Here is a 115,343-nt window from a genome sequence, read left to right on the forward strand (position 1 = left end):
CGAGCTGAACAATGAGGTGGGGAGCCCCTCTACAGACGAAGTCAGAACGGATTCTGCTTCAAGGAGCGGGCGGCTTCCCCGGAACTGGTTCAATAGTAAATATGTTTGGTTACAACATACAAGGAGCGCAATTTATTGCGCGAAAAAGACAATTGTCATCGCTGCTTATTGTCTTTTTCGCTGCATTACAGCAGCTCCCACAAAGCTCTACTCCCATACCATTTCATATCTTTATAACCTAGTGACTCTCACCTCTTTTGGCGGGCTAGGTTGGGCGAGCACAAAGGAAGCAAATGCGCCGCGATGTATTGGAGAGGCAACGGGCTGACCAAGAAAGTCATGGGTGAGGGCTACGCTATCGTCACCGCCCGTTAGCGCGGGGGAGGTTTGCTCTAGGCTAGCTGGCGTTAAGCTGGCAATTTGCGGGTTGGCTATTTCATCACTGTTATCAAGCCACTCGGTAAAGTGCGCGCGATCTTTATCACTCCAACTATCGCTGGTGGTGTTATAAAGTAAGTTACTGCTTACTTTTAACCAGCTTGGCGCCTCACCGCGTTTGCCGTAGGTGTAGTAGGGCATAGGGTGGCTGACTTGAATGACATTATTCGTCACACTAAAAGTGGCGCCTTGGTCGGTGCCCATACTGAGGGCTTTGGGCTCAACATGGGTGGGTTTACCGCCGCGAATATAGGTGCGCGATGATTCATCGGAAACATCATAAATGGTGTTATTGTAGACATCAAAGTGACCCTTTATGCCCCCGCCTAAGGTGATGCCGTAAGGTGAAGTGCCATTGTTTTCTTCGGCAACCGGGCCTAGGCCTGCATTGATGATGACATTGTTATACACCTGTGCATCCACCTCCCAACAAGGCGGGCGCTGGGTTACTCCATTGGAATCTGTGTAGGTGCGGCTGTAGGTGTGAATGTTAATTCCCGAGCCTTTTTGATTCACTATGTAATTGTTATGGGCCTTTAGTACGCTGCCGGGCTTAAAACCGCGGCACAGGTCATAGCCATAGTTAAGCTGGTCGTAAAAGTGCAGGCCAAATTTGGCCTTGTTATCGTTTAAATGGTTCCAGCCAAATTCCCATCCGCTAATGGGCTCGTTTCCTTCGGCTGAGTTACGTATGGTTAAATAGGTGGTGTGCTGAAAGTGCGAGGTTTGGTCACAGCCAATGTCGGTGATTTGATTGCCAAAGGCTTTATAGTTATCGTTGCCCGCGCCACCGCCGACAATCGCCCCCGACCAACCATTGGAACACATGCCTTCCCGCTCGCCAATGGCATTACCAACAGCGCGGCCCCACTGATTGGTGGAGAGTTGTGAGGTTGAGTTTTGTGGGTTTGGCACGGTTTGATACGGTGCGCCTTTACCCATGTCTTCCTGATTGCCAGCCAGTACCTTGTACTTGGAGATGACAATACCGCGACTTAAGTACGGGTAAATGCCTTTAATTGGCCCAGATGCTAGGGCTTGGGTGTTGGGGTAGCTGGCAAATGCGATTTGCTTTTCTTGGGTACCTTCAAGGCCGACCAACCAAAGGCCTGCGCCAAGGGCTTTGTTTCCCTTAAGTGGATGCTGCTCTTGAATTTCTTCCACGCCATGGGAATAGGCGATATCGCCTGCTTGTAGCATGCGGTTGCCTGGGGCGCGAGCGCCATAGGTCATGCCATTAATGACCTGAAAAGGATCATCAAAGCTGCCGCTGTTTTGGTTATCGCCGCCCACTTTTACATGGTAAATATTGCCTTCTCGCACGGTAAAGGCCAAGCCGTTATCGCTCTCTATGCCGTTGGCATCGGCTAACTTAATTTGCGCTTCGCCAAAGCTAATACTCGTTGGAATAGAAAAGGCGACCTCGTAGAGCTGATGAGAAGTCCATAGATCGGCAGGCCCACCCGGCAATTGACCGTTGGCTTTTTTCCAATAGTAAATATGTGCGGCGGGATGCGCTTTTCCTTGTGCATCGATTAGGGTGACATTGCCTGCGTTATCGCCCAGACGATAGCCCCAAACCGTCACAATGGCTCCTTCGCCTAGGCCATCACCTAGGCCGCTATTGGGGCCGCTGACTAAATCGCTAAAGGCAAGGTGCGGCGCAGGAGCGGCGTGTACACTCAGGCTGCAAAATAACAGCAGGCTAATCAGATACTTCATAACCTCTCCTTATTGAGCGATAACAAATTGGCTGATCCGGCCATTACTGTCTTTACTGGCCAGCTCAAATTGATAGTCACCCTTAGGCAGCTCGATTTGCCATTGGTTTTCATCACTCCCAATGTTGATTTCGCCTTGCGCTTGGGTTTGATTGTTGGTCCAGCGTAAGGTGTAGCCGGCAATCTCACTGGCGAGCAGTTCACTGCCATCAATGCGAGTATTAGGCGTTTGCCACTCGAGTAAATAGCGCTCCGTGGTGCTGGGCGCTTCACTTGGGGCGACGGTTGGCGTGATTGAAGGAATCACCGATGGAGCCACTGATGGTGTTGCTGTTGGCGCGATGGTTGGCGCTAAGGTAATCGAGCCGTCATTGTTGTCTTTGTCATCGCCACCGCCAGAGCTGCCACCACACGCGGTTAAGGTTAATAGTGCCAGTGGTAATAATAGAGTCGATAAGAATTTCATTTAGCCTCCTGGCTGGTGTAATTGATAAACAAGAAAGAGCGGTGGGCGGGCATAATTGTTCAGGGTATCGGCATTTTTAAAGGCAACATACAGCTTGCCTGTGTTGGCATCATAAGCGCCCCCCTTAAGGTTAATCAGGCCAAGGCTGTCGAGTTTACCGTAATCATAAGGGCGCACATCCCAAGGCGCCATTTCACCGTTTTTCACCTTGAGCATGTCGGTAACGCGCCATAGCCAGTAGTAGCTGTAGTTGTCTGCGGCGGCCAGACTACAAGGTCCACCACATGTATAGCCGGTATCTTGGGTCGCCTTATAACCGATGCCTGACTCATGGCCACCGGAATTACCTATGGTGAGATACGTGTTGGTACCGGGAATGATGATGCCAAAGGCGGCTTCGCTTAATGCCGTCCAAAGTTGGTTTTGGCGGTCTGTGTTATACAAAACATCTTGTACGCTGATGCTTAAGTCACCATAAATGGTCTTGTCATAGAGCATTTGTGCACGGCGATGAGGAAAGTCGAGGACGGCTTCAGTGGCTACGGGGCCATTGGTTTGTTGCAGCATGGTTTGTCTAGGTGACCAAATAAAGCCAGAAGGGCCGGTCGACAAACGGCTATGAATGGAACCGTGGGCATGACCTGAAATATGGGTGCCGCCAAAGTCAGCTTGCCAGTTTTCCGGCACATCGGTTATCCAGCCTGCAACATGAGCCGCGCCGTCGAGTTGATAAGGGCCGTGCATTTCGCTGTTGGCGAGGTCACTGGCATCAACAAAGCGCACCGAAGTGTCGGTTTCACCACCACCGGCATCGTACCAGTTCATGTAATTAACAATCAGCTGGCCGTCGATTAAATACATGCCGTTGACTCTGAACCAATTGTCGATGCCGGTATCAACGCGGTCGGTATCATGAAAAGGAGCGAAGTTTTGCAGTGCCTGATCGCCAACATTAAAGTCGGCGGGATCGCGGCTGTTAACTACGTCTGGAATGGCGAACTCGGCGATGCCTTGCTCCCAATCATGGCCGACAATAAATAAGGAGTGATTGGCTTGGTTAAGGGCAATGGCGGCGGGTGAGTAACTCAGGTTGGGGTAGGCTGAGTCGCCAAATTTGGCCGCGGATAAACGAAACCCGCCAAGGTATTGCATGTCACTGATTTGCCACAAGGGTAAGTTGGCATTATCGGGTAGCTGTTGCTCGCAATGACTAAATTCAAAACTGCCGGTCCAAGGCGTTAACACACCTTGTTCACACAGCCTTGTTTGTTGCTCACTTTGGCAAACCTCAGGGGCGATCACCACTGGAGCTTGATAGCGGGTGCGACTTTGCTGCTCACCTTCTGATAAGCCTTCACATAAATCGGGCTCTGGTGTGGGGGCTGCTGAAGGCGCTAGCGATGGTGCGAGGGAAGGTTCGAGGCTAGGCTGGCTTGCTCCATCGTTAGCAGAGGAATCGTTACTGCCGCCACCGCCACAAGCGATTAAGGCCAAGCTTAGGCTAATTAGCGCGACGGGGCGCAAGATACAATGAGTTGGCATAACAGCTCCTTATGGTTGTCGGGTGACACTAAACTGGTTTGGGGCGGATGGGGTGTGGGGATGAGCCGTCATCACAACTAAATCATCCATGGCATACCAGTCTTCATAGCGCAGGCTATCGGGTAGGCTTTTGTCGATATAATCATTGCCGCCGAGCTTAATGGCGTTCCAGCCCACCATACGCTCGGCATCTTTGCCTACCCAAGCAATTTGGTAGTTGGCAAACACCAATTGATCGTCTATCCATTGTTCATAATGGCCGTCAGGGACGCCTTGGGCTGAGTTCATCTTGACGTAGAAGGCCATCTTGCGCCATCCAGTGATGGTTTCATCGCCGAAAAACTCGGTGGGATGGATCATCCCTTGCTCACCACCTTGTGGGATCAACAAGCCGGATTTCATGCCCATTAACTTGGTGTTGGGATTATCTGTGATGCGATCTTGGTTTAAATCGGTGATGTTGTTGTCGAAGTTTAAGCTCATGTCCCCGCTGAGTATTTCCCGCGGCAGCCCTTTAACGGGTTCGCTCTCTAAATAATAGTGGCTTTGTGGCGGGTAACCGCGGAGCCAGATGGTGTTACGCAGGCCATAATTATTGTGTACATAGTTCCAACCAGCAATGGGTCCATTAAAACCATCACGAAAGCCTTTGAATATTTCCCAGCCTTCACCCCAAGTATGCAAGATGCGAAATAGCTTACTGAGCGCCTTAGGGTGAGCGCTATCGGGTGCCCATTTAATATAAAACTCGGCATAGATTTCATTGTATTCTTGGTCGAATTTTTTCGCCAAGATGCCATCGGACCACCATTTCCAATCGGGCTCGGATTTTGCATCGCGATAAAATACCACCGAGCGCTCTCCGCTGCGGGCTTTGCCAGCAAAGGCGCCAATTTCAATGGATTCATGACGATCGGCATCACCCATGGAAGGGGCGTAGGCCGGATCGGTGCGGATCACCGTCCAATTAGGTGGTGCAGGGTTGCCATGAGGACGCAGCCCTTCACCATTGGGGTTGGGGTAACCGGCTACCCAATCTGGCTGCTGTTCAAAGTCCTCACTGAACAGTAGCCAATCTGATGAATTAGCCCATGCAACCGAAGAGATAAGCAGGGAGCTAGCCATAAGGCCAAATTTAAACCGATACATAGACCATCCAAAACGTAGAAGATGGCCTTAGATTACCGAAATATTATATGCAATAAAGTGCATATGTGGTTTTGAGCTGTTTTTTTTCGTTCACTGTGAGCTTGACCATAAAAACAGATGTGATGATTGTCGAGTAAGTGACATGGCAAAACATATGCGACTGATCTCATATCTTGTATTTACCGCTTTATTTATCACGGGTTACTTTTAAACTGAATAAGCTGGCTACTATTTCACCAGCTTACAATTTAACTAATTCAAGGATGAATTTATGCAAAGAACCATGATAGCGCTGGGTGTCTGTTTGGCATTCAGCCATGTGGCATCGGCCGCAGATTGCTCAGGCATTGAAGCTTACCAAGGCAAGGGCGAATACAGCCAAGATCAGCAAGTTACACATCAAGGTAAAAAATTCCAATGTAAAGTACCCGGTTGGTGCGCCCTAGATGGCCCTTATGAGCCCGGCGTGGGCTGGGCTGCCGATGGCGCATGGCAAGATTTAGGGGCCTGTGACGCGGGAACTGATACTGGAGGTGGCACGGATACAGGAGGTGGCACGGATACAGGCGGTGGCACAGATACAGGCGGTGGCACAGATACAGGCGGCGGCACGGATACCGGCGGTGGCACAGATACCGGCGGTGGCACAGATACCGGCGGTGGCACAGATACAGGTGGCGGCACAGATACCGGTGGCGGCACAGATACAGGTGGCGGCACAGATACAGGCGGCGGCACAGATACAGGTGGCGGCACAGATACTGGCGGCGGCACAGATACTGGCGGCGGTACCGACACCAGCGGCCCATCTTGTGATGCGACCGATGATTGGCAAGCGGCAACGGCATATGGCAGTGGCAGTTTAGTGGATCATCAAGGGCAAGTTTATAAAGCCAACTGGTGGACGAAGGGCGCAGATCCTTTGCAAAACTCTGGGCCATGGCAAGTGTGGAGCAAGCAAGGTAGTTGCTCAACAGGCACAGATACCGGCGGCGGAGACACAGGTGGCGGTGATACGGGCGGAGGTGACACTGGTGGCGGCGATACTGGTGGTAATACCGGCCAGACCCCAGTGGCATTAAACGGTCAGTTGTCGGTCTGCGGTACTAAGCTTTGTAACGAAAAGCAGCAGCCGGTTCAGTTAAAAGGCATGAGTAGCCATGGTTTACAATGGTATGGCTGGAATAACTGTTTAACCGAGAAGTCCTTAGATGCACTCGCCAAAGATTGGCAAGCGGATATCTTGCGTATTTCACTTTATGTGCAAGAAGGCGGCTATGAAACCGATCCGCAAGGCTATACCGAGCAAGTTAACCGTTTAATCGCCGAAGCCGCTGAGCGCGGTATGTATGCCTTAGTCGATTGGCATCAGCTTAATCCCGGCGATCCTAACTACAACTTAGAAAATGCCAAACGCTTCTTTACCGATATTGCTAATGCCAATAAAGATCGTAATAACATCATCTATGACATTGCTAATGAGCCGAACAAGGTCAGTTGGGATCGCATTCAGTCTTATGCCACCGAGATCATTCCGGTGATCCGCACTATTGATCCTGATGCAGTGGTATTAGTGGGAACCCACGGCTGGGCAAGTTTGGGCGTATCGGATGGCGCTAGCTATCAAGATATCGTTAACAACCCAGTGCCGTTTGACAACCTGATGTACACCTTCCACTTCTACGCAGCCAGCCATGATGGTTATTATCGCCAGCAATTAACCGCGGCCAGTGAAGTATTGCCGCTATTTGTGACCGAGTTTGGTACCCAAACTTACACAGGTGATGGTCAAAATGACTTTGTGAGCGCTCAAGCTTACCTCGATATTCTTGATGCGAAACAAATCAGCTGGGTGAACTGGAACTATTCCGATGATTTTCGTAGCGGCGCCGTGTGGCAACAAAGCACTTGTCGCAACGATGGACCTTGGACCGAAGCCAGCTTAAAGCCGGCGGGTAAATGGATCCGTGAGCAAATGCGTAAATAAAGTTAGCTATCCCAAACAAAAACGGCAGCCATTAGGCTGCCGTTTTCTTATCAGCGTATTGCTTAACCTTCGTATTTACAAAGGTAAGCAGTATCAACGTCTACTTTTACTAGAAAGCTAGAGTTGGCTGCGACTTCAAACGTTTCGCCATCTTTAAACGTTTGCCAAGCATCGCTGCCCGCAAGTTTAATGGTTAGGCTGCCGCTGACTACTGTCATGTATTCTTTAGCTGCAGTAGAAAATTCGTATTCACCTTGCGCCATGACACCTACGGTTGCAGGTAGGTCTTGGCCTTGGAAAGCGATAGATTTTACTTTGCCGTCAAAATATTCATTTACATTAAACATAGGATCATCCCTAACAAAGGTTTAGCTGTTTTGTTGTGTGCATTCTGGCTAATTCATTTAGCTCAGTTATTATTTTTTCGGCGCCAAGTATGCCCGTTGCGAAATCATGACACAAGTAAAACAGGTGAGATAGGCTCATAAAATGATATCGCTAAACTCATCATTCGGTGTGTTAGATTTGCTCTTTCTTATTTGGGTTTTGAACGTCCTACTTGAACTGCTTAATGAGTGGGCCTAATGGGGTTCGCTAAGATGATGGCGCTATTGAAAAAATCGAACCTAATTAGCGCATTTTTAGTTAGATCCTCTCGGCAAAATTAGATTATTATCACAAGTTCACCTTTTTTGGCTGAAGTAGCCAAATTTGTCTCCATCATTTAGCTCATTCAATCTAAGGATCACGCATGTTTGGCTTTTTTGAACGCCTGCTGCCCGCTTTCCCACCGGAAGAGCCTACGCAGCCCCCAACCGGGTTATTTGCCTTTTGCCGTCATTACACCAAAGGCATGTGGACCCCGCTATTGTTAATGTCTTTATTGACTGCGATTGCCGCCATTTTGGAAGTATCGCTGTTTAGCTTTATGGGGCAGCTGGTGGACTGGCTGGCTGATAAAAACCCTGATACCTTTTTAAGTGAGGAGTCGGGCACACTGCTCTACATGAGTTTGGTGCTATTGGTAGCCATGCCTGTTGTGGGATTGCTGCATTCCTTGCTGGTGCATCAAACCTTATTGGGTAACTATCCCATGTCGATCCGCTGGTTGGCGCACCGTTTTTTGTTAAAACAGAGTGTGTCGTTTTATGCCGATGACTTTGCGGGGCGTATTTCAACTAAGGTGATGCAAACCGCATTGTCGGTGCGTGAAACCGTGATGAAGCTACTGGACGTGCTGATGTATGTCACCGTGTACTTCACCTCCATGTTGGTGCTGGTGGCTTCGGCCGATTGGCGTTTAATGTTGCCCATGTTGATTTGGTTTATCGCCTATGTCGGTATTCAAATGTATTTTGTGCCAAAACTGCGCGCTATTTCCGCCGAGCAAGCCGATGCACGCTCTATGATGGCGGGGCGCATCGTTGACTCTTATACCAACATCACCACGGTAAAACTATTCTCTCATACCAACCGAGAAGCGGAATATGCCCGAGAAGGCATGGATGAGTTTATGGTGACGGTATATAAGCAAATGCGTTTAGCCACGGGCTTAAACTTGGCCGTTAATGGTATTAACTATTTGTTGGTGTTTACCATTGCCGCTTTATCCATTTGGCTTTGGTCAATCAGTTTGATCACGGTCGGTGCCATTGCGATTGCTGTATCCTTGGCATTGCGTTTAAACGGTATGGCGCAGTGGATCATGTGGGAAGTGAGTGCCTTGTTTGAAAACATGGGGACGGTTACCGACGGCATGAATACCTTGTCTAAGCCGTTACAAATTCAAGATAAACCGGGCGCTGAGCCGATCAAGGTGAGCCAAGGTGAGATCAAGTTTGACCGCGTTGGCTTTCATTATGGTGAAGATAAGGGCGTGATTAACGACTTAACCTTTACCATTAAGCCGGGACAAAAAATCGGCCTAGTCGGGCGCTCGGGTGCGGGTAAATCTACCCTAGTTAACCTGTTGATGCGGTTTCATGATGTTGAAAGCGGGCGCATCTTGGTGGACGAGCAAGACATTCGCGAGATTCAACAAGACAGTTTGCGTGGCCAAATCGGCATGGTAACTCAAGATACCTCCTTGCTACATCGCTCGGTGCGCGAGAACTTACTCTATGGCCGCCCCGATGCCACGGAAGAAGAAATGATTGCCGCGGCCAAGCAGGCCGAAGCCCACGAGTTTATCTTAGGCCTAACGGATCCCAGTGGCCGCACCGGTTACGATGCTCATGTTGGTGAGCGCGGCGTTAAGCTATCCGGCGGTCAACGCCAGCGGATTGCCATTACGCGCGTGCTGCTAAAAGATGCTCCGATTTTGATCTTAGATGAAGCGACTTCGGCTTTGGATTCGGAAGTGGAAGCCGCCATTCAAGCGAGCCTTTATAAGCTGATGGAAGGTAAAACCGTTATCGCCATTGCCCATCGCTTATCCACCATCGCCGCGATGGATAAACTGATCGTATTAGATAAAGGTGAAATCGCCGAGCAAGGCAGCCACAAAGACTTGGTCGCTTCTGGCGGTATTTATGCTCAGCTATGGTCACATCAAACCGGCGGTTTCCTCGGCGAGGAGTAAATTGGTCGGTAGGGGCGGCAGCTTGTGGGAGCTGCCGTTTTGTGGGAGCTGCAGTTTGGTGGGAGCTGCAGTAATGCAGCGATTCATTTCACCAATCTCACAAGACCAATCGCCCCATGGCTGGGGCTCCTACAACCCCAGCTGTTACATCTCTAACTTAGTTACCTTAAACCCTTGTGGCGCCATAGGTTTGGCAGGCAGGTGGCCGTTCACCGCACCGCGATGCATGATTGAGCCTGTTGCCACGCCATAAAAGTCGTATTTAGCTTTGGCATCTAGCATACCGCCATTGAGTGCGGGAGAGTTTTGCTCAAGCTTCAACGGGGTTTTCATCGCAATAGCGGGGTGGATAAATTCATCAGTGGCGGCTGTGTTTTGTAAAAAGCGCTCGCTGTCGCGCTGGCTCCAGCTCTCGGTTGTGGTGTTAAACCAGAGGTTGTGGCTGACGTCGAGTGCGCCTTCCTTTGGGTCTGGATCATCCCACGTCAGATAAGGCATGGGAAAGTCGACATCCACTAGGTTGTTAAACAATCTAAATGTTGACGGCTGCCAGCGTTGCAACTTGATAGCATCCGGCTCATTGATCACGGTATGGCCGTTGGCATCGTATTGTCTGGCCGACTCATCGGACACACCCGAAATGGTGTTGTTGAATATATCAAACTTACCGAGAATATGGCCGCCCGCTGTGATGCCATAGGGCGCGGTGCCATTGTTAAGTTCGCCCACTGGGCCTAAACCTGAGTTAATGATGACATTGTTGTAGATTTCGACATCAACCTGCCAACATGGCGGAATGGTCTTGTTACCCTCTTCATCGGTAAGCTCACGGCTGTAGTTATGCACATTAATGCCTGAGCCTTTTTGATTAATGATGTAGTTGTTATGGGCCTTGAGTACGGCACCGGGTTTAAATCCTAGGCATTGATCATAGCTATGGTTCATCTGATCATAAAAATGCAGGCCAAACTTAGCCTTGTTGTTTTCTAAATGATTCCAGGCAAATTCCCAGCCATCGAGCTGCTCCTTGCCTGCGCCATCTTGGCGAACCGTAATATAAGTGGTGTGCTGAAAGTGAGACGTTTGGTCACAGCCATGGTCAAAGATATGATTGCCCAGTGCTTTTAAGCCATCGCCCTGATGGCCATTACTGACGATAGCCCCAGCAAAACCATCGGCGCACATGCCTTCGCGCTCTAACAGGTAGTTACCAATAATGCGGCCCCAGCGGCTGGCGCGAATATTTTCATTCGATAGCTGCGCATTGGGCACGCCTTGAACCGGTGCGTTGGGGCCGAGATCTGGCTGGTGGCCTACTTCGACGCGGTATTTAGAAATAACCAGACCCGTAGATAAATAGGGGTGAATACCCCAATTTGAGCCAGAAACAAAGCCTTGGGTGGCCGGATAGCTAGCTATGGCAATTTGGCGCTCGGCGGTGCCTTCGAGTTGTACTAGCCACATGCCGGCCATGCTGCGGCCTAAGCCAGGACGAGGCTCTTCTTCCATCACTTCACGCACGCCATGACTGTAAACAATATCGCCTGCTTCTAAGCCGCCATTACCCGGCGCGGGGTATTGAAATGTGGTGCGGCTGATAAATTGCCAAGGGTCATTAAATTGCCCCGAGGCTGTGTTGTCACCGCCGTCTTTGACATGAAAAATACGCCCCGATCTTACGGTAAATGGCAATTGGTTATCACTGGCAAAACCCGCGTCTGTGGTCAGGCTGATGGAGATAGGGCCTTCTGGCAAGCTTGCAGGCAGTGAAAAGGCGAGCTCGTAAAGTTCGTGAGAGCGCCACAAATCAGCAGGGCCGCCCGGCAATTGGCCGTCGGCTTTTTTCCAATAGTAAATATGTGCGGCGAGGTGCTGTTTGCCTTGTTCATCGGTTAGCGTAATGGTGCCGGGGTCATCTCCTAAGCGATACCCCCACAAGGTAATGATGGTGCCTTCACCCTTACCATCACCGAGTCCTGATTGTGGCCCTGAAATCAGGTCGGTGAAGGCAAGGTAAGGCGCCGGTGCGGCAACACCAGCAAAACAGATAAAATATAGCGCGATGGCGAAGCTGGTGGATAGAATCGTTTTCATTGTGGCTCTACCGTAAATTGTGTGGGGGCGGATGGGGTTAAACTGGCATCGGGTGCGTAAATGTTAGGTAGGTGATTGGCGATCAGCACATTATCGATGGCAAACCAGTGTTCATCGCGCAGTTCTTTGGCGATGGCGTTATAGGCATCGTTACCGCCAATGGCCACTATGTTCCATTTCACCATGTTGCGCTCGTCATCTATCCAAGCGATTTGGTCGTTAAACATGATGCGTTGATCGTTTAGCCATTGCATCATCACGCCGTCATGCACGCCTGGGGCGGAGTTCATCTTGACGTAGAAGCCCATGGTGACCCATTGTTTTTCATCGCCAAACACGTGATCGGCATGGGCAGCTGGCCCGGGCAGTAAGCTGCCATCATTTTTAGTGAGGTCATATACCTTAGCGTCACTGCCATCGGGCATCATGCCCTTGGTGGTGGTTAAATAACTGGCTGACATATCACCGCGATGCATTTGCACTGGAGGGTTATTCACCGCGGTATAGGAGCGCTCAGGCCCTTGCCTTGGGTAAAACGACAAAAAGTTTCGCATACCATAAGTGGTGTTACCGGAAAAATCCCAGATAAAAGCAGGATTTTGCTCGCCGCTGAAAAATGAATAGAGCTGTTTACCATCAAAGTGATAAACCCGCGCACCTTTACCTTGCCCTAAACCATGGTCATAGTAACGCTGGATAAAATCATTGGAGAAGGTGATATCAAACTGAAAGTAGATTTCGTCATAGCCACTTTGTGGGTCGTATTGAGTGCCATATTGGTAGGTACCCGCTTCTGGCCCTAAGTAATAAGCCAAGATGCTGTCTGAGTTCCATTGTTTGGGCACACCGCCAGACTCTCGGTACATCACATAGGATTTGCCTTTTCCACCCTTGGCTTTATCGCTATTAGCAGCCAGAATTTGCGCCGCGGGCTCACGATCCGGGTGGCCGGTATAAGGTGACCAAAATTCTTGAGCCCGCACCGAAAACCAGCCTTCGGGCACGGTGCGATCGCGCTGGTAATCATCCGAGGTCCAATCGGGCTGCTCGTCAAAGGTTTCGTAAAACAGCACTTCAGCCTGCGCGGGTAAAATAAGGGAGCAACTACTAATGATGAGGAGTTTGCTGATGTTTTTGGTCATCTGATGCAATTTCATCACAACTTCTCCACGGTGAAATTAGCTGGGGCAATAGGTGTATGAGGATGTAGGGTATGCACTTCGATATCGTCAATGGCATACCAGTCTTCAAACCTTAAATTGTCATCTAGTTTTTTATTGATGTAATCATTGCCGCCCACCTTAATCAGATTCCAGCCCACCATTGCAGTGGCCGATGCGCCGACCCAAGGGATTTGATAATTAGCAAACACCTGCTGGCCATCTATCCATTGCTCCATGATCCCATCGGCCACCCCCGGCGCTGAGTTCATCTTGACGAAGAACTGGATCCGGCGCCAGCCGGTTTTGTTGCTGTCGCCAAACAGATCTTGTGGGCTGATAATGCCTTCATGATAGTTGCCGGGGATCAGCTCATCATTAAGCCAGCTGCGTAGTGAAGTATTGGGGTTATCATCAATGCCATCACGGTTGAGATCGGTCAGATTGCTATTCCAATTTAGGCTCATATCACCGTTGTGGATATTGCGTGGTAGATCCTTTGCCCCCCCTTCTTCAAAGTAGTAATTGGTCATGGGTGGATAGCCGCGCATCATAATGGTATTTCGCAAGCCATAATCGTTATGAACATACATCCAGCCCGCGGTTGGGCCATTAAACCCGTCGTGAAAGTTACGAAATACCTGATGTCCCGAGCCCTCGGTATGGGTAATGCGAAATAGCTTACTTAAAGACGCAGGGTGTGGGCTGTTGGGTTGCCATTTAATGTAAAAAGAAGCGTAAAGCTGCTCATAGTCTTGATCGAATTTCTTTGCCAATATGCCATCCGACCACCACTTCCAATCTGGTGTCGACAGTGCGTCTCGATAAAACTGAGCCGACTTTACGCCAGAGCGCGCTTTTTCCGGCGCGGTTTTAATCTCGATAGATTCATGGCGGTCTAAATCCCCCATGGAAGGCGCCCGTGCGGGATCCGTGCGCAGGGCATACCAACCTTGTGGTGGCGGGTTGGAATGAGGTCGTCCCGTGGGATTATCTGGGTTGGTAAATCCTGCCACCCAGTCGGGATGGCCTTCAAAGTCATCGGCAAAGATGAGCTCTGCCTGAACGGGCTGGATCATAAATAGGCTTGCAAGCAGTAAATATCTCATGGTTTATCCACCTTAAATTGTGATGGGGAGCCGGGTGGGTAAAAGTAATGGTCGATATCGGTATCGGCATGATCTGGCAATCCGTTGTAGATGCGCAGATCGTCAATGGCATACCACTCTTCGCGCATCGACTCCTTAGGCCAGCTATGAAAATAGTCGTTACCACCGATGGCCACCATATTCCATTTCACCATGCCATCGGCCACGATCAGATCTTCGCCTTCATTGCGTTCACTGCGTAAATAGGGAATGTTATTCATGGTCAGTAAGCGGCGACCATTCATCCATTGGATCAACACACCATCGGCGACATCCATGGCCGAATTCATCTTGACGTAAAACCCCATTCGTACCCATTGATCTTCACTGCCGTGAACTTGCTCATGATGTACGGGCGAGGTGTCAATGATGCCGCCCTCTCTGAGGTTGAGTTGTGGTTCGGTGGTGCCATTAGGGCCCATGCCTTCGATCATGTCGAGGTAGTTTAAGGAGCCATTGGGGTGGGGCATGCCTAAGCCACCATAGCCAAACGAGTAACTGTGGCCATGAGGGCCACCGCGTACCGCTACCACATTGCGAGCGCCATAATAGTCGGTCATCCAGTCCCAAATGACGCCTGGCCCTTTATCCCCTCCGGGAAACCCCTTATATTCGTTACCTCTTTCGTCGAAGCTGAAGATACGGGCAATTTTACTGATGTCGGCACCGCGACCGGCATCCTCATGAGGCGGATAAACCGTGGTGTTGTCATCAAAGGTGATCCAAAACTCAAAGTACACCTCGTTGAGCCCTTGATGGGTATGGCTATCAAATACATTTTTCCCGGCAACGGCATTAGGCAGGTAGACACTGAGAATGCCATCGGTGATCCAAGCATGGTTGTTATCTTGAGTTGGCTCACGAAAGAAGGCGGCCGATTTACCTTGTTTACCTAGTGCTTTATCGGAATTGGCAGCGAGAATTTCAATGATCTCATGGTGATCCTCATAGCCATTACGCGGGCTGTAATATTGTCCCTGTTGTCTGGCGGAGAAAAACTGTCCGGGTAGGGTATGGCCTCGGGTTACGCGCTGAACAAAGTCGGCTTTGCGGTCATCGCCAAAGGTTGAACCATCATGAAAGCCATACGGGTTCAAGCCATTTTCAGGCATTCCAGAGTGCCAGTCGGGGAGATTGTCAAAGGTTTCTTCAAAAATGAGTTGGGCGCTGTGGGCAGCTAAGCTTATTGAACTTGCTGCCATCATTAGCATTCCTGCTGTCACGACACGGTGAAAGCATTGGCTATTTGTAAGCATAAGCCACCTCTTAATTTTGCGGTGTAACAAATTGGCTTAGGCGGCCATAGATATCTTTTGTGGCTATTTCAAATTGGTAGTTACCAGCTGGCAGCTCTAATTGATGCTTTGATACGCCAGCTTCAACGTCGACTTCACCCGTTTCTTGGCTGGTGGTATTGGTCCACTTAATCACATAGCCACTGATTTCAGCATCTGTTAGGGCTGAGCCATCCACTCGCTGATCTGGAGCCACCCAATCTAAACGCCATGTTTGAGTTTCGGGAATAGGTGTTGGCTCGGTTGATGGGTTTGGCGTAGGTGCGATAGAGGGAGCCACAGAGGGCTCCGCCGATGGCTCAACCGAAGGCTCTGGAGTCGAGGGTACTTCGGGGGCTGGCGTCGGCAGTGTGATATCACCATCAGTTGGCGTTTCACTGCTCCCACCAGAGCCGCAAGCAGTCAGAAATAGGCAAAAAGAAAGAGTCAGTGAGCAAAGTATGGCTGGTTTCATCGCAGCGATTCCTAAGTGGAGGTGTTATCAGGTTGCGAGGTAATAAGCCCAGGAACCTGCATTTCACGGATTTATGGTTTGATAGATAGGCTTTATCATATGTGCTAAACAAAATATGCAACAGGTTGCATATTTTGTTTTTAGACAGGGATCGACTTTTTATGTTGTAATGTCTGTGACTTGGTTTATGGCGAGGAGCTGTTTGGGCGGATTTCAGTGAAAATAATGTCGCTAGCATGGCGAGCAAGGGGCATACTTTGAGCTAAAAACCACCCGTTATGATGAGTCAACTGAGGTTAAGTTAAGGTAGGCTTAGCCTGTGAAGGAGATTTATCGCAATCAGAGGATAAATCTCTTCGAGTTAAGTGAGTGCCGACGCTAATTAACGAATGTTAATCTTGTTGTGTGAAAAGTGAAGTACGAACCGATTGACCAAAGTCGGTAATACATAAAGGACTAAAGCTAGACTCTAAGCGATTGGATTTGATCAATGTTTGTGACTCATCATTTCGAGTCAGTACTAACCTATCTCCGTCTAGCTGAGCTTTGATGTTGGATACCACACTCAGGTTTGTAACCATTTCAAATAGATCATCACCAAGGTCGGTCAGGCTATAGCTCACATTTTGATAGCAGTTATCTAAATTGTCGTATTCATCACCCATATAGTCATAAAATGATATTTCACCATGGTCTTTGATAACGACATAGAACTCATCTTGTTTGTCATCAATGAGTTCGCTTGCATCCCAAACGCCTGAAATGTTTACTAAACTTGCTTCTTTTGCTCGCAAATCGCTATTACTGCCGCTACCACCGCAGGCGGCTAATACTAAGCTCATGCCCGTTGCGAAAAGAATGTTACGCATATCATGTTCCCTTGAATAATGGAGGTTATGACTTTTATTTTATATCATGTCGCCTAACCTATGCTATCGATAATTTTGTCTCGAGTTCATGGTGAACAAGTTAACAAATGAAGGGCTACGGGTGGCCATCACACAGGTACTGTTGGCACCAGCAACCCACTTAGCGTTAGCTCACCAAGCTTTGTTTGCTATTGATATAGTTTACTAAGTCTTCAATGCTTAACACTGGCATATGGTGGTGCTTGGCAAATTTCACCACTTCGGGCAAACGCGCCATGGAGCCATCAATATTGCTTAGCTCGCAAATCACGCCATAGGGATCCAATCCCGCTAAACGCATTAAATCCACCGAGGCTTCGGTGTGACCGCGTCTTACTAATACGCCGCCATTGACCGCTTTTAACGGGAAAACATGACCAGGGCGTGATAAATCTTCAGCCCTTGCGTTGGTGGCGGTGGCGGCTTTGATGGTGGTGACGCGATCGGCGGCGCTCACGCCTGTGGTAACGCCCACTTTCGCTTCAATACTCACGGTATATGCGGTGTGATTTTGGCTGGTGTTGTGGCTGACCATTTGCGGTAAATCGAGTTGTTTGACTCGTTCTTCCGGTAAGCATAAACACACTATGCCGCTGCCTTCGCGGATCATCATGGCCATTTGCGTCGTGGTGAGGTGCTGCGCTGAAAAGATAAAGTCCCCTTCATTTTCACGATTTTCATCGTCAACGACTAACACGCCTTGGCCTTGTTGTAGGGCGAGTAAGGCGGCTTCAACACGTTGATGCGGAGTGCCAAAAGGGGTAAGTAAAGACTGACTCATGGTAAATTCCTTAAGTTAAATAAGTACCAGAATCAGGGCTGATAGAGGCGGCGTTAGCCACGAAAAAAGCCTACGCAAGCGTGCCACAAGTTAATCGCCGTTAAGCTAACTTATGGTTGCTGCGCATTATTTTTATTCTCTCTCATCCGGACTGTAACCGTCGGCTCTGGGATCTCACCAGATCTGCTGACCTTGATTAATATGATCTTATTAACCAAGCGCTCGCGGGCTTTGGTTTATCTCGACATCGAGAGTCTAACCATTTACCGCCGGTGGGGAATTTCGCCCCGCCCTGAGAATGTGCTGTAAAAGCGCCGATAGTTTACAGTTGCGCTAATTACTTGCCAACACTCTATTGCTATCGTTGAGTTTATCTATATGGGGCATTACTTTAGCTACATCGGTGTTTGTTAATGTAATGTTGCACTTGTCGTGCTAAATCGTTAATCTGCGCGCCATGAAACAAGGATGTATTCAACAATGGGCGCGATTTCTCGTTATATCGGTTCTGCTGAAACTGATGTTGCCCTTCTATGCCAGCGCAGCCAGTGTCGTTAATCCGGCGTTGCAGGGCTTTGATCCTAATGAAAAGATCCTAATTTGTACCGCAGCTGGCTTTAAGTGGGTTAAAGCCAGTGAACTGTTTGCCGATGCTAAAACGAGCCATGATGGCAATCAAGTGGTGGATGTCAGTGGTTTTGATGGTCACGGCAATTCGCCTTTTTCTAAATTTAAATGTGCTTTGTGTGTGCCTTGTGTTGATTTGGGCTCGCTGCAACAAGTCTATTTGGGCATTAAGCCCAGCTTATTATTAAGTCAGCTCACCGCTATTTGGTATCAAGCCAATGGGCTGGATGATGCTGATGCGATTTGGTTTCAACCTCTTCTTCGCGCCCCGCCGCAACAAGTTTAATCCCCTAAAAAACTCATTTTGTTAGCTGGCTTTGCTGCTTCCGTAGCGGTGTGCTTGGCCAATGACAATCTCTATTCTGATTATGGCTAACCGGCTTGCTTCTATTTTAGGAGTGAGGCAGTGAGGTTGGTCAAGCAACTTGTTGAAAATAAATATGAATATAATAACGAAGCAAACCTTAATCGCGTTAGCTGTGGGCACGGCTTTACCTTTAGCCGCCAGCGCGCAAGCTGAAGTGGGCCAAGATGAAACGAGCCATATCACCCGTGTTGATACCATGGTGGTTACCGCAACGCGTGAAGGCAAGGCGCGCGGTGAACTGGCTGAAAGTGTCAGCGTGCAAGACAAAGAAGAGATCGAAGCGGTTTCTCCTTCTCACCCAGCAGAGTTACTGAATCGAGTGGCGGGTGTGCACGTGAATAACCTTGGCGGTGAAGGGCACATGACATCCATTCGCCAACCGATTTCGACCAGCGGCGTGTATTTGTTTTTAGAAGACGGTGTGCCGACTCGCCCTACCGGTTTTTTCAATCACAACGGTTTATACGAAGTGAACATTCCTCAGGCCGAGCGCTTAGAAGTGACCAAGGGGCCGGGCTCATCCTTGTATGGCAGTGATGCCATTGGCGGGGTGATTAACTCGGTGACCGAGGCCAGCCCGGATTACACCTCAGGAAGAGTAAACCTTGAAGGGGGCGAGTCAGGCTGGAAGCGCGCATTGCTCTCTGCGGGGACGGATCTTAACGAAGAGCATGGCATCGCATTTAAACTTAACGTAACCGACAGCGAGGGTTATCGTTATGAATCCGATTATCAGCGCTATTCTAGTTCACTGCGCTTTGATGGAAGCCTTTCTGACACGACCGAATATAAGTTGATTGCCGCTTATACCTATGTTGATCAAAGTGGTGTTTCCTCGTTAGAAGAGTTTGATTACCAAAACAATCCGACCAAGAACAAATATCATGGCGACATTGGTTTTCGTGATGTACGAGCCTTTCGTTTAACGGGGGAAATGGCCAGTGAGTTAAGTGATGTGTCACTGCTTAGCTTTACGCCATTTTACCGCAACAATACCACCAAGATGATGCCAAGTTGGATGGTCACTTATGATCCAAACATTCGTGACACGCATTTTCAATCTTTTGGCTTGTTAACTAAGTACCGCTATAACTTTAGCCAAGGTGAAGTGATCACGGGGATCGATATTGATCATACGATTTCAGATTACCAAGAAAAGCAAATTTCGGTGGTCAAAAATGGGGATATTTTCACTGATTATAGTGAAACGGGGCGAACCCATTATGATTATGACGCCGACCAAACCTCGGTTTCACCTTATGTTCACGGTGAATGGACGCCATTAACCGATTGGCGTTTTGTGGCTGGCTTACGCTACGACTATTTCCATTTGGATTACAACGACAATCTCGACAGCAGTGTGAGTGAAACCCTAGGTCGCGGTCGCTGGCTGCGCCCTGACTCGCAAACTTTAGACTTTAATCATCTCAGCCCTAAATTGGGCGCCGTCTATAGTTTCAGTCCTAGTCATCAAACCTATGCTAACTATCGTAATGCATTTCGTATTCCTTCGGTTGGCCAGTTATTTCGCTCTGGCTCAACGGTGAATACCACCGACCTTAAACCCGTTGAATCCGACAGCTTTGAAATTGGTTTTCGTGGTGATTTAACGGATAGTTTTGGTTACGACCTGACCTTGTATCACATGATAGTGAAAAATCAGGTGGTCAGTTATATCGATGGTCGCGATCGCAAAACCACTAACGCCGGTAAAACGAAGCACCAAGGCGTAGAGCTTTCTCTGGCCGGGGATCTAACCGACGAGTGGGGCATGAATGCCGGCTTTACTTACAACCAGCAAGAGTACCAAGAGTATCAATACATCTACTCTTGTTATCCACCAGTGTGTGTCCCACCTGTAGTAGAAACTCGCAACTACGCGGGTTTTGATGTTGGTAAAGCGCCTAACACCATGGGCAATTTAGCCTTTCAATATACGCCGCTCGCCATAACCGGTCTGGCCGTTGAGCTAGAGTGGGAGCATTTAGGTGAATATTACACGGATGAAACCAACACCAATAAATACAAGGGGCATGATTTATTTAACTTACGTGCCAGCTATGAAATCACCGACAACGTGATGCTGCGGGGGCGAGTGATGAACTTAGCCGATACCCGCTATTCAACTTACACCTCAAACCAAGTGGGTAACCCTGCGATCTCGTATCGACCGGGCGCACCGCGCAGCTTCTATTTAGGCATAGATGCGCAGTTTTAATTAGGGCCTTTTGAACTTGTTGAATTTGAAAAGAGTGAGTTATGAGTATGCGAGTGAATTTAGTTAAGCCGCTATTAAAGCCGGCCAAAAAATGGCACAACCGCTTGGCGTGGTTGGCCTTTATCAGTTTGTTTATATGGGCATTGTCTGGACTATTACATCCCTTGATGAGTTGGACCGGGCCTAAACTGGCGGCCTTTTTTCCGCCCAAGGCGCCACTGCCCGCGAGTTTCGTGAGCCAAGTGCCCGAGGTATTAAAACGGCATCAAATTAACCAAGCGTTATTGGTTAAGGTGGTACCTTCCATAAGCGGCGCGGTACTACAAGTCACGCCAGATGCCTTTCTACCAAGGCGATACTTTGATTTATCTAATCATCAAGAGCTGGCTAATTATGACGTCGCTCATGCTAAATGGTTGGCTCGCCATTACACAGGTCTAGCAGATACCGAAATCAAGGATGTCTCATTTCAAACCGAGTTTGATCATGCTTATCCTTGGGTGAACCGCTTGTTACCGGTTTATAAGGTGCAATTTGCCACGCCAGATAATCTCACCATTTATGTGCACACCGAAACCAATGCCCAAGCTGGGTTAACCAATGATTATAAAACCCAAGTACAAACGTGGTTTCGCGCCCTACATACGTGGAACTGGTTAGATGACTTTGAATATGCGCGGGTGTTGTTAATTGGCGCCTTGATGCTAGTGCTGGTGATGATGACGTTAACCGGCATGGCCATGGTGATGACCATTAAACGCAGCAATAGGGCTGGCTGGCAACGTAATCTGCATCATTTAGTGGCATATGCTATTTGGTTGCCCTTGCTCGGCTTTAGCGGCAGTGGTTTATATCATTTATTACACGCATCTTTGGCGCAGGAGCACGGTGGCATGCGCCTAAGTGAGCCGCTCGTTTGGCAAGATGATGAGTTAAACCAACAGGTATTAGCCAGTAAAGATCTGGACTTTATGCTTAACGGCCTAAGTCTTATTCGCGATCCAAAGGGGCAGTTGATTTACCGTTTAAGCTTGCCAAATAAAGCGGCGCCAACCGCTGGTCATGTCCATGATGCCGTTAAGGCGAAAGGCAAGGAAAACCATCAACATCATCAAGCGCCAGCACGCGATGCGATTTATGACGGTATCGCCATTAGCGATCCCGCTCTTTATATCTCGGCAGCAACTGGGCAGCGCATCCCTTTTGATGATGAAAAGCTAGTGATTGCCATGGCTAGCCAACAGCTGGGACTGCCGGTTGAACAATTGACGAGCAGCCAATTAATTACCCATTTTGGCCTGCATTACGATTTTCGTAACAAGCGTTTGCCGGTTTGGCAATTGGATTATGACAGTGAGCTTGGAGATAAGCTGTTTATTGACCCAGCCACTGGGATCTTAGTAGATCGCTTAATCGACAGCGCACGCTACGAAGGTTATTCGTTTAGCTTTTTACATAAATGGAACTTTACCCGTCCCTTTATGGAGCGCACCACGCGCGACATTATAATGAGCTTAGTTTTAGGGCTCGCCATGCTGTTCGCTGGGGTAGGGATAATGCTAAAGCTGAGACGCAGGTCTTAGGATAAACATTGAAACAAGGTAAGCTTATTGTTGAGCTTGCCCTTGTTGCTCGGCAAGTTTGAGTAGCCTTTGTTTAAACGCATGGGCTTGGGCGGGCGTCATGTTTTGTACCGATTGGATCCTGTCATTAATGCTTTGGCTGTGGTTAGAATTGGATTGTCGCTGACTTTTTTTGACTCGATTGAGGCTCTCTCGGTTAATGTCCGATTGATAGTATGAGTCTTCATGCGCGGTTTCGATTGAATCAAGCTTGAGCTTATCCGGTTGCATCGTCGAGTCTACCTGGCGATAGCCAGCCCAAAACGCTTCAATACCGTCATTGCTTAAATCTAATTTATGGTCAAAGTAGACTTGATGCTGTGGGTCTGTCACATAGTAAGTGCGAAAGCGCTCGGCTACACTGATGGGCTGAGTTTGTAGGTTAAATAGGGTGAGATCAACATAATGGCGCTGGGCAAGGGGGCCTTGTTGCAAGGTGAGTTGTGGCCCCGCCAGCAGATAGTTTTCTTTACCCGGCAGTTGCATATTGTCAATAAAGCTCAAGGCCAAAGGCGCAATATTGTGCTTGATACTGCCCTTAGGTAATTGGGCGAGGTGAGCGAATGGCTGCGGGATTTTCTCGCCCTTAATGGTGCCTAAATGTTGATAAACAAGTGGCTCAGGAACGCGCTCAAAGCCTGTTGCCGTTCGCCTCACGGTGCGTGGTTTTGACCAATCTCGCTTTATCTTTTTGTGCACGCGAATTTGAGTTTGTCCATGAGTTTCCTCGTGAGTTATCTCTTGAGGGGGCTCTTCTGGTGTTGTGGGCAATACCACTTCACCGATGGCGAGTACATTATTCCCCAAGGTGAGGCTGTGAAATTCAGTGTTGGCTTTGGGGGTTATCTTGAGCTTGGCTGTGAGCCTGTTTCGGTTATGGTCAAGTTCAAATATTTGGATAAAGCTATCGCGACCATCGGCTTTGGTATAAAGAGTAGCGATATGAAAAGCCCGACTCGAGACACTGAGGGCTTTGATGCGATAATGTTGCAATTGTTCAGGCAGCTCACCATGGGCGATGGCCTCAGTCCCCTCTTTAATATCAAATACCTTGATGCGACGTTGGCTGGCAGTGACCAGGATGTCGCCATAATTGCCCACGGCGAATAGCCAAGGCTCATCGTCTTGGTAGGGGACATCTTGATCAAAAAAAGCAAAGTTTTGGTTAGGGTAACGGTTGTATAAAAATGATCTTGGCTTATGGATACTGCTGACGCCGTAACAATTGCTTTGCTCGTTTTGGCAAAGATAACTAAACAATAGGTCGGTTCGCGGCACATATTGCCAGCGGTTTAAAAACAATTGCTGCTCAGTGAGCTCTACCGCGAGACTAAAGGTTTGCTGATGGGTGAAAAAGTCCCATCGTATATTGTCTTGATTGGCCAGTCGAATGCTTTGGGTTACGCCAAAAGCTTGTCCCTGCAAGGGTTTAACAAACACATGATTGTTCTGATACTCATCACTACTTAGCCCTACTTGTGGCAACGGCAAGAATTCGGGTTGCGACAATCTGTCGAACCCAACAATGCGAGGCTTGGGATTAACGGTGAATGCCGCGTTGTCGTTATTGCCATCGGGGGTGTTGATCTGATTGAGCAGCACTGCGGAGATCAGAAGTAAACTCAGGGCAATAATCGCAAAACTGATAATGCGCTTGATCATGGCTGCTCCTGCGTTAACTTGGGTTTAGGTGGCTCACTTGTTAGCCCTAGTTCTGCTTGGCCTGAAATGATGTCAAACTCCGGTACGGGAGCGGGGTTAAGTTGCATTCCAAACAGCAATGCCCAAATTGCAACACTTAACCCACCGACAACGATGGCGCTGGCAAGTTGTGCTTTAGATAACTTAAAGCCTGCAAACCACGCCCATATTTGGCTGAAATTGATACTAGGCCTTGGTGCAGGCCTATATGCTGGACTAGTTGGTCTAGCTGTATTTTGGCGTTGGGGTGTATTGCTTGTATATGGCTGCTGATGTCTTGTTTGACGGGCTTTGGTCTGTTTTTTTCTAGCTTTTTTGGGCGCAGCGATATTTTTTTTAGGTTGCTGGCAATGGGGGCAAGAATGGCCCCAAAATTGATGGCTGCTGGCTTTGTTACACTGCTTGAGCTTAGTGGTTAATCCCTCTAATAGGCCAACCCAGTCCAGTGCGCTGAGGCGAGAAGTCGAGGTTAAGCTGCGGCTAAAGCTGTTAATCAGTTCAGCTGGAAAATCTAGGTGCAGTGACCAAGGTGACGGCGCAATATCAGCATGGGCTTTCGCGCCATAAGGATAAAGCTGCTGACCAATTTTGTTTTGGTTATCCGTGGGTAAATCGCGGCCTTGTTTGGGAACCCCTTGAAAGGGGTGCAGGCCATGGTTAAGCAGCTGAAATAAGATCACGGCAAGGGCAAATTTATCCTGCTCTTGATCTAGGGCTTGTGGCGGCTGCTGTTGCCTGTAAGCTTCGGGGGCAATAAAGCCCGCCGTGTATTGATGAGCGGGAAAATCCCCCTTTGGGCCCTTAATGGCAAAGCCATCACAGTCGACGATACACACCTGCGCGCTGCGTTTATTGACCGATAGGTTGGCCGGCTTTAAGTCGATAATGGCGTGGTCAAGTTGGTGTAGCGCGGCGATTTGTTGACATAAGCTAACGGCTACCTTAATGCGAAAACGAATATCATCGGGTAGTTGATGCAGCGCTCGGGTACGCTTGCTTAATAGCATTTCCAGTTGCACATGCTCGGATAAATCCAGCAAGGGCATGGCAAAGCCTAAAAAGCGCTGTTTGTTGTCTGCGACCAAAGCAATGGGCCAAGTAAAGCCAGCTTCTCCTTGCTGCGAGCTTTGTGGCGGCTGCGCTATCATTTGCCAGAGTTTGTCTTGGCGCTTGGCATCTTTGTCGGCATCGTGATACAGCTTAATGGCGTATTGGCCATCAAGGCTGGCGTGGATCGCGCCATCTGCGCCTTGGTTTAGCGCCTTGGCATTGAGTGTTACGGCTTGGGTTTTGCCATCACTGAAACAAAGGTTAACGCGTATCGTCATACAGCCAAACTTGAGTCATATAACCAAACTAGGGTTTTATCATCTTGGGTGATGGCGTAGGTGCGCGGATCATCTAAGGTGGCCGCTAAGGCTTGGCTGCCAAGTTGGGTATCCACACTGGTTAAGTATTGATGCACCGGTTTTAAGAACTGCAAATCAGGCGCGTAGGGATGGGTTTTGGCGGCAAAGCTGGCGCAACCATCACTCATTAAAAACCAAATTTTGTAACGTGTGGGCGCGCACATCACCCTGAGATGGGACTGCCAATCATCTAAGGTAAAAAAATAAGTGGTTTCGGCAAAGTCGCCATTTTCAGGTTCGCTGACGATACAATCTTGCCAATCTTCAGGGTTAACCCCCAAAATCAAGCCATCGCCTAAATGAAACATTAGGCTTTGCTGCTGATGTTGGACAACACCGCAAAGGGTGGCGTGATAATCACTCAATGGTCCTAGCTCAGCGAGCTCATTGCGACACTGGGTTATGGTATCGCGTAGCAGCGTGACTAATTCAGCTTGCGCGATGGCTGGTGAGGATAGGGTAAGCACATATTCAAGCAAGGCATCACAAACCATCTGGCTTAGCTTTTGCGCGCCTTGGTCTGAGTGTTTCGCCGAGCCCGCCCCATCACAAACGCAAGCCACGGTCGTGTCATTTTGGCTGACGACGTGCCAAGCATCTTGGCAAGGTTGCTCTGTTTTAATATGGCCTTGGCCTCGCACCGCTGCGCCAACAAATAGTAATGCTGGCTCTGGCTTACTGCTTGTTTGGGTCATATTAGATTTCGACTTCGGCCCATTCGTTGGTGCTGGGCAGCTGAACTTTTTGTCCCGGTACGCTAGACGACACTGTGGTCATACTGCGACTGAGCCAGACGAATAATTCATTGAAGGCGAGGCCTTTTAGTTTTTTCGGTGTTTTGTTAGAAAACTGGCCGAGCGCCTCAAAGTCGGCGCCTTCGGTGCCAATGGGGAAGATCACGGCGCGTTTATTTTGCTCGGCTTCACGGCAAGCCTGCGCGGCTTCTTGCCAACCGTAGTCATTGGGTGAGCCATCGGAAATCATGATCACCCAAGGGCGCGTGCTGGAAATGCCATTGGCATCATATTGGGCTTTTTGGTTTTGGACTTCTTCTAAGGCAAATGACATGCCTTGACCTAGCGGAGTTAAGCCAGAAGCGATAATTTCTGGCGCTTTAAAATCTATCGCATCGACCCAAGGTTGTACCACGGTGACATCATCGTGACCGCCGACCGTGATCACTAACACTTGCACTCGCATGGCGGTGGCAACATCACTTTTAAGTTGCTCTTCAAAGACACGCAAGCCATGGTTTAATTGCTTAATGGGCTCGCCAGACATAGAGCCAGAGGCATCTAACACGAGTACACAAGGGGTGCGTTGGTTGGTGTTATCGGCAAATTCAACGCCGGGGATCGCTTGTGTCATGGCTATGTCCTTATATGCATCTTGTTTAATAGAGGAGGTATTTTATAGTCTTTGCTGAATTTGTTAAAGCCCATCTATTTGCATTGGCTATAGTTTTGAGGGAAAGGAAAGCGAAACAAAAAATGAGCGAACACAGCGGCAGCTTGTTTACCTCGCCTATAATACTTAGAGAGGGGGATGGTTAAAGAGTTGCCGATGAAATTAAGCTTGATGCTACTGGGAAGTCTATGTTGGAGCCTGAGTGTGTTGGCTCAGCCTGTTCTTATCGTCAATTATGGGCCAAGCGATAATGCGCCTTATATTATAGAACAAGCAAACGGTGAACCTTCGGGGGTGATTGTTGAGTTGATGCAAGAGTTTGCTGTGCGCTCTGGCATTGAGGTGACCTTTCTAAAAACGCCAAGAAAACGCTTGGAGTTCAGTTTGGAGACCGGCAAGGTTCACATCGTTGTTACATCTAATCCCAAATGGTTAAAGCAACCCGATAAAGTAAAATGGACGATCCCTTTGTTTATTGAAAAAAATATTCTGGTTATCCCAAAAACAGCCCCCGATATTGTTAAGCTTGATGACTTAAAAGGGCTTAGTATAGGAACCGTGTTGGGCTATGCCTATCCTGAAATAGCCCCATTATTTGCTAATGGTGAAGCCTTGCGAGTTGATGCCCTAGAAGTACTGCAAAGCTTGCAAAAGATGCAGGTTAATCGCATTGATGCGGTGATTACTTCTGATATTCAAGGTGAGTGGCTGCTCAAGCATCATGGGTTTGATGATGACTTTGTTTTTGCCCGTTTTTTAATCAGTGAGCATGAGATTATTCCTGCGATTTCTAACCTTAGTCCGGTCTCGGTAGAGAAATTCAATCGGGTATTTCTAAGTATGCAACAAGATGGGTTTATTGAGCGTTTATTAAACCGATATCGTCAATAGCTAAAGATGACTGCTATACGGCTCGACAAAAAAGAGGCGCTAGGCGCCTCTTTGGGTCAAAGGAATGTTAGGGCCTTTTGACCTTTCGCGGTTAATTTTTGTTCGAGAGGGGACACCCTGTCTAAAAGCGTTTTGGGCAAGGCGAGCGGTGTGTAGCTTAGTATTCTAAGTAAACACTGCTCAACGACGAACAAAACGCTTTTAGCCGAATCCGTAGGACAGCGTTTGTTGGTCATTTCTACTGCGTTAGCGCTTTTTTGCATAGTTGACTATGCTGCAAAGTCGCTGCCTTGTATTAATACCCAACAAATCGCTGCAAAAACAAGCTCAAAAGGTCAACAGGCCCTGATGACGTTTTATTGTGCAGCCCATGGGCCACCATCGGCAGGGTTATTGCCTTTGGTCCACCATTTTGCTTTGTAAGTCACACCTTGGTAAGTGACGAGCTTACCGCCAGTGTAAACTTTGTCTGCACGCCACTCTTGAGTTGAACCGTCATCAAATTCAGCCCAGACCGCAGCTTTTCCTGGTTGTTCGCCTTTGGTCCACCATTTTGCGGTGTACTTAACGCCGTTAACCATCACAGAATCACCTGTGTTGTAAACCTTGTTTGGATCCCATTCATCACCTAGTGGTGCCGGTGAGACATGAACAAGCACGGTTTGCGTTACGGTATCGGTACCATCAGATACCATGACCTTAATACTTACCGTTGTATTTTCTGTTACTTTGTCTGCAGTGTATTCAATCACTGCCGCATTGCCTGATTGGGTTAGTTGCCCCATGTCACTGGTGATGGTCAAGGTATCGTTAATGTCTTGATCCGCGGCACTAACCTTGATTGCCACAGAGCTTCCACCAACGACATCAACACTAGCCGGCACGGTTAATGTTGGTGCATTGTTCGCTATGGTTGGATCGCCGATGACGTTAACGGTAATGGCTTTGGTATCGGTTTTCTTACCATCGCTTACCTTCACGTTAATGGTCACGGTTTGATCAACCTTAGTCGTCGGTGCAACATAACTTAATGTGGCTGTTTTATCACCTGTCGCAACCACTGTGCCCATATCTGCGCTAAAGCTGAGCTTTTGGCTGTCGGCGTCAGTTGCACTGAGTAATAACTCAAGGCTGGCACCACTGTCTAGTGTTTGCGTGCCTGGCACGGTTAAGATCGGCGCGGCACTGGGTTGAGTGTTGTTAAACACGTTATCCACTACGGTAGCCAATGGCAGTGATAGGTTTGTACACTCTTTTAGGTAGCGCCCTCTTGGTACATAACTGCCTTTACATTCAAGATCGCCTGCTACTTGCCATACGATCACACCACCTAGGTTGTTATCCACCACGTATTCGGCTTTAAGGCCAATTGATTTTTCATTATCGTAGCTAAGGAAGTAGTTACCTTTAGTTAGGTAAGGTACTTTAGCGACATCGTCCCAATGTTCGGTCCAGCCCGCCATTTGTTGCTTGATATACACATAATTTGGCTGACCTTCGTAGTTCTTCCAGTTGGTTAGGTCGACGGCAGATTGCAAAGGACCATCCACTGAGAAGGTTACTTGGCGTTTCTTCGTTGCAGCGCCTACATCGGCAGGCTCTGACGTTTGTACGCCGCGACCATAGTAAGCGAGACCCATGTTGATCTTGCTTGACGTGACATTTTTAGATGCCAAGAATTGCGCCATCGAATGCCAGTTAAAATCTTGCGCTGACGCCGTTGGGTAAGCATACAATGGCGAGTTATGGCCTGCTTTTTCAGACCAGCCCCCTTCGTAGTCGTAAGTCATCATGTTGAAGTAGTCCATGTATTGGTCTAGCTTCGGCCAATCAAACCCTTCTAGTTTTGCTGGACTTGCGGCAAATGCGGCCGAGATTTTTTTATCTGGGCCAATCACGCGGCGAATTTCGACCACAAGATCTTCAAAGTTTTTGAAATCATCGGGGCGACCATCGAAGTTCATACCGCCAAAAGCAGGGTATTCCCAGTCGAGATCGATACCGTCAAAACCCATGTCCATCAAACGTTTGACGTCTTGTAAGAAACGCTCACGCTTAACCGGATCGGCCGCCATTTCAGGGAAGTGTTTAGACATACTCCAGCCGCCAATGGATGCCATTACGGTGACGCCTTCTTGCTCGGCTTTATCTAATAAGCCTAATGCGCCACCTTCTTTTTTCAATGGGATAGGCATTTTGCCTGCGAGACCCGTGGGTTCGTGTAGCCATTTACCATTAGCGGTTGGGTGTGGCACAAAACCTTGGGCAGCAATGCGGGCTTTGAGCTCTTTATTGCCCCATTCGCCAGGGAAGTCACTGATCATCTCTAGCTCGCCCCAGAGGATGTGGTAATCCCAGCTGCTGTATAAGTCTTCGTGTAGCAATGGCGCGGGCTCTTGAACGGCGCCTTTTTGGTAGATTGATTTATTGCGGTAGTCACCGGAATGCAAAGAGCCATCTTTAGCTACGCCGAAGAACGAGAAGTTCAAAATAGAATACTTGCTCATGTCAACGTTTAAGTGAGTCGCAGCGCCTTTTTCAATGCCGTGGTTAGGCATGGTTTTCCATGCTTCCCACTGGGTAATGTAGCCGATAACTGTTTTGTCATGAGCGGGGGCGGCAGAGGCATAATTAGCGCTGCCTACGATAGCAAGTGCTGCTAATGCACAGGCAATTTTTGATTTTTTAAACACGGTATAACTCATTAGTTCGTTCCTTGACCAATGTGATAAAAGTGACAAGTGCAGACCTGACAAGGAGGGCGAGGCTGAGTAACGTGGCGTAGTTACTGGATGTCGCTTCGCTAGGTTCATTGTCGCCATTCCTTGGCATCTTAAGTAGCCTAACTGCGGGTCTCCTTGACCTCATGGCGACTCAATCCTGACTTGTAGAATTGTCCCTTAGTGGACAAATTGACTATAAAAACGGCTTATCTTTAGTGCAATGGTTTTTTATTTAGGATAGAAAAGAGGATTTGTTTGTTTTGTTCGTTTTACAACCTAATTGGCAAGATAATAATTGCTTATAAGTTTTATATTTTTTATTTAAATTTGATATTTGAGTTTTTCCACGTTTTTTATGCTTTTTCAGATGGAAAAATAAACAATTAAAAACGTTACAAAAATCATGGTTTTTTAATTTTGTTTATATATAACAGTTAGTTGGCATGGGTTTTGGTGTTTGTCATACTCTATTTAAGCCTTCGTCTTTGTGGGTATGAGGTGATTTAAGCATCTGTTGATGTTGACGCTAAGGCCATTGTCGTAGGTTATTCTCCCGTATGAAGCTGGATGCTTTGTTTCGTGGAATAGATAACACTCTCATAGAGTATTGTTTCTATGAGAGGCGGGTTTTCTATGGGGGATAAGCTAAAAGAGCGATATTTTATAAATGCAAAATACGCTCTAAGCTTTTACTTTGACTCGATTATTTTTATCGCGACTGGTTTTTATCAGGGTATCACTGGGGCTAAATTGCTGGCGTTTGATACTTCTGTCATACAGTAGCACGTTAACCGAGGCGGCGAGGTTTAGGCAGCCATGGGTTGGGATATAGACAACAGCGTCTGCTTGATCGATCACTTGCTGACTAATGGTGCCATCTTCTGGCCCAAAGACGTATAGCGCGCGTGTTGGATGTTCAAACTCGGGTAAAGGGGTGGCCCCCACGACAAGATCAACACAAATGACTTTGACGTCTTCAGGTTTACCCATCAGTAAACAGTCCTGCTGCGATAGTGGGATTTTACTGCGAATTTTCTTCGTATCCGTATTCAGCTTCATGGTGCGATCATAGCGCTCACCGCTGTAAATCACCTTATCCACCGCAAAGCACCCCGCGGCGCGCATCACCGCGCCCACGTTAGTGGCGCTTTTCGGATTGGTTAAGCCGATCGTCACATGCCCGTCATGATGGGCGGTTTTAGTTAATGGCTGATTAGAGGGAACTTGGCTTAGCGGGTCCATATTGATTTCCTGACGGGGTTTTAGCCCGCCAGTTTAGCAAGGTTACGTTGAGATTTCTTGTTGTACGCGTTATCGCGTTTGCATCAGTACTTGGCTTAGCCAAGTGAGTACATAGACCAAGCTTTTTCCCATGTGGTCGACATGGCCGCCGTCAAACTCAAATAATGTCACGTCTATATCCCGTTGTTGCATTTGTTCGACCAACGTTAAGCAGTCTTGGTAGGTCTCTTCTCGCTTGCCGATGTCGATAACCAGGGTGATCCCTGCTAGTTGTTGCTCTAATTTGGGGATTAAGCGCTGAAAAGCTGACTCTGCTAAGCCTTGCCAATCTTGTTCGGATTGGGGGAAACGACAAAATAGGGGGGGGTGATCGGCGGCGGGCAATATCTGTTGGAAACGATTACACAACAGGTGTTGCCAAACATCTAATTGCTCAACGCTCAACTTAGCGTCGGCTGCGGCGGCTAATTGGCTCTGATTAGTCTGATAGAGTTGTTTAAAAAAGGAAGGGTTGTCGGCGTTAATATGAGCCGGGCTCATCGCGACAGCTTGTTTAAAGAAACCAGGCTTAAACAACAAGGTTTTTAATACCCCGTCTGCTCCAGAGCTGTGGCCCATTAAAGCACGGTGTTCGGGCCCATTTTTACAACGATACTTGGCTTCAATGGCTGCGGGAAGCTCTTCACTGATAAAGTCGAGCCAATTGCCTTGGATAGCATTATTTTGATAGCCCGCCCCCGTAAAGCGAGTACGCGTGTCAGGCACTGCGATAATCATTTCTTCTATTTTATGCTCTTTTAATAGCTTCGCCATGGTCAAGTGAATGCTGGGTTCATTTTCCGTGTTTGAAAACCAGCCTTGAGGCGTACCACCAAAACCATGGAGCAGGTAGATAACGGGGTAACGTTTTGTTGGGTTGTGATGATAACTCGGTGGTAAATAGACCAGGACTTCTCGGGTAGGGTCATCATCCAGCTTGTTTCCACGTAAACTTTTGCTTGTGATTTGTATTTGCTCAAACACTCGAGACATGTACTGCATTTCCTTAGGCTATACTTATGACTTTAAATTGACCTTTGTAAGGTAACACATCCAGGATGATTTATTGATTAACAAATTGGCGAATTACGTTTTCATCCCTCATAGTTAGAAGGGGTTGAACGCAAGGGAGGAAATGACATTGACAGTTCAGTGGCTGACAGTTCAGTGGCGATCGAAATTGATGGTAATGGTGGTTGCGTGGGTCATCTGCTGGCCGGCGCTGAGTGAGCAATGGCAAGTGAAGGTTATTGATCACTTGGGTGAGCCACTACCTAATGCCGTGGTTGAGCTGACTATGTCAACGGATCCTGATGTTGACCCGTCAGGGTTAACACCGAGTCAACCTTATAACATGATCCAGCAACACAAACAGTTCCAACCTTTTGTTTTGGCAGTGCCCGTTGGTGCTGAAGTTGATTTTCCTAATTTAGATGCCACCCGACATCATGTTTATTCTTTCTCTAAAGCGAAAACCTTTGAGATAAAGCTCTATAAAGATCGCCCTCACAGTCCCATTTTGTTTGATAAGCCGGGGGTGGTGGCATTGGGATGTAATATCCACGATCGCATGCAAGCGCATATTTATGTGGCAAGTTCACCTTGGGTGGCGGTAACCGATGCAAATGGTATGGTGGTCTTTACCGATTTGAAGCCTGCTCCGTATCAAGTGAAGCTATGGCACCCATGGCAAAAGAAGCAACGTGAAACCATAGAGGTTAACTTCAATCGGGATAGAGCCGACCAGTTTAAGGTGTTTGCCGTTAAACCAGAACTCGCCTTTGTGGGCTCGCCACGATACTAGAGGGGCAAAGATGTTCACAAGTTATCGCAGCCGGTTAATTGTTGTTATTGTTTTAATCCTTATGGCGGTGCAGTTAGCGACGGCTCTGTCGGTACTTAACACCACTCATCAAGATAGGTTAAAGCAGCAACAGCAAAGTCTTGATGTGGGGATAAATGTTTTTTTAGATGTATTAAAAAACCGCTCTAAGGCATTAAATAAGAGTTTATCGGTTTTGGCTGCCGATTATGGTTTTCGTCAAGCCATCGCAACGGGTGAAAAAGAGACGGTTGCCTCGGTGCTGACAAATCAAGGTGAGCGTGTCGATGCAGATGTGGTGGTGTTGCTATCACCCCAAGGTGAGTTAATTCAAGCAAGCTTACCCGGAATAGATGAGCCAGAACTTAAGGCATTAAATGCCCTCACTGCCAGTGGCAATAACCTAAGTTCATCAACCATGTTGGACATTGATGGCGTCAGTTTTCAGTTTGTTTTACAACCCGTAAAAGCCCCTATACTTGTAGCTTGGGTTGGAATGGGGTTTGTATTGGATCAGCAGGTAGCGCAAGAAGCCAAAGCCATCACAGGCGTTGATGTTAGTTTTGTGCATTGGAACCCTGATTTTGGTACCGCCATTGCCTCAACCTTGCCCCAGTCCCAATCAGCGGCATTGAGCCTCAAAGCCGAGCTGCTACCTAGGATGGCAAATCAAGTGAAAGAGGACTTATTAACAGGGTACTTATCCTTTCCTCTATCCCTTGATGATACCGCCGATGACGTATGGGCGGTGTTACATCTATCTAATTTGCCTTGGGAGTTAAGCTACCTTGAATTGCGCAACCGACTGCTGTTGGTGTTTACCCTCACCATAGGGTTGGCTATGCTTGTGGCATGGTGGTTGGCTGGAAATCTAACTCAGCCAATTATGCGCTTGGTTGATTATGCGGAAAAAATTGGTAAAGGGAAGCAGCCTCAGCCCATTTTGAATGCGCCTAAAGAGTTGCAAATTTTGGCCAATGAGATGGCCGAAATGCAGCAACATATTGCGACTCGTGAAGCGGACTTGACCTACCAATCCCTTCACGACAGTTTAACTGGGCTCAATAACCGTGAGTCGGCTAAGCAGATACTTCGAGAGATTAATGGCGACTTATCGGGCCATTTAGTACAACTGGATTTGCAGCATTTTAGGCATATCAATGACATGATAGGGTTTGCCAATGCTGATGCTTTGTTAGTGCGCTTTGCCCAGCGTTTAGCAGCGATTCAGCCAAAAGCCGATTTTATTGCCCGGATCGACGGTGATGGCTTTTTATTGTGGTTTCGTGAAGGCATTGAACGAGAACAGCTTTGCAATATTATCAAAGAGTTAGAGCAGCCTTATCCGGTTAGAGGATCCAGTATTGCAGTCAATGTCCGAGCGGGGGTATTGGATCTTATCCAACACGGTGGCAATGTGGATGAAACCTTAAGACGTGTTGAAATTGCACTAGCCAAAGCGGTGCAATCGAATAAGCCGTTAGCCACATATCTAGCCGGAGAGGATGAACAATATCAACGTGAATTAACCATTATTAGTGACTTGCCTAAGGGGTTAGCGCAAGGTCAGTTTCACTTGGTATTTCAACCTAAGGTGGATATCCAACAAAATCAATGCCGCGCTGCCGAAGCATTGATTCGATGGCAACATCCTGAATTAGGTTTTGTACCGCCTGATGAATTCATTCGATTAGCCGAGCACTCAGGTAATATTGAGCAGGTTAGTCATTGGGTGATCGAGCAAGCCATTGCTCAACTGGCGACATGGCGAGCTCAAGGGGTTGAACTAAAAGTGGCCGTCAATCTTTCTGCTCATGATTTACTTAACATGCAGTTACCTACCTATATCCAGTCTTTATTGCAAATGCACTCCGTTCCCGCAGCTGCTTTTGCCATCGAAGTCACGGAAGGGGCGGTGATGCAAGATCCCCAGGTGGTCATAGCGGTATTGCAAGTGTTTAAAAATATCGGTGTGAGTATCGCCATTGATGATTTTGGCACAGGCCAATCTTCGTTAGCATATTTAAAAACCTTGCCTGTTAATGAAGTCAAAATAGACCGCTGTTTTATTCAAGATATGTTGGTCAACGATAATGACAGCATGATAGTCGACACCACCATCGCCTTAAGTCATGGTTTAGGCTATTCGGTTACCGCTGAAGGGGTGGAAGAGCGCGAAGGTATCGACTTTCTCAGAGGCAAGGGCTGCAATCTAATTCAAGGTTATGTTTTTTCTAAGCCTTTAACCGCGGAAGATTTTGCGACATGGCAAGATAAATTTAACCAAGCCGCGCATCAACACGAGACGGTGTCGTGAGCCTATAAGGAACGTTAACAGGGACGGGTACAACAGGTTGCCCTGCGGTGACCCCAACGGGGACTTCCTCGTTTAGGTTTTACTTTATCAGCGCTTTTGCGACAATAGCGATCAATCTCCATTGGCGTTATTAGTTTATGAATGTAAATTTGAACCTGCATCAGCGTACCCTTGTGCTTAATCGCTACCCCATCCTTAAAAATGAAACCCTTCAGGCTTGGGATGCCGCGGATGAGTATTTGATTAATCACTGTCAAACGCTCACCTTGGTTAAAAAGCGCCCGATTATCATTTTAAATGATAGCTTTGGTGCATTAGCCACTTGGTTTGCTGGTTTGGGGCAAGTGGTGAGTGTGACGGATTCTTATATTGCCCAACAAGCGAGCTTAGCTAATTTAAGGCACAATCAGCAACCCGAGATAACCTTGTTAGATAGCCTAAGCCCTCTGCCTGCTAATGCGCAGTTAGTGTTGTTCAAGCTACCTAAGAATAACCGTTTGCTGAGTTGGCAATTACAACAGTTGTGTCAGGCTCTACCGCCCGATTGTGTGGTTGTCGCCGCTGCTAAGGCTAAGGATATCCATAGTTCAACCTTAAAAATATTTGAGCAGTACCTTGGTGAGACCAGTACCTCTTTAGCGGTAAAAAAAGCGCGCCTGGTGTTTTGCCAGCCAAACCCATCATTGCAGCAAGCATTGCCCAACCCAAAACAATGGCCGGTATCTGAGCATGGCTTAATCATCAGTAATCATGCGAATGTTTTTTCCAGTGATAGCCTGGATATCGGAGCGCGCTTATTGTTGCAATATGTGCCACAAGATCCTGAGTTGAAAGAGATTGTAGATCTGGGGTGTGGCAATGGCGTGATCAGTATCAAGGCTGCGAAGCTAAACCCCCAAGCACATATTTTGAGTGTGGATGAAAGTTTTATGGCGGTACAATCTTGCCTTGAAAATACGGGGTTAAATGACTTATCAGCGCATCAAATCACGGCTCAAGTGAACAATTGCTTAGATGGGTTTGAGCATAGCTTTGCGGATTTAGTCTTGTGCAACCCGCCATTTCATCAAGCCAATACCATTACCGATCATATTGCATGGCAGATGTTTACCGATGCTAAGCGGGTGCTGCGCAATGGTCGGCGCTTGATAGTGATAGGTAATCGACAATTGGGTTACAAAGCTAAATTAAAGCGGATTTTTGGTCAGGTTGAGCTATTGGGGCAAAACCATAAATTTGTTGTGCTAGCGGCGACTAAAACGGCACCTGTGCAGTAAAAAGTTGGTTGTACTTGATCTGCACTAGCGAAGCCCTAAGCAGCTAAGGTGAACGGGTTAAGGTTTGCATTAATTGTTGATATTCGGCGCTGGTTTTGTAGTCTTTTATGGCTTGATTAACTTGTTCGATCAAGGCCAAGGAAACGACTTTTTTACTGAACATAATGTGAATGTCACCGGTGACAATTTTCATACCGGGCATGGCGATAATTTGATCGCTTAGCTCAAGTTGCTTTATCAAGGCCGCGCCACTGATACTATCGGCGATGACGGCATCTAAACGTGCATTACTTAAACGGTGAAAGTTATTGATATCAAAATCAGAGTAGAGGCGCTTCGCGAACTCCGCCTGGTTTAGTAATTGGGCAAACTCTTCGCCGTAGTAGCTTCCTTTGCTGTAACCTAAGCTATGAATGTTTGAGTCTAAGAGTTGTGACAAATGCGATATCGAGCGTGTTTCTAAGTCTGCTTTACGGATGAATAGGCTGACGGATTCGCTACGGTAAGGAATCGAGAAATAAGCATATTTTTCGCGCTCTGGTGTTTTTGAAGCGCCGTTCATCATGGCTATCTGACCCACCTCTAACCATGCGAGTTGTCTGCGCCACGGAATGGGATAGCTAGACAGGGTGACCTCACATGAAATTTTCGCCATTACTTTGCTAATGATTTGATAGTCGATGCCTTTGAACTCCCCATCCGCTTGCTGATAAATAAAAGGAGGCCAGTCTATCCACCCCCAGATCAAGGGTGATTGATGGCAGTCGGCATTGATACTGCTATTGGCATTGGCAAATGCGATATTGAGCAATAACACACAAACCATGCTTAACCTGAGCAAAAGGCGGGAGAATGAAACCTTGAGGTTACCATCGTCTTGATGCCTTGAGTCATAAATAGCCTGATTTAAGTTTCGCCTTAGGCTTAGACTTTGATTTGGCTCTTGGCTTAGCCTTTGGCTTGGCCTTTTGCTTAGCACTGGGGTTGGCTTTGACCTTGGTTGTGTTGGTTGCCTGAGTTGGGGTCGGATCCATTTTGCTAGTGAGTATCGCATACTGACTCTTCGCCTCTGTGCTCAAGGTGCAAATAGCCCAATTACTAGGCTGTTGTAAACAAGCGTCTAGTGGCTTGGGTATTAGTGAGTATAGACGTCTTTGTTTTGTCTTTGCCAAGGTATGACATAAAGGCGAGCTAAATTTTATAACTTTTCAAAACCATACCAGTCTGGCTGCAGGGGTTGAGATTGAGATAAATGCGCGCCTTGAAAATTTAGGTGGATGTAATATGGACTATCAATCAGTGAAATAGCGAAGCAATCGTCTACTTGCTTTAAATCGTCAAGATGAGCTTGAAGCCAAGGAATACTGCGGTTGTGTTGTAGTTTTTGCCAAGCTCGTTGTTTTGCGTTTTCGGGTGATTCAGCAACAACGACAAAAAACTGATGTAACTCAGCTAATTGTTGAGCATGATAGCCGCCAAAGTTGACGAAATAAAGCCAAGGGCCGGGGCTCGGCTCTGTGGATAATGTTATTTGGTAGCCATCTATGTGATGTAACCTTATATAGGCATCAAGGTGAGCCCCTTGCTTATTACCCACCCATTGCTGCTTTAACTGGCCATAAGTGGCGCGGATAGTTTCTCCATGTACAAACCGTACATCATGCATTTCAATGTGTCCGCCACTGAGCCGACCGCCTAAATATGCCAAATATAGATTTTCCATTTTTTTCCTTTCTGCAGATGTCAGTAGCGATACGAGCAAATCCGCTTTGATGATCTTAAATAAAGGCTCATTACCATGACAAAGCGAGGTCGCGGAATGTTCAAAGCTCTTTGCTGCTAAATGTGCAAGAAAGTGTGCGAGGGCGTTTACTTGAAACTCTATCTGTCATGCAAAAGACTTAGTTGTTTCATTTTTGGTTCATTGTTCTGACTTAGCATAGTACGGGATTTGAATGATGAGGAATCAAAATGAAACTGAAAAATTGGGCAAAGCTACCTTGGATTGAAGTACTGGTGATTGTGTTGACCCTGGCTTTTGTGGCTTATGTTAGAGCGGCGTCTGATGCCAGTGAAATGCAATTGACCCCGACTTTGCCTACGCCTATTTCTACTTCACAGCCCTGGTATATGCTCGGACAATATCAACCGAGCAGTAAGCCAGGTGGGTGATCAAGGTTTACCTCCCTTGTAAGTGCCACCTGTAGGATCATCCTTAGGTGGCAATGATATTTAGTTTTCTAACTGCTCCAGTTGCTCTTGCGCATCCATCCAGCTCATCTCGGCTTCTTCGATCGCCGCCTTAAGGGTTCGTTGTTGCTCAAGAACTAGAGTTAATTTAGCTTTTTGCGCAATATCATAGAGTGCAGAATCGTTTAATTGCAGCTCAACCTCGGCTAACTCGGCACCGAGTTTGTCCATTTGTTGCTCGGCTTTTTCCATGGCTTTGCGAAATGGCAAGGTTTGTTTGCGCCGTTCGGCTTCTAGACGCTTTTGCTCTTTACGGTTTACAGCGCTGTTAGCGCTAGGCTCATTATTTGCTGGGGCGGCTTTTTGTTTGTCTATTTTCTGCTGCTCACCAAGCCATTTGTGGTAATCCTCTAGGTCACCGTTGAAGGGTTCAACTTGACGATCATGAACGAGGTATAAGTCATCGGTGGTGGTGCGTAGTAAGTGACGATCGTGCGAGACTACGACCATGGCGCCTTCAAAGCTTTGCAAAGCCACAGTAAGGGCGTGGCGCATTTCTAAGTCGAGGTGGTTGGTCGGTTCATCGAGTAACAGTAGGTTTGGTTTTTGCCACACAATCAAGGCCAACACTAAACGTGCTTTTTCACCGCCGGAGAAAGGGGCGACGGGCTCAAGGGCTTTATCGCCCTGAAAGCCAAAGCTACCAAGATAATTGCGCAGCTCGAGTTCGCTTTTATCCTTAGCTAAACGCGCCAGGTGTTGTAATGGGGTATCGTCTAGGCGTAAAAACTCTAATTGATGCTGAGCAAAATAACCCACCTTCGCATTAGGGTTTAACTCAAAGTGGCCACCTTGCGCCTTGATTTCCCCCGCCAGTAGTTTGATCAGGGTCGATTTACCCGCACCGTTGCGACCCAGTAAACCAATGCGGCTACCTGGCACTAAGTTAAATTTAATCTTTTCGAGGATCAGGGTATCGCCGTAGCCGGCGCAAATGTCGTCCATGGTAATCAACGGCAAGGGCAGGGCATCGGGTGCAAAGAACGAAAAATTAAACTGACTGTCGGCATGGGCTGGCAGGGCCAGTTCCATTTTCTCTAGTGCCTTGATACGGCTTTGTGCTTGACGTGCTTTAGACGCCTTATAACGAAAGCGGTCGATGTAGCTTTGCATGTGCGCCATTTGCTTTTGTTGCTTTTCGTAAATGGCTTGCTGCTGCATTAACTTTTCTGCCCGCTGCTTTTCAAAGCTGCTGTAGTCACCCGTGTATTCAAAGAATTTGTTTTGTTCGATATGAATGATCTTGCCTACGATATCGTCGATAAAATCACGGTCATGGGAAATCAAAATCAAAGTGCCTTGATAAGCATTAAGCCATTTGGCTAACCAGATCACCGCATCTAAATCTAAGTGGTTGGTTGGCTCATCCAGCAACAATAAATCAGAGCGACAAAGCAGGGCTTGCGCTAAGTTTAAGCGCATTCGCCAACCACCGGAAAACGCGCTTACTGGATTGGATTGCTTTTCATTACTAAAGCCCAGTCCGGCAAGCAATTCTGCTGCGCGGGCCTTGATGGTATAGCCGCCAACTGTGTCTAGCTGACCATGTAATAGCGCAATTTTATTACCATCACCCTGCTGCTCTGCGCCAGCTAATTCAGCTTCTAAGCGACGAAACTCGAGATCACCGTCAATCACATATTCGATGGCGCTTTTTTCAAGGGCGGGGGTTTCTTGGGCAACACTGGCCAGTTGCCAGTTACTGGGAAAGCTAAGATCACCATTGTCGGCCTGTATTTCACCTTTTAATAAGGCAAAAAAGCTTGATTTACCTGTGCCGTTGGCCCCGACCAGCGCTACTTTTTGGCCCGGGTTGATGCTGGCGGTAGCATTTTGAAGGAGCGGACGACCGCCGCGAATTAGCTCAATGGCACTGGCTGTGATCATGGTTTGGCTTCTATCTGACAAAAATAAGTCGCGATTCTAACACAGGTCTATTAGCAGAAGAAAAGTTCACTTTGATCAGTTACACTGTGGCAAAAACAGGGGAGCAATATGAGTAAAAGAAAGCGTTTTATTGCTGGTGCGACTTGCCCTTCGTGCGGTGAGCAAGACACCATAGTGGTGTTCGTTGAGCAAAACGTGGAAAAAGTAAAATGTGTAAAGTGTGACTACTTACAATCCCAAGCCCCTGGTGAGGTAAGTGGTTCAACGCGCCAGTTTGAACAACTGATTGGTGTGTTTAATCCCGATGATAAATAATTGGAAATAATATGAAAATTGAAAATGATAGCGTAGTATCCATTCATTTTGCAGTGTATGACGAAGACGGTACTGAGCTTGGTTCTACACGTGATGGTGCTCCCCTTGACTACATTCAAGGTAGTCTATTTTTAGTGCCGGGCCTAGAAGCCGAGCTAGCGGATAAAGAAGTCGGCTATCAGTTTGATTTAACCTGTGCGCCTGCAGACGCTTACGGTGAGCATGAGGAAGGCCTAGTACAAGAGGTGCCGCGTGAGCTGTTTGAAACCGAAGGTCAAGTTGAAGTGGGCATGCGTTTTATTGCGGAAACGGATCAAGGGCCTCGCTCGGTTGAAATCACCGATGTAAAAGAGAGCACGGTGACCGTAGACGGTAATCATACCTTAGCCGGTCAAACCTTAACCTTTAAAGGTGAAGTGTTAGCGGTACGCCCTGCTACGGATGAAGAGTTAGCCCATGGCCATGTTCATGCTGAAGGTGGGTGCGGCCACACCCATCACTAGCACCACCACTCGCGCAACTTTAGCGCATAAAGCCAAGCCAGTAGGCTTGGCTTTAACTCGTTAACCTGTATTCCCCTGCTTAAAATGAATTTCGCCTATCGCTTGGTTTTTGCTTGAGCTCATTGATCTTAGGTTATACCCAATCAACTTGAAGGTGCATGTTTCAGAGCGCCTTGGCGCAAACAATCTAGGTCAACGGTCTAGTGATAGCCGTTGCCCTAGTGAATGAGTTGATAGTGGCTTATTGATTGGCTAGCTCGGCGCACTTGAGCCTGTGATGTTCACCTTGTTTACCTTGACAAATTGTGGGCAGCTAATGCTGCTAGCATTGCGCATACCATAAGTATTGGACATGTTGACATGACTAAGCTGACTGGATAACCATTCAATTTGGTTAAATATCCGATGGTAAGAGTCATTGATGCGTTGATTGTAAAGGTGTGCTTTTACTTGGCCATCCTCAATTAGTAGGGTGCCAAATCGGCTGGTGCCTGTAAACTCGCCTTTGGCCGCATGGGTGATGTTCATGTAGTGAATAAACGAAATGTACAAGGTGGGTTTGCTGCAGCTTTTTACCATGGCGTCAAAATCGGCAGGTCCAGTACCGGTATGCACTTTTAAGCTGGCCACATTCATGTCGTTGTTGCGATGGCAGGCAAACCGATCGCAATCGTCTTTGTCGCTATAATAGACGTTTTGTAAGGTGCCTTGAGTGATCAAGGGAAAGTGACCGCGGGCGATGCCATTAATACCAACTGGGCGACCAAATAAGGTGTCTGGATCATTGGGATCATCAGAAATCGTTAAGCTCGCATCAAATAAGGTGTCCCCTAACTTGTGCTTGTTCGCCTGTAGCATGCCCATGCCATATTGGTAGGTTTCGCCATGCAAGGCCATGTAGCTGAGGTAGTTGGTCAAATCGGCAAATGCATCGGCATGAAAGATGACATCATATTCGCCAGGAGGGATGTCTTGGCGTGGTGTGTTTAGCTTGAGTTGGTAGCGCCGGACCAACTCAGCAATGAGTGCGTTTGGTTGATATTGGGCCAATGACTCACCGACATCGGCAATGCGAATTTCTTTTTTATCTTGGGCCAGCAGTTGCAATACCAGCTCGATGTTGTAATCGCTCCCTTGATAGCAGATGGGGTTATCGACTAAGGTGTTGATTATGGCATAGCGATAGGTGCCTGCGGAAAATGCGCCGGAAATTTCGACTTGTTCATTAGCAAAGTGCTGATGGGTTTGCTTAAACAAGTCCACTAGCCGCTGAGAGTCTATGGTATGTAATTGCTCATCCCCATTGAAGCGGTCTAAGTCTCCTTGCGCGATGGCTTGCATAGGGGTTAGATGCTCAACTTGTGGCATGTACTGTAAGCGTTCATTGAGGGCTAGGATGAGGGCTTGAATCTTATCTACATCACCGGCTTGTGCTGTGGTACTGCCGCTGATCTTTCGTTGGCCTTGTTGCAGCTCGATAAAGAACTTCTCACCTTCTTCAGAGACATTGAGTGAAATTTGGCTGCGACCACATCGCACCATATGAGACACTTCGTGCCGGTAAGTTAAACTGCCGCAGATGCCTTGTTGGCGCATGAAGGCATTGAGAGTGATAAGGGTATCGGCAATGTTAATCATGGGATGTTTGGCCATGGTTATTCTCCTACCTGAACATTTTTAAAGCGACAAACGGGAATACCGTGGCCCAGTCGCATGATTTGGTTGGGCTGGCCTTTGCCACACATAAACACGGGTTGCAGTTGCCAAGTACTTTCATCGCCCACTTGGTCAAGAGAATGCCAAAACGTTAAACTGTCACCACGATATGTGGCATTTCTCACCACGTGGGCGATTTTGCCATCTTTGATTTTCCATGCTATTTCGGTCGCAAAGTGGAAATTCTCACGGTTAGAGCCAATCGACCAAGAGCAAGGCGTTTCAAGCAAAATACCGTTTTTGGTGGCGGCGATGATGGCTTCAAGATCGCCATCTTGGCCGGCATCGATATTGATGTTGTTCATCCGCTCGATGGGTAGGTTACTGTAGCTTTGTGCACGGCTGGTGGCTCCAGAAGCACTAAAAATGGCGCGCCCAGCTTTGGCATTGGCTTCCATGATCATTTGACGAGAGGTAATGGCATCTTTGAGTAAGCCCTTTTCGATTAACGTTACGTTGCGTGCGGGGACCCCATCATCGTCAAAGCCAATAGAGCCAGGTGAGTTAGGGACGGTGCCATCGGCCCGTGCTGTGAGTTTATGACTGCCAAATTGTAATTGCCCAAAGTCATCTAAATCCACATGGGAGCCGCCAGCATAAGACAGCTCGTAACCTAAGATACGGTCTAACTCTAAGGCATGGCCGATGGTTTCATGGGTTTGTAAGGCCATCATTTCGGGCAGTAAAATCACATCACAGGTTTCCACTTGGCAACGGGGTGCATCGAGTAGGCTTAATAGTTCCGAGCGCAAGCGCTGGGTATGATCTATTTGTGCGTCATTGAGCAGGTTTTCCCAGCCTGTGGTGCCATCGGCATACTGCGGCATGACAAAAGTGCGCTTTTGCTGCTGACCATCAATATCGGTAGCGTAGGCATAGAGTTTGGCATCGAGCTCAATCAATTCTCGGCGGATTTCACTGCCTTCACTATCGACGTAAATGATGTGGCGCTTGTAAAAGCTGGCTGAGACTCCCCAGTAATCAAACTTTTCATCGCCAAGCTGGCTATCTAGTTGCAGCAAGCGTTTCAGTTTGGTCTGGCTAGAAACACTAAAAGGATCGATTTCACACGGGGAGCGATAATGGCTGTTAACGCAAGGCTTGTCGCTCAGTTCTATTTTTTGCTGAATAAACTGACTCGCGGCTTGGGCCTTTTCAATGGCCTGCTTGCCAGCTTGCTCCATGGCTTGGGCTGTCATCACCTCACTTGAGGCAAATCCCCATGCGCCATTGACCAGTACGCGAATGCCGTAACCTTGCTGGCTGATAAGCTCATATTTTTCAACATCTCCTTTCATGGTGGAGATATGTTCGGCTTCATCAAGCTCGTGAATTCGGATATCGGCGTACTCGACGCCTTGTTTTGTTAAAAAATCGATGACGTTGCGGGCTTGGCTTATCATGGCTATTTCCCTATATGGTTGGTACGTTTACCGTGGCAGTGGGACGACTAAAATGGGTCCGCGAAGGGGCATTATTTGGCGCTTAGCCTGGGGCTGGTGACCTTTCGCGATTCATTTTTATTGGCGTTAGGCCCTCAATACGTTGCCCTTAGCATCCATGCAATTGGCGTATGATCGGGGGTTAGTAGTGGGGCGGCGGGGTTTCGTCTTGTTCTCGCGCAACTTGACTGCCTTGGACGTCTTTTACCTTGTTGACGAGGTATTTCATTTGCTCTCGTTGAATTTCCAGTCGCTTTTGCATACTGGCTATTTCATCATTGAGGGCCTCGATGGTGTCATCTTGAAAGGCGACTTTCGTCTCTAGGTATTCCAGTCGCGTGAGGATGTCTTTTAAATCGTTCATAAGGAGATCAGTTGTCCAATGTCCACGTTTCTAACAGTCCAGCGGAGCTTTCACTCAACACTTGACCATTTACTAAGGTGGCAGAGTATACTACAGCGCTTTTCGGACGACTGTTTTTTCTGGGGCTTACGCGCCATTTTTGTAATTGTTGGCCGGATTTTGAGTCCCAAAGGGCCAGCATACGAGACGGCGAACCGGTTAATAAGTAATCGCCTTGCTCGACAAAGCGGACCGAGCTGAAGATTTCCTGACGGGCAAGGTAGTTAAGGCGACTGATAGGTTGACCGCTGCGCATATCCCAGATATTGGCTTGTTTTTGATTGTCGGCAGTGAACAGGTACTTGCCTTCGCGCTCTAACTTAACCATGGTGACTCGGCTTGGGTGACTAAAGCGATGCAATACCTGTGCGGTGCGAGTATCCCAGAAGTAGGCGGTATAATCATTGCCACCGGTTAAGGCGTAATGGCCATTAGCAGACATATCAACGGCATTAATTTTCTCGCTATGGCCTAAAAATTCCAGCCGACGCCCCGTATTTAAATCAATATGCACCGCCTTACCGTTGGCTAACCCATAAAGTACATAACGTGCTTGAGCAGAGATCGCGATATCGCGGATGTTTGACTCTGAGATTTTATAGAAACCGGTTGCTTCACCTGTGGCGACATCCCAAATAGCAAACTCGTCGCTAGAAGCGGTGACAACGTGACTGGCATCATCGGAAAATCGGGCTAAAAAAACCTGATTTTGCTCGCTTCCTTGGTGGCTCCATTGATATTTCAACGCATTTTTTTTATTGTCCCATAGGCTAATGCCATGGTGAATGGATGAAATCACACTGTAATGGCCATCGGCTGAGATATCGGCTGCGTAGGCACCTTCAACAGCGTGTTCTACTTGAGAGGTCGACAGTTGTTCACCGCTACAAGCAGTTAACAAGATCGCCGAGATCACAGATAAAAAGATTGCACCTTTTGTCATCTTAATAGTCTACTAATTTTGTTTTGTTTACTGCATGATAGCGTTAGTATAAACGGATTTATTACGCTAAGCCCCTCTTTACGTTTTGATAATGCGTGTTGAGGTGACATTTTTTTGGGAGATTTTTTTACATGAACAATATTTTTAAGGTATCGCTACTTGCTGGTGCAGTTTTGGCAGCAGCAGGATGTAATGATAAGCAAGCGGAAACAGCTCCTAAAGCTGACGCGCCTGCAGTAGAAGCGGTATCAGCAGCTGTTGAGACAGCACCTGAGGTGAAGTTTGAAAATGAAGACGCAAAAGCGGCTTATGCGATTGGCGCCTCTGTGTCTCGTTACATTGAAAAAACACTGGCTGAACAAGAGCAATTAGGTGTCACCCTAGATAAAGAACAAATCATCGCGGGTATTTCTGATGCATTGCGCGGTGAGTTAAAACTACAAGACGAAGAAGTGATCGCTACGCTGCAAGCGTATGATAAAAAGCTAAGTGAAATTGCTCAAACGAAACAAGCTGAAGCGATTGAAAAAGCCAAATCAGAAGCAACGGCATACCTAGCTGAAAATGGAAAGAAAGAAGGCGTCGTGACGACTGACTCTGGTTTACAATATCAAGTGCTAACCGCTGCTGAAGGTGATAAGCCAAGTGCTGAAGACACGGTAACGGTTCACTATGAAGGCCGCTTATTAAACGGCGAAGTTTTTGATAGTTCACTTACCCGTGGTCAGCCTGCTACCTTCCCACTAAACCGAGTCATTGCTGGCTGGACCGAAGGTGTACAACTGATGTCTGTAGGTTCTAAATTTCAGTTTACTATTCCAGCTGAACTTGCCTACGGTGAGCAAGGTGCAGGTAGTATCCCTCCTCATTCGGCGCTGATTTTTGATGTTGAGTTGTTATCAATTGAAAAGGCAGAAGCACCAGAAGCGGCTGAACCTGCAACCGCTGATGAAAAAGTAGCAGAATAAGCGATATAGCAAAATAGCAAAAAAGCGCTCATTGAGCGCTTTTTTTATCTCTGTTTATCAAGCTAACGATTGATTAACCGCTGTGTACCTATGACTTTTATAATTGGGGCTGAAGGTGCTTTTGATGCAAGGTCGCGAGTAGCTGATCTTCTAATTCGAAGCGTTGCTCCATGATTTGTCCCAGCTTAGATAAATCGCTGTCAAAATCAGTCGCCGCATCATCACCTAGTTGATCGCCGTACTTATCATTGAACTCGAGGGCTGAGTCGGTGGTTTGTGAAATCTTCGGATAAAGCTCTTGAGCGAGTTTGGCACTTTCTGCACCGTGTTTTTCGCATTCAGAGACGACTTGGTCATATATTTCAAAGTGCCCAGTAGACATGTAGTCCACCAGAGATTGGCAAAACCCTTGCACTTGTTCGAGTGTCGGCAGTGCTTGATGCTCTTTGGCATAAGGGGGCAGGCCTGCCATTTCACAGTATTCTACCAGCACTTTCTGACGGTCATTCAACCAATTATCGATAATATGAGATGTACCACCCCACTCCTGTTTAGCGCGCTCAAGTTTGGTTAGCATATTATGTCCTTGGTTGTTATTTTTATCGCCATATTGATATAAGTAATGAAAACCGTGCTTATCGTCAACTCTAATTTGGTTCCTTAAAGCCACTTCATGTATAACTGTGAGCTATATGGAAATTGTGAGGGCGTAATTTTGCAAAATGAACAAATCCATCTAACCCAGCAGCAACCGGCATGGTGGTTAATTATCGCTGAGGGCCAAATGTTAGTATGCCATGGCGCGCAGCCGGTCCCTTTTGGTTGTTTAGATGAATTGCCTTTTCCTGAGTTGGATTTGACAGAGCATATTGTGATTGGTGAATTTGACGGCTACCCACTGGTGCTGGTCAGAATGAGCGATGCAAATCAAGACATGGGCTTAGGTGAATACAAAGGCCTGCGCTACATATTAGGCAAAGTGCCCGATCCCTTATTTAACTTGGTTGGACGCGGTTTTCAAATTGTTAACTTTCTCGACACTCACCGGTTTTGCGGCCAGTGCGGTCAGCCCATGCAACGTATTGATTGGGAATTGGCGATGAAGTGTTTCCAATGCGGTCATCGCTGTTATCCCAGAGTATCGCCTTGCATCATAGTGGCGATTCGTAAAGGTAAGCAAATACTACTGGCGAATCATGTTCGCCATAATAAGCCTGGCCAAGAAATCTACACGACCTTAGCGGGCTTTACCGAGGCAGGGGAAACGTTAGAGCAATGCGTTGAACGTGAAGTGTATGAAGAGGCGGGCATTAAGGTAAAAAATATCCGCTATATCAAGAGCCAGCCTTGGCCTTTCCCACATTCTTTGATGATGGGGTTTATTGCCGATTATGCCGAAGGAGAGCTGACTATCGACACCAATGAGTTGAATGATGCGCGATGGTTTAATTTTGATGATTTGCCACTGCTGCCACCCCACGGCACTATCGCTCGCTTGTTAATTGAGAAAGTTCGTCAGCGCTGTTTGTAGTTTTACTTTTCCCTTACAGACGGGCTTTGCTACAATTCGCCACAGAATCATTGCTATGGAAGTGTTATGAACCAGTTAAAAAACGACCGCTATCTTAGAGCGCTGCTGAAACAGCCTGTTGACAAGACCCCAGTTTGGATGATGCGCCAGGCGGGTCGCTATCTACCTGAATATAAGGCAACTCGCGCTCAAGCCGGCGATTTCATGTCACTTTGTAAGAATGCAGAGTTGGCTTGTGAGGTGACGTTACAGCCACTACGTCGTTTTCCATTAGATGCCGCCATTTTATTCTCGGATATTTTAACCATTCCTGATGCAATGGGCCTAGGGCTTTACTTTGAAACCGGTGAAGGGCCTAAATTTGAACGACCTATTACTTGTAAAGCCGATGTGGACAAAATCGGTTTACCTGATCCTGAAGGTGAGCTGCAGTATGTGATGAATGCGGTGCGTACCATTCGCCGCGAATTAAAGGGTGAGGTTCCTTTAATTGGTTTTTCTGGTAGCCCATGGACATTAGCCACTTATATGGTTGAAGGCGGCTCGTCGAAAGCGTTTACCAAAATCAAAAAGATGGCGTTTGCGGAACCAAAGACATTGCACATGCTACTTGATAAAGTCGCCGATTCGGTGATCAGCTACTTAAATGCTCAGGTTGCCGCAGGGGCCCAATCTTTGATGATTTTCGATACCTGGGGCGGGGTACTGTCACCCCGAGACTACCGTGAGTTTTCACTGCAGTACATGGCCAAAATTGTTGACGGCTTAACCCGTGAAAATGAGGGACGTAAAGTGCCGGTAACCTTGTTTACTAAAAACGGTGGAATGTGGCTGGAGGATATTGCAGCAACAGGGTGTGATGCTGTGGGCCTTGATTGGACCATTGATATCGCCGACGCTAAAGCGCGTATTGGCGATAAAGTGGCACTACAAGGGAACATGGACCCTTCTATGTTATATGCCTCTCCTGAGCGTATCTGTGATGAGGTAGCGCACATTCTGTCAGGGTTTGGCGAAGGAAGTGGCCATGTATTTAATCTGGGCCACGGGATCCACTTAGATGTTGATCCTGAGCATGCGGGCGTCTTTATCAATGCCGTACACGAGCTCAGTGTGCCTTATCATAAATAATCCTCGTTTCCGACTCACTCTAAAGCCGGTTAACCGGCTTTAGATATCTTTTTAGCCTTCTCAAAGGGGCTGGTGGATTTGATAGAGCTTCTTATTTCACCTAAGCTTAATTTCAACTATGTCCAACAGTGCTTGTCATGCATTCATGCAATGGATCCTTACAACTGGGTATTGCTTACACAGCAGTAACCCAATTGTCTTCATGGGTATGATGTCGTGAATTCAGAGTATGGGAGCTTGAAATTATGCCCAAGATTGCCGAAACAGAGCGACTGATATTACGTTTATTTGAGCCTGATGATGTTGAGGCGCTTTATGAGCTTATGTCAAATCGACAAGTCATGAAATTTTCTGTTAGTGGTCCCCTCAATCGTAAACAAGTGCAGACTTTTCTCAATAGTATTCTCGATACTTATATGAGTAAGGGGTTTAGTTTATGGGCCATTCACTGTAAGGAAGATCAGCGGCTAATCGGTTTTTGTGGCCATTTTTTTCATCGCTTGGAAGGTCAGGATGAAGTCGAGCTGGTTTATAGGCTATTACCTGACTATTGGGGGCAGGGACTGGCAAGTGAGGCTGCACGTGCGGCAACGCAATATGCTTTCACTGAGTTAGGTTTAGAGCGGCTAATATCGTTTATTGCTGATAACAATGAGGCGTCGAAACGGGTGGCTGAAAGTTCTGGCTTTCAGTTAGAGCGGCAGACCCACTTTTATGATAAACCTGTTCTGGTTTACAGTTTGGAAAAATCCTCATGGGGAAACAAGGAGTAGGTTTATATCTTTGCTCCATGATTGGAGCTATTCCCTGTGGTCTTCGCTTACTTCTTACTGTTACTACTTTTACTTTGCTAGTGGTGCAATCACTAGTGTTCAGGTTATTTAACTTTCTTTTCTTTCTTTTTTGCAAAGAAGTTTAAGTTTAAACCTGCTTTACGTTGTGCTTCACGCTCTTGGATGGTTGCACGAGTGAAGTCTAATGCTGAGCTACCTAATAACATAATGTCTCCTCTTTTTGTTTAATGTTGTTTGATTTGTTCCTTTTCTCTAAGGAACAGGGTCATAATACTGCGTCAGATCACATTTTTCAATATCTTTTTGTAAAATAATTACAGAAAAGTGTGATTTAAATCGCTCCTATGCAGGTTATCAGCTACTTAGCTAAGGCGGAGATATTTTTATGTTTTATTATTACAATTTTGTGTGATCTGTATTCTCGTTTTGTGACACGGTGTGGGTTGTGGGTTAGATAATGAGGACGGCAGACTTAGTCGGTTGATAATAGAAGGCGATGGGGTAGACAGTAACGTGTGGGTGCTTGATGCCGTCTTATTCTGATCGGGATAAGCAAAGCCTAACACCAAGGTAGATTCACAATACAAAAAAGGGATGCTAGTGCATCCCTTTTCAAGCTATGAGTTAAAGTTTAGATTAAACTTTAGCCCAAACGCCCCATGGACCAGTAGTCGCTGGGTTTTCACCAGTAGTCCACCACTTAGCTTCGTAAGTTACACCGTCAACGATAACGCGATCGCCTTTAGTGTAAACTGCGTCAGCGCTCCAAGTTGTGTTACCTGGCTCAGTTGTTGGTTCAACTGTAGGTTCAGCAGTAGGCTCAACTGTTGGTTCTGCAGTAGGCTCAACTGTTGGCTCAGCAGTTGGTGCAACAGTAGGAGTTACGCCACCTTCACACTGAACTTCAGTCCAGAACCAGTTACCGCCTGCAGCTGGAGTTTCCCAAGTACCTGGGCTGTTCTTCGCTACGAAACATAGGCCGTTGTAAGTCACTAGGTCGCCGTTCTTAACAGTAGTTTGACCTGGTACCCAAACGATAGCGCCTGATGGTGGTTGAGTAGGCTCAACTGTTGGCTCAGCAGTAGGCTCAGCTGTTGGCTCAGCAGTAGGCTCAGCTGTTGGTTCAGCAGTAGGCTCAGCTGTTGGCTCAGCTGTTGGTTCAGCAGTAGGCTCAGCTGTTGGTTCAGCAGTAGGCTCAGCTGTTGGTTCAGCAGTAGGCTCAGCTGTTGGTTCAGCAGTAGGCTCAGCTGTTGGTTCAGCAGTTGGAGTCGGAGTTGGTACAACGTAACCGTTTAGACCTTCATGCATTGCATTTAGGATGTCACCGTTGTCCGCATCGATTTCCCATGAGAATAGACCTGCTAGACCTAGGTCACGAACGTATGCGCCTTTAGCTTTAACACTGCGTGCGTCATCAAACGTGATTAGCTTACCGTTAGAGCGGTTCCAAACGTAAGGTGCTTGTGCTTGCTCATCGTAACCGTATTCAAAACCGTTTACGCCAGTGTTGTTCGCACCTAGCATGTACTGTTTGATACCTTTGTAGTCGATTACGCCAGCTTCCCAAACGCCTTGAGCTTTAGTACCGGTTAACTTACCGTTACCTGTACCTGTCATTGGGTCATTTGGATCAGTTAGGCTAGATGGCATTACGCCGTCCCAACCACGACCGTACATAGCCGCACCTACAACAAGTTTGTTAGCTGGTACGTTTTGCGCAAGTAGTAACTGGATTGCGTTGTCAGTTGTGTAAGCAGGACCTTTGAAAGGAACGCCTTCAGCATCAACACCGCTACCGTCACACTGGCCAGGCGCCATGAATGAACCACAGTAAAGTGCAGTTTGGTGACCTGGTACGTTGTTCCAGCCGCCGTAGAAGTCATAAGTCATGGCGAAGATGTAGTCCATGTACTGAACTGCTTGGCCGTAATCTACGTCTTCAATCTTGTCGAAACCAACACCGATAGCAGAAGTTAGTTCGTATGGCTTGCCATTTTGCGCTTCTAGCTCGTCTAGCATTGCGCGTAGCTCTTGCATTAATGCAATGTAAGCAGGACCATCTTTAACAGGGTCACCTAGGTTAGCGTTCTCACCGCCACCACCAGGGAATTCCCAGTCGATGTCCACACCGTCGAAGAATTTCCAAGTAGTTAGGAACTCTTTAACAGATGCAACGAAGATGTCACGCTTAGCTTTGTCAGTGAAGCTAAAGAATGGGTCAGATAGTGTCCAACCACCTACAGAAGGTAGGATCTTCAGATCAGGATTACGCTGTTTAAGCGCCATCATCATCGCAAAGTTACCTTTGATTGGTGTGTTGAAGTCATGACCTGCTTGCTTGAAGCTCTTTTGGTATGCAGCCCATGGATCGTGGATTACAACTTCGTAATCTGGCACGCCAGAACAGGCTGTTTTAAGTGCGTTGAAGCTGTTGCCGCCAACCGATTTCAAAGACTCGTTAGGACCACAGATTGGAATGAAGCCGTAAAGAATGTGAGTTAGGTTGTCGACTGGGATGTTGTCAACTGTGTAACCACGGTCGTAAATACCCCATTCAACGAAGTAAGTACCCACAACAGTGTTCTTATCAGTATTGTAAGACTTGTTGTTTGGATCTACGTTCATTGTTAGTGGCGCAAGGTGTGAACCGTCAGTGTCAGCAACAGTTAGTTTTGCTGCAGCACCTTTAGTACAACCAGTCGCGTCACACGCTTCGATTACTACATCGTAAACACCGCCTTTCGCGTAACCAAAAGTTGCTGTTGTTTGGCTACCAGTGATTGGGCCAGACGCAACTTCTACGCCATCAAAGTACACTTTGTAAGTGTCACCAGGAGTACCTGACCACTGGTTGAATTTGATTGCGATTTTGGCTTCTTCATTGTACTTAACCATGGATTTGTAACCAGAAGTGGTTTCCATCGCAAGTTCAACTTTAGAGAATTGTAGGTTGTTAGAACCGTACATGTCGATGCTTGGTGCAGCAGGTGCAGCCATTACGCTACCACTGATGGCTGCCAAGATAGATGCAGCTAAGATATTTCTCTTCATAAGTCCATTCCTTTGACTAGTCATTGAGAATTCAGAGTCAATTTGAAATTGTGCAAAAGATAGACAGAGGTAGGGTTGCAACAGGGGCTGCAATATCCTTATCCAGTTAGCTTGCCTATCCTTGGCAACATATAAACCAGTAATTTGTGGGCCTCCTGGCCATACTGATTCATTTCAAAAAGTGTAGTCTTGTTCAGACTTAAGACAATATAGGAGTATCTGATGCTAAGGGCAAGACAGGGAAAGTGCTAAACGTGATGGAGCTAAAAAAAATGGTGAATAAATCGTCGTAAATAAAATGTTAAGCCGCGAGGTTTTAGGTTTTTTATCTATTTTTATATTTAGTTCAGGTTGTTAGTGCTTTTTAGTGGGGCTGTTTTATTGAAAGCTATAATTGTTATGTGGATCAAATTGTGTAAATAAAACGAGGGGAATGTGATCCATTCCCCTCGTCAATTACTTATCGCTTTAACCTATTTTGTTAAAAGTTAAAGCTTTTTCCAAACGCCCCATTCACCTGATTGGGCGGGGTTGTCACCTTGTGTCCACCATTTAGCTTGGTACTTCACGCCGTTGTAAAGCACTTCATCGCCACCATTGTAAACTTGGCTTTCTGACCAGGTTGTGTCACCAGCTGGAGGTTGAGTTGGTTCAACCGTTGGTTCAGCCGTTGGCTCTACTGTAGGTTCAGCCGTTGGCTCTACTGTAGGTTCAACACTTGGCTCCGCCGTTGGCTCGCTTGAAGGCACGGTGCCTGATCCTACTTTAGTCCATGCATTGTCAGCAGCCCAACCATTTACTGGCTCATAGGCACCACCTAAGTTACACCAGCCCGCCACGCTACATTGGTAAATGCCGCCATCGCTAGCAAGTACTTTGGTGCCAGCGGTGTAGCTACCGAGTCCATCTGGGTAAACGAAATCATAGTCACCCGCTGGTGGTTGTGTTGGCTCAGCTGTTGGTTCTGCTGTAGGCTCAGCCGTTGGTTCTGCTGTAGGCTCAGCTGTTGGTTCTGCTGTAGGCTCAGCTGTTGGTTCTGCTGTAGGCTCAGCTGTTGGTTCAGCAGTTGGTTCTATCGTTGGTGGTGTAGTTGGTACAGGAGTCACCACAACATGACCCGCTAGGCCTTCTTGCATGGCGTTTAGGATATCGCCGTTATCGGCATCGATTTCCCACGAGAATAAGCCTGCAAAGCCATTTTCTTTAACGTACGCACCTTTAGCTAATACCGAACGACGATCATCATAAGTGATCAAATCACCCGTTGCAGGGTTCCAGGCATAGGGGGCTTCGGCGACTTCGTCATAGAACTTTTGTACCGATGGGTTGTTGATGTAATCACGTACGACATCTTTATAGTCGATAACGCCAGCTTCCCATGAGCCTTTTACTTTACCATTACCGACGCCTGTCATTGGGTTAGCAGGATCTGTCATTGACTCTTGGGTTACACCTGTCCATCCGCGAGCGTACATGGCCGCGCCTACAACCAGTTTGTTAGCTGGTACGCCTTTTTCTAGCAGTAGGTTAATACCGTTTGCAGAAGTGTAAGCTGGTCCTTTACGTGGGTTACCTTCAGCATCAAGACCTTTACCTTCACATTCGTCAGCGCTCATGTGGCTGCCACAGTACAGGGCGGTTTGATGGCCAACAACATTATTCCAACCACCGTAGTAGTCGTAAGTCATGGCGAAGATGTAGTCCATGTAAGGCACAGCATCAATGTAGTTAACGTCTTCAATCTTGTCGTAACCAACACCTACGGCAGAAGTTAGTTGGTAAGTACGGCCCGTTTCTGCTGATAACTCATCTAGCATAGCGCGTAATTCTTTCATTAGATCTGCGTATGCTTGACCGTCTAAGTCTGGATTACCCTTGGTTGGGTGAGCGCCTTGGCCGCCTGGGTATTCCCAGTCAATGTCGATACCGTCGAAGAATTTCCAAGTTTGTAGGAAACGTTTCGCAGAAGCCACAAAGATGTCACGCTTAGACTTGTCTACGAAATCGTAGAATGGGTCAGATAGGGTCCAGCCACCAATCGAAGGTAGAATTTTTAGATCAGGGTAGCGTTGTTTTAACGCCATCATTTGACCATATGTGCCCTTGTAAGGGGTAGAGTGAATATCATTACCTTGTGGCATTTGGATGGCTGCCCACGGGTCGTGGATCACCATTTCGTAATCAGGTGTACCCGCACAAGCGCGCTCTAGAGCGGCTAAACTGTTACCGTTTTCGATTTCACCCAGTGATTCGTTGGGACCACAGATTGGCACGAAACCGTAAATAATGTGGGTTAAGTTTTGCGCTGGAATTTGGTCAACTGAGAATTTACGGCCGTAAACGCCCCATTCTACAAAGTAAGTACCTACTACCGTATTTTCTGGCGTGGTGTAGTTACCATTGTTTGGGTCTACCTTCATCGGTAGTGGATCTAAGTGGCTACCATCTGTGTCTGCAACCACGATATTTTTCGCTGCACTTTCGCTACACGCGCCTGTGTCGTCACATAACTTAACAGTAAGAGCGTATTGACCGCCTTTCTTCACTTGTAGGTCAACCACGCCTTTTTGTACTGGTGTTGCAGCGATGGTTGCTTCATGCGCGACTTCACCGTTTAGCAATACTTGCCATTTAGTACCTGGTTCACCTGACCACATGTCCCAAGTAACAGGAACCGTTGCCGCATCTTTTACAACAAATAGGTCTTTATAAGCAGTGGCAGCTTGATCGACTTCAATGATGGAGTAGTTGTCTTCCATCCACTGTACGATAGGAGTACCAGGCGCTGCCATAGCAGCGCTGCTCATGCCCATGGCAACTGCCACAGCTAATGAGCTTTTAACAAAAACATTTGATTTCTTCATGAGTCCATTCCTTTGACTTTAACACGAGAAAACACAGATAAGAGAACTGAATAACGCAGACAGGTTGTGTCATGAACAGAGTCATAACATCAATTTAAGAACACGCCTATCCTTGGCCTTTCAGTGCTTTAGTTAGGTCTCCTGACCTAAACACACTTATTGTGCATCACCTTGCTCATACCAGAGCAGGGTTAAATTTAGCCTGATAAATCGACAACGCCAAACGCAATCCTTATAAATGAGAGTTTACTCACCTTTAATCGGCTCTTAGGGCGTTTCGTCATGGATTTCACGATTAACGCAGCCAATCAGCCATTTAGTAACCCAGTGTAAAATCAATCTGATGCAATAGCGGCTGACGTTGCTGCCTGCGCAGAAAATTATCCAGAAAAATGTGCGCGACCTGTTGCGGCGAGCTGATTGCCGCAATATGGGGGGTGATGGTGAGATGTGGGCAGCGCCATAGTGGTGAGTCGCTAGCTAAAGGCTCCACTGAAAACACATCACAAAAGGCATGAGCTATCTGTCGCTGCGTTAGCGCATCATACAAATCCTTTTCGTTTACACTCGCGCCGCGACCCACATTGAAAAATAAGCTGTAGTGGGGCATTTGCTTAAAGCACGAAGCATTAAATAAGCCTTGGGTTTCTTTGGTCAGTGGCAAAGAATTGACCACAATATCGGCTTGGGAGAGGGCGGTGTGTAACTGCGAGAGTGGATAACATTGTAAAAAGTCTTCTCGCTGTTGACCGCTTCGATTCACGCCCAGTGTTGTTAAACCAAAATGACGCGCCGTTTGCGCGACATGTTGACCAATAGAGCCGGTGCCCACTATCAAGATGGTCATGCCTTGGATACTGTGATAGCCATGAGAAAGCCATCGCTGCTGGCCTTGCTGCTGCCGATAGAGGCCAAATTGGCGCTGATAATCGAGCAAGTGACCAAACACATACTCGCTGATGAGCGGTCCGAAAATGCCCTTAACCCCAGTTACTTGGCATGAGTCAGCTAAACTTGCACCGGCGAGGGCATCAACTCCCGCAAAGGTGGACTGCAGCCATTGCAGATTGGGAAGTTTGGGTAACAGTGGTCGAATTAATGCGGGCTCAGCCAGTGCTAAGGTAATTTGTTGCTGCATCGAGGCGACAGAGTCGATATTATCACTCACCAACATCGATACATCGGCCGGCAACTTGTCTGCTAGGGCTTGTTGATATTGCAGGGCGTCTTGGCTCAGTATCAGTAGTGTGTGTCGCATCTTTATCCTTAAGCACTTAGCAGGTTACATTGTGGTAAAAAACATTAATAAGCAACTTAATCAATTTGCGCCATGGCAACAAGTGACTTTTTGCATCGCTCTGGCTGAGCGTATGTACCCCAATTATGTTTTGTTTTGTGAAGGCACCGAGTTTGCGGGGCAGGCTCAATTTCGCAAAATACTGGACCTGTTTTGGGAAAAGTTGATCGTAAAAAATGCCAAGGTCAATTTTGAAATCCAAAGTGAGCATTTTGAGTCAGCCATTCCTAATGTCGAAGATTATGACATGTATGGTGTGTATCCTGCCTTGGATGCGTGCGTGGTGATGACCTGCGCTTTCAACTTAATGTTAAACAAGCAAGACGATGCTGAAGAAGCCATTAATGCCAGTCAAACGTCTATCGCCACAGTGGCCAGTTTTATCGAGGCGACATCGGAGCAAGCATTATCGGAAGACGAGATTTTTGCAGATGAATTAATGGAGCAAGAGCTGGCGTTTCAACAAACGTTAATTGACCAGCTTGATAAACAAAGAAGCCCAGATTTACTCAAAGCGATTAGAAAATTTGCTCGTAATCAGGGCATCAGCAATATAGGGATTAGCTTAGACTAACCCCAACATATTACTCTGGTTTTTCTATAATGCCATCGGTGTTACGCTGATGGCGGATCCAACGCGCTTTCGCTAAGCGTTGCATGTCGGCTATCTTATCCTGCTCATCAACGATTTCGATTCCGAGCAAGGTTTCAACAACATCTTCCATCGTCACTATTCCCTGCACGTCGCCATACTCGTCAACGACGAGGGCAATGTGATTACGCTTTTCCAATAAACTTTGGAACAAGGTCGGTATCGCAGCCGTGTCAGGTACGACATAAATAGGCTGTAGCAGTTGCCCCAGCTTCACGTTTTCGTCAACTTGTTGGTTCATTAAAATGTCATGCTTGTGAACATAGCCAATCACATTGTCTTTTTCTTTACTGCTGAGCAGAATACGAGAGAAAGGGGCATCTGCATGTTGGCTTAGGTATTCACTCACTGTCATGTTTTTATCGACTGAAAATAAAACGGTACGCGGCGTCATAATATTTTTCAGCTTAGTGTCACGGGTACTCAGCAGGCTGTTAATGATTTTACCTTCGTTATCGGCTAGCTGGCCGGTCTCACTGCCTAGGTGCGCCATGGCGGCGATTTCTTCACGTATGTGCTGATGCTCACTGTGTTGTTTACCAATTAAGCGAGTAATGACGTCGGATAACCAAATAAAAGGTTTCAGCAACTTAATCATCACGATCAAGATAGGCCCAATTAACAAACCAAATTGACGCCAGTAGGTTGCGCCGATGGTTTTTGGCAAAATTTCAGAGAATACCAAGATAATCAGGGTCAGTACCGCCGAGGTAATGCCGATGTATTGGTTGTTGAAAATGACGGCCGCCTGTGCGCCAACACCTGCTGCCCCAACGGTATGGGCAATGGTATTGAGAGTCAAGATAGCCGCCAAAGGTTGATCAATTTTTTGCTTCAATTGTTCTAACTGGGCACTACGAGTCGGATGTTTGATCGCTTGAGCACGAATATAACTAGGCGTGATGCTGAGCAAGACGGCTTCTAACACCGAACAAACAAATGAAACACCAACGGCTAATGCCAAATAGAAAGTTAAAAGAAACAAGGTCGCTCCTGTAAGCCATGTTTAGGTCAAAGATACGGTAAAAAAATAGTTTACTTCATTCTCTCTGAAGGAAAAGCCTTTTTAAATGAATCCTTGTTCATTTTTACCTGTTTCGGGGAAAGGAAGCTGTTGTGCAATATTTCAGCACCATCTCATCGCGCAACGGGGAGACCATTTTGCATATTTGGGGTGTGTTTATTGTGTGAAAATGTCGAAGATGGCGATTTGTTGCGATTATATTTCAATCATCTAGCCGCGTTTTAGTTAAAAGTAGCGGCTAAATTGTGAGCTTACACGCAGAAGTTGGTTAAAGGGCAGACGGTTAGGCAGTTTTAAGAGATAAACCCTTTGCGCACGGCGTTGTTTTTGAATACATTGAACCCGCTATTAAGTCCACAACGACCTTGGAAAGGAAGTCACATGAACAAAACTCAACTGGTTGATGCCATCGCTGAAAAAGCCGATCTTTCTAAAGCACAAGCTAAAGCTGCATTAGAAGAAGTTTTAGCAGGCATTACCGAAAGCTTAAAAGACGGTGAGCCAGTACAGCTAATTGGTTTTGGTACATTTAAAGTGAACCACCGTGCTGCACGTACAGGCCGTAATCCACAAACCGGTGCTGAAATTCAAATTGCTGCGGCAAATATCCCAGCTTTTGTAGCGGGTAAAGCATTAAAAGACGCCGTTAAAGCATAATCAAAAGATTGCATATAAAAAAAGCCAGGCTGAGCCTGGCTTTTTTGTTGGTGGCGCTTGTAGGAGCCCCAGTAATGGGGCGATTTGGCTGTTGAATCTCACCATTTATCGCTGCATAACTGCAGCTCCCACAGCTTTATTTAGCTGCTTGCTCACGCGCAATCGCGCGATAAGCGATATCGGTGCGGTAGAACGAATCTTTCCAGCAAACTTGCTTGGTTAGCTTATAAGCACGTTGCTGAGCTTCGGTGACTGTGTTACCAAGGGCGGTGGCACAAAGCACTCGGCCACCATTGGTGACGGTATTACCGTCTTTTAGGCTAGTACCGGCGTGGAAGATTTTCTCACCTTCGACTTGCTCTGTTGGTAAACCTGAGATCACTTCACCTTTAGCGTAATCGCCAGGGTAACCACCTGCGGCTAACACGATACCGACAGAGGCGCGTGGATCAAACTCTGCCGTTACCTTGTCTAATTCACCCGCTTCTGCTGCTAGACATAGCTCAACTAAGTCTGACTGTAAACGCAGCATAATAGGTTGGGTTTCTGGATCGCCAAAACGACAGTTAAATTCGATCACTTTTGGTGTGCCATCGGCCATGATCATGAGACCTGCGTAAAGGAAACCTGTGTAAGTGTTGCCTTCTGCTGCCATGCCGTTCACTGTTGGATAGATAACCTCGTTCATGATGCGCTCATGAATGTCTGGCGTGACCACAGGTGCAGGGGAGTAAGCGCCCATGCCACCCGTGTTGGGTCCGGTATCGCCGTTACCAACACGTTTGTGATCTTGGCTGGTTGCCATGGCCAGTACATTTTTACCATCGACCATCACGATGAAAGACGCTTCTTCGCCGTCTAGGAATTCTTCGATAACCACGCGGCTACCCGCTTCACCAAAGGCATTGCCGGCTAACATGTCGTTAACGGCATCGATGGCTTCTTGCTCGGTCATGGCAACAATAACGCCTTTACCCGCCGCTAGGCCGTCGGCCTTAACCACAATCGGCGCGCCTTTTTCTTTGATATAAGCAACGGCCGGCTCGATTTCAGTGAAATTTTGGTACCAAGCGGTGGGGATATTTTGACGAGCAAGGAAGTCCTTGGTGAAGGCTTTTGAACCCTCTAATTGGGCTGCGCCTTTCGTTGGGCCAAAACATTTTAGGCCCGCTGCACGAAATGCATCAACCACACCAATAACCAGCGGCGCTTCAGGGCCGACAATCGTCAGTTCTACTTGGTTGTCTTGGGCAAATTTAACGAGGGCGTCGATGTCTTCAACACCTATCGCGACATTTTCTACCTTGGCTTCAAGGGCAGAGCCGGCATTACCCGGTGCTACAAATACGGTCTCTACATTGGCATTTTGTGCCGCTTTCCAAGCTAGGGCATGTTCACGGCCGCCGCTACCTATTACTAAAACTTTCATGGGGATTCCTTGATTCAATTCGTTTCAATGCCAAGCCTCGAAGAACGAGCGCATTAGCCGAAATAAGACAAAAACGGCCTAAGCAATACTTAGGCCGTTGCGCCGCAGAAATTAGTGGCGGAAGTGACGCATGCCAGTAAATACCATGGCCATGCCGTGCTCATCAGCCGCGGCAATTACTTCGTCATCGCGCATTGAGCCACCTGGTTGGATCACACACGTGATACCCGCCTCCGCCGCTGCGTCGATACCGTCGCGGAACGGGAAGAAAGCGTCAGATGCCATGACGCTACCTGCTACTTCTAGGTTTTCATCAGCGGCTTTAATACCGGCAACCTTAGCACTGTAAACGCGGCTCATTTGACCTGCGCCTACGCCGATGGTCCACTTGTCTTTAGCGTAAACAATGGCGTTCGACTTAACGTATTTAGCCACTTTCCAGCAAAATAGTGCATCGCTTAGCTCTTGCTCAGAAGGTTGGCGTTTGGTAACCACTTTAAGGTCGTCTAAGCTCACCATACCTTGGTCACGATCTTGAACTAATAAGCCACCATTAACGCGCTTAAAGTCGTAACCTTTGGTTTTGTCGCTCCATTCGCCACACTCAAGTAGACGCACGTTTTTCTTTGCTGCCACAATTTGCTCTGCCGCTGCGCTGATTTTTGGCGCGATAATCACTTCAACAAATTGACGCGATACAATGGCTTCGGCTGTGTCCGCATCTAGCTCGCGGTTAAACGCGATGATGCCACCAAAAGCTGACGTTGGGTCGGTTTTGTAAGCGCGATCATACGCTTCAAGAATGTTGTCACCTAGGGCAACACCACAAGGGTTGGCGTGCTTAACAATCACACACGCTGGCTCGCTGAATTCTTTAACACACTCTAGGGCTGCGTCTGTGTCAGCGATGTTGTTGTAAGACAGGGCCTTACCTTGAATTTGGCGAGCGGTAGAAACAGACGCTTCATCAATGTCGTTTTCAACATAGAAAGCAGCCGCTTGGTGGCTGTTTTCGCCGTAACGCATGTCTTGTTTCTTTTGTAGCTGAACATTGAAAGTACGTGGGAATTTAGATTCCGCATCACCTTCTTTGTTTTCACCGTAGCTAGGTACTTTAGTGCCGAAGTAGTTGGCAATCATACCGTCGTATTGGGCTGTGTGTTCAAATGCGGCAATCGCAAGGTCAAAACGTGTTTGGTAGGTTAGGCTACCGCTGTTGCTTTGCATTTCTGCTAATACGCGATCATAGTCACTGGCATTAACCACTATGGTGACGTCTTTGTGGTTTTTCGCCGCTGAGCGCACCATGGTTGGCCCACCGATATCAATGTTTTCGATAGCGTCTTCTAGGCTACAGTTAGGGTTAGCAACGGTCGCTGCAAATGGGTATAGGTTCACAACTACCATATCAATGGGTTGGATGTTGTTTTCAGCCATCACACCTTCATCGGTGCCACGACGACCTAAGATACCGCCGTGAATTTTCGGATGCAGTGTTTTAACACGGCCATCCATGATTTCTGGATGTCCGGTGTAGTCGGATGCTTCGATTACTTTAATGCCGTTATCAGCCAGTAACTTAAACGTGCCGCCGGTAGATAGAATTTCTACGCCTTGTTGCGCTAACTCACGAGCAAACTCAACGATGCCTGTTTTATCAGATACGCTGATCAGCGCACGTTTAATTGGTCGAGCTATGTCCATTTCTACTTCTTCCCGTTATTGATTTTAAAGGTGGGTAAAACAATTTCGCTATCCCATGCCGATTAAAGCAGCCTAGTTGCTAGTTGATTAAATGGGCATGGCGATAGATTTTTTACATGCGTGTGGTTTTTCTTATAGGCCTGTAAAAATTGGCGGCTATTCTACCTTAATTCGCGCTGATTTTAACCAGAAAAAACGGAATAAAAACGGATTTAGTGGCGATTTTTTGCATAAAAAAGCGCCAAAATGGTGTCAGAGTTGTGATCAAACCAACTTTTTATTGCTGTATCGATGCAAAAAAGTCTTGACCTTGGAGTAAGGTCTAAACTTTATACTGGCGTCGTTATTTAATTAGAGTAGGGAATGACCAATGTTCCGAATAGGTGAAATGGCAAAACGCTGTGGGTTGAAAACCGACACCCTAAGGTTTTATGAAAAATCAGGCTTATTGGCGCCAAGTGCCAGAAATGCGGCTGGCTATCGTCTCTATAACAAAGCCGATGAAGCCAAGTTAAATTTTATCTTGCGTGCCAAAAGCGTGGGCTTTTCTTTGGATGAAATCACTGAATTGTTGTCCATTCAGCTCGACAGCGATGAACACAGCTGCGCCGAGCCCAAGTACATTACCGATACCAAACTGGCGCAAGTGGAAGCCAAGATTAAAGAGCTTGAGATTTTTCGCGCCTCTTTACAAAAGCTCAGTGAGTCATGTTGCGGCGGGGCCGAATCGGCCAGTCATTGCTCTATATTAGAAGCGTTAGCGGCCAGTGAGCAGGAGGCCTTATGTTAATTGCTAATTTTATTGATTTATTTATGGAGGCTGCGCCTTGGATGTTACTTGGATTGCTGGTAGCGGGGCTCATTAAAGAATCTATCCCAAGTGACTTTTTAGCCAGGCACTTAGGGGGGAAAGGGAGTAAGGCCACCATCAAAGCCGCCTTTATTGGTGCTCCCTTGCCGTTATGCTCGTGTGGCGTGATCCCCGCCGCCTTGGGACTGCGTCGCAGCGGTGCCTCAAAAAATGCCACCACCGCATTTCTTGTTGCCACACCTGAAACCGGTGTTGATTCTGTGTCGGTATCTTACGCCTTATTGGGGCCCTTTATGGCGATCATTAGGCCGATTGCTGCCATCGTCAGTGCCATCGTCGCGGGGTTATTAGTGGGTAAAGAAGAAGCTATTTTTGCGGCTAAAGGTGACGTAAAGCAGTCAATCCAACATGATAACGACACTTGTTGTCATAGCGATGTGAATCAAGGGAGTTGCTGCGCGAGTACTAAACAAGCCGTTAAGTCAGCGCCGATTCAATCCTCCTGTTGCAGTGAAAGTAAGGTTGCCCAAGTGGATGCTTGCTGTTCATCAACGGCTTCATCTAAACATACACCTAACGCAGCAAGTCGCACTGTCTGGGACAAAGCTCGCGCAGGCACTATTTTTGCCGCCACCGATTTAGTGCGCGATATCAGTGTTTGGCTGCTGATTGGACTCTTTTTTGCGGCCTTAGTGGAAACTTATGTGGCGACGGATTTTCTAGCCTTATGGGCCGACAGTATCTGGGCCATGTTGGTGATGGTGCTGATGAGTGTTCCTATGTATATCTGCGCTACGGCATCCACGCCAATCGCGGCGGGTTTATTGATGTCGGGGATCAGCCCTGGCGCTGTGTTAGTGTTTATGATGGCTGGGCCTGCGACCAATATGGCAACCTTAGGTGTGGTGTTTAAAGAGCTAGGTCAACGGGCATTAGTGGCTTATCTCGTTGGCGTGATAGGCATGTCAATTGTATTTGGCCTGTTTACTAACTACCTAGTGGTTGAATTTAATATCCAAGTCGCTCCGCTTTCGGCGCAGGAGCATACATTGTTACCTACCTGGTTGACCGTCATGACCAGTATCGTTTTAGCTCTCTTGATGCTGAGGGTACTTTACCAAAAGCTCTGTCAGCGCTTGGCATAGTTTGCTTTACCCCTAAAGGTTGCCCTTTCTGCGGCAACCTTAACCTGTTCAAGCAGCCCTCTTTTTATTGATTAATCAAATTTTTATTGGCGCTTTGCTAGTTGATTAATAGATTTACAAGGCAATAACTTGTAAAGTTTGCCCCATCATTTTTTGGTGACAATATAGAATCGAATGCGGGAGCAAGGATGTTGAAAAAATTGGCCATGATGCTGCTGTTTGCAGCCATGATAGGGCAAGCACAAGCGCGCACAGGGCATAAGTATGTATTAGAGCTTGGCGATCCTGTTCATAGTGAAAAAGTACCGGCAGCGTCTTCACTGGTTACCTTAGGCGGCAGTATCTTCGCGGTGAGCGATATGTCGCCATTCTTATATAAATTAGATCAGCAGTTTAATGTTGATTCCTTAACCACCATCAAGCAATTTCCGGCCGAAAGCTTAAAAGAAAATGGCACCCTAGATAGCAGTGTTAAGCCTGATTATGAATCGATGGCGCTGATCCCCTTTGAAGAAGGTAAAGCTTTCCTCGTGTTAGGCTCAGGCTCAAAAGCCATGGTGAGAGAGTGGGGCTATTTGATCTCACAAGATCACTCAAAAATCATCGAACGTTCATTAAGCCCGCTTTATAGTCAGTTGCACAGTGCTGGAAACTTCACTGAAAAACAGAAGTTTAATATCGAAGGTTTAGCGGTGGCGGGTGAATTTACCTATATCCTTAACCGCGGTAATTTTGGTGATAATTTAATTTACCAACTGAAAACAGACGAAGTTTTGCAATACATGCTAGGTGAGCGCGAACAAGTTGAGCACCTCGTGGTCAAAAAAGTGATTTTGCCGAAAATGCATGGATTTGAAGCGGGGCTGTCAGGCGCAACCTATTCGGCTAAATTAGATAGCTTGGTGTTCACCGCCTCTATTGAAGCGTCGAGTAACATCAATAAAAAAGGTTACATTTTAGGTAGCTTTGTCGGTGTGCTGCCTATGGTGAAGTTTTCCACGGAAAATGAAATTGACCTCACATTCTATTCGGCCATTATGCAAAAAGACGGTAAGGCGGTGTTGGCTAAGGCGGAATCGGTAATGATCAGCGAAGAAAGTGAAGACGTGATCAAAGGCGCCCTAGTCTGTGATAACGATGACGGCACCAGTGAGTTCTTTAATTTTGTGTTAAAACGCAATCAATAAGTAGCTAAAACGGTCAGTGATAACGAGTAAAATATAGACCTTGAATTCGTTATCTTACCTTACTATTATTTCACCGCGTCCATTTTAGGCGCGGTTTTTTTATAGGTGAATATCATGAGTAAAAACAAACGCAAAGCGGTAGAACGCCAGTTAACAGACCGGGGTGAAGTCAGCTACTTACATAATAGAGGACAGATTAACGATTCCGCGGTTAAAGCGGTATTGCATACCCCACTTTTCAAGCAACGAATTGAAAAAGCAAAGAAAGGTAAAGGAAGTTATCAACGCAAAGCGAAATTTTCTAAGGCCATGGAGCTTAATCTAAAGTCGATGGCTGCTTAACTGGCGTCGATTTTAGCTTAGGTTTCAGTTTACCTTTTGCTGTCTAACTCAGTGCTAGTTTGGTTGGCGATGCCAACGGGAAGCTGTTCAAACCAATCCAGAAACTGAGTGACCTTATCGCCCCTAAAAATGCGGCCATGCTGTGGGCACATCATCTCGATATCCAGCTCTCTCACTCGTTTTATCCAATCCTGTTTAGCGATTTCAGAGGGCATCCAGCGCTGATGAAAGTACTCCATTTTGCTGATGTGACTGTTGAAGTCTTCAACAAACAAAGGGGAATCAATGGGTTCAAGGGCCGCGCCTAAGTCTCCGCTAAACAGTATTTTTGCTTTGGGATCATAAACATTAAAGTTGCCCGATGAGTGCAAATAGTGGGCGGGAATGAATTGCAGTTCTAAGCCGAGCAAATTGAGGCTACCTCCCTCATCTGGGATGGGGGCAAACTTGGTATGCTCCATGCCAAAATGACGGATAAAGCCTTCCCATAGCCAAGGGCTGTGTAATTTGGCGCCATCTAACACCTGATCCCATAAACCAAGGGATGAAATGATGTCGGGATCTTGATGCGATGCAAACAAGTGCTTGATCTGCTCTAGGGGTAAAATCTTAACCAAGGCCTCTAACATAGGCGCAAATAATTCAATGCCACCCGGATCAAGTAGAATAGCTTGCTCATGGTGGCTAATGAGGTATTGATTGGTGTCGATGATTTTATCGGGTTTAGTCTCATCTCTGCCTAGCATTACCCAGCTATGTTGTTTATTTTTATAAAGCTCAACTATTTTCATGGTTATTTAATGTCCTTCATTCGGTGCTGGCAGGCGTGAACATTGTCGAGTATTGAACGGGTCGTGATATCGATTTTTTCGGACAAGTCATCCAATTGCGCTTTATGTAACGGAAGGTTCCCTGCTTCAACTCGGGCATTGATAGCGATCACTTGCATGCTTTGCATAAATGTTAGCAGCTCCTCTAAATAGCCTTCTAAGGTTTGACACGCCGTATCCGTTTGTTGTTTTAACTGAAGACAGCTGTGTTGGCGGAGCTGGAGTTTACGAACGAGTAAGTCTTGTGAGTGCTGTGGCTGGCTACATAGCACTTGTTCCACTTTCTGCTGAAATAATTCACTGCGCCAACGTTTTACCGAGTTGGCCGCGATATTGGCTGATAACTGGTTGATTTTATTTGAAACCTTAATGGACTTTTGTGCAAACTCGTCATAAAACAAGGACAGAACTTTAAGTCCTGCGGCTTCTTGACCAATTCGAACCGCAATAACAGACAAATTTTTTGCCGACAGAGAAAGCAGGCTTGCTTGTTTACGGGATTGGTTTAGTTGTGCCGAAATATCGGCGGCTGCCGCGGTTTGTGCTGCGAGGGAATGATGCAACTGGGTTAGGTTATTTGCCATTATTCCCGCCTTAAGAGAACCAAATATTGATTAAGCTTAGTTAGTTTTTTGCATTTGGTACAAGAGGATAGATTGAGCTGGTGGGAGAATAGCATTTTTGTTACCAACATCACTTTAGGTCGTTGGCGAACTACAAAAAAGGCTTAATGATTGCTCATTAAGCCTTTAAAAATCAGTAGACTAAAGGTTTTCCTTAGTTCATGCCGTATTTTTTAAGCTTCTTACGAAGTGTACCGCGGTTGATACCCATCATGTTAGCAGCACGGGTTTGGTTACCGCGCGTGTATTGCATAATAACATCTAATAAAGGCGCCTCTACTTCAGAAAGCACTAGATCGTACAACTCAGTCACGTCTTGGCCGTTTAATTGGGCAAAGTAGTTCGTGAGCGCCTGTTGTACAGAATCACGAAGTGGACGTTGAGTCGTTTGGCCTGTCGCAGGAACACTGGTTGTAGTGATTAGCGCTTCAGAAGAAGTGTTTTGTTCGAACATATGATATCAGCTCTTCTTGGTTTAGTTTAATGCATGAAAAAATCTTCTAATACCTTTAGTTGCGCCGAAGCACATTCTAAGGTATTAAAATTTTTACGAAAATCTTCAGTATTCGGTTGTTCTTTTAGGTACCAGCCAACGTGTTTACGCGCAATGCGGGCACCTTTTAGTTCACCATAAAATTCATGTAATTGAGCTACATGCTCAAGTAAGTTAGCGGCAATTTCATCACGGCTTGGTGGTGCGAGATGCTCTGCGCTACTCAAAAAATGAGCGACTTGTTGGAATATCCAAGGTTGACCTTGGGCTCCTCGGCCGATCATCACTGCGTCTGCCCCTGTATATTCCAGTACGGCTTTCGCTTTTTCTGGACTGGTAATGTCGCCATTAGCGACGACCGGCAAAGTCACGCTTTGCTTGATCGCCTTGATGGTGTCGTATTCAGCTTGTCCTTTATACATACACTGGCGTGTTCGCCCATGTACAGCTAAAGATTGGATCCCTGCCGCTTGCGCCAACTGCGCTATCTCAATACCGTTACGATGTTCTGGATCCCAGCCCGTACGTATTTTTAAGGTAACAGGGACATCTACTGCATCCACCACACTGTGCAAGATGGCTTTCACTAAGTCAGGCTCGCGCATAAGGGCAGAACCTGCTAGCTTTTTATTCACCTTCTTTGCCGGGCATCCCATGTTAATATCAATAATCTGCGCGCCTCTAGCGACATTTTCTCGCGCAGCGGCCGCCATCATTTTAGGATCAGACCCAGCAATCTGCACCGCACGAATGCCCGATTCATTCTCATGATCCATCCGGTTTTTCGATTTCTCGGTTTCCCAGACGCGCGGATTACTTGACAACATTTCCGACACCGCCAACGCTGCGCCGTATTTTCGACATAACTGACGAAATGGTCGATCGGTTATCCCTGCCATGGGCGCTAAAATAACCGGGTTGTCTAAAATATAATCTGCAATCCGCATGAAATGCACTTACCTCTCACATGGGCGGCGTAGTGTACGCATTTTTGGCGTCAGAGGAAAGGTTAATAAATAGACATTTTGCAAAAAAAATACTTGCAAAAGACCTGGGTTTTAGTATCTCCACTTGGCGGCAGAGCGGTTGTGCTCTGCCTTGAGAGAGTAGAGTCGCGTTTTGGTTAGATTTTGGTACCAGACAAGCGGGCCCATTCATCTCGAATGGTGGGCTCTGCCATCTCAAACTTGGCTTGGTAAACGCGATTTAGCTCATTGGCTTGCTGGTCTAAAATGCCAGATAAGCCTAACACGCCTGTTGGCTTGACTAAGGTGCTAATGGGGTCGAACAGCTCTCTGAGTGGGCCAGCTAGAATATTCGCGACCACGACATCGGCAATGAGCCCTTCGGGTTGGTCTTTGGCAAGGTATAACTCGATTTTGTCGGCAACTTGATTCCGTTTTGCATTATCAAGGCTGGCGGTAATCGCTTGTGGGTCGATATCGATGCCGATGACCTTGCTAGCGCCAAGTTTTAATGCGGCAATGGCTAAAATTCCTGAGCCGCAACCAAAATCAATCACGGTTTTGCCCGCCAGATCGAGACTTTCTAACCACTCCAAGCAGAGATGGGTTGTTGGATGAGTGCCTGTACCAAAAGCTAAACCGGGATCTAACATAACGTTAACCGCGCTAGGGTCTGGTACGTCGCGCCAGCTCGGACATATCCATAAGCGTTTGCCAAATTTCATCGGATGGAAGTTATCCATCCACTCACGCTCCCAGTCTTTATCTTCTAGCTGTTCGATTTTCCAAGCAAAATCGTTATCCATAATGGGGTGCAGTTTCAGCGCCTCAACGATGGGAAAGAGATCTTGCTCGGCTTCATATAATGCAACAATATCTGTGTTACCCCAAAGTCTTGTTTCACCTGGTAAGGGCTCAAAAATCGGGGTGTCTTGAGCGTCCACAAAGGTGACAGCAAGTGCACCTGAATCTTGTAATAGTTCACCGATTTGTTCGGCGGTTTGTGAGGTGGCATTCAGTTTAAGTTGGATCCAAGGCATGATGAGTTCTCGTGTAGACAAGTAATGACCGAATAATGACGGTGTCGATATAGAGTTAATGGTAACACCGCCGTTTAGCTCAGCAAAGCCATGGGCTGGCTGTAGGGGGGATATCTTGTATCTGCAGCGCGTGAATGTGTCGCACCGGTAAGTGATTTTGTGTGAGCGGCATTGTTTTATTGGGTTGATAACGAGGTAATACAGGCTAAGCCAAGAGGGAGAAGTCTCCCTCATCATTGCAAGCACCACTTAGTTTGTATGACAGTCCAACATTATTTGTGTACATTAGCCTTGCGGGATGAAGCACGCTTTGATGGCGCATAGATACTCAACTCTTGCCACTCATGGTGACGGTGTTGATAGCGAAGGTATAGCTTATGCATGGCATAAAGCGTCAATACCGTGGCCGAAATAGTAGCTGCAAATTGCTGAGAAAGTTGGATAATGACAGCGGAACAGGCAATGAGCAAGAAAGGGACGAACTCGTACAGCCATTCGGGGAGCATGAACAGGCTTTTTTTGGGGTGGCGACGTTCGTCTGTGCGTCGATAATTTGAGCGCATCACCCAAACGAGTGCACCAACAGAATAGAGAATGGCCCCTGCAATGATGCCATAACTGGTTTCTAGCATAGAGATACTGCCGATACCTGCGACCAAGTAAGTGGTCGGAAGTAATTCATAGGTCATCTTGCTTAGCATAAAACGTCTCCATTACCTGTTTGTAATACTTCATTGAGGTTGTAAACAACGGCTATAGGGCCACTGAGTGGCTGTTCTTCATTGCTGGCGTTCACTCTCCTTATATTGATGTAGGCTAATGATAAAGTAGGAGGTGTGAGGAGTACTAAATAAGCTCATACTTCACAATTGCCCCGTTTGGTGTTAAAAAAATGTTGCAGTTCTACTTGAGTTTAGTCTCGAAAGTGTGATCTGGCCAAGGTTGTGGCGGTGGATTTTTGCTCAAAAGCTCAGTCAAAAGTGGTATTTCTGTCTATCGTTATGATTCTAAATTAGAAAAAAGTTGAGTAAGGCGGTTTAGTATTAAAGTATGAAAATGAAGATAGTCATCATAGATGATCACCATTTGTTTTTGCATGGCATGGAGCTTATGCTGCAAAACTCAGGTGCCAACGTCGTGACTTTTGACAGTGCTATCACGGCGTTAACCCAGCTGAAAAATGAACAGCCCGATCTGATTTTGATCGACCTTGCCATGCCTGAAATGGACGGCTTTAGCTTACTGCGAGCACTGGATGCGCGTGCGATGCTGTTCCCCGTTGCCGTGGTATCCGCATCGGAAGACATTGCGCAGATATCTGATGTGTTAAACGCAGGGGCGATGGGCTTTATTCCTAAGTCTTACCCGCCAGAGAAATTACTTAACGCAATCGAAGACATCTCTATGGGGCATATTCATGTACCTGAGATGCTCGCGGTAGAGTTAGCTCGGCATAAAGAAAATGAGCAAGCTCGAGCTCGCTGCACCCTTTCATCACGCCAATTGGACGTGTTGAAATTATTGGCTAAGGGTTACCCAAATAAAAAGGTCGCTGATATACTCAACATTTCAGAAGATACGGTTAAGTTTCACTTACGTGGAATATATAAAGCCCTTGGCGTATCGAACCGAACCGAATCCGTTACCCGAGCCAATGAACTTGGGTTGTTACCACTTCATCGCGCTTAATCCATTTATACCCAATCAACCTGTAAAACTTGCCCTTTGGGAGCGCCACCGTACTTCCACTACGTTGTTACGCTAATTTAGAAGGTGTTTACATTCCTGCATTAGCGTGCCTAGTATTGAAAGCACGGTGGCGCTCTGAAACATGCATCTTCAAGTAGATTGGGTATATTTATTGACTATCTTGTTTAGGGCGATGCGTAATTGTGCGCCTTTAACCGGCTTGTGCAGCAAAATATACCCGGTTTCATCATGATTATGTTGAACTGGAATATTGATGTCTCCCGTGAGAATAATGGCGGGTATTTGGCTTCCTTTGACCTGATTGCATGTTGTTAACAGTGAAGGCCCGTTATAGGAGCCTGGTAAGTTGTAATCACTGATAATTGCATCCACTTGGTGGGCTCTCATTAATTGTATTGCTCCCTCAGGCGAAGAGCTGCTAATGACTTGATATTGCCAACTTTCCAACATTGAGATCATGGCCTCTAGTACCATCTCATCGTCATCCACTAACAATATGCACTGTGAGTTTGCAACCTGATCACATTTGGCGTGAGCGCCGGCCTGGGTGAGCTGTCCTTTATCACCATACTGAAGTTGCAGACGAAACACCGTGTAGCGAGCAGGCTCAGAGTCTAAAGTCAGTTTGAGTTTTAACAGGTTGGAGATCTTTTTAGCCAGGGCTAAGCCAAGTCCAAGACCTTTGTTTCGGTTTCGCTCAGGATTGGCCAATTGGCTAAACTCATCAAAGATGGTTTCTGATTTATCTGCAGGTATGCCTTGGCCATTATCCCAGACTTGTAGCTCAAGTCGATCAGCGCGCCTACGTACTCCCAAGATAACCTTATTGGCTTTACTGTGCAGTAGCGCATTTTTAACCAGTTGTTCGACGACTTTACCAAGGTAATTCGGGTCGCTAAAGACGATTTGCTTGGTGGTGATGACCTTTAATGTGATTTGCTGCTTTAATGCCAGTGGGGCGAGATCTTCTGCGACCTTGGCTAACAAAGGAGCAAGTTCAAAGTGATAACAAGTGGGTTTAAGCGTGCCACTGTCCAGTCGCGAAATATCGATCAGGGCCTCAAAATATTGGCTAAGGGAATCAATGGCGCGACCTGATTTAAGTAAAAGTTCATTGGCATAGGGTGATGGATGTTGCTGCTTTAACAGCTCGTTGTAAATGCCTAAGCTGTGGAGAGGTTGGCGTAAGTCATGACTGGTGGCGGCAATAAAGCGGGATTTATCTTGGCTGGCTTTAACGGCCTGCGCCAGACTTTGCTGTTGATGCTGTTGGTATAACCAAACCTGGCGTAGATCTTGATGACGGCTCTTCATCAGATGATAGGCGTAATACACAAAGAAACCACAAGTAATCAGCTCGGTCACATGATAATGGAGTTGTGTTTCAGGCAGCATTATCAAGATAGTGACATAAATGGCAAAGGCAGCCATGCTGAGTAACAGGGAGGTCCAGAGTCTGCTCGGAAAAACGTAACAAGCCAATAATGGATAGCTGATAAACAAAACCGTATAAAACGTTTCAGAAACACTGGGTAGGCCACTCAGGAACCATCGATCATAAAATAAGGCAAAAAAGAAACACAAAATGTAGAACTGAAAGATTCCCATCAAGCTATCAAAGTGCTTGGGTTTGTTGCGTTGATAACTTTGTTTATAAATACAAGCAGCCAATGCGGCTAACAGTAGGCGCAGACCCAGTAAGCTCCAGAAATGTAAACTCAATTGATAATGTACATAGTCTAAGTATCCTGCGCCGACAATGATTAAACTAAATATGATCAAGGGGATACGTAAAGCACCAGATTGGCTTGGCCATAATGCTTGTTCGGCAAGGGTCTCTTGTTGGCGGTTATTGAAATACCCGGTAAAGGGATTCATGTCAGGAGGCGAATGTAATCGGTTGGTTTGATTAGGCAAGGTCATCTTGGTTGCCTCAATAGCACAAGGAAGGCTCAGCATATCATAAGCTTATAGATAAAAAAAAAGCCCGACATTGTCGGGCAATCGCCAATTAGCTCTCTCGTGTCAATGGCGTAAAGTACGGATTACACAACCGCTCTCACACTGTTATGTAACTGTAGACCGTAAGCACGAGATGAATGATGACAAGTTTTTGATCTTAATGTAACTACCCAAATGGGTAGTTTTGATGTTTTAGTTAATTATTTTATTAGCCACGGCCCTTAAGGCAAATTCATAACCTTGGCTGCCAAAGCCACAAATAACGCCGGTCGCTTTATCACTTAAGTAAGAGTGATGGCGGAAAGCTTCTCGGGCATGCACATTGGAAATGTGTACCTCAAAAAAGGGAATATTCACTCCAAGTAATGCATCGCGTAGGGCCACACTGGTATGGGTAAACGCCGCTGGATTAATAATGATGTAATCAACTTTCCCCATAGCTTGATGGATCTGTTCAATTAACTCGTACTCGCGATTCGATTGTAGATGAGCGAGTTCTAAATCCAGTTGATCGGCAAGGACAGTAAGATCGGCCACAATATCATTAAGGGTTTGTGCACCGTAGATTTCAGGCTCACGTTTGCCAAGTAGATTTAAATTAGGCCCATTAAGGAGCAGCACTTTGCGTTTTTTTGACATAGATCGATTTCTCTATACAGGATCCTTCTCTTAACCACCCTAAATTCGGATAAATATAGACAAAGATCAAGGCATGATGATTTTGACTAAAGAAAGCTTGAATACATGAGTAAGTTGATGTTAAAGCCATTTAAATCATGATCTTACAATTCCAGTGGACTCACTTTAGATAAAAAAAAGCCGGCTAGAAAGCCGGCAAGCGAGTGTAGAATGGAATTTTTTTTTATGCTTTCAATACCCCTTTTATACTACCTTAGCTTTTTCTTCAATCAGTTTATCAACCACTGAAGGATCTGCCAGGGTCGAAGTGTCGCCTAATGTACTGGTGTCGCCCGTTGCGATCTTGCGTAGGATCCGGCGCATGATCTTACCTGAACGCGTCTTAGGCAGTGCTTCTGCCCAGTGTAATACATCTGGTGTGGCGATCGGGCCGATCTCTTTACGTACCCATTGCTTAACCTCAGCATGCAGCTCTGGGGTTGGCTCTTCGCCTGCATTGAGGGTCACATAGGCGTAGATGCCTTGGCCTTTAATTTCATGAGGGACGCCCACTACGGCCGCCTCGGCGATCATTGGATGAGCCACTAAAGCACTTTCAATTTCGGCTGTGCCCATACGGTGACCAGACACGTTTAATACGTCATCAACACGGCCTGTGATCCAGTAGTAGCCATCTTCATCACGGCGTGCGCCGTCACCGGTAAAGTACATGCCTTTAAAGGTTGAAAAGTAGGTTTGCTCAAAGCGCTCGTGATCGCCAAATACGGTGCGCATTTGACCCGGCCAGCTATCGAGCATCACCAAGTTACCTTCGGTGGCGCCATCGAGAATTTGCCCTTCGTTATCAACCAATGCAGGTTGTACGCCAAAGAATGGACGGGTTGCTGAGCCAGGTTTCAGTGCCGTTGCACCCGGGAGTGGGGTAATCAAAATACCGCCCGTTTCGGTTTGCCACCAAGTATCCATAATTGGACAGCTTGAGTTACCAATAGCGCGGTAGTACCACTCCCATGCTTCAGGGTTAATCGGCTCGCCCACTGAGCCCATCACGCGCAGTGAAGTACGAGAAGTCCCAGCGGTCGCCTCATCGCCTTTTGCCATCAGGGCGCGGATTGCTGTGGGTGCGGTATAAAGGATCGTCACTTGATGCTTATCTACCACTTCACTCATGCGAGCAGTACTTGGGTAGTTAGGCACACCTTCAAACAAGATAGTAGCTGCGCCATTGGCGAGTGGGCCGTAAACCAAGTAAGTGTGGCCTGTGATCCAACCGACGTCTGCGGTACACCAGTAAATATCACCCGGTTGATAATCAAAAATATACTTAAAGGTCATCGCGGCATAAACAAGATAACCCCCTGTGGTGTGCAGCACACCTTTAGGTTGGCCGGTTGAGCCAGAAGTGTAAAGTATAAACAATGGATCTTCTGCATTCATTGGCTCAGGATCGCATTGTACAGATTGATTTTCAGTGATTTCATGCCACCAAACATCACGGCCTTCTTGCCATGCGATATCACCACCGGTGCGTTTCAGTACGATTACTTTTTCAATGCTATTGACCGCTGGATTGGCCAGTGCTTCGTCAACATTCTTCTTCAATGGCACAGAGCGGCCACCACGCACCCCTTCGTCTGAAGTGATCACAATAGAGGAATTAGAATCGATAATACGACCTGCTAGTGCATCAGGCGAGAAACCACCAAATACGATAGAGTGAACCGCGCCAATACGGGTACAAGCTAACATGGCAATCGCGGCTTCCGGTACCATAGGCATGTATAAACACACCACATCACCTTTTTTAACGCCTTGAGATTTAAGTGCGTTTGCAAATTGACAGACTTCTTTATGCAGTTCGTTAAAGGTGAGCTTTTTGTCTTCTGCTGGGTTATCACCTTCCCAAATAATGGCCACTTCATCACCACGGGTAGCAAGGTGGCGATCAATACAGTTGGCGGACACGTTTAATTGGCCATCTTCAAACCATTTGATGTTCACGTGGCCTGGATCGTATGAGGTGTTTTTAACCTTAGTATAAGGAGTGATCCAATCGACAATTTTGCCTTGTTCACGCCAGAACGCTTCTGGGTTAACGATGGATTCTTGGTACATCTTTTGGTAGCCGGCATCATCGATCAATGCGTTTTTGGCGATGTTTTCTTGTACTGGATAGACCTTTAAATCACTCATTATCACTCCTTGAAGGGAATTGTTATCAGTTTGCTAAAACGCACGTAAAAAGGCGTAGGGGTACGTTTAAGCCTGAACATTTATAATTATTAAACTCGAATAAAATAGGGTTTTTAACAATTAGACCTTTGGCTAAGGGCATATAAAACCGAGGCTTACTTTCTTGGTCAACATCATAGAGGGCTAAAGGTTAAAGTTATGTGAACCGCTTCAATTAAATATTAATTTTTGTAACATTTTGTTGATATTGGTCACGTCGAGTTGATTCAGCTTTCAATATCCCATCTCTAAGTTATTGAGTAATTAGGTTTTTAAAGCAGGCTGGGCCGTTTCCCGTAATTCAGCTGCAGGTACATTAAAGCAACGGTAATAGCATCACCCATGGCGGTATGACGGCCCAAAATGGGAATGTCTAAGGTCGTCGCTAGGGTTTCAAATTTGTGATCTAGCCACGCGTCAGGGTAATAAGTATTAACCTTCTTATAGTAGACATGGCACAGCTCTATGGGTCGGTTAGGTAAATGAAAGCCGTAAGCTTGTTCGGTATAGCGGCTCAAAACAGCCAGATCAAACTTAATAAAGTATCCCAAAATCGGCCGATTGCCGATGAAGTTTAAAATAAGCGGTAAGGCTTGCTCTATGCTCATGGCCCCTTCAATGTCCTGATTTCGGATGTGGTGAACGGGGATCGAGTCAGCATTGATGGGGGTTTTGGGTTGGATTTTGATGCTTAATTTTTGTGACATCATCACTTTTTGCTGGCAAATCTTCACCGCGGCTAGGGTGATAATTTCAGCTGATTTAGGGTCTAAACTGGTGGTTTCACAGTCCAGCGACACAATTTCATCACCCTGATAGGGGGTAAACATATCGGCAAACGGGGTTTGCTTGGCACGGCGTTTATCAAAAGGTCTGAGAAGTCGTACTAGCTGCATTTTTACGCCCTAGTAATCACGGATCATAAAATGATGGGCTAAAAAGCTTTTAAACTTTTTCACCACATGCAGGCCATGGCGAAGTAAATCGCGTTCGTTGGGCGTGAGTTGGTTGATGTCTAATAAATTTATCCCTTTTTTACTCGGTGTAATGTGTTGTTCAAGGCGAAGCCAAAAAAACAGTTGTAAGGTTTCCTGTAAATCTTGACCTTGTTTGGGGTCCAACACGCCGAGTTCGATGAGTTTGCGGGTCCGCGCGAAGCTGTTATTGACATCGATGCCTTGTTCGATGGCGAGGGAACGAATGCCATGAACGAGCGTAAAAATGCCGCCTTTTTTAATGTCTAATTCGGCATCCTTGCTTTTTAAGTTGCCAAAAATACTCAAAGGAGTGGCAAAGGTGAGGGCGATACGAGCAAACTGCGATAACATCAGCTCGCGATCATGGCAACCGGCTAAAATTTGCTGTTTAATCGGCTTTAACAGGGCCTTGTTACCCGCGACCCCATGGGCATCATTGATGATGGCCAGCTGCATCATGCTGTCGGTATCGCCTTGTAGGCCTCTACTTATCCAGCTATCGATTTGCTGTTGCCATTGGCTTTGGCTTTTCACCCAAGCTGGGTTACTCACCATGACATTGCCGGGGCAGGGCGGATAACCAAAGCTCAATAAATGCTGACTAAATTCAGTGAGTACTTGGCTTTGCTCTGGCCACTCTAAATCATCTTCTATTATTAGGCCGTTGTCTTGATCGGTTTTGAGAATTTGCTCACCTCGCCCTTCGCTGCCCATCACCATTAAGCAAGCGCGATCTTGTATTGCTTTAGGCAGCAACAGCTGAAACAGCTTCTCCATGATCTGGCCATTCATGGTCGCCATTAGCTCCATGATAAAAACAATTTTAATGCCGTTGTTGGTGAGGTTTTCAACTAAGTTATTAAGGGTATGGGCGGCCGTTTTCAGTTCGTCAATGGTTTGTGCACGAGCAATGCGCAGGGCGACCACGTGGGAGTGGGTCGAAAATAAGCTTAGCACGTGCGACATCTCTATGATGCCGACAATACTCGGGCCACGTTTGACCACCACGCGCTCAATACGGTTCTGAGTCATCGCTAGCATGGCATTAAATAGAAAATCCCCGTAATCAATGCTGATCAGGCCATAGTTAGCGTGATTGGCCACAGGGCTGTTGCGATCTTCACCGGCCAAGATCCCCGCTTTTAATAAATCTGTGCCAGTCAACATGCCATAAACCCCTTCTTGCTCTACGAGTAAGGTTTCTATCTTCTGCTCTAGCATCATTTGGGTGGCTTGTAATAGGCTCATTTTCGCGTCAATGACCACTGCAGGCTGTAAGTTGCTGTCATCGATACGGGTTAAGATAAACTCGGATAGATTCTTACTGCCTTCCCGGGCTTCGAGTTGAGCATATTTTTGCGCCAGATCCCGTTGAAAATAGTCGGCAAACTCGGGGTTGGTGCTGAGCAATTCACGAAATATGTCCGTTGGCAGGGTGTAACAAAGGGTTTCTTCTAAGGCGCGATAGTCATGCTTACATGGGCTACCAAATTGGCTGCGGATGTCGAAAAAATCTTGACTCGAATAATGAGTATATAGGGTGTTGTTAGCTGCATTGTATTCTTCAACCAAACCCTTAATGATGATGTAAAAGTGGGTTGCGCTTTGGCCTTGATGGAGAAAGTGCGTTTGCTCAGGTAAATACACGATATCAAGATGATCACTAAACAGCTTTTGCTGATATTTAGTCAGTAAATCAAATGGGCTGTTTGCAAAGATGAGTTGTGCGTCCATCTCACCCTCCCTAATTGCAAAACCATGCTGTGAGCTTAGCGAAAAAACACAACTTGCCTAGCCAGACTTTAGTCTGATCACAATAATGATAAAAATATCACTAAATCGATGCTAAGTGATAAATCTATCTATTTCTTCACTAAACTGTGATCGAAGTATCGTGGTTGTTTTTTGTTCATAATTAACTAACGCAGCTTAAGTAGGTATAATGATTAACAAAATATCGAAAGAGAAGGGCTTCAACCTAATAGAGTTAATCATAGCTCTAGCTGTCATGGGGGTATTACTTGGGGTGGGTCTGCCCAGCTATCAAAGCCTAATTCAAGACCAAAACCTCAAATCGGTTGCTGAAGCAACCTACAGCCAAATTAAACATGCACAGAGCTTGGCATTAAAACGTAATGAAGCTATCTATCTGCATTTTTGCCAAAATGGTGACGAGTGGCGCACAGGATTAACCAATAAGGATCCCTGTGATTGTTATACCGCCAACTCCTGTACCTTAAACGGCCAGGATACCAGCAGTGACTGGATTGATGGTTCCCAGCTGCTACTGGCCACTGAACGCCCGGTAAACTTTGTGAACAATAGGGTTAGATTTTCACCCGTGCGTTTAACCGCAAATGCAGGTACTATTCGCATAGAAAATGCGCAGCATAAACAGTTAAGGGTGATCACTAGCATACGTGGTCGAGTAAGAATCTGCCAAGTAGGCGACGTAGGATTAGGTTACAAGGAATGTATCTAAATAAGCACAAAGGTTTTTCATTAGTTGAATTGATGATCTCCCTCGTACTGGGCACCTTAGTGATCGCCATGATCTCTAGCCTATACGTCAGTGGCGTTGTCAACAATGTTAAAAGCATCAAATACTCCCGCATGAAAACCGACCTGCAAGCGGTGATGCATCTAATGGAATCTGATATCCGCCGCGCGGGTTATCGGGGAGATACTATATCGTATGCCTTGGGCACGGTTTCTGGGGCGAATAGGTTTATGTGGTTAGATACGGTGAGTGCTGCAGGTGTATCTTTTGCAGAAAGGTCGGCAAAAGTGTTTACCCATGCCGGTGGCACGGGGACCAATAACTGCATCATTTTCATGTATGACAGAAACAAATCCGGTGGCGACCCTGAAGCTGATGAAGTCTTTGGTTTTCGGTTAAACGCACAAAAAGTTGAAATAGGCTCATCAATCCCCAAAGCGTCAACCAACTGTAGCCGTGGCACTTGGGAAGCGATTACCGATAAGAACTTTATCACCATAGAAAAGCTTGAGTTTGCAGAGAAAGTGGTTGCGCCTGATAAATCACGGGTTCGTTTTGTGGAAGTGACCCTTAAAGGGGCAACCTCGATTGCCCAAGCAACGGCGAATGAAGAGATATCCTCATTGATTCAAATTCGAAATATGGAAATGCTGAGATGATGAAATCAGTCAAGATGAAAAAGCAGCAAGCAGGTTTAGCCATGCTAACCGTGACTATGCTATTACTCATTTCCGCTACCAGCTTTACGTTTTATTCCGTAAAGTCGCGCGTAATGGAAGCTAAAATTAGCAGTAACGATTTTCGCTACCGTGAAACCTTCGTCAATGCTGAGGCGGGCCTAGAGCATGCCATTAGCTTTTTAAGCACCAGTGGTTGGCAGGATTCTGTGCCGGGCTTAGCGCCTGATGTGGTGGATGGAAAAAATGTATACAAATTAGCCAAGGCCGATGTTTACAACGTTGCTATCACAGATGAGTGTGCAGGTTGTGGTTTGGTGACGGTGGCATCCACTGGTAAAGGTGATAGCGGGACACTGGAAAGAACGATTTCAAAGATAGCGGTGTTTGCCCCTGCCATTGAGGATATTCGCTCGCCGCTCATTACCGCGGGGGGGACCACGATGACCGGCGCCGTCCATGTATTATCCAAAGACCCAACCCTTATTGATGCAAAGAAAGCAGAGCATGCCATCAATTCTGGAGGGGTTGATGTGACAAATGATGGCTCTTTAGATACAGATGGCTCACCCGTTAAAACCAATAATGCGGCACTGCGAGGCGACAACTTAGCTAAATATTTGGGTGTCAAAGAAACAGAATGGCAAGACTTTGCCAACGACACCAGTAAGGTGATAAAAATAAGCGGCTGTGCGGATCTGGCTTCAGCTGCGGCGCAATCAACACAAGGCAATGACCCAGCAGCATGGAAAACGGTTTGGGTCGTAGGAGACTGCTTGGTTAATTTAGGTAGCCTAGGCACTGCCAGTAAACCGGTTTCAATCGTTGTGCAAGACGGCCATGTGATGAACCGAGATGCAGCAGGTAACATCATTGCGGGAAACATTGGCAATTTTTATGGTTTGTTGTATGCCTTTAATACCTCAGCCACTAACACTTCGAGAAAATACGCTCGCCTAAAATTTAATGTTGTGGGTCAATTTTACGGCAGTTTGGTATTTGATTATAAGTACACTTTTTCTTACAACTCATCGCTAAAGGTCATTTATCGTGAAGACTTACTCGATATGGTCAAAAAGAAATTTGATGAAAACTTGGCACAAGCATACTGGTTACCAGGAGGCTGGAATGACCTATCTTAAGCAAAAAGGGTTTGGCTTAATTGAAGTCTTAATCTCATTACTGGTTATCAGTGTGGGGGTAGCCGGTATCATTGGTTTGCAAAACTACATGCGTAAAACCAGCGCGGAGGCCGAAGAGTATTTAATTTCAGCGCGGTTAGCTCAGCAATCGTTAGATGATGCACGCGGTTTTACCGATGGTAATTTTGCCACCATTGTATCGGGTGGGCTGCTTAATTATTTAAGTAGTGCGAGCTCCCACACAGTGAATGGGGTGACTTTTACTCGAACCGTGAATGCAACGGATGTTGCGGTTGATGCGGCAGGTGGGCTTGGTGATAAGACGCAGTTAAAGCAATTAAAAGTAGAGTTTAAGTGGAGCTCACTGGATGGCGTAAGCCGAGCACAATCGTTAGAAATGCCCATTAGCCCAGTTAGCTTATTTGAAGCAGACAGTTATTATGCCATAGGTAAAACTGGCGCTGGAGTGGGCGGGGGCGTAGGCGGTGGAGGAGGCTCCGCAAATCCGCCGTTGGATCTGGATCCATCTAAGGCTGCTCATATGCCGCCAGCCTATGTGGCAGATTACGAGTATTCAAATGAAGATCAAGTTACAATAGCGGGTATAAAGTATTCGTGCTTTAATGCAGCCTGGTGTAGTGATGACGCTACCTATGGGCCTGGCAAGACTTATTTTAATGCTGCATGGTCCATCTGTCGAAACAGTGACTTAACACCTGCAAAATGCCGTAAATGTATGGACGCGACTAATGCTTATGCCGTGTCATGCCCGCCTTGCACAACCGCAAGCGGCGATGAGTACACTTGTCCTCCTCCCACTCCAGAGCCGAGTGGTGAACCAAGTGGTGAACCAAACGCTGAACCTGGGGCATAAACATACTATCGCGATATTCGATTCGTTGAACGTTACATCGCGAAATAACTTAGCTACAATAAAGGCACTTATCCTTTTCGGAATCATTTAAGTGCCTTTTTTATCTTCTCCTCTTTGGCTTGCTGGTTTTTTCTCCTTATTTTTCTTTGCTTGGGGCATTTTTTTACCTTTCTGGGCGCTTTGGCTTGAAGGTGAGGGGTTAACCGCGGGGCAAATTGGTTTGGTACTGGGGGCGGGCTTGCTTTTGCGTTGTTTTGCTAGCTTGCTGATCGTGCCCAGAGTCAAAAATGAAAGCCAATTATTACCAGCGATCCGTTACCTTTGTTTTTTTACCTTGGCTTGTTTTGCCTTGTTTTTATTTTTACAGGGTTTTGTCTTACTCGCCCTTGGTACCTTGTTGGCAAACTTTGTGATTTCACCCTTGATGCCCCTAGGGGATGCGTTAGCGGCCAAATGGGTGAGTCAGATCCGCCTTGATTATGGTAAGGTGCGTTTGTGGGGCTCGGTCAGTTTTATTATTTCGTCGAGTATTTTGGGCGGTTTGATCACTCGCTTTGATCATTCGATTATTCTTTACGCCATGCTGGCCAGCTTGCTGGCATTGGTATTAATGAGCTGGTTTAAGCCGGCCACCTTGCCGCAAGATTCTCTACAGCAAACTAATGTTTCGGTGCCTTTATGGCAGGTATTAAAGCAGCCGAGTGTGGTACGGTTTATGATGCTCACCAGCTGTATCCAAGGCAGTCACGCCGCTTACTATAGTTTCAGCTCTATTTATTGGAAAAGCGTGGGTTATAGCGAAACTACCATAGGTTATTTGTGGGGCTTTTCGGTGTTGGCTGAAGTTGGCTTGATGGCGATTGCCAGTAAGTGGTTTGGCCGCTGGCGCGCCAGCCAGTTGTTTATGTTGGCGGGCGTTGGCGTAGCAGTGCGCTGGAGTATGTTAGCCTTCACTAGCGAGTTGAGCCTAGTGATAGTGGCCCAAGCCTTACATGCGATCACCTTTGCCGCGGCTCAGATTGCGGCGATCCGTTATATTTCAGAAGAAGCGCCGCCGCAGTTCGCTATCCAATTACAGGCTCTCTATTCGGCCATTGCCCTTGGTCTGGTGACAGCTGTGTTAACTTGGTTGTCGGGCTATTTGTACCCAAGTTGGCAGGGTCAGGTGTTTTGGTTGATGGCGGTATTGGCATTGCCAGTATTTTGGCTGGCACGTCGGCGTCAAGTCTAACTCTGTGAATTTGCCTCTTGTTTTGAATTAACGCATTAATAACAATAGCGTAAATATTCTTTGTTCGAGTGCGCCATGGATCTTGGCTGGTTAGTTGCCCCGGTTTCGGTGGCTTATTTATGTGTTTTGTTTTTAATTGCTTGGCTTGGCGATCGCCTGACGGCCAAGCGGTTAAAATGGCAACCACTGATTTACAGCCTGTCGATTGGCGTGTACTGCACCTCTTGGTCTTTTTTTGGCACCGTCGGTCAAGCCAGTACCGACTTTTGGTCGTTTATCCCCATCTATCTGGGCCCGATTTTGATGTTTGCCTTTGGCTGGAAGCTGATTGGACGCATCATCTTGATTGCCAAACGCGAGCACATTACCTCCATTGCTGACTTTATTGCGTCGCGTTACGGTAAATCGCAAAAGTTGGCCATGGTGATCACCTTGATCGCCATCATCGGTATTTTGCCTTATATCGCGTTACAACTGCGAGCCATCGTGATGGGGCTGGAGCTGCTAGGCACACCGACCGTTAGCAGTGCCTATAACAGTGATAATGCTGGCCTTATGGCGCTGTTGGTGAGCCTTGCGCTGGCCATGTTTACCATTTTATTTGGTACTCGCAAAATCGACATCACCGAGCATCATCGCGGCATGGTAATTGCGGTGGCGTTTGAATCCTTGGTAAAGCTCGTGACCTTTGTCGCCGTGGGCGTGTTTGCCGCTTATGTGTTTTACACCGCGCCGAGCGCCATTACCGAGCCAATACAGGCGCAATTTAACCAGCAAGCGAGTTATTTAAGCTGGGGGCAGGGCATTGAAATGTTAGTGCTCACTTTGCTTGCCGCCTTTGCTATGGTTTGTTTGCCTCGCCAATTTCATGTCACAGTGGTGGAAAACAGCCAAGGCCAGGACATCCATTGGGCGCGTTGGCTGTTTCCGATTTATTTGCTGGCGATGGGCGCGTTTGTGTTGCCTTTGGCCATGGCGGGACAGCTTTGGTTAGGCAGTGATGTCAGTCCTGATCATTATGTGATCAGTCTGCCCATGGCCTTTGATCATCCATATTTAGCCATCGCCGCGTATTTGGGCGGTATGTCTGCCGCCAGTGGCATGGTGATTGTGGCCACCATTGCCCTGAGCATCATGATCAGTAACGACATCGTATTACCGCTGCTGCTGCGTCGTCAAAACTTTGAGCAAAACAGTTTTGTAGAATTTAAAGACTTGTTGATCAAGGTGCGGCGCACGGCCATTGTCGTGATCTTGCTGTTGGCGTGGGGTGCACATTTACTGTTAAGTCAACTGGAATCTCTTGCTGCCATTGGTGTGCTTTCCTTTGCCGCTATCGCTTTATTTGCCCCTGCGCTGATCATGGGGCTATTTTGGCGCAATGCGAATCGAAAAGGCGTCTATGTAGGCTTGGCGCTGGGGTTTAGTTTTTGGCTGTTAACCTTGTGTCATGAGCTCAACTGGCTACCCGGCGATGCGCAATCGAATTCGTTAATTTGGCTGATCACTCCGCCACAATTTGGGGTTTTTATTGATCTCAGCCCGGCTTATTGGGGGATCATCCTTAGTCTATTAAGCAATTTGTTGGGGTATCTTGTTGGCTCAAGTTTATCGTCACCCGCGTTAAGTGAGCGCATGCAGGCCTCATCTTTTGTCGGTAATGTTGATAAAGATCCGGTGGCGTTTTATCAAGCCAAGGTGCGCATCGAAGAGCTAGAAATGCTAGCGACCCGCTTTTTAGGTAGACGCCGAGTTAAATTGCATTTTTCCCGCTATGCCAGAATTAATGATTTGGTACTTAAACCCGAAATGCAGGCGCCGGGCTCCTTGATTGAATTAACGGAGCGCTTACTTGCCGGTGTCTTTGGTGCATCCTCGGCGCGCTTAGTGTTATCGTCAGCCCTACAAGGTAGGGACATGCAGCTTGATGAGCTGGCTACCATAGTGGATGAAGCTTCGGAATTATTTCAATTTAACCGCGGCCTGCTGCAAGGGGCGATAGAGCACATCAATCAAGGTATTTCCGTGGTGGATAGCCAGCTGCAGCTGGTGGCGTGGAATCGACGTTACATCGAGCTCTTTAACTTCCCGAAAGAGTTGATCCAAGTTGGGCGACCGATTGAAGACATTATGCGTTATAACGCCGAACAAGGCTTACTGGGTTTAGGCGATATCGAGTCGCAAATCGCCAAACGCCTTGAGCATATGCGTAATGGCACCCCCCATGAATCATCGCGTACTCGCCTTGATGGCCGCGAGATCCAAATGCAAGGCAACCCGATGCCCGGTGGTGGATTTGTTATGACCTTCAACGACATTACGCCGTTTCGCCAAGCCGAAAAAGCCTTAAAAGAAGCCAATGAAAACTTGGAAGCGAGGGTGGCCGAGCGCACCGAAGCCTTATCGCATTTGAACTCGCAGCTTATGTATGCAACCGAATTATCTGAGCAAGCCAACCTTTCCAAAACCCGCTTTTTAGCGGCGGTGAGTCACGATTTGATGCAGCCGTTGAATGCGGCAAAACTGTTCACCTCATCACTGCGGGAGATGGCGAACACGCCAGAAACGTCCACCTTGGCGAAACATATCGATGATTCCCTCACCTCGGCCGAGGAGCTTATCGGTGATTTACTGGATATGTCGCGCTTAGAAGCGGGCAAGTTGACACCTAAGCTAAAGCATTTTTATTTGAACGACGTGTTAAGCCAACTGGATGCGGAGTTTAGTGTATTGGGTAAGGAATACGGGGTGCGCTTTCACACACAACATGCGCATTTACCGGTTTATTCCGATCCCAAGTTGTTGCGCCGGATCTTACAAAACTTTTTAACCAATGCGTTTCGTTACAACCCGCAGGGCAAGGTATTACTGGGCGTGCGCCGCGTGGCGGGCGAAGTGGAAATTCAAGTGTGGGATAATGGCCCGGGCATTCCTGAGCATAAGTTAGCGGATATTTTTGAAGAGTTTTTACGTCTCGATCATTCTAAAACCGCGCAAGAGCAGGGCTTAGGCTTAGGCCTTGCCATTGCGAAAGGCTTGGCTAAGTTATTGGGACATCAATTGTTGGTGCGCTCTTGGCCTAACAAGGGCACGGTCTTTAGCGTACGTTTAGCACGGGCCGAGCCAGCCTTGGTAGCCAAGGAGCAAACCATCACCAATACCGCTGTTGGCATTGAAGGTATTCGAATTTTATGTATCGACAATGAAGTGGATATTTTGGCCGGCATGCAAGCGTTATTAGGTCGCTGGGGCTGTGAGGTCGAAGTAGCGGAAAGCTTAGATCAGGCGGTTGCGCTATTGGCCAAGGGCTGGTTGCCGCAAATCATCCTCAGTGATTATCATCTCGGTGAAGGTAAGACCGGCTTGCAAGCGCTGCACATGCTGAGATTGCAATACGGTGATATTCCCGGTGTGGTGATCAGTGCCGACCGCCAAACAGAGATGTTAGCCAAGATTAAATCTCATGGTTATCGCTACTTAAGTAAGCCAGTGAAGCCGTTAAAACTTAAGGCGCTGATCCGCGCAATTTTAGATGGGGCTTAAGGTATTGGTTTAATTAGACTGTCGTGGGTGGTGGGCTTGGTTAAACGGTTACCGGTTAACCTTGATCGGCGAATATCACCGTTTCCCGGAGCGAGCTCCGGTCCCACAGTGACAGAATCACGCAATTAGCTAAACAGAAAACCTGTGGTAGGTGGGCTTAGGCTAACGATTAACCCCGCTTAGTGTGATTCAACAAACTCCACTTCAAATTCGCCTAAGCTGCCATATTGAAACTGAACTTTTTGGTTAAAAGGCAGCGCCAATACCCCCGCATACGATCCTGTAATTACATGCTGACCTTTACTTAAGCCTATGCCTTGCCTGGATAAGAAATTCACCAGCCAATATAAGCCTGCTCTGGCATGGCCGTCTTGATGCTTGGCTTGATACACTTGTTTGCCGGCATCGGCAGTGGTGATGGTTAAATCAAATTCCGCGTAAGTTTCGTCCTGAGCTGGGATAATGTCGGGCCCAAGCCAAATACCTTGATTTAGTAGACCATCGGCAAGGGCTGAATGGAAGCTTTGCTCGGCCGGCGCTTGATAGCGGCTATAGATCAGCTCTAAGGCCAAACGAGTCGAGCCAATCACGGTATCAATTTCCTCATGGCTATAAGGCGTTTTGCGTGGCGGTAAGTCTTGCCCTAGGGTAAAACACAGCTCAGGCTCAATCAGGGCTTGGCCATTGGTTGGGATTAATGGGACCTTTGGCGCGCTTTGCACTTCGTTAGCAAATAAATGACCAATAATGGTTTTTGCCCCGTTTGGCATGGCGCATTTCCAGCCGATCACTTGGGTGGATGCCATTTGACAATATTGCGCACTGACTTGGCGGGCAATGGCAAACGCATCGCTAAAACCAGTGGGCGTTAGCTCAGGTGGCAATGATGGGCCTTTGGTTTTGTTAATGCGGCGCTCGGCAAGCTCGGTGGCAACGTCTAATATTGCCGATGGAGATAGGTTTACTGTCATAGAGAACTCAAATAAAAAACCCACCCTATATAGGTGGGTATGGTAGATGGGAAAACGTTATTCGACTTCCATTTGTTGCAGCGCGATCACCGCTTGGGTGCGATTACTGACTTCCAGTTTACGAAAGATAGCCGTGACATGGGCTTTCACTGTGGCTTCGGATACACCTAACTCATAGGCGATTTGTTTGTTAAGCAGGCCCTCGTTGAGCATGACTAACACGCGATATTGTTGCGGCGTCAGCAGCGCGAGTTTATCGGCAAAGTCGGGTTGCTCGGGCTCGGCTTGAGTAAGGTCTATGCCTTCTGGGATCCAAGGATCGCCAGCAAGAGTTTGGTTAAGTGCGGTTACGAGCTGCTTCATCGGCGCGGATTTAGGGATAAACCCCATGGCGCCGAGCTTAATGGCTTTACGGATAACCGCTTCATCTTCACTGGCCGACACCACCACGATAGGCAAATCTGGGTACAATCCGCGTAAATGGGTTAAGCCGGAGAAGCCATTGGCACCAGGCATTTTTAAATCAAGCAGTAACAGGTCAACATCGTCTGTGTGTTCAAGCAGCGCTAACAAGCCATCTATGGTATCAGCTTCCAATAAGTTCGCATTGTTAACCGCCATGTGCACAGCTTGATAAAGCGCGTTGCGAAATAGCGGATGATCATCTGCAATAACAATCGTGTAAGGCGTTTCCATGGGGTTATATCCATGTTAATCGAGGGTATAAGTGTTTACCTCACGCTAACACCAAGTGTACTTTTGGTCAATTGATGGCCTAGTGTTAAGACTTTAGTATAGATCCTAGCTCACACAAATATGTCATATTTCGCTTATGACATCTGGATCCCAATCAAGCTGCCAAGGCCGACTAAGATCCCGCCCGACAATTTGTTAATTCGTTGCTGGTTTTTTTGTAGCCATTGATTGAGCCAACCTGAATAGATGAACTTCATCAGTAGCGCCCATACCACGATGGCCTCAATGGCGATGGTAGCAGCGAAAAAGAGCTTACTGCCAGTAGAGGTATCGGGTGAGACGATTTGGGTGAAGGTTGCCACTAAAAACATCAGTACCTTAGGATTAAGTAGGTTACACAATAAGCCTTCAAGATAAGCGTAGCGGGCTTTAACAGGGCCTTTACAAGTAGCGTCAATCTGTTTGTTTTTACAGCGCCAAGCTTTAATACCTAAGTAAATCAGATACGCAGCGCCAGCATACTTAACTAGGGTAAAGACCATGGGGGCTTGTGAAATAAGTAAAGACACGCCAAACACAGCTAATAGTAGGTGGGCACAAAAGCCCGTCATGATACCTAGGATGCAGCATAAGGTCGTGCGTTTAGCACCAGTGCTACCGTAGCGTATTACCATGATCATGTCTGGGCCAGGGCTAAGCATGCCAAGTAAGTTGATAACAAGTAAGGTAAATAACACTTCAGACATAATACAACACAATACAAAGTTAAAACGGATATAACTAAGTGTAGAGTCGACGAGGTCATAACCACAGTGACTTTTAAGAATGGTAGCTATTCCATATAGGAATTTGCCTTATGGCGAAATTTGGGGGTTAACTGCCGCGTGAAATTGGGCCTAGCTCTTGTTGTTGGATCAATTGGGTAAGATGGGTGCGAAACCAGCGATGAGCAGGATCTTGATGGTTTCTGTGGTGCCATTGCAAGGTGCAGTCAAATTCGTCGATATGCACGGGCAATGGTTTAATGGTCACAGGGTGATCTTGTGATAGCCGCTTGGCAATGTGAGAGGGCAGGGTCAGTAATAAGTCAGATTGCGCCACCATGTTAACGGCGGAAGGGTAGGAGCTCACTCGTAACCTAACCTTGCGGGTGACGCCATGCTCGGCCAAGGCGCGATCTATTGCCGTGGTTTTATCTGTGCCTACGGTGATCACCGCATGATGATACTGAGCAAAGTCGGGTAACGATAATTTAGCTTGGCCACTTAAAGGATGATCATGGCGCATGATGCAGACAAAGTGATCCCGATTGATCAAGCTAGCATGGATATCTTTGGCATTGGGATCTTGGATCGTGGTGCCTAAATCGACCTTGCCTTCTTTGAGCAGTTGATAGGTTTGCTTATCCCAGTTTTGCACATTGATGCAGATATGCGGCGCCATCAAGTAAAGCTCGGCCAGCGCCTTAGGCAACATGTATTCGCTGACATAATCGGTGGCGGCGATGGTGAATTCTTTGCGGCACTCGCTGGGATCAAAGTCTTGCGGGCTGAATAGGCCTTCCATGGTTTGCACTAATTTAGCGACTTCGGGCGCCAGTTGTAGCGCCTTGTTGGTTGGGATCAGTTCATTGCCTGCTTTCATCAGTAAAGGATCGTGAAATAATTCGCGCAGTTTGGCCAAGTTTTTACTCATGGCCGATTGGCTGATGTACTGTCGCTGCGCCGCTTTGGTCACGCTTAATTCTTGCAGTAGTAAATGCAAACTGACGATTAAGTTAAGGTTTATACGGCTGATGCGATCTATCATTTAGTTAACCCCAAATTGTTGCAGGTGAGCTAAAAATTGTTCGGCATTCATAAAGCCTGTTACTCTGGCATTTTCTAATCGCTCACCGGCTGGGTTATAAAATTCGATGCTAGGTAAACCAAGGATATTTAACTGTTTTAACAGATCTTGGTTAGTCTGGTTATTGGCGGTGACATCGGCTTGGATCAGCATGGTCTGCTCAAGTTGAGCGATCACGTTTGCATCGCTAAAGGTATCGCGCTCAAAATCCTTACACGCCACGCACCAATCGGCGTAAAAATCCACCATCACCCATTGGCCATTTTGTTTAGCCTGCCGCAGCTTTTGTTCTAGCTCGGTTAGGTTACTGACTATTTCAAAGCGCGATTTTAGGTTTTGTTGTATCACTTGATGCTGCTGAATTTGCATCACGCTGTAGCCAATCACGCCAAGGGCGGCTAAGCCCAATATCAGACGGTGTGCGCTCTTATACCGGCTCAGGCTGCGGCCACTGGCGCTGGTTAAATAGGCTAACAAGGCCAGCGCTAATAGGGCAAATAACAAGGTAACTAAGGTGGCATTTAAAAAGCGCTCTAACATCACGATGGCGACGCTGAGTAACAAAAAGCCAAAGATGACCTTGATATGCACCATCCAAGCACCGGCCTTTGGTAATAATTTCCCTCCTGAGGTGCCCAGCAGTAACAGTGGCAAGCCCATGCCGATACTCAAAGCATATAGCACGGCGGCGCCTAAGATCATATCGCCGCTGCTGGCCACATATAACAAGGCGCCAGAAAGGGGCGCAGTAGTACAAGGCGAGCACACCAGACCGGAAATGAGGCCCATGATAAACACGCCCTTAACACTGCCGCCTTGTTGTTGGTTACTGAGGTTATTTAAGCGGTTAGTGATAAAACTAGGCAGTTGCAAGTTATACAAACCAAACATCGACAAAGACAACACAGTAAACAGCACGGCTAAGCTGATTAAAATGGCTGGATGTTGCAGCGCTGCTTGGTATTGTAAGCCGGCCATGGCAACCACTAACCCTAGTAAGGTGTAAGTTAATGCCATGCCTTGTACATAAGTAAACGACAAGATAAAACTGCGCCGAGTGCTGAGCTGCTTCTGGCCGACGATAATACCCGATAAAATTGGATACATAGGAAACACGCACGGGGTGAAAGCGAGGCCTATCCCGAGTAAGAAAAACAGCCCTAAGCTGACGGCTAAAGATTGCTCGGACAAAATCGCGGCAAGGCCAGAAGCACTTTGCCGATCTAGGCTAGCGTCCTTTTGCGCTGAGCTACTTTGGCTTGGTGTTTGACTATCGGTTTCGCTAGTGTCACCGCTAACGCCTCCAGTATCCCCAGCAAAGGGGGTTAGGTAAATCACTTTGGTTTCGGGTGGATAGCATAAACCGGCATCGGCGCAGCCTTGGTAAGTGACGGTGATCTGGGCGTCTTTTTGTACCTTGGCAACCTTAAGTTGAATTTCCGTATCTTGTCGGTAAATCACCACATCGCCAAAGTAGTCGTCGTGATAATCAATGCCACTGGGCAGTTGATAAGGCCCAAGCTCGGCGCCTTGAATGCTAAAGCTAAATTGATGCTGATAAAGGTAGTAGCCAGGCGTTACCGCCCAATTAAGATAAACCTCGTCATCTTGCTGCTGATAAGCAAATGGAAAGGCTTGATCAACGGGTAAGAAGCTGGGTTGCTGAAACGGACTGTTACTGTTGGCTTGGCCAAATGGGTCGGCGCTGTGTACGGTAAAACTCATAAGCCAACACAGTAAGAGGGCCGTCCAATATTTGTTCATTACAACTACCTTAACGCACAAAAGTTTTTAGGAAATAGATAACACAAGATACAGGATTATTGGGTAACTTGATCAATCCAATTTAAGTATCTCGGTTCACCTTGGCTAATGGGTAAGGCGATGATTTCCGGTGTGTCATAGCTGTGTATTGCTTTAATGGCTTCGGCGAGGGGCTCAAATAGGGTGGAGCAGGTTTTTATCATCATCAGCACCTCACGATCTTGGTGAATTTCACCTTGCCAATGATACATGGAATAGACATTAGGCTGCATGGTGACACAAGCGGCCAGTTTAGCATTGAGGATCTCCGTCGCAATCTTATCGGCTTCGGTGTTATCTGGTACGGAACATAGAACCATGATAAAGGTTTGCTGCATTAGGGGTACTCCTGTAATGGGTGAGCTTGAATAGCAAAGCGATGATAAACGCCCTTGATCCAAGTCACGGTTTCATTATTTATTCCCTTAAGTAAGGGTATCCCCCTATACCTAGGTGCTTAATGATTACGTAGTCTGCTTTTATTGATCAAAAGTCTCACAACTTGATTCGGGATACAAGAAGGCGGAGCAACTTGGTCAATATCTGATGGTAGTTAATGTGTTAGCACGCAACTACCTTGCTTGTTTGAACGTGAAGAGGGTTCAAATTATGACTGCACCAGCCCATATTTCTCATCCATTGCTAAACCAAGACAACACACGCGTTGAGCATGACTTGCTCGGCCCCCTTGCCATTCCTGATGATGCCTATTATGGCGTGCACACCCAGCGGGCGATGAATAATTTTAAGATCAGCTCGCAGACCATATCTGATTTTCCTGAGTTTATTGTCGGCATGGTGCTCACTAAAAAAGCCGCTGCTTTAGCAAATGGAGAGCTGGGGGCCTTACCCATGGCCATGGCGCAGCAAATTGTGCAAGCCTGCGATCAAATCCTGAAAACTGGGATTGGCCTAGATCAGTTTAAGGTGGACGTGTTTCAAGGCGGCGCGGGAACCTCGGTCAATATGAATACCAATGAAGTGATCGCCAACATTGCATTGCAAAACATGGGCTATCAAAAAGGCGAGTATCAACACCTTAGCCCCAATGATCACGTCAATAAATGCCAATCCACCAATGATGCTTACCCCACAGGATTTCGCGTTGCCTTATATCGCTACAGTGACAAATTATTAGCGGCCATTGCCCACTTGCAACAAGCCTGTGATGACAAGGCTAAGTCGTTTGATGACATATTAAAAATGGGCCGTACCCAGCTGCAAGATGCGGTGCCCATGACCTTAGGCCAAGAGTTTCATGCTTATGCCGTCACCTTAAACGAAGAAATTAAATTTATTAAGCGCTGCCAAGAATTGTTACTTGAAGTTAATTTGGGAGCGACCGCAATAGGTACTGGATTAAACAGTCCGGCGGGCTATTCAAAACTGGCCATAGCTAAACTAGCTCAAGTAACGGGACATGATTTTGTACCCGCCGAAGATTTGGTTGAAGCGACATCCGATTGTGGCGCCTATGTGATTTTATCGGGGGCATTAAAGCGCAGCGCGGTGAAACTGTCTAAGATTTGCAATGACTTACGTTTGCTAAGCTCGGGACCTAGGGCTGGCTTAAATGAAATTAATCTACCGGAGATGCAGGCGGGCTCGTCTATTATGCCAGCCAAAGTTAACCCTGTGATCCCCGAGGTGGTGAATCAGGTGTGCTTTAAGGTATGCGGCAATGATCTCACCATCACCATGGCGGCGGAAGGGGGGCAATTGCAGCTCAATGTGATGGAGCCGGTGATAGCCCAAAGCTTGTTTGAGTCACTGCAGTTACTGACCAATGCCTGTTATACCTTGGCGGATAAATGCATTGATGGGATCACCGCTAACCCTGAGGTGTGTCTGGCTTATGTGCAAAACTCCATAGGTTTAGTGACCTTTTTAAATCCCTATATTGGCCACCATAACGGTGACAAGGTGGGGCGGATTTGTGCACAAACCGGTCAATCGGTGAAGCAAGTCGTGCTTGAACTTGGTTTACTCAGTGACGCTGAGTTAGATGAAATATTATCGGTTGAGAACCTAAAAAGACCGCAATATCGCGCTAAATTACATATTTAACAGACTTTATTTAACGAGTGGGCAGATAAGTCGGCTGCTGGCTGGCTAAGGCTAACATTATGATTGCAATAGAACTTTTGGTCGTACTTGCGGCTATCTTTTTAGGCGCTAGGCTTGGCAGTATCGGCATTGGTTTTGCTGGTGGCCTAGGGGTACTGGTTTTAACCTTAGGCTTTGGCATGACGCCGGGCTCTATTCCTATTGATGTCATTTTGATCATCATGTCGGTGATAGCCGCCATTGCAGCGATGCAGGTTGCCGGAGGGCTGGACTATTTGGTCTCGCTGGCTGAGCGTGTGCTGCGGAAAAATCCTAAACAGGTGACGTTTCTGGCACCTGTGGTTACCTACATCATGACCTTGTTTGCCGGTACTGGCCATACGGCTTTTTCTACCTTACCTGTGATTGCCGAAGTCGCTAAAGAGCAGGGCGTGCGTCCTTCTCGGCCATTAAGTATTGCCGTGGTGGCCTCGCAAATTGCGATCACCGCATCGCCGATTTCCGCGGCGCTGGTGTTAATGACGGGGATGCTAGAAAAATACAATGTGAGTTATCTGCAGATCTTACTTATTTGTATTCCTACGACCTTTGTAGCTTGTATGGTGGGGGCGTTTGTCGCTCAGTTTATCGGTAAAGACTTGGCAGATGATGAGGTGTACCAAGACAGATTAGCCAAGGGATTAGTGTCAACCCATAAAGTTGAAGCAAGTGAAATTAAAGCGGGTGCTAAGGCGTCGGTGCTTATCTTTCTATTTGCGATCGTGGCAGTGGTGCTTTATGCCACGGCGATCAGTGATACTGTGGCTTGGATTGAAAACCCAGTATTGCCCCGTAACGAAGCTATTATGGTGTTTATGCTCACAGCGGCGACCATCATTGCCTTTTTTACCAAGATAGATACCGCTGAAGTGCTCAATGCCGCCACGTTTAAATCGGGCATGAGTGCGTGTATTTGTGTGCTGGGGGTGGCTTGGTTGGGGGATACTTTTGTATCCAATCACATTGAAGGCATAAAAGAAATGTCGGGTGTGTTATTAACGGACCACCCTTGGATGCTGGCGGTGATTTTGTTTTTTGCCAGTATGTTACTTTACTCGCAAGCGGCGACCACGGCGGCGCTGATCCCGCCAGCATTGGCATTAGGGGTGAGTCCAGAAGCGGCTCTGGCCTCTTTTGCCGCGGTCAGTGCCTTGTTTGTGCTACCGACTTATCCAACCTTGCTCGCGGCAGTGGAAATGGATGACACGGGGTCAACTCGCATTGGTAAAGCTGTGTTCAATCATCCTTTTGTTATCCCAGGTGTGGTGACAATAGTCGTGTCCGTTGCCCTTGGCTTCGTGGTGGCTAATCTCGTGCTATAACATCCTCATACATAGCGAAATAAACCCTGTTTCGTAAATACAAAGCTAAATGCTCGGTATTTACGCGGCAGGGTTTTTTGTTGCCAAGGCCAAGTTAAGGTAAGCTTGCGCACACTTGAGCTGATGCTCACCCATACTATTGGGTTTGCCTTAAGAAAGTAAGGGCAACTAGGTATGGTGATTAAAATCACACTTGTTATGCTTACCACATGGATTTTAGGGTCGAGGTGACTATGTTTGCTAGATTATTTTTGTTGTTTACCGCCACATCATTGTTAGAAATTTTTATCTTAGTTAAAGTTGGTGGCTTTCTAGGTGCTTGGCCTACCGTGGGGTTAGTGATTGTGACGGCATTAGTAGGCTCATCCTTGGTGCGCAGTCAAGGCATACAAACCATGTTTAAGGTGCAAGAGCGCATGAATCAGGGTGAAATGCCTGGTCAGCAGCTGGTAGAAGGCATGATGCTAGTGATTGCGGGGGTATTATTAGTGACGCCAGGTTTTGTTACTGACTTTTTAGGTTTGATGTTGCTTCAACCTAATGTGCGTGCTCACCTTGCTAAGGGAGCAATGAGTAAGTTTCAGGTGCAAATGATGTCAGCGGGAGCCGGTTTTCAAGGTGGCTTTCAGTCTTATGACGGTAATGAAACGGCTTCGCCCTTTAACGCTCAAGGCAGTGCTCAGCCACCGCGTCATTCGGACAAGGGCAGCACGATTGAAGGTGAATTTGAGCGTAAAGAATAAACAGGGCCTATCTAAAAAAACTAAAGCAGCACATTAAGGGTGTTGTTTTAGTTTCTTCTTCTAATGCTCACTCTAGCCTGAAAAAATATCGGTTACCCGTCTCACACTATCGATTTATATAAGCTTTGCCCACTTGAAAAGCGAAACCTATCCCTGTATTTTACTCCGCGTTGACATTGAGACTAAAAATAATATGAACTTTGGCGATCCATTTGCGTCTAACCAGAGTATAAGTTGACACAATAATATAATTCACCAGCTAGGTGGGCCTTATTGAAGTATGCATTAAACCGATGGATGGGTTTAATTCTAAATAAAGCATTGGTGGCAGGGAGCTTGCTATTTAGTTGATTATTCAACTAGTTTTGGTCCTCTTCGTTGTTTTCAGCGAATCGAGGCATCATCAAGGGAGATTTTCCAAATGAATGTTGCTGTATCTTTACGAACTTTTAAAAAGTACCATCCTCGCCAAGTAGCGAAACACATCAAAGCCTTTTTTAACGGCCGTATTTACATTGTCGGTATTGGTCGGTTCCGGGTCGTCAACGGTAAGCTTGTTGCCTATAAAGACGCAGACAAAAAAGCGCTATCTGTGATGAGTGAAGTCAATCGCATCATCAAAGAAATGCAAATGCAACAAAGCGTTGCAGCATAATTTCTGTTTTCTTAGTGTTTACTACTATGCATAAAAGGAGCTACGGCTCCTTTTTTTATGTCTGCTTTTTGGGACACATTGATGAGCGCGTCGCCCCGTAAGGGCGTGCTTTTGTCGAATAATTCAAAATTTTTTTCATTTTGCCCTTGAGATAGTCAACAACAGCCCCATCTAGAGTGCATAGATTTGGCTAAGGTCAGTTCTTTACATGCAAAAGAGAAATGAACTCAGCCGTTTTTGCAATCAACAATAAACAAAACTCTCAGGAGAACTTCAATGAACATTCGTCCTTTACACGATCGCGTTATCGTTAGACGTCAAGAACAAGAATCTAAGTCTGCTGGCGGTATCGTTTTAACTGGCTCAGCAGCCACTAAGTCCACTCGTGGCGAAATCATTGCCGTGGGTAATGGTCGTATTCTTGAAAATGGCGACGTTAAAGCGTTAGATGTGAAAATTGGCGATACGGTTATTTTTAGTGAAGGTTACGGCGTTAAGACTGAAAAGCTAGACGGTGAAGAAGTATTGATCATGAGCGAAAGCGATATTCTTGCTGTGGTTGAAGCTTAAGCAACGCATTGAAATAAATTAACTTTCTAAATATTTATTGAATTCAAGGAACTAATAATGGCTGCAAAAGACGTATTATTCGGAAGCGACGCTCGCGAGAAAATGTTAGCGGGTGTTAACGTATTAGCAAACGCGGTAAAAGTAACACTGGGCCCTAAAGGTCGTAACGTTGTGCTAGACAAAAGCTTTGGCGCGCCAACCATTACTAAAGATGGTGTATCGGTTGCCAAAGAAATCGAACTAGAAGACAAGTTCGAGAACATGGGCGCACAAATGGTGAAAGAAGTGGCTTCTCAAGCCAATGATGCAGCGGGTGACGGTACTACGACTGCTACCGTATTGGCTCAAGCGATTATCACTGAAGGCCTAAAAGCCGTTGCAGCGGGCATGAACCCAATGGATCTTAAGCGCGGTATCGACAAAGCGGTTGTTGCTGCAGTAGAAGAACTAAAAGCGCTATCTGTGCCGTGTGCTGACAACAATGCGATTGCCCAAGTGGGTACCATTTCCGCTAACTCTGACAAAGCGGTTGGCGAAATTATCGCACAAGCCATGGCTAAAGTAGGCAAAGAAGGCGTTATCACCGTTGAAGAAGGCCAAGCATTACAAAACGAACTTGATGTTGTGGAAGGGATGCAATTTGATCGCGGCTACCTATCTCCTTACTTCATCAACAACCAAGAAGCGGGTACGGTTGAACTAGAAAGCCCTTACATCTTATTGGTTGATAAGAAAATCTCTAACATCCGTGAACTACTGCCAACGCTTGAAGGGGTAGCAAAAGCGGGTAAACCTTTGCTTATCATCGCAGAAGATGTAGAAGGCGAAGCGCTAGCAACTCTGGTTGTAAACAACATGCGCGGTATCGTGAAAGTAGCTGCTGTTAAAGCGCCAGGTTTTGGTGACCGTCGTAAGGCCATGCTACAAGACATTGCTATCCTTACTGCGGGTACGGTGATTTCTGAAGAAGTCGGCCTAGATCTTGAAAAAGCGCAACTAGAAGACCTAGGTCAAGCTAAGCGCGTTATCATCAACAAAGATGAAACAACCATCATTGATGGTATTGGTGAACAAGCGCAAATCGAAGCTCGCGTAGCGCAAATTCGTGGTCAAATTGAAGAGTCTTCTTCTGATTACGATAAAGAAAAACTACAAGAGCGCGTAGCTAAGCTAGCTGGTGGTGTTGCGGTCATTAAAGTAGGCGCAGCGACCGAAGTTGAAATGAAAGAGAAGAAAGCACGCGTTGAAGATGCATTACACGCAACTCGCGCTGCGGTTGAAGAAGGCGTGGTTGCCGGTGGTGGTGTAGCCCTTGTTCGCGTAGCAGCTAAACTTGTTGAATTAACGGGTGATAACGAAGACCAAAACGTCGGTATTCGTGTTGCACTGCGTGCAATGGAAGCACCATTACGTCAAATCGTCACCAACGCGGGTGAAGAAGCCTCTGTGGTTGCTAACAACGTACGCGGTGGTGAAGGTAACTACGGTTACAACGCAGCAACGGAAGAATACGGCGATATGATCGCCATGGGTATCTTAGATCCAACTAAGGTAACCCGTAGTGCTATTCAGTTTGCTTCATCGGTTGCGGGTCTGATGATCACTACCGAAGCTATGGTGACGGATTTACCGCAAAAAGATGCACCAGCTGCGATGCCTGATATGGGCGGCATGGGTGGCATGGGCGGTATGATGTAATAAGCCTTTGCTTATAAGTTATTGATTTAATAGCTTATGAATTTTAAATGGTCAGCATAGTGCTGGCCATTTTTTTATCCTCTCAAATCATTTTTATTGATTTTTACCCTCCTGTTTTCCGCTTCATTTAATACTCATCCCAGTAAGGGGATTCACCATAGTAAGCATTGAGAAAATCGATAAACACGCGCAGCTTAGGCGCAAGTAATTTTCGGTGTGGATAAACCGCGTAAAGACCTAATGGGTCTGGGGTAAACGAATCTAATAGGGTTTGCAGATGACCTTGTTTTAATGCCGCACCAACGATAAAGCTGGGCTGTAAAATATAGCCTTCACCAGCGATGGCGGCTTGCATTAACACCTCACCATTATTGGCTATCATGGCTCCTTGATTCTGCTGGGCGTAAGTTCGTAACGTATTTATTAACTCATTGGTTGAAGGGCTAAAACCCATATAGCTATATTGTAAATAATGGGCCGGGTTGAGCTCACTTGGAGCCATTGGCGTGCCGTGCTGCTTGAGATAATCGGGAGCGGCGCAAAGCACGAGACGAATGGGGGCAATATTTCTTGCGATTAATGATGAGCTTTGCAAATGGCCAATGCGCAGCGCGACATCAAATCCGTCATCAACCACATCTACCTTGCGATCACTTAACTCGAGATTGATAGAGATATCTGGATAGTGTTTTCTGAAATCCCTGAGCAAAGAGGCAAGGTGCAAGGTAGCAAATGAAACCGGGGCACTAATATGTAGCCGCCCTTTAGGCTGGGTTTGGATCTGACCAAAATGATCTTCCATATCGGTTAAGCTTTCTAAGATCTGCGTGGCATGCTTTAAACATTGCTCTCCCGCCTCGGTAAGATGGACGCGTCGGGTGGTGCGATTAAAAAGCCTGACATTTAACCCTTGCTCAAGATGTGACACATATTTACTGACCAACTGGCTGGAAAGCCTAAGCTTATCAGCCGCTTTGGTGAAACTGCCTTGCTCGGCAACGGCGACAAACGCCTTCATCGTTTCAATGCGATCCATGGTTTTAATATTGCCAACGTAGTGTTGTTAATAATGCAATGAATATAGCATTTATCTACACCAAGGTTGTGATTAGTCTCTATTTATACCCGACTCAGACGGTGATGAGGGCAAAGAGCAGACAAGGGCATAACTATGTTAGTAAATGGCGTTTGGCAACAAAAATGGCAACCAGTGCAAGATCAAGATAAGCAAGGGCGATTTATTCGACAAACTTCCTCATTTCGCAACTGGATTACCCGAGATGGTGCTGCTGGAATAACGGGGCAGGGCGGCTACCCAGCTCAAGCAGGGCGATATCATCTTTATGTTGCTTACATTTGCCCTTGGGCCAGTCGCACCTTAATGGCTCGCGCTTTAAAAGGGTTGCAGGAGATCATTAGTGTCTCAGTGGTCTCGCCTAAGTTAACGGATCAAGGCTGGAAATTTGCTGGCCTAGGCAGCAATGGCCAAGATGAGCTAAGCCATAAAACCTATTTACATGAACTGTATAGTCAAGTCGCCCCCGACTTTACCGGCAGGGCCACTGTACCTGTATTGTGGGATAAGGAAACTCATACCATAGTCAACAATGAGTCGGCCGACATAGTTCGTATGTTCAATAGTGCGTTTGTTGAACTGGTCGATCAGGGACCCGATTTGGTACCTGCTGGCTTAATGGCAGAAATCGACGCGTTAAATGATTTCCTCTATACCCATTTGAATAACGGCGTGTATCAAGCAGGCTTTGCCACTTCGCAAGCGGCTTATGAAGAAGCGTATGAAAAGGTGTTTACGGCATTAGATACGTTAGAGCAGCGGTTATCCGATGGGCGCTCATTTCTATTTGGAGATGCGTTAACGGAATCGGATCTTCGCTTGTTTGTAACCTTGATCCGCTTTGATCTGGCTTATTACGGCTTGTTCAAGTGTAATCGCAATATGATCAAGGATATGCCCGTCCTGCATAACTACATGCTTAGAGTATTGGCGATCAAGGGGATAGCGGGCACCGTCAATATTGACCATATTAAACAGGGGTATTACTCCATTAAGGCGCTGAATCCAAACGGTATCGTTCCCAAAGGCCCTGCCGCTATTTTTCAATAGGAGCAGACAATGAATGATGCAACGGTTATTTTTCTCTCCCATGGCGGTGGCCCTATGCCTTTGCTCGGTGATCCAAGCCACCAAGCTATGGTGGCTACCCTTAACACCATCGCCAAGCAAATGGTTAAGCCAAGTGCCATCTTAGTGATCAGTGCTCATTGGGAAGCCGATCCTGTGATGGTGACGTCAAGTGCCGCGCCGGATTTGATTTATGATTATGGTGGCTTTCCGTCAGCAGCATATGACATTCGCTATCCCTGTAAGGGGGAGCCAGCGTTGGCCGCACATGTACTGACCGCGCTACACAACCATGGCATAGAAGCCAAGGAAAACGTCAATCGTGGGTATGACCATGGCCTATTTGTGCCCCTTAAAATTATGTATCCAGAGGCCGATATTCCTTGTGTGCAATTGTCACTCTCATCTTCTTTGGATGCGTCCTTTCATCTTCTACTTGGCAAAGCGCTACGCCAAATCCAATGGAATGATTTGCTGGTGGTAGGCTCTGGATTCTCGTTTCATAACATGCAGGCGTTTTTTGCCCCAAGCCAACAGATGAAACTTCATAACCAAGCATTTGAGTCTTGGTTGGGCTCAACCTTATGTACTCAAGATATGTCAGAGCAAGTACGTGAACAAAATTTGGCGCATTGGCAACAAGTGCCGGGAGCAAGAGCATGCCATCCCAGAGAGGAGCACTTGCTGCCGCTGCATGTTTGTTATGGGTTAGCAGGGCGAGCTTGTGACCAAGATTATTCGGTGGAAATTTTAGGATATCAAGCATCGATGTTTGTTTGGTTTGGCAAAAATATTGAGTCTTTTTCTAATCTGGAGTGAGCTTAATTACTACTTTAGGTGGATCAATTATTTGTCATGGAGTGTGGTTTTTTTACACAGTTTTTGAAATGTGATCCATGCTATGAAATTGGTTTCATATGTTGTTTATGTTGTTGCCTGACTTAGGAAAAGTCGCACCACAACCTAACCTCGTTTAAGGATAAACGTATGAAACATTCAACCAAGGCCTCCTTGGCCAAGGGCGCGTTTGCGCTTAGTACTCTTACCTCTGCATGCCTATTGGCATTTAATGCCCAAGCCGCTAGTTATGATTGTAGCGATATTCAACCTTGGGATTCATCCGCTGTTTACGCAGCAAAAGGAACATTAGTTCAACACCAAGGAGCGGTGTTTGAAAATAAGTGGTATGCCGGTAGCTGGGATAAGCCTGCCGTAGACGCATCACCTTGGGCCAATTGGCAATTCAAAGGTGAATGTGGCGATACCAAGGTGAACATCATTCCGACGGTTGTCCTTGCGGATGTGGGCAAATTAACCGCAGGCCAATCTGTTAGCTTTACTGCTCGCGCCAAAGATGACGATGGTCAAGTCACTAAAGTTGAATTCTTTATTAACGGTAGCCTGATTGCTAGTGCTGCAAGTGCACCTTATCAAGCCAGCTGGAATGCGGTTGCTGGCCAACACGAGCTGACGGCGATTGCCTACGATGATAAAGGCGCGCAAAGTGAGGTTGCAGTGCAAAAAATCACTGTGGATGCCGAGCCTGTTGACAACCTAAAACCAACACTCAGCCTGTCTGGTGTGACCGATGGTGCTGAAATGTTGGTGGGCGAAGCGGTGACACTACAAGTGATCGCACAAGACAGCGATGGCAGCGTGGCTAATGTACAAGTGGTCGTCAATGGCGTTAGCCTTGATTTGGTGCCTGCGCCAGACAACGGCACAAGCAATAAAGTGACCTACCTTGCAAACTTCACTATCGCAAGTGGTGTAAATAGCATTTTAGTGAAAGCCGAAGATGACAAAGGCGCCATTGTTGAGCAGGGCTTAACGGTCAATGGCAAAGAAGCCGTTAACCTACCGCCACAAGTGGCCATGAGCTTAAGCACCACCCAAGCTAAGCCGGGCGACACGGTGACCATTAACGCCACTGCAAGTGATAGTGATGATGGCTTAAAGCAAGTTGAATTTTTCATTGATGGTATCATCATCGCTCGCTTTACTCCTGATACCGTTTCAGATTTTACCAGTGGTAAATACAGCTTTGATTTTGTCGCAACCAAAGACGTTAAGGTCACTGTCGTTGCTACGGATTTGAAAGGATTAAGCAAAGAGCAACATGCCTTCTTAACCGTGAACGACGGCATCGTGAGCAACGATTGTCGCCCTGATGGTTTGTATCAAACACCAGGCGTACAAGTCCCCTATTGTAGCGTTTATGATGATCAAGGCCGTGAAAAAATGGGCGCCGATCATCCTCGTCGCGTGATAGGCTATTTCACCAGCTGGCGCAACAAGGGCAATGTCGATCAAGATTATTTAGTGGATGACATCCCGTGGGAAAACCTCACTCACATCAATTACGCCTTTGCCCATGTGGGTAAAGATCAAGGGGTGGGCTTAGGTCAAGCACAGCAAGAACAACTTGCGCGTTTGGTTGAGCGTAAGATGCAACATGACGTAAAAGTGCTTATTTCTGTGGGTGGCTGGGCTGAAACGGGTGGCATTAATGGCCCTGATGGTCGTGAGCAAACCGGCGGTTTCTACAAGTTAACCACCAATATGGACGGTTCAATCAACCATGCGGGCATAGCTAAATTTGCTAAGTCATCGGTTGATTTCATTCGTAAGCATAAGATTGACGGTATCGACATCGATTACGAATACGCCTCAGCCATGAAAGGGGCTGGTCATCCTGGTGATTTCTGGATTTCAGACAAGTTACGTCCTCATTTAATGGCCTCTTACGTTGAACTGATGAAGGTGATGCGTGAGGAGTTAGATAAAGCCTCGGTTGAAGATGGTCAGCATTATCTATTAACGGTAGCGGCACCGGCATCGGGCTGGTTACTTCGTGGCATGGAGCGCTACCAAGCCAACGCGTATCTTGATTACATTAATATCATGTCTTACGACCTGCACGGCGCGTGGAATGAATACGTTGGCCATAACGCCGCGCTTTACGATACAGGTAAAGACGGTGAGTTAGCGCAAGTTTACGCGGCGCAACAATACGGCAAACTGGGTTACCTAAATACCGATTGGGCGGCCCATTACTATCGTGGTGGCATGCCAGCAGGGCGTATCAACATCGGTGTCCCATACTACACCCGAGGTTGGGAGCAAGTTTCTGGCGGCGAAGCCGGTTTATGGGGTAAATCGAAAGGCAGCAATTGTCCTGCGGGTACGCACGGCAAGTGTGGCGCGGGAGCAAAAGGGTTAGACAACCTTTGGCATGATTTGGAGAAAGATCAAGAAGTGCCAGCGGGCTCGAACCCAATGTGGCATGCCAAGAACCTACAAAACAACATGTTAGGCTCTTATTTAGAGACCTATGTGAACTCTCCCGATTACACTGGCGATAAAACGGCTTATGACCAGATCCAAGGTCAATATGAGTATCATTACGATGAGCAAGCAGTGGCGCCTTGGTTATGGAACCCAACGACCAAAACCTTCCTATCAATGGAAGATAAGAAGTCCATCTTAACCAAAGCGGCTTATGTGAAGGAGCAGGGGATCGGCGGTATCATGTTCTGGGAGCTAGCGGGTGACTATTCGTGTTATCCATATGATGCACAGGGCAAAAGGACCACGGTGGCCGATAAGTCAGAAGCGGCCTGTGCTTCGGGCAATGGTGAATACCACATGGGTAACACCATGACAGAAACCATTTATGAAGCGTTTAAGTCGGCGACCCCTTATGGTAATAAAACCATTGAAGGCAGTGTGCCAGCACAAGCAGTGGATCTAAAAATCACCTTAGATAAACAACGTGCTGATTACCCCATCACAACGGATTTGATCATTGAAAACAACGCTGGTGTAGCGATTGATGATTTGGTTGAGATTTCATTTGATTACCCAACTTCGGCACCCGCCAATGCGGTGGCAGGTAACGCCAATACCGTGAGCATAGTGTCGGGTCATGACGGTGACAACATCGGCGGGTTAAAAGGTAACTTCCATCGCATCAGCTTTAGCGTGTCTAAATACCAAGCGATTGCTGATGGCGAAACAGGGAAGATCAAGTTTACTTATAACTTACCTATCACGGGCCCAGTAAATTACACGGTGAAAATCGATGGGGTGGAATATGCATTAGCGCAAGAGCATCCAGACCTGCCTCTTGCTGACTTATGCCGCCCTGAAGGCTTACCTGTGTACCCTGATTTTGTCCACCAAGATGGTTGGAAACCTTACAACGCCAAAGGCGAAAAAATGGTTCACAACGGCGCAATCTGGGTGCCAAGCTGGGGCCAAGCGAACACCGAGCCTTCGGCCAGTGATTCATCTTGGACTAAGGTATGTACCCTTAAATAACCTGAGTATGACCAAGCTAATTAAGCGTTTTGCTTGATAGCTAAGTGATTGCGTGGCGGCTGATTTTTGCGTCACGCAATCACCATCAATAATTTAAATTCGGGATAACTAGGGATAGCTAAGGGGGAACTAAAAGTGCAGTTAAATCTACTTTAAAATAAAGGTTTTTATGTCTGTAGCAGTGAGAAAAACTTAAAAAAGACAGTTAAAAAGTAAAGTAATTATCAACTGGGTGGCCCTATGTAAGATTTTTGCAGTAAATACAAGAATTCGATCACGTTTTACTTAATTGAATTTCTCCTTAATCCATTTTCTACGTATATTGACTGTACTAGCTAGGAAAGCTAGCACAGGAAGCAGGACGCGTCCTGCATAAGATTGATTAGTTTAAGGAAGAACGAGATGAGTATTTCTCCTCTTGCAAAGCGTGGTTTTACGCTTAGCACACTTTCCGCTGCATGTTTGATGGCGTTTAACGCTCAAGCGGCAGATTGTTCAAATCTAGAAGAGTGGACGGCGCAAGGCGTTTACACTGGCGGCACGCAAGTTCAATTCGAAGGTTCTGCTTACCAAGCTAACTGGTGGAACCAAGGCACTAATCCTGCTGAGCGCTCTGGCGACTGGCAAGAATGGAAAGTTGTAGGTCAGTGTGATGGTGGTGTTATTCCAACAACTGAACCAACAGCAGAACCAACCATTGCTCCTACAGTAGAACCAACCGTTGCTCCTACAGTAGAGCCAACAGTTGCGCCAACAACAGAGCCAACAGTTGCACCGACTAACCCACCTGTTGACGCAATCGTTTGGGTACCGGGTCAAACTAAAGTTAGCAATGGCGATACTGTTATCCATAATGGTCTGTGTTTTGTTGCGAAAAACAGCCCTGGTTCATGGGAAACACCAGCAGCCGGCGGTAACTGGTTCTGGGACGAAGTTCCATGTAACGGCGTAGAGCCAACAGCTGAACCAACAGCTGAACCAACAGCAGAGCCAACAGCTGAACCAACAGCAGAGCCAACAGCTGAACCAACAGCAGAGCCAACAGCTGAACCAACAGCTGAACCAACAGCTGAACCAACAGCTGAACCAACAGCTGAACCAACAGCTGAACCAACTGTTGAGCCAACATTGCCGCCTGTAGGTGATGCAAGCTGTAAGCCAGCCGGTCTATACCAAACTCCAGGTGTTAACACACCTTACTGTACAATTTACGATGCTGATGGCCGTGAGAAAATGGGTGCAGATCACCCACGTCGTATCATCGGTTACTTCACTTCATGGCGTAACGGCGCGAATGGTCAACCATCATTCCTAGCGTCTGACATTCCATGGGATAGCCTAACTCACATTAACTACGCATTTGCTCACATTGATTCAAATGGCGAAGTTTCTATCGGTAATGTGAACGATCCAAACAACCCTGCGACAGGTATGACATGGGAAGGCGCTGAAAATGCGATGGATCCATCTCTACCGTACAAAGGTCACTTTAACCTACTAAACCAATACGCTAAGAAGCACGGTGTTAAACTACTTCTATCTGTTGGTGGTTGGGCAGAAACAGGTGGTCACTTCGCAGACAGTGGTCGTGTAATGGATGGTGGTTTCTACAGCCTAACTATCAAGCCAGACGGTTCAATCAACCACGAAGCGATTGCTAAATTTGCTAAATCAGCTGCTAAGTTCGTAGAAACTTACGACTTCGACGGTATTGATATCGACTACGAATACCCATCATCTATGTCTGATGCGGGTCACCCAGAAGACTGGTCTATCTCTAACAAGCACCGCGGTAAGCTATGGGGCGGTTACATGGCGCTAATGGAAGCGCTACGTGCTGAACTAGACAAGCAAGGTGAGAAAGATCAACAGCACTACATGCTAACTATCGCTTCTCCATCTTCTGGTTACCTACTACGTGGTTTCGAGGGCTTCCAAGCACTTAAATACCTAGACTACGTAAACATCATGTCTTACGACTTACACGGTGCATGGAACCACTTCGTTGGCCATAACGCGGCGCTATACGACAACGGTGTTGACAACGAAATCGCTGATGCGGGTATCTACTCTGGCGGCGACGCTAAGTACTACAACAGTCAAGGCTACCTAAACATTGACTGGTCTTACAAATACTTCCGTACTGCACTAGCGGGCGGCCGTATCAACATCGGTCTACCATACTACACTCGTGGTTGGCAGCAAGTTCAAGGCGGCACAAACGGTTACAACGGTCTAGCAGCATTCCCGAACCAAAAAGAATGTTACCTAGGTACTGGCGGTAACTTAGGTCCAGACGCGCTATCTCCAAAAGCGGGCGCGCCATGTGGTTACGGTGCTCAAGGTATCGACAACCTATGGTATGACTTAGGTCCAGACGGCAAAGAAATGTACGCGGGTGTTAACCCAATCTGGCACGTAGAGAACTTGAAACAAGGTCTACCTACTCCATACGTTGGCATCTACGGTCACGACACTTCTAAGCCAGAAGGTCAAGTACGTGGTAACTACGTTGAGTACTACGATGACGTAGCGCAAGCTTCTTACCTATGGAACGAAGAGAAGAGCGTATTCCTATCAACTGAAAACATGAAGTCTTACCAAGCTAAAGTTCAATACGCTATTGACCAAGGCGCGGGTGGTATCATGTTCTGGGAAATGGCGGGTGACTACTCAACGCCTGAGCAAAACGGTCTAGGTCACTACTACTTCGGTAGCACCCTAACGGATACAGCTTACGAAATGATCAAAACTGCTGCGCCTTACGGCATCAAAGCAGGTGATGAGAACTTCCCAGCAGCAACTGAAACCGTTGACGTAGATGTGGATCTAGTTGGTTACTTACCAAAAGGTGAAGATAACTACCCAATCCAAATCGCTGTTAAACTAACTAACAACTCTAACGTTGACCTATCTGGTGCTAAGATTGCGTTTAACGCGTCACCAGCAGTGCCAATGAATGCACAAATTGCTGATACGCTTAAGCCATACGCAGTACCAAGCGGTAACGGTATTGTTAACCTAGTTGACATGTACTCAGGCGTTAAATGGTCTGTTGATAACATTGCTGATTCAGGTCTAACAGCGGGTAACGCTGGCGGTCTATCTAACGACTTCCATCGTTTCGGTGCTCAGCTTAAAGCTGAAGGCTGGGGCGCACAACAGTGGTTACCAGGTGAGACGATTTCTATCGCACTACGTATCTACATGCCAATGCCAGTACCAACTGACTTTACATTTACTGTAGGTGGTAAAACTTACGGTCGTACAGCAGAGCAACCAAACGTACCTCAAGCAGGTGCTAAGTAATCGGTTGTGGTAAGCAGTTACTTGTTAATCGACAGCAAGTGCAAATGATATAACATGCTGCTTGCAGCATGATGTAAAAAGGCCAACGTGAGTTGGCCTTTTTTTATGCCTAATGAAACCTCAGCATCTACAGGGGTCGAGCTTGCTCGGGGAATAAGCAATAGTAGATTATCCAGGCAGCCTCAGACCCTAAAAACTGCGTGAAATATCAATCAACCCTACAAAAGCTGACTAAACTAAAACTTAGGCAATTAAGCAGTCTGCCCAATTTTCATTCGGCAAAGGGATTTGAGTATGGCGATTAAACGAGTGTGTATTGTCGGCTTAGGTTATATCGGTTTACCCACAGCAGCAGTGATTGCATCGAGAGGCCTTGAAGTCATTGGTTTAGACGTTAACCAAGCGTCCGTGGATATTATCAATGCAGGCAACATCAACATTGCCGAGCCTGACTTAGACATCATAGTAAGAGGGGTTGTCAGCACGGGTAACTTACGGGCAACCACCATCGCCGAGCCAGCCGATGTATTTATGATTGCCGTGCCCACCCCCTTCACCAAAGGCCATAAGCCCGATCTGAGTTATATCAAACAAGCCGCAGAAGAAATTGCTCCGGTATTAGAGCAAGGTAACCTGGTTATTTTAGAGTCTACCTCGCCGGTTGGTACAACCGAGCAGCTCGCGTCATGGTTAAAAGAATTAAGACCTGAGCTGACCTTTCCCCAAGACAAAGGCGAACAAGCCCAAATTAATGTTGCCCATTGCCCAGAGCGTGTATTACCTGGCTTGATCTTGCAAGAGCTAGTATCAAACGACAGGGTAATAGGTGGCTTATCAAAGACCTGTGCAGAAAAAGCCAAGGAGCTATACAAAATCTTTGTTCGCGGTGAATGTATATTAACCACAGCACGAACCGCAGAGATGGCGAAGTTAACCGAGAACTCATTTCGCGATGTGAACATCGCCTTTGCCAACGAGCTTTCGGTGATTTGCGACAAGTTAAAGATCAATGTTTGGGAGTTAATTCGCCTTGCTAATCGTCACCCTAGAGTAAATATATTAAAGCCTGGGCCAGGCGTTGGCGGCCACTGTATCGCGGTGGACCCCTGGTTTATTGTTGATAGTTGTCCAGAAGAAGCGCAACTCATTCGCCAAGCAAGGGAAACCAATGACGCCAAGCCTGATTATGTGCTTAATAAAATATGCCGCGCTGCGGATGAATTTAAACGCCCCATCATCGCTTGCTTAGGCATTACCTTTAAGCCAGATATCGATGATATTCGTGAAAGCCCTGCGCTCAATATCGTCAAACAGCTCGCAGCCAAAAATGTAGGGCAGGTGCTGGTCGTTGAACCAAATTTACAAAAACTACCGAAACCACTGGTTGAAGCTGGTCTAGAGTTATGTAGCTTAGAAGCTGCGTTTGAACAAGCCAACGTAGTGGCAGTGCTGGTTGACCATCAAGAGTTTCGAGAAACGGATAAGTCTGAGTTTGCGAGTAAGGTGGTGATAGATACGAGAGGGATTTTGTAAAATAAAAAGAAATTTTGTTGCATGCTAACATTCTTAAGTGGTTAATCTGCAGAATAAATTGAATTGTGTTTGGTTCATATGAGCCGAGTGCAGAGCCTGTAACAAATAATTCCCGCTTTTAAAGCTTGATATAATGTTCACAATCCATACAATATGCAGCTGAATTATTAGATCAAGCTCTCACTTTCGTAAAATCATAATAGTCTCACGCAAGGATGTGTGAAATCGACACTGCATCAGCAGTCCTCGTTCCAGCCAAGAGACATTTCAAACGAAACCATTACATTTATGTGATGCTGTTGAATTTTGCCTGCTATAGGGATGAGGATGTTAAAAGTATTATCAGTTTTCGGCACTCGGCCTGAGGCCATTAAAATGGCGCCTGTTGTAGAGCAGCTAAATTTGTGCCCAGATATTGAAGCCAAAGTGTGCGTCACGGCTCAGCATCGCGAAATGCTAGATCAAGTCTTAGCGCTTTTTAACATCACACCGGATTATGATTTGGATATCATGCAGCCAGGGCAAACCCTAGGCGGCATTACCAGCCGTATCTTGCTTGGGCTAGAGCCTATACTCGCCGAATTTAAGCCTGATCTGGTGCTGGTTCATGGCGACACATCAACTACCTTAGCAACGGCATTAGCCACTTATTATCAGCAGATCCCAATTGGCCATGTTGAAGCTGGGCTTCGCACTAATAACATCTACTCACCTTGGCCGGAAGAAGGCAACCGCAAGCTCACAGGTGCGCTAACAGCCTTGCATTTTGCGCCAACATCAAGCTCAGAGAAAAATTTATTAGACGAGGGCGTTGATCCTCAAAGCATTGTTGTCACTGGAAATACAGTGATCGATGCGCTGTTAACTGTAAAAAACAAGCTAAATCAAGACGCCGAGCTAACAGCCAAATTGTCACAGCAATTTCCTCAGTTGGACGAGACTAAAAAACTTATTTTAGTCACCGGCCATCGCCGCGAAAGCTTTGGAGCAGGCTTTGAACATATCTGCGAGGCCTTGGTTGATGTGGCTACAAGTCACCAAGATGTGCAAATACTGTATCCAGTGCACCTTAATCCCAACGTGCGAGAGCCTGTTAATCGTATTCTTAAGGGAATCGATAATATCCATCTTATTGAGCCGCAAGACTATTTGCCGTTTGTGTATTTGATGGATAAAGCCCACATCATCCTTACCGACTCAGGCGGTATTCAAGAAGAAGCGCCATCACTGGGGAAACCCGTATTAGTTATGCGTGACACCACTGAACGCCCCGAAGCAGTGACAGCAGGCACGGTGAAGTTAGTTGGGACGGACAAACAAGCCATAGTAGAGAATATAAAGTGCTTGCTTAGTGATAAGCAGGCATATCAAGACATGTCGCAAGCTCACAACCCTTATGGCGATGGCAAAGCGAGTCAAAGAATCATTTCGCAAATCTTAGTCACATTAAATACAAATTAATGGGTTAGATTGCGGTAAAAGAATCACAAGTTAAAAATTCAAATGGTATAAGAAATGAAAGTAACAGTATTTGGTATTGGTTATGTGGGTCTAGTTCAAGCGGCAGTGTTAGCCGATGCTGGCCACAGTGTTTGTTGTGTCGATATTGATGAAGTAAAAATTGAAAACCTAAAAAAAGGTATCATCCCGATTTATGAACCGGCTTTAACGCCATTAGTTGAAAGCAACTACCAAGCTGGGCGTTTACATTTCACAACTAACGCCGAGGAAGGCGTTAACTTTGGTGAACTGCAGTTTATTGCGGTAGGTACCCCGCCAGATGAAGATGGCTCTGCAGACTTAAAATACGTATTAAAAGTAGCTGAAACCATCGCCACACATATGCAAGCCCCTAAGGTGATTATTGATAAATCAACCGTACCGGTGGGAACAGCAGACAAGGTAAAAGCAAAAGTAGCTGAGGTATTGGCAAGCCGCGGTGAGAATATCGATTTTTCTGTGGTATCTAACCCAGAGTTTCTAAAAGAAGGGGCGGCGGTAAATGACTGTAAGCGCCCTGATCGCATCGTAATCGGAACCGATTCCAAAGACGCAGAAGAATTAATGCGTGAACTATATGCGCCTTTTAACCGCAACCATGACAAAGTCATCGTGATGGATATTCGCAGTGCCGAGCTAACAAAATATGCGGCCAACTGTATGTTAGCGACCAAAATCAGCTTTATGAACGAAATGTCTAACTTGGCAGAGCGTTTAGGTGCAGACATTGAAATGGTACGCCAAGGCATTGGCTCAGATCCACGTATTGGTTATCAATTCATTTACCCTGGATGTGGTTACGGCGGCTCTTGTTTCCCTAAAGACGTTCAAGCACTAGTGCGCTCTGCTGAAGCGATCGGTTATAACTCAGAGATTTTGAAAGCAGTCGAATCAGTAAACTACAAACAAAAGCAGAAATTATTTGAATACATTACTGACCACTTTGGCAATGATATAAAAGGCAAAACCTTTGCCCTATGGGGTCTTTCATTTAAACCTAATACCGATGACATGCGCGATGCACCAAGCCGAGTGTTGATGGAGTCTCTTTGGGCGGCTGGCGCGAAGGTACAAGCCTACGACCCAGAAGCCATGGAAGAAACCCAGCGCATTTATGGTAACAGAGCAGATTTAGCCTTAATGGGCACCAAAGAATCAGCGTTAAAAGGTGCTGATGCTTTAGTGATTTGTACCGAATGGCAAAACTTTAGAGCCCCCGATTTTGAGCTTATAAAAAGTGAGCTTAATGAAGC

The 115,343-nt window shown here is 46.8% G+C and carries 94 protein-coding genes and 1 riboswitch (1 of these 95 running past the window's edge); of the genes, 42 read left to right on the forward strand and 52 right to left on the reverse strand.

The genetic code is table 11. The annotated features are described in order from the left end of the window. Positions 1 to 231 precede the first annotated feature (231 nt). Genes K6Y21_RS14730 through K6Y21_RS14745 form a run of 4 tightly spaced genes read right to left on the reverse strand, consistent with a single transcriptional unit; the run spans position 232 to position 5,316 of the window. Positions 232 to 2,160 (reverse strand): hypothetical protein, encoded by a 1,929-nt coding sequence (locus K6Y21_RS14730; protein WP_233072604.1) that lies wholly within the window; start codon positions 2,158 to 2,160, stop codon positions 232 to 234. 9 nt (positions 2,161 to 2,169) lie between these two features. After that, a complete protein-coding gene (locus K6Y21_RS14735) occupies positions 2,170 to 2,625 on the reverse strand; it encodes a hypothetical protein (RefSeq protein ID WP_233072605.1) in 456 nt (151 codons plus the stop codon). Then, a complete protein-coding gene (locus K6Y21_RS14740; protein ID WP_233072606.1) occupies positions 2,626 to 4,167 on the reverse strand; it encodes a hypothetical protein in 1,542 nt (513 codons plus the stop codon). Positions 4,168 to 4,176: 9 nt separating this feature from the next. Beyond that, positions 4,177 to 5,316 (reverse strand): hypothetical protein, encoded by a 1,140-nt coding sequence (locus K6Y21_RS14745; protein ID WP_233072607.1) that lies wholly within the window; start codon positions 5,314 to 5,316, stop codon positions 4,177 to 4,179. A 271-nt stretch (positions 5,317 to 5,587) separates the two neighbouring features. Between K6Y21_RS14745 and K6Y21_RS14750 the strand changes: the two genes are divergently transcribed. Further along, on the forward strand, positions 5,588 to 7,303 hold the full coding sequence (locus K6Y21_RS14750) for a cellulase family glycosylhydrolase (protein WP_233072608.1): 1,716 nt from the start codon (positions 5,588 to 5,590) through the stop codon (positions 7,301 to 7,303). A 62-nt stretch (positions 7,304 to 7,365) separates the two neighbouring features. On the opposite strand, the gene ppnP is transcribed toward K6Y21_RS14750, so the two are convergent. Continuing rightward, entirely contained in the window at positions 7,366 to 7,650 is a 285-nt protein-coding gene (ppnP, locus tag K6Y21_RS14755) for a pyrimidine/purine nucleoside phosphorylase (protein ID WP_233072609.1), read from the reverse strand. Between the two features lie 404 nt (positions 7,651 to 8,054). Between ppnP and K6Y21_RS14760 the strand changes: the two genes are divergently transcribed. Continuing rightward, entirely contained in the window at positions 8,055 to 9,884 is a 1,830-nt protein-coding gene (locus K6Y21_RS14760) for an ABC transporter ATP-binding protein (RefSeq protein WP_233072610.1), read from the forward strand. 144 nt (positions 9,885 to 10,028) lie between these two features. On the opposite strand, the gene K6Y21_RS14765 is transcribed toward K6Y21_RS14760, so the two are convergent. The 7 genes from K6Y21_RS14765 to ribB form a co-directional block, all read right to left on the reverse strand. Continuing rightward, on the reverse strand, positions 10,029 to 11,978 hold the full coding sequence (locus K6Y21_RS14765; protein WP_233072611.1) for a hypothetical protein: 1,950 nt from the start codon (positions 11,976 to 11,978) through the stop codon (positions 10,029 to 10,031). Next, positions 11,975 to 13,135 carry a hypothetical protein gene (locus tag K6Y21_RS14770; protein ID WP_233072612.1) on the reverse strand — a complete coding sequence of 387 codons (1,161 nt, stop codon included), beginning with the start codon at positions 13,133 to 13,135 and terminating at the stop codon, positions 11,975 to 11,977. Before K6Y21_RS14770 ends, K6Y21_RS14765 begins: the two co-directional genes overlap by 4 nt. Then, positions 13,135 to 14,247 (reverse strand): hypothetical protein, encoded by a 1,113-nt coding sequence (locus tag K6Y21_RS14775; RefSeq protein WP_233072613.1) that lies wholly within the window; start codon positions 14,245 to 14,247, stop codon positions 13,135 to 13,137. The genes K6Y21_RS14770 and K6Y21_RS14775 overlap by 1 nt, the downstream gene beginning before the upstream one ends. Beyond that, the gene (locus tag K6Y21_RS14780; RefSeq protein ID WP_233072614.1) at positions 14,244 to 15,542 is read right to left on the reverse strand and encodes a hypothetical protein; all 1,299 of its coding nucleotides are present in this window, start codon (positions 15,540 to 15,542) and stop codon (positions 14,244 to 14,246) included. The genes K6Y21_RS14775 and K6Y21_RS14780 overlap by 4 nt, the downstream gene beginning before the upstream one ends. A gap of 10 nt (positions 15,543 to 15,552) precedes the next feature. Beyond that, on the reverse strand, positions 15,553 to 16,035 hold the full coding sequence (locus K6Y21_RS14785; protein WP_233072615.1) for a hypothetical protein: 483 nt from the start codon (positions 16,033 to 16,035) through the stop codon (positions 15,553 to 15,555). Between the two features lie 392 nt (positions 16,036 to 16,427). After that, positions 16,428 to 16,904: a putative periplasmic lipoprotein gene (locus K6Y21_RS14790; protein WP_233072616.1), complete on the reverse strand. Its 477-nt coding sequence runs from the start codon at positions 16,902 to 16,904 to the stop codon at positions 16,428 to 16,430. Positions 16,905 to 17,070: 166 nt separating this feature from the next. Next, the gene (gene ribB, locus K6Y21_RS14795; protein ID WP_233072617.1) at positions 17,071 to 17,724 is read right to left on the reverse strand and encodes a 3,4-dihydroxy-2-butanone-4-phosphate synthase; all 654 of its coding nucleotides are present in this window, start codon (positions 17,722 to 17,724) and stop codon (positions 17,071 to 17,073) included. A gap of 130 nt (positions 17,725 to 17,854) precedes the next feature. Further along, positions 17,855 to 18,028, reverse strand: a riboswitch (FMN riboswitch). Positions 18,029 to 18,181: 153 nt separating this feature from the next. Here ribB and K6Y21_RS14800 point away from each other — a divergent pair. The 3 genes from K6Y21_RS14800 to K6Y21_RS14810 all read left to right on the forward strand — a co-directional run bounded on the left by K6Y21_RS14800 (position 18,182) and on the right by K6Y21_RS14810 (position 22,519). After that, positions 18,182 to 18,637: a hypothetical protein gene (locus K6Y21_RS14800; RefSeq protein ID WP_233072618.1), complete on the forward strand. Its 456-nt coding sequence runs from the start codon at positions 18,182 to 18,184 to the stop codon at positions 18,635 to 18,637. Between the two features lie 154 nt (positions 18,638 to 18,791). Then, complete coding sequence (locus K6Y21_RS14805) at positions 18,792 to 20,936, forward strand: TonB-dependent receptor (protein WP_233072619.1); 2,145 nt, start codon at positions 18,792 to 18,794, stop codon at positions 20,934 to 20,936. Positions 20,937 to 20,977: 41 nt separating this feature from the next. Continuing rightward, a complete protein-coding gene (locus K6Y21_RS14810; protein ID WP_233072620.1) occupies positions 20,978 to 22,519 on the forward strand; it encodes a PepSY domain-containing protein in 1,542 nt (513 codons plus the stop codon). A gap of 24 nt (positions 22,520 to 22,543) precedes the next feature. Here the strand turns inward: K6Y21_RS14810 and K6Y21_RS14815 are convergent, their stop codons facing one another. From K6Y21_RS14815 to K6Y21_RS14830, 4 genes are read right to left on the reverse strand one after another with little or no spacing between them, the layout of a single operon-like run. Further along, a complete protein-coding gene (locus K6Y21_RS14815) occupies positions 22,544 to 24,220 on the reverse strand; it encodes a hypothetical protein (RefSeq protein ID WP_233072621.1) in 1,677 nt (558 codons plus the stop codon). After that, positions 24,217 to 25,587, reverse strand: coding sequence for a protein kinase domain-containing protein (locus K6Y21_RS14820; RefSeq protein ID WP_233072622.1), 1,371 nt, complete (start codon positions 25,585 to 25,587; stop codon positions 24,217 to 24,219). The genes K6Y21_RS14815 and K6Y21_RS14820 overlap by 4 nt, the downstream gene beginning before the upstream one ends. Then, a complete protein-coding gene (locus K6Y21_RS14825; protein WP_233072623.1) occupies positions 25,584 to 26,363 on the reverse strand; it encodes a PP2C family serine/threonine-protein phosphatase in 780 nt (259 codons plus the stop codon). Before K6Y21_RS14825 ends, K6Y21_RS14820 begins: the two co-directional genes overlap by 4 nt. Before the next feature lies 1 nt (position 26,364). Then, positions 26,365 to 27,036: a vWA domain-containing protein gene (locus tag K6Y21_RS14830; RefSeq protein WP_233072624.1), complete on the reverse strand. Its 672-nt coding sequence runs from the start codon at positions 27,034 to 27,036 to the stop codon at positions 26,365 to 26,367. Positions 27,037 to 27,231: 195 nt separating this feature from the next. On the opposite strand from K6Y21_RS14830, the gene K6Y21_RS14835 reads away from it, so the two are divergent. Further along, positions 27,232 to 27,966: a substrate-binding periplasmic protein gene (locus K6Y21_RS14835; RefSeq protein WP_233072625.1), complete on the forward strand. Its 735-nt coding sequence runs from the start codon at positions 27,232 to 27,234 to the stop codon at positions 27,964 to 27,966. A 356-nt stretch (positions 27,967 to 28,322) separates the two neighbouring features. Here the strand turns inward: K6Y21_RS14835 and K6Y21_RS14840 are convergent, their stop codons facing one another. From K6Y21_RS14840 to K6Y21_RS14850, 3 genes are all read right to left on the reverse strand, one after another. Beyond that, a complete protein-coding gene (locus tag K6Y21_RS14840; RefSeq protein ID WP_233072626.1) occupies positions 28,323 to 30,671 on the reverse strand; it encodes a glycosyl hydrolase family 18 protein in 2,349 nt (782 codons plus the stop codon). A gap of 699 nt (positions 30,672 to 31,370) precedes the next feature. Beyond that, complete coding sequence (locus K6Y21_RS14845; RefSeq protein ID WP_233072627.1) at positions 31,371 to 31,931, reverse strand: RNA methyltransferase; 561 nt, start codon at positions 31,929 to 31,931, stop codon at positions 31,371 to 31,373. Positions 31,932 to 32,000: 69 nt separating this feature from the next. Next, on the reverse strand, positions 32,001 to 32,963 hold the full coding sequence (locus K6Y21_RS14850) for an alpha/beta hydrolase (protein ID WP_233072628.1): 963 nt from the start codon (positions 32,961 to 32,963) through the stop codon (positions 32,001 to 32,003). A gap of 142 nt (positions 32,964 to 33,105) precedes the next feature. On the opposite strand from K6Y21_RS14850, the gene K6Y21_RS14855 reads away from it, so the two are divergent. The 3 genes from K6Y21_RS14855 to K6Y21_RS14865 all read left to right on the forward strand — a co-directional run bounded on the left by K6Y21_RS14855 (position 33,106) and on the right by K6Y21_RS14865 (position 37,386). Next, positions 33,106 to 33,774, forward strand: coding sequence for a cupredoxin domain-containing protein (locus K6Y21_RS14855; RefSeq protein ID WP_233072629.1), 669 nt, complete (start codon positions 33,106 to 33,108; stop codon positions 33,772 to 33,774). 10 nt (positions 33,775 to 33,784) lie between these two features. After that, a complete protein-coding gene (locus K6Y21_RS14860) occupies positions 33,785 to 36,109 on the forward strand; it encodes a putative bifunctional diguanylate cyclase/phosphodiesterase (protein ID WP_233072630.1) in 2,325 nt (774 codons plus the stop codon). 137 nt (positions 36,110 to 36,246) lie between these two features. Next, on the forward strand, positions 36,247 to 37,386 hold the full coding sequence (locus K6Y21_RS14865; protein WP_233072631.1) for a methyltransferase: 1,140 nt from the start codon (positions 36,247 to 36,249) through the stop codon (positions 37,384 to 37,386). Positions 37,387 to 37,429: 43 nt separating this feature from the next. Here the strand turns inward: K6Y21_RS14865 and K6Y21_RS14870 are convergent, their stop codons facing one another. Beyond that, the gene (locus K6Y21_RS14870) at positions 37,430 to 38,212 is read right to left on the reverse strand and encodes a substrate-binding periplasmic protein (protein ID WP_233072632.1); all 783 of its coding nucleotides are present in this window, start codon (positions 38,210 to 38,212) and stop codon (positions 37,430 to 37,432) included. Between the two features lie 372 nt (positions 38,213 to 38,584). Further along, the gene (locus K6Y21_RS14875; RefSeq protein ID WP_233072633.1) at positions 38,585 to 39,109 is read right to left on the reverse strand and encodes a DUF1543 domain-containing protein; all 525 of its coding nucleotides are present in this window, start codon (positions 39,107 to 39,109) and stop codon (positions 38,585 to 38,587) included. A 248-nt stretch (positions 39,110 to 39,357) separates the two neighbouring features. On the opposite strand from K6Y21_RS14875, the gene K6Y21_RS14880 reads away from it, so the two are divergent. Continuing rightward, the gene (locus K6Y21_RS14880) at positions 39,358 to 39,558 is read left to right on the forward strand and encodes a hypothetical protein (RefSeq protein ID WP_233072634.1); all 201 of its coding nucleotides are present in this window, start codon (positions 39,358 to 39,360) and stop codon (positions 39,556 to 39,558) included. A gap of 60 nt (positions 39,559 to 39,618) precedes the next feature. Here K6Y21_RS14880 and K6Y21_RS14885 read toward each other — a convergent pair whose 3' ends face one another. After that, positions 39,619 to 41,523: an ABC transporter ATP-binding protein gene (locus K6Y21_RS14885; RefSeq protein WP_233072635.1), complete on the reverse strand. Its 1,905-nt coding sequence runs from the start codon at positions 41,521 to 41,523 to the stop codon at positions 39,619 to 39,621. Between the two features lie 108 nt (positions 41,524 to 41,631). Between K6Y21_RS14885 and K6Y21_RS14890 the strand changes: the two genes are divergently transcribed. Then, complete coding sequence (locus K6Y21_RS14890; protein WP_233072636.1) at positions 41,632 to 41,838, forward strand: YheV family putative zinc ribbon protein; 207 nt, start codon at positions 41,632 to 41,634, stop codon at positions 41,836 to 41,838. An 11-nt stretch (positions 41,839 to 41,849) separates the two neighbouring features. Beyond that, on the forward strand, positions 41,850 to 42,341 hold the full coding sequence (locus tag K6Y21_RS14895; protein WP_233072637.1) for an FKBP-type peptidyl-prolyl cis-trans isomerase: 492 nt from the start codon (positions 41,850 to 41,852) through the stop codon (positions 42,339 to 42,341). A 252-nt stretch (positions 42,342 to 42,593) separates the two neighbouring features. Here K6Y21_RS14895 and K6Y21_RS14900 read toward each other — a convergent pair whose 3' ends face one another. The 4 genes from K6Y21_RS14900 to K6Y21_RS14915 form a co-directional block, all read right to left on the reverse strand. After that, a complete protein-coding gene (locus tag K6Y21_RS14900; protein WP_233072638.1) occupies positions 42,594 to 43,994 on the reverse strand; it encodes a metallopeptidase TldD-related protein in 1,401 nt (466 codons plus the stop codon). Positions 43,995 to 43,996: 2 nt separating this feature from the next. Then, positions 43,997 to 45,460: a TldD/PmbA family protein gene (locus tag K6Y21_RS14905; protein WP_233072639.1), complete on the reverse strand. Its 1,464-nt coding sequence runs from the start codon at positions 45,458 to 45,460 to the stop codon at positions 43,997 to 43,999. A gap of 181 nt (positions 45,461 to 45,641) precedes the next feature. Continuing rightward, complete coding sequence (locus K6Y21_RS14910; protein WP_233072640.1) at positions 45,642 to 45,863, reverse strand: SlyX family protein; 222 nt, start codon at positions 45,861 to 45,863, stop codon at positions 45,642 to 45,644. A 7-nt stretch (positions 45,864 to 45,870) separates the two neighbouring features. Continuing rightward, positions 45,871 to 46,845, reverse strand: a complete 975-nt coding sequence (locus K6Y21_RS14915; RefSeq protein WP_233072641.1) for a WD40 repeat domain-containing protein — start codon at positions 46,843 to 46,845, stop codon at positions 45,871 to 45,873. Between the two features lie 131 nt (positions 46,846 to 46,976). On the opposite strand from K6Y21_RS14915, the gene fkpA reads away from it, so the two are divergent. After that, positions 46,977 to 47,813 (forward strand): FKBP-type peptidyl-prolyl cis-trans isomerase, encoded by an 837-nt coding sequence (gene fkpA / locus K6Y21_RS14920; RefSeq protein WP_233072642.1) that lies wholly within the window; start codon positions 46,977 to 46,979, stop codon positions 47,811 to 47,813. A 97-nt stretch (positions 47,814 to 47,910) separates the two neighbouring features. Here the strand turns inward: fkpA and rsd are convergent, their stop codons facing one another. Next, entirely contained in the window at positions 47,911 to 48,390 is a 480-nt protein-coding gene (gene rsd / locus K6Y21_RS14925; RefSeq protein ID WP_233072643.1) for a sigma D regulator, read from the reverse strand. A gap of 138 nt (positions 48,391 to 48,528) precedes the next feature. Here rsd and nudC point away from each other — a divergent pair, with 138 nt between their 5' ends. The 3 genes from nudC to K6Y21_RS14940 all read left to right on the forward strand — a co-directional run bounded on the left by nudC (position 48,529) and on the right by K6Y21_RS14940 (position 51,248). After that, positions 48,529 to 49,344 (forward strand): NAD(+) diphosphatase, encoded by an 816-nt coding sequence (gene nudC, locus K6Y21_RS14930; protein ID WP_233072644.1) that lies wholly within the window; start codon positions 48,529 to 48,531, stop codon positions 49,342 to 49,344. A 66-nt stretch (positions 49,345 to 49,410) separates the two neighbouring features. After that, positions 49,411 to 50,475: a uroporphyrinogen decarboxylase gene (gene hemE / locus K6Y21_RS14935; protein WP_233072645.1), complete on the forward strand. Its 1,065-nt coding sequence runs from the start codon at positions 49,411 to 49,413 to the stop codon at positions 50,473 to 50,475. 245 nt (positions 50,476 to 50,720) lie between these two features. Continuing rightward, positions 50,721 to 51,248: a GNAT family N-acetyltransferase gene (locus K6Y21_RS14940; RefSeq protein ID WP_233072646.1), complete on the forward strand. Its 528-nt coding sequence runs from the start codon at positions 50,721 to 50,723 to the stop codon at positions 51,246 to 51,248. 104 nt (positions 51,249 to 51,352) lie between these two features. Here the strand turns inward: K6Y21_RS14940 and K6Y21_RS21300 are convergent, their stop codons facing one another. The 4 genes from K6Y21_RS21300 to K6Y21_RS14955 form a co-directional block, all read right to left on the reverse strand. Continuing rightward, positions 51,353 to 51,475, reverse strand: coding sequence for a hypothetical protein (locus K6Y21_RS21300; protein ID WP_282560156.1), 123 nt, complete (start codon positions 51,473 to 51,475; stop codon positions 51,353 to 51,355). Between the two features lie 430 nt (positions 51,476 to 51,905). Next, positions 51,906 to 54,320 (reverse strand): glycosyl hydrolase family 18 protein, encoded by a 2,415-nt coding sequence (locus K6Y21_RS14945; protein ID WP_233072647.1) that lies wholly within the window; start codon positions 54,318 to 54,320, stop codon positions 51,906 to 51,908. A gap of 488 nt (positions 54,321 to 54,808) precedes the next feature. Further along, positions 54,809 to 57,184, reverse strand: coding sequence for a glycosyl hydrolase family 18 protein (locus K6Y21_RS14950; RefSeq protein WP_233072648.1), 2,376 nt, complete (start codon positions 57,182 to 57,184; stop codon positions 54,809 to 54,811). Positions 57,185 to 57,500: 316 nt separating this feature from the next. Beyond that, positions 57,501 to 58,442 (reverse strand): D-2-hydroxyacid dehydrogenase, encoded by a 942-nt coding sequence (locus tag K6Y21_RS14955; protein WP_233072649.1) that lies wholly within the window; start codon positions 58,440 to 58,442, stop codon positions 57,501 to 57,503. Positions 58,443 to 58,473: 31 nt separating this feature from the next. Here K6Y21_RS14955 and K6Y21_RS14960 point away from each other — a divergent pair, with 31 nt between their 5' ends. Beyond that, a complete protein-coding gene (locus tag K6Y21_RS14960; protein WP_233072650.1) occupies positions 58,474 to 59,055 on the forward strand; it encodes a YjaG family protein in 582 nt (193 codons plus the stop codon). A 10-nt stretch (positions 59,056 to 59,065) separates the two neighbouring features. Here K6Y21_RS14960 and K6Y21_RS14965 read toward each other — a convergent pair whose 3' ends face one another. Then, positions 59,066 to 60,118, reverse strand: coding sequence for a hemolysin family protein (locus K6Y21_RS14965; RefSeq protein WP_233072651.1), 1,053 nt, complete (start codon positions 60,116 to 60,118; stop codon positions 59,066 to 59,068). A 420-nt stretch (positions 60,119 to 60,538) separates the two neighbouring features. On the opposite strand from K6Y21_RS14965, the gene hupA reads away from it, so the two are divergent. Continuing rightward, positions 60,539 to 60,814, forward strand: coding sequence for a nucleoid-associated protein HU-alpha (hupA, locus tag K6Y21_RS14970; RefSeq protein ID WP_119910462.1), 276 nt, complete (start codon positions 60,539 to 60,541; stop codon positions 60,812 to 60,814). 136 nt (positions 60,815 to 60,950) lie between these two features. Here hupA and purD read toward each other — a convergent pair whose 3' ends face one another. Then, a complete protein-coding gene (gene purD / locus K6Y21_RS14975; RefSeq protein ID WP_233072652.1) occupies positions 60,951 to 62,243 on the reverse strand; it encodes a phosphoribosylamine--glycine ligase in 1,293 nt (430 codons plus the stop codon). 111 nt (positions 62,244 to 62,354) lie between these two features. Continuing rightward, positions 62,355 to 63,947 carry a bifunctional phosphoribosylaminoimidazolecarboxamide formyltransferase/IMP cyclohydrolase gene (purH, locus tag K6Y21_RS14980; RefSeq protein WP_233072653.1) on the reverse strand — a complete coding sequence of 531 codons (1,593 nt, stop codon included), beginning with the start codon at positions 63,945 to 63,947 and terminating at the stop codon, positions 62,355 to 62,357. Between the two features lie 370 nt (positions 63,948 to 64,317). On the opposite strand from purH, the gene zntR reads away from it, so the two are divergent. From zntR to K6Y21_RS21305, 4 genes are all read left to right on the forward strand, one after another. Beyond that, positions 64,318 to 64,737, forward strand: a complete 420-nt coding sequence (zntR, locus tag K6Y21_RS14985) for a Zn(2+)-responsive transcriptional regulator (RefSeq protein ID WP_432757999.1) — start codon at positions 64,318 to 64,320, stop codon at positions 64,735 to 64,737. Next, complete coding sequence (locus K6Y21_RS14990) at positions 64,731 to 65,903, forward strand: SO_0444 family Cu/Zn efflux transporter (RefSeq protein ID WP_233072654.1); 1,173 nt, start codon at positions 64,731 to 64,733, stop codon at positions 65,901 to 65,903. The genes zntR and K6Y21_RS14990 overlap by 7 nt, the downstream gene beginning before the upstream one ends. 188 nt (positions 65,904 to 66,091) lie before the next feature. Further along, entirely contained in the window at positions 66,092 to 67,090 is a 999-nt protein-coding gene (locus K6Y21_RS14995) for a DUF6929 family protein (RefSeq protein WP_233072655.1), read from the forward strand. A 114-nt stretch (positions 67,091 to 67,204) separates the two neighbouring features. Beyond that, positions 67,205 to 67,432, forward strand: a complete 228-nt coding sequence (locus tag K6Y21_RS21305; protein ID WP_285229751.1) for an alternative ribosome-rescue factor A — start codon at positions 67,205 to 67,207, stop codon at positions 67,430 to 67,432. 29 nt (positions 67,433 to 67,461) lie between these two features. Here K6Y21_RS21305 and K6Y21_RS15005 read toward each other — a convergent pair whose 3' ends face one another. The 6 genes from K6Y21_RS15005 to K6Y21_RS15030 form a co-directional block, all read right to left on the reverse strand. Next, positions 67,462 to 68,223, reverse strand: a complete 762-nt coding sequence (locus K6Y21_RS15005) for an oxygen-binding di-iron domain-containing protein (RefSeq protein WP_233072656.1) — start codon at positions 68,221 to 68,223, stop codon at positions 67,462 to 67,464. A 2-nt stretch (positions 68,224 to 68,225) separates the two neighbouring features. Next, entirely contained in the window at positions 68,226 to 68,846 is a 621-nt protein-coding gene (locus tag K6Y21_RS15010; RefSeq protein ID WP_233072657.1) for a hypothetical protein, read from the reverse strand. A gap of 193 nt (positions 68,847 to 69,039) precedes the next feature. After that, positions 69,040 to 69,339 carry a DNA-binding transcriptional regulator Fis gene (gene fis / locus K6Y21_RS15015; RefSeq protein WP_233072658.1) on the reverse strand — a complete coding sequence of 100 codons (300 nt, stop codon included), beginning with the start codon at positions 69,337 to 69,339 and terminating at the stop codon, positions 69,040 to 69,042. Positions 69,340 to 69,365: 26 nt separating this feature from the next. After that, positions 69,366 to 70,325, reverse strand: coding sequence for a tRNA dihydrouridine synthase DusB (gene dusB, locus K6Y21_RS15020; RefSeq protein WP_233072659.1), 960 nt, complete (start codon positions 70,323 to 70,325; stop codon positions 69,366 to 69,368). 176 nt (positions 70,326 to 70,501) lie between these two features. Beyond that, positions 70,502 to 71,383, reverse strand: coding sequence for a 50S ribosomal protein L11 methyltransferase (gene prmA, locus K6Y21_RS15025; protein ID WP_233072733.1), 882 nt, complete (start codon positions 71,381 to 71,383; stop codon positions 70,502 to 70,504). 272 nt (positions 71,384 to 71,655) lie between these two features. Next, positions 71,656 to 72,084, reverse strand: a complete 429-nt coding sequence (locus K6Y21_RS15030) for a hypothetical protein (protein WP_233072661.1) — start codon at positions 72,082 to 72,084, stop codon at positions 71,656 to 71,658. Positions 72,085 to 72,433: 349 nt separating this feature from the next. Between K6Y21_RS15030 and K6Y21_RS15035 the strand changes: the two genes are divergently transcribed. Beyond that, positions 72,434 to 73,072 carry a response regulator transcription factor gene (locus K6Y21_RS15035; RefSeq protein WP_233072662.1) on the forward strand — a complete coding sequence of 213 codons (639 nt, stop codon included), beginning with the start codon at positions 72,434 to 72,436 and terminating at the stop codon, positions 73,070 to 73,072. A 150-nt stretch (positions 73,073 to 73,222) separates the two neighbouring features. Here the strand turns inward: K6Y21_RS15035 and K6Y21_RS15040 are convergent, their stop codons facing one another. The 5 genes from K6Y21_RS15040 to K6Y21_RS15060 all read right to left on the reverse strand — a co-directional run bounded on the left by K6Y21_RS15040 (position 73,223) and on the right by K6Y21_RS15060 (position 80,637). Beyond that, positions 73,223 to 75,016, reverse strand: a complete 1,794-nt coding sequence (locus K6Y21_RS15040) for an ATP-binding response regulator (RefSeq protein WP_233072663.1) — start codon at positions 75,014 to 75,016, stop codon at positions 73,223 to 73,225. A gap of 231 nt (positions 75,017 to 75,247) precedes the next feature. Further along, positions 75,248 to 75,694, reverse strand: a complete 447-nt coding sequence (aroQ, locus tag K6Y21_RS15045; RefSeq protein ID WP_233072665.1) for a type II 3-dehydroquinate dehydratase — start codon at positions 75,692 to 75,694, stop codon at positions 75,248 to 75,250. Positions 75,695 to 75,937: 243 nt separating this feature from the next. Continuing rightward, positions 75,938 to 77,887, reverse strand: a complete 1,950-nt coding sequence (acs, locus tag K6Y21_RS15050; protein WP_233072667.1) for an acetate--CoA ligase — start codon at positions 77,885 to 77,887, stop codon at positions 75,938 to 75,940. Positions 77,888 to 78,198: 311 nt separating this feature from the next. After that, positions 78,199 to 78,822, reverse strand: coding sequence for a 3'-5' exonuclease (locus K6Y21_RS15055; protein WP_233072669.1), 624 nt, complete (start codon positions 78,820 to 78,822; stop codon positions 78,199 to 78,201). A gap of 9 nt (positions 78,823 to 78,831) precedes the next feature. After that, positions 78,832 to 80,637, reverse strand: a complete 1,806-nt coding sequence (locus K6Y21_RS15060; protein ID WP_233072671.1) for a DUF294 nucleotidyltransferase-like domain-containing protein — start codon at positions 80,635 to 80,637, stop codon at positions 78,832 to 78,834. Positions 80,638 to 80,845: 208 nt separating this feature from the next. On the opposite strand from K6Y21_RS15060, the gene K6Y21_RS15065 reads away from it, so the two are divergent. The 6 genes from K6Y21_RS15065 to K6Y21_RS15090 all read left to right on the forward strand — a co-directional run bounded on the left by K6Y21_RS15065 (position 80,846) and on the right by K6Y21_RS15090 (position 88,870). Next, the gene (locus K6Y21_RS15065; RefSeq protein WP_233072673.1) at positions 80,846 to 81,385 is read left to right on the forward strand and encodes a GspH/FimT family pseudopilin; all 540 of its coding nucleotides are present in this window, start codon (positions 80,846 to 80,848) and stop codon (positions 81,383 to 81,385) included. Beyond that, positions 81,376 to 82,062 (forward strand): prepilin-type N-terminal cleavage/methylation domain-containing protein, encoded by a 687-nt coding sequence (locus K6Y21_RS15070; RefSeq protein ID WP_233072675.1) that lies wholly within the window; start codon positions 81,376 to 81,378, stop codon positions 82,060 to 82,062. The genes K6Y21_RS15065 and K6Y21_RS15070 overlap by 10 nt, the downstream gene beginning before the upstream one ends. Further along, on the forward strand, positions 82,059 to 83,222 hold the full coding sequence (locus K6Y21_RS15075; protein ID WP_233072676.1) for a hypothetical protein: 1,164 nt from the start codon (positions 82,059 to 82,061) through the stop codon (positions 83,220 to 83,222). Before K6Y21_RS15070 ends, K6Y21_RS15075 begins: the two co-directional genes overlap by 4 nt. Beyond that, on the forward strand, positions 83,209 to 84,096 hold the full coding sequence (locus tag K6Y21_RS15080; protein WP_233072678.1) for a type IV pilus modification PilV family protein: 888 nt from the start codon (positions 83,209 to 83,211) through the stop codon (positions 84,094 to 84,096). Before K6Y21_RS15075 ends, K6Y21_RS15080 begins: the two co-directional genes overlap by 14 nt. A 91-nt stretch (positions 84,097 to 84,187) precedes the next feature. Beyond that, the gene (locus tag K6Y21_RS15085) at positions 84,188 to 85,327 is read left to right on the forward strand and encodes a 3-phenylpropionate MFS transporter (RefSeq protein ID WP_233072680.1); all 1,140 of its coding nucleotides are present in this window, start codon (positions 84,188 to 84,190) and stop codon (positions 85,325 to 85,327) included. Positions 85,328 to 85,402: 75 nt separating this feature from the next. Further along, positions 85,403 to 88,870: a hybrid sensor histidine kinase/response regulator gene (locus K6Y21_RS15090; RefSeq protein ID WP_233072681.1), complete on the forward strand. Its 3,468-nt coding sequence runs from the start codon at positions 85,403 to 85,405 to the stop codon at positions 88,868 to 88,870. Positions 88,871 to 89,049: 179 nt separating this feature from the next. On the opposite strand, the gene K6Y21_RS15095 is transcribed toward K6Y21_RS15090, so the two are convergent. From K6Y21_RS15095 to cutA, 6 genes are all read right to left on the reverse strand, one after another. Further along, positions 89,050 to 89,841, reverse strand: a complete 792-nt coding sequence (locus tag K6Y21_RS15095; protein ID WP_233072683.1) for a hydratase — start codon at positions 89,839 to 89,841, stop codon at positions 89,050 to 89,052. A 57-nt stretch (positions 89,842 to 89,898) separates the two neighbouring features. Further along, positions 89,899 to 90,537, reverse strand: coding sequence for a response regulator (locus K6Y21_RS15100; RefSeq protein ID WP_233072684.1), 639 nt, complete (start codon positions 90,535 to 90,537; stop codon positions 89,899 to 89,901). Between the two features lie 134 nt (positions 90,538 to 90,671). Continuing rightward, positions 90,672 to 91,283, reverse strand: coding sequence for a LysE family translocator (locus K6Y21_RS15105; RefSeq protein WP_233072686.1), 612 nt, complete (start codon positions 91,281 to 91,283; stop codon positions 90,672 to 90,674). Between the two features lie 127 nt (positions 91,284 to 91,410). After that, on the reverse strand, positions 91,411 to 92,346 hold the full coding sequence (locus K6Y21_RS15110) for a LysR family transcriptional regulator (RefSeq protein WP_233072688.1): 936 nt from the start codon (positions 92,344 to 92,346) through the stop codon (positions 91,411 to 91,413). Further along, complete coding sequence (locus tag K6Y21_RS15115) at positions 92,347 to 94,149, reverse strand: protein-disulfide reductase DsbD (protein WP_233072690.1); 1,803 nt, start codon at positions 94,147 to 94,149, stop codon at positions 92,347 to 92,349. A gap of 56 nt (positions 94,150 to 94,205) precedes the next feature. Beyond that, positions 94,206 to 94,526, reverse strand: a complete 321-nt coding sequence (gene cutA / locus K6Y21_RS15120) for a divalent-cation tolerance protein CutA (RefSeq protein ID WP_233072692.1) — start codon at positions 94,524 to 94,526, stop codon at positions 94,206 to 94,208. A gap of 271 nt (positions 94,527 to 94,797) precedes the next feature. Between cutA and aspA the strand changes: the two genes are divergently transcribed. The 6 genes from aspA to groL all read left to right on the forward strand — a co-directional run bounded on the left by aspA (position 94,798) and on the right by groL (position 101,282). Beyond that, on the forward strand, positions 94,798 to 96,255 hold the full coding sequence (gene aspA / locus K6Y21_RS15125) for an aspartate ammonia-lyase (protein ID WP_233072693.1): 1,458 nt from the start codon (positions 94,798 to 94,800) through the stop codon (positions 96,253 to 96,255). 59 nt (positions 96,256 to 96,314) lie between these two features. Beyond that, complete coding sequence (locus tag K6Y21_RS15130; protein ID WP_233072695.1) at positions 96,315 to 97,616, forward strand: anaerobic C4-dicarboxylate transporter; 1,302 nt, start codon at positions 96,315 to 96,317, stop codon at positions 97,614 to 97,616. Positions 97,617 to 97,849: 233 nt separating this feature from the next. Then, the gene (locus K6Y21_RS15135; RefSeq protein WP_233072697.1) at positions 97,850 to 98,359 is read left to right on the forward strand and encodes an FxsA family protein; all 510 of its coding nucleotides are present in this window, start codon (positions 97,850 to 97,852) and stop codon (positions 98,357 to 98,359) included. A gap of 421 nt (positions 98,360 to 98,780) precedes the next feature. Further along, the gene (locus K6Y21_RS15140; RefSeq protein WP_233072698.1) at positions 98,781 to 99,014 is read left to right on the forward strand and encodes a DUF1107 domain-containing protein; all 234 of its coding nucleotides are present in this window, start codon (positions 98,781 to 98,783) and stop codon (positions 99,012 to 99,014) included. A gap of 276 nt (positions 99,015 to 99,290) precedes the next feature. Then, the gene (locus tag K6Y21_RS15145; RefSeq protein ID WP_233072699.1) at positions 99,291 to 99,584 is read left to right on the forward strand and encodes a co-chaperone GroES; all 294 of its coding nucleotides are present in this window, start codon (positions 99,291 to 99,293) and stop codon (positions 99,582 to 99,584) included. A 57-nt stretch (positions 99,585 to 99,641) separates the two neighbouring features. Next, a complete protein-coding gene (gene groL / locus K6Y21_RS15150; RefSeq protein WP_233072700.1) occupies positions 99,642 to 101,282 on the forward strand; it encodes a chaperonin GroEL in 1,641 nt (546 codons plus the stop codon). 127 nt (positions 101,283 to 101,409) lie between these two features. On the opposite strand, the gene K6Y21_RS15155 is transcribed toward groL, so the two are convergent. Then, positions 101,410 to 102,318 (reverse strand): LysR family transcriptional regulator, encoded by a 909-nt coding sequence (locus K6Y21_RS15155; protein ID WP_233072701.1) that lies wholly within the window; start codon positions 102,316 to 102,318, stop codon positions 101,410 to 101,412. Between the two features lie 135 nt (positions 102,319 to 102,453). Between K6Y21_RS15155 and K6Y21_RS15160 the strand changes: the two genes are divergently transcribed. The 7 genes from K6Y21_RS15160 to K6Y21_RS15190 all read left to right on the forward strand — a co-directional run. Then, positions 102,454 to 103,407 (forward strand): glutathione S-transferase family protein, encoded by a 954-nt coding sequence (locus K6Y21_RS15160; protein ID WP_233072703.1) that lies wholly within the window; start codon positions 102,454 to 102,456, stop codon positions 103,405 to 103,407. Positions 103,408 to 103,416: 9 nt separating this feature from the next. Continuing rightward, a complete protein-coding gene (locus K6Y21_RS15165; RefSeq protein ID WP_233072705.1) occupies positions 103,417 to 104,244 on the forward strand; it encodes a DODA-type extradiol aromatic ring-opening family dioxygenase in 828 nt (275 codons plus the stop codon). Between the two features lie 168 nt (positions 104,245 to 104,412). Beyond that, complete coding sequence (locus tag K6Y21_RS15170; protein ID WP_233072707.1) at positions 104,413 to 107,748, forward strand: glycosyl hydrolase family 18 protein; 3,336 nt, start codon at positions 104,413 to 104,415, stop codon at positions 107,746 to 107,748. Between the two features lie 402 nt (positions 107,749 to 108,150). Then, the gene (locus K6Y21_RS15175) at positions 108,151 to 111,057 is read left to right on the forward strand and encodes a glycosyl hydrolase family 18 protein (RefSeq protein WP_233072708.1); all 2,907 of its coding nucleotides are present in this window, start codon (positions 108,151 to 108,153) and stop codon (positions 111,055 to 111,057) included. 294 nt (positions 111,058 to 111,351) lie between these two features. Next, positions 111,352 to 112,590: a UDP-N-acetyl-D-mannosamine dehydrogenase gene (gene wecC / locus K6Y21_RS15180; RefSeq protein WP_233072710.1), complete on the forward strand. Its 1,239-nt coding sequence runs from the start codon at positions 111,352 to 111,354 to the stop codon at positions 112,588 to 112,590. Between the two features lie 321 nt (positions 112,591 to 112,911). Further along, positions 112,912 to 114,051, forward strand: coding sequence for a non-hydrolyzing UDP-N-acetylglucosamine 2-epimerase (gene wecB / locus K6Y21_RS15185; RefSeq protein ID WP_285229752.1), 1,140 nt, complete (start codon positions 112,912 to 112,914; stop codon positions 114,049 to 114,051). 54 nt (positions 114,052 to 114,105) lie between these two features. Beyond that, positions 114,106 to 115,343: the 5' portion of a UDP-glucose dehydrogenase family protein gene (locus tag K6Y21_RS15190; RefSeq protein WP_233072713.1), read on the forward strand. Its footprint extends 85 nt past the window's final position; only the first 1,238 of its 1,323 coding nucleotides appear in the window; the start codon lies at positions 114,106 to 114,108; its stop codon lies off the right edge, out of view.

The organism is Motilimonas eburnea (assembly GCF_021295345.1).
GTDB lineage: Bacteria > Pseudomonadota > Gammaproteobacteria > Enterobacterales > CBDFNC01 > Motilimonas > Motilimonas eburnea.

Coding starts and splice junctions, on each gene's coding strand:
- K6Y21_RS14730 (WP_233072604.1), bottom strand. CDS start 2,160: ATGAAGTATCTGATTAGCCTGCTGTTATTTTGCAGCCTGAGTGTACAC.
- K6Y21_RS14735 (WP_233072605.1), bottom strand. CDS start 2,625: ATGAAATTCTTATCGACTCTATTATTACCACTGGCACTATTAACCTTA.
- K6Y21_RS14740 (WP_233072606.1), bottom strand. CDS start 4,167: ATGCCAACTCATTGTATCTTGCGCCCCGTCGCGCTAATTAGCCTAAGC.
- K6Y21_RS14745 (WP_233072607.1), bottom strand. CDS start 5,316: ATGTATCGGTTTAAATTTGGCCTTATGGCTAGCTCCCTGCTTATCTCT.
- K6Y21_RS14750 (WP_233072608.1), top strand. CDS start 5,588: ATGCAAAGAACCATGATAGCGCTGGGTGTCTGTTTGGCATTCAGCCAT.
- ppnP (WP_233072609.1), bottom strand. CDS start 7,650: ATGTTTAATGTAAATGAATATTTTGACGGCAAAGTAAAATCTATCGCT.
- K6Y21_RS14760 (WP_233072610.1), top strand. CDS start 8,055: ATGTTTGGCTTTTTTGAACGCCTGCTGCCCGCTTTCCCACCGGAAGAG.
- K6Y21_RS14765 (WP_233072611.1), bottom strand. CDS start 11,978: ATGAAAACGATTCTATCCACCAGCTTCGCCATCGCGCTATATTTTATC.
- K6Y21_RS14770 (WP_233072612.1), bottom strand. CDS start 13,135: ATGAAATTGCATCAGATGACCAAAAACATCAGCAAACTCCTCATCATT.
- K6Y21_RS14775 (WP_233072613.1), bottom strand. CDS start 14,247: ATGAGATATTTACTGCTTGCAAGCCTATTTATGATCCAGCCCGTTCAG.
- K6Y21_RS14780 (WP_233072614.1), bottom strand. CDS start 15,542: ATGCTTACAAATAGCCAATGCTTTCACCGTGTCGTGACAGCAGGAATG.
- K6Y21_RS14785 (WP_233072615.1), bottom strand. CDS start 16,035: ATGAAACCAGCCATACTTTGCTCACTGACTCTTTCTTTTTGCCTATTT.
- K6Y21_RS14790 (WP_233072616.1), bottom strand. CDS start 16,904: ATGCGTAACATTCTTTTCGCAACGGGCATGAGCTTAGTATTAGCCGCC.
- ribB (WP_233072617.1), bottom strand. CDS start 17,724: ATGAGTCAGTCTTTACTTACCCCTTTTGGCACTCCGCATCAACGTGTT.
- K6Y21_RS14800 (WP_233072618.1), top strand. CDS start 18,182: ATGAAACAAGGATGTATTCAACAATGGGCGCGATTTCTCGTTATATCG.
- K6Y21_RS14805 (WP_233072619.1), top strand. CDS start 18,792: ATGAATATAATAACGAAGCAAACCTTAATCGCGTTAGCTGTGGGCACG.
- K6Y21_RS14810 (WP_233072620.1), top strand. CDS start 20,978: ATGAGTATGCGAGTGAATTTAGTTAAGCCGCTATTAAAGCCGGCCAAA.
- K6Y21_RS14815 (WP_233072621.1), bottom strand. CDS start 24,220: ATGATCAAGCGCATTATCAGTTTTGCGATTATTGCCCTGAGTTTACTT.
- K6Y21_RS14820 (WP_233072622.1), bottom strand. CDS start 25,587: ATGACGATACGCGTTAACCTTTGTTTCAGTGATGGCAAAACCCAAGCC.
- K6Y21_RS14825 (WP_233072623.1), bottom strand. CDS start 26,363: ATGACCCAAACAAGCAGTAAGCCAGAGCCAGCATTACTATTTGTTGGC.
- K6Y21_RS14830 (WP_233072624.1), bottom strand. CDS start 27,036: ATGACACAAGCGATCCCCGGCGTTGAATTTGCCGATAACACCAACCAA.
- K6Y21_RS14835 (WP_233072625.1), top strand. CDS start 27,232: ATGAAATTAAGCTTGATGCTACTGGGAAGTCTATGTTGGAGCCTGAGT.
- K6Y21_RS14840 (WP_233072626.1), bottom strand. CDS start 30,671: ATGAGTTATACCGTGTTTAAAAAATCAAAAATTGCCTGTGCATTAGCA.
- K6Y21_RS14845 (WP_233072627.1), bottom strand. CDS start 31,931: ATGGACCCGCTAAGCCAAGTTCCCTCTAATCAGCCATTAACTAAAACC.
- K6Y21_RS14850 (WP_233072628.1), bottom strand. CDS start 32,963: ATGTCTCGAGTGTTTGAGCAAATACAAATCACAAGCAAAAGTTTACGT.
- K6Y21_RS14855 (WP_233072629.1), top strand. CDS start 33,106: ATGACATTGACAGTTCAGTGGCTGACAGTTCAGTGGCGATCGAAATTG.
- K6Y21_RS14860 (WP_233072630.1), top strand. CDS start 33,785: ATGTTCACAAGTTATCGCAGCCGGTTAATTGTTGTTATTGTTTTAATC.
- K6Y21_RS14865 (WP_233072631.1), top strand. CDS start 36,247: ATGAATGTAAATTTGAACCTGCATCAGCGTACCCTTGTGCTTAATCGC.
- K6Y21_RS14870 (WP_233072632.1), bottom strand. CDS start 38,212: ATGGTTTGTGTGTTATTGCTCAATATCGCATTTGCCAATGCCAATAGC.
- K6Y21_RS14875 (WP_233072633.1), bottom strand. CDS start 39,109: ATGGAAAATCTATATTTGGCATATTTAGGCGGTCGGCTCAGTGGCGGA.
- K6Y21_RS14880 (WP_233072634.1), top strand. CDS start 39,358: ATGAAACTGAAAAATTGGGCAAAGCTACCTTGGATTGAAGTACTGGTG.
- K6Y21_RS14885 (WP_233072635.1), bottom strand. CDS start 41,523: ATGATCACAGCCAGTGCCATTGAGCTAATTCGCGGCGGTCGTCCGCTC.
- K6Y21_RS14890 (WP_233072636.1), top strand. CDS start 41,632: ATGAGTAAAAGAAAGCGTTTTATTGCTGGTGCGACTTGCCCTTCGTGC.
- K6Y21_RS14895 (WP_233072637.1), top strand. CDS start 41,850: ATGAAAATTGAAAATGATAGCGTAGTATCCATTCATTTTGCAGTGTAT.
- K6Y21_RS14900 (WP_233072638.1), bottom strand. CDS start 43,994: ATGGCCAAACATCCCATGATTAACATTGCCGATACCCTTATCACTCTC.
- K6Y21_RS14905 (WP_233072639.1), bottom strand. CDS start 45,460: ATGATAAGCCAAGCCCGCAACGTCATCGATTTTTTAACAAAACAAGGC.
- K6Y21_RS14910 (WP_233072640.1), bottom strand. CDS start 45,863: ATGAACGATTTAAAAGACATCCTCACGCGACTGGAATACCTAGAGACG.
- K6Y21_RS14915 (WP_233072641.1), bottom strand. CDS start 46,845: ATGACAAAAGGTGCAATCTTTTTATCTGTGATCTCGGCGATCTTGTTA.
- fkpA (WP_233072642.1), top strand. CDS start 46,977: ATGAACAATATTTTTAAGGTATCGCTACTTGCTGGTGCAGTTTTGGCA.
- rsd (WP_233072643.1), bottom strand. CDS start 48,390: ATGCTAACCAAACTTGAGCGCGCTAAACAGGAGTGGGGTGGTACATCT.
- hemE (WP_233072645.1), top strand. CDS start 49,411: ATGAACCAGTTAAAAAACGACCGCTATCTTAGAGCGCTGCTGAAACAG.
- K6Y21_RS14940 (WP_233072646.1), top strand. CDS start 50,721: ATGCCCAAGATTGCCGAAACAGAGCGACTGATATTACGTTTATTTGAG.
- K6Y21_RS21300 (WP_282560156.1), bottom strand. CDS start 51,475: ATGTTATTAGGTAGCTCAGCATTAGACTTCACTCGTGCAACCATCCAA.
- K6Y21_RS14945 (WP_233072647.1), bottom strand. CDS start 54,320: ATGAAGAGAAATATCTTAGCTGCATCTATCTTGGCAGCCATCAGTGGT.
- K6Y21_RS14950 (WP_233072648.1), bottom strand. CDS start 57,184: ATGAAGAAATCAAATGTTTTTGTTAAAAGCTCATTAGCTGTGGCAGTT.
- K6Y21_RS14955 (WP_233072649.1), bottom strand. CDS start 58,442: ATGCGACACACACTACTGATACTGAGCCAAGACGCCCTGCAATATCAA.
- hupA (WP_119910462.1), top strand. CDS start 60,539: ATGAACAAAACTCAACTGGTTGATGCCATCGCTGAAAAAGCCGATCTT.
- purD (WP_233072652.1), bottom strand. CDS start 62,243: ATGAAAGTTTTAGTAATAGGTAGCGGCGGCCGTGAACATGCCCTAGCT.
- purH (WP_233072653.1), bottom strand. CDS start 63,947: ATGGACATAGCTCGACCAATTAAACGTGCGCTGATCAGCGTATCTGAT.
- zntR (WP_432757999.1), top strand. CDS start 64,318: ATGTTCCGAATAGGTGAAATGGCAAAACGCTGTGGGTTGAAAACCGAC.
- K6Y21_RS14990 (WP_233072654.1), top strand. CDS start 64,731: ATGTTAATTGCTAATTTTATTGATTTATTTATGGAGGCTGCGCCTTGG.
- K6Y21_RS14995 (WP_233072655.1), top strand. CDS start 66,092: ATGTTGAAAAAATTGGCCATGATGCTGCTGTTTGCAGCCATGATAGGG.
- K6Y21_RS21305 (WP_285229751.1), top strand. CDS start 67,205: ATGAGTAAAAACAAACGCAAAGCGGTAGAACGCCAGTTAACAGACCGG.
- K6Y21_RS15005 (WP_233072656.1), bottom strand. CDS start 68,223: ATGAAAATAGTTGAGCTTTATAAAAATAAACAACATAGCTGGGTAATG.
- K6Y21_RS15010 (WP_233072657.1), bottom strand. CDS start 68,846: ATGGCAAATAACCTAACCCAGTTGCATCATTCCCTCGCAGCACAAACC.
- fis (WP_233072658.1), bottom strand. CDS start 69,339: ATGTTCGAACAAAACACTTCTTCTGAAGCGCTAATCACTACAACCAGT.
- dusB (WP_233072659.1), bottom strand. CDS start 70,325: ATGCGGATTGCAGATTATATTTTAGACAACCCGGTTATTTTAGCGCCC.
- prmA (WP_233072733.1), bottom strand. CDS start 71,383: ATGCCTTGGATCCAACTTAAACTGAATGCCACCTCACAAACCGCCGAA.
- K6Y21_RS15030 (WP_233072661.1), bottom strand. CDS start 72,084: ATGCTAAGCAAGATGACCTATGAATTACTTCCGACCACTTACTTGGTC.
- K6Y21_RS15035 (WP_233072662.1), top strand. CDS start 72,434: ATGAAAATGAAGATAGTCATCATAGATGATCACCATTTGTTTTTGCAT.
- K6Y21_RS15040 (WP_233072663.1), bottom strand. CDS start 75,016: ATGACCTTGCCTAATCAAACCAACCGATTACATTCGCCTCCTGACATG.
- aroQ (WP_233072665.1), bottom strand. CDS start 75,694: ATGTCAAAAAAACGCAAAGTGCTGCTCCTTAATGGGCCTAATTTAAAT.
- acs (WP_233072667.1), bottom strand. CDS start 77,887: ATGAGTGATTTAAAGGTCTATCCAGTACAAGAAAACATCGCCAAAAAC.
- K6Y21_RS15055 (WP_233072669.1), bottom strand. CDS start 78,822: ATGCAGCTAGTACGACTTCTCAGACCTTTTGATAAACGCCGTGCCAAG.
- K6Y21_RS15060 (WP_233072671.1), bottom strand. CDS start 80,637: ATGGACGCACAACTCATCTTTGCAAACAGCCCATTTGATTTACTGACT.
- K6Y21_RS15065 (WP_233072673.1), top strand. CDS start 80,846: ATGATTAACAAAATATCGAAAGAGAAGGGCTTCAACCTAATAGAGTTA.
- K6Y21_RS15070 (WP_233072675.1), top strand. CDS start 81,376: ATGTATCTAAATAAGCACAAAGGTTTTTCATTAGTTGAATTGATGATC.
- K6Y21_RS15075 (WP_233072676.1), top strand. CDS start 82,059: ATGATGAAATCAGTCAAGATGAAAAAGCAGCAAGCAGGTTTAGCCATG.
- K6Y21_RS15080 (WP_233072678.1), top strand. CDS start 83,209: ATGACCTATCTTAAGCAAAAAGGGTTTGGCTTAATTGAAGTCTTAATC.
- K6Y21_RS15090 (WP_233072681.1), top strand. CDS start 85,403: ATGGATCTTGGCTGGTTAGTTGCCCCGGTTTCGGTGGCTTATTTATGT.
- K6Y21_RS15095 (WP_233072683.1), bottom strand. CDS start 89,841: ATGACAGTAAACCTATCTCCATCGGCAATATTAGACGTTGCCACCGAG.
- K6Y21_RS15100 (WP_233072684.1), bottom strand. CDS start 90,537: ATGGAAACGCCTTACACGATTGTTATTGCAGATGATCATCCGCTATTT.
- K6Y21_RS15105 (WP_233072686.1), bottom strand. CDS start 91,283: ATGTCTGAAGTGTTATTTACCTTACTTGTTATCAACTTACTTGGCATG.
- K6Y21_RS15110 (WP_233072688.1), bottom strand. CDS start 92,346: ATGATAGATCGCATCAGCCGTATAAACCTTAACTTAATCGTCAGTTTG.
- K6Y21_RS15115 (WP_233072690.1), bottom strand. CDS start 94,149: ATGAACAAATATTGGACGGCCCTCTTACTGTGTTGGCTTATGAGTTTT.
- cutA (WP_233072692.1), bottom strand. CDS start 94,526: ATGCAGCAAACCTTTATCATGGTTCTATGTTCCGTACCAGATAACACC.
- aspA (WP_233072693.1), top strand. CDS start 94,798: ATGACTGCACCAGCCCATATTTCTCATCCATTGCTAAACCAAGACAAC.
- K6Y21_RS15130 (WP_233072695.1), top strand. CDS start 96,315: ATGATTGCAATAGAACTTTTGGTCGTACTTGCGGCTATCTTTTTAGGC.
- K6Y21_RS15135 (WP_233072697.1), top strand. CDS start 97,850: ATGTTTGCTAGATTATTTTTGTTGTTTACCGCCACATCATTGTTAGAA.
- K6Y21_RS15140 (WP_233072698.1), top strand. CDS start 98,781: ATGAATGTTGCTGTATCTTTACGAACTTTTAAAAAGTACCATCCTCGC.
- K6Y21_RS15145 (WP_233072699.1), top strand. CDS start 99,291: ATGAACATTCGTCCTTTACACGATCGCGTTATCGTTAGACGTCAAGAA.
- groL (WP_233072700.1), top strand. CDS start 99,642: ATGGCTGCAAAAGACGTATTATTCGGAAGCGACGCTCGCGAGAAAATG.
- K6Y21_RS15155 (WP_233072701.1), bottom strand. CDS start 102,318: ATGGATCGCATTGAAACGATGAAGGCGTTTGTCGCCGTTGCCGAGCAA.
- K6Y21_RS15160 (WP_233072703.1), top strand. CDS start 102,454: ATGTTAGTAAATGGCGTTTGGCAACAAAAATGGCAACCAGTGCAAGAT.
- K6Y21_RS15165 (WP_233072705.1), top strand. CDS start 103,417: ATGAATGATGCAACGGTTATTTTTCTCTCCCATGGCGGTGGCCCTATG.
- K6Y21_RS15170 (WP_233072707.1), top strand. CDS start 104,413: ATGAAACATTCAACCAAGGCCTCCTTGGCCAAGGGCGCGTTTGCGCTT.
- K6Y21_RS15175 (WP_233072708.1), top strand. CDS start 108,151: ATGAGTATTTCTCCTCTTGCAAAGCGTGGTTTTACGCTTAGCACACTT.
- wecC (WP_233072710.1), top strand. CDS start 111,352: ATGGCGATTAAACGAGTGTGTATTGTCGGCTTAGGTTATATCGGTTTA.
- wecB (WP_285229752.1), top strand. CDS start 112,912: ATGAGGATGTTAAAAGTATTATCAGTTTTCGGCACTCGGCCTGAGGCC.